Consider the following 114,213-nt stretch of genomic DNA (forward strand, 5'->3'; position numbering starts at 1 on the left):
ACGGTGCGGACCCTGGAGGCCGTCGGGCACCGGCCCGCGTTCGGGCTGAACTGGGACCCCTCGCACATGGTGTGGCAGGAGATCGACCCGGTCGGCTTCATCCTGGACTTCGCCGACCGGATCTACCACGTCGACTGCAAGGACGCCAAGGTCCGCACCGGCGACGGCCGCCGCGGCCGGTTGGCCTCGCACCTGCCCTGGGGCGATCTGCGCCGGGGCTGGGACTTCGTCTCCACCGGCCGGGGCGACGTGCCGTGGGAGGACTGTTTCCGCGCGCTGAACGCGATCGGTTACACCGGGCCGATCTCCATCGAGTGGGAGGACGCGGGCATGGACCGCCTGGACGGCGCCCCCGACGCGCTGGCCGTGATCCGCAGGCTCAACGCCATCACCCCGCCCTCGGCCGCCTTCGACGCGGCCTTCTCCTCCGATTGAGGCGCTCAGGGCCGACGTGCCGGAGGCGTGTCCGGGGTGAGCCGTTCGCCTGCCGGGACGTCTCCGCGGACGGGGTGACAGGAGGCGTGCCGGTGACCCGCACCGGGTCACCGGCACGCCCTGCTCAGGCGGGCGGCCCGGTGACCCGGTGCGTGGGCTCGGTTCCGGGCGCTGCTCAGTCCATGACGACGATCTGGCGCAGGACCTCGCCGCCCTTGAGCGCCGCCACGGCGTCGTTGAGGTCGGCCAGCTTGATGCGGGAGCTGATCATGCTCTCCAGGTCGAGCTTGCCGGCCTTGTAGAGTCCCGCGAAGAACGGGAAGTCGCGCCGGACGTCCGAGCCGCCGTACAGCGAGCTGAGGATGTTCTTGCCCTCGAACAGCAGGCTGAAGGCGCTCAGCGGGACGTTGTCGTCCATCGCGCCCGCGCCCACCACGATCATGTCGCCACCCCGGCGGGTCGCCTGCCAGGCCGTCATGATGGCGGCGGACTTGCCGACGGCCTCGAAGCCGTAGTCGAACCCGGCACCGCCGGTGAGCGTGCCGAGCGCGTCCATCAGCTGGTCGGGAGTGATGGCGTGGGTCGCGCCGACCTTCTTGGCGAGGGCGTGCTTGGACTCCAGCGGGTCGATCGCCAGGATCGTGGTGGCGCCGGAGATGCGGGCACCCTGGATCACCGAGAGGCCGATGCCGCCGGCGCCGACCACGGCGACCGTCGAGCCGGCCTTCACCCTGGCCGTGTTGAGCGCCGCGCCGACGCCGGTGGTGATCCCGCAGCCGATCAGGGCCGCCGCCTCGAAGGGCACCTCGGGGTCGACCTTGATCGCGCCCTGCCAGGGCACGACGATCTCCTCGGACCAGGTGCCGCACCCGGCCATGCCGAACGCCGGGGTGTCGCCGCCGTAGCGGAAGCGGGCGTTGACGAAGCTGTCCATCACGTAGGTCATGCACAGGAACGGCTGGTTGACCAGGCAGTTCGCGCAGGTGCCGCAGGCCGGGGTCCAGTTGATGATGACGTGGTCGCCTGGCTGCACCGTGGTCACGTGGTCGCCGACCTCGACGACCTCTCCGGCTCCCTCGTGGCCGGGGATGACCGGCAGCGGCATGGGCAGCACGCCGCTGATCACCGACAGGTCGGAGTGGCAGACACCGGTGGCCCTGACCTTGACGCGGACGTCCGTCGGGCCCATCGGGGCGAGGGTGAAGTCATCGCGGATGTCGAGCTTGTCGTCGCCGACGGCATGCAGAAGCGCACCACGCATGGGGGGACCTCCTAGTTCTCCTCAACGGAGAGTGCGGCTTTGGGACAGGACCGCACGGCGTGCCGGACGCGGTCCATCATCTCCGGCGGCGGCTCAGGCAGCAGCAGGTGCAGCTGGTCGTCGTCGTCGAGTTCGAAGACCTCCGGGGCGAGTCCCATGCAGATCGCATTGGCCTCGCAGACCAGATAGTCGACTTTGATTTTCATACGGGCCTCCTAGCCGGGAATGGCGAGCTTACGGTGATCCCAAGAGATCACACGAGTGGGCTCGACCACAAAGGCGACCCTTTTGCGGCCGGTGTAGGTCACGTACTCGGTGAGCAACTCCTCCGCGTCGGGCATCCCGGCCATCCGTCTGGCCACGTTCATGCCGATGCCGAGGATGCCCTCGGGGTCGTCGATCCTCCGCGCCACCCCGTACACCAGTACGCCGCGCAGGTCGGAGTATTCCTCCCCGGCCTCGATCAGGCAGCTCACTCGGGCGTCGCGCTGGATGTTGAGTGTCTTCTGGGCCTTGCCGTAGGTCCAGAATGAGATCTTGTCCTCGGTCAACCCGTAGAACATGGTCACCATATGTGGGGTGCCGTCCGGGTTGATCGTGCCGAGCTGTAGCTTCCGCGACTCACCGACGAAAGCCGTCACCTCGTCGTCGGACATCACGATGCGGGCGCGCTGGTTCACGGTGCAAAGTAGAACACGTTCCACAAGGTCGGGCAAGGGCTGATCGGAATGTTGTTCGGTATGGGTAGTCTGCTGTGATGAGCAACGCCACCATGCCCGCCGACCTGCTGTACGCCGCCCAGCACGCCAAGGGTTTCATGCCGCATGAGGAGGGAACCGCGCTGTTCGAGACCGCCGTCGAGTACGGCCCGCGCGGCCCGATCTGCGAGATCGGCAGCTACTGCGGGAAGTCGGCGGTCTACCTCGGCGCGGGTGCCCGGCAGGCCGGGTCCGTCGTCTTCACGGTGGACCACCACCGGGGCTCCGAGGAGATCCAGCCCGGGTGGGCCCACCATGACCCCACCCTGATGGACCCCCGATTCGGCAAGATGGACTCGCTGCCCACCTTCCGCACCACCATCGCCTCCGCGGGTCTCGAGGAGGAGGTCATCGCGATCGTCGGCAGGTCCGAGCGTGTCGCCGGGCTGTGGAACACCCCGCTGGCGATGCTCTTCATCGACGGCGGCCACTCCGAACTCCCGGTGACCAGGGACTACGAGGGGTGGGCACCGCACGTCATGCAGGGCGGCGCCCTGGTCTTCCATGACATCTACCCGGACCCGGCCACGGGCGGGCAGGCGCCGTACCGCGTCTACCAGCGGGCGCTCGCCTCCGGCGCGTTCAGGGAGGTCCGGCAGGAGGGCTCGCTGCGGGTGCTCGAACGGATCGGCCCCGGCATCGGCTGATCACCCCGTGCGGGGCGCCCGGTGCCGGGCGGGCGGCGGAGCCGTTTCAGCTCCCGGCCCGCGCAGACGATCACCAGGGCGAGGAACGGCCCGAAGACGACGTGGAACTGGACCAGCAGCCCGTAGACCGCCGCCGTGGCCAGGCCGAACACGACCTGGTCGCGCGCCCTGACCGGGGACGTGCCCGGATCGGTGATCACATAGCCGGTGTAGAGGGCGAAGGCGGTCCCGGTCATCGGCAGTAGGGCGCTGACCGTCGACACGTCGCCCAGACCGCCCCTGAGACACGCCTGCAGGGCGAACCCGCCCGCCCAGCCCAGGACCAGCGGCATCCTGCCGGTGGGTCCGGCGTTCGCCAGCACGCCCCCTGCCAGCACGGCCAGCGGCACGATCAGGTCGAAAGGACCCGAGACCCACGCGGTGAACTGGTAGGCGGGGGCGAGGCCGACCCACGGGAACAGCAGCAGCACGACGACGATCCCGAAGGCCACCGGATTCAGGAACGCGGCGCCGGGCACGTCCTCGCCGGTCCGCCTCGCCGGTTTCGTCGTTCCCGCCCCATCCGCCGTTCGCGCCGGCTCCGGCGCCCGCACGCGGAAGAGGTACGCGCTGCCAACGCCGATCAGGACGGCGAGCACGATCGGCATCAGATGCCCGTTGCCGTACAGCAGCATCGCGCAGAGCAGACCGCGGATGTAGGAGGGCAGGAAGAAGTCGGCGACCCGGTCGCGGGGCACCCCGAGGTAGCGGGCCGGGCGCCGCCATGCCCACGCCTCCACGGTCTCCAGCACGAACTCGGTGGTCACGCCGGTGAGCGCGCCGGCCACCGGCGCCAGAGGGGACTGCTCGAAGCCGAGCACGGTGTGCCCGAGCACGGTGATCAGGGTGAGGGAGCACGCCGACCGCCGGAGCGCTCTGCCTCGGTTCGGGCCGGAGATCCTGGACTTCGCCGTCTCGGGGGGCGGGGCGGCGCTCACGGACGGCGGATCTCCGAGGCGTGGCCGTCGGCCAGCAGGATCCGGTGCCAGCCGGGCTCCAGGGACACCGACGCGGTACGGGTGCCGCCGCAGGCGTCCCTCCAGGAGATCTCGACGGGGACGGGGGAGTCCGGCAGGTGGTCGCCCAGGCCGAACAGCAGCTCGGGCGCGGAGAAGCCGTTGTGCCCGTTGGCGGGGTAGAGCTGCCTGCTACGCGCGACCCCGCCGGGCGGGCGCACCGTGGCGACGGCCCCGATGGCGGGCCGCGTCAGCCCGGGACGTGTCCACTCCCGGCGCGCCGGACGGAGCCGTGTCCGGCCCGGCTGGGCCAGGGCGGGCCGCTCCGGTCCGGAGCGCGGCGTGGGGGATGGGAGGCAGGGGCCCGCGGGGAGACGGAGCCGCAGGCCCACGAACGGTGCCGTCGGGCCGTGGTTGCTGTAGAGCACCGACTCCGACCACTGGTTGGCGACCGCGAAGTCCAGTCGCCCGTCGTCGTCGACGTCGCCCACCGCGAAGGCCCGGCTGACCGTGCCGTCGCTGTCGCCGCCGACCCCGGCCCGTCGGGCCACGTCCGCGTAGCGGCCGTCCTCACCCCTGGTGAAGAAGGTGTTGGTGTCGCGGCCCGACAGGTCGTCCCCGGCCCGGATGCTCGGCCAGAGCGCGGGGCGGGAGAGGAACGGATCGCTCGCCGACGCCGCCTCCTGCAGTTGCGCCCACCGGTCGACCTCACCCCTGACGAACCCGGTCGCGTGCATGATCTCGTCGTCGCCGTCGTTGTCGAAGTCGGCGGCCTTGACGTCCCAGGACCAGCCGCTGCGGCTCAGCCCCAGCTCCTCACTGAGGTCGTCGTAGGGCGCGTGCCCCCCGTGCAGGTCGCCGGGCCGGGACACGAAGGCGAAGTTGCTCTGGTGCAGCGCGTAGTCCTCGGTGAGGTTGCTCACCAGGATGTCCGGCCTGCCGTCGGAGTTGAGGTCGGTGAAGCCGACGCCCATCCCCTTGAACGAGTCGCGGCCGACGACCCTGGAGGCGGGAGTCGTCAGGTGCCTGGTGCCCCTGGCCTCGGTGAACCGGATCCGGCCGGGCACCGACTCGTTGACCAGCAGCCGGTCGGGGCCGAAGTCGCATGCCAGGTACAGCTCGGGCCGCCCGTCGCCGTCCAGGTCCTGGGTGCCCAGCGCCAGGATCCAGCCTCCGTTCCCGATCTCGTCGAACACCCCCTCGGCCTCGGTGAACCGCGCCGGTCCGCTCGCCAGGTAGAGCCGGGCGCCGCCGCCGTTGGCGGCGGCGGACAGCGAGTCGGGCATCACCGCACTGCCGGGGCCACCGTCGTCGGGATCGCCGTCGTTGGGGGAACCGTCGTTGGGGGAACCGTCGCCCAGCACCCGGACGCCGTCGGGGAAATAGTCGCCGAAGACCAGGTCGAGGCGGCCGTCCCCGTCGAAGTCACCGGTCGTGGCGGCGCTGGTGTTCCAGATCTCCGGTTCCGTGGTCAGCGAGCGGTGGCGGAAGGCGGTTCCGGAAGGGGGTACCCCGGGCACGCGCAGGAAGAGCGAGGGGGAGCGGCCCCAGTAGTAGACGACCAGGTCCTGCCAGCCGTCCTGGTCGAGGTCGGCGGGCAGGCACCCGGCCGGCGCCTCGTACCGCCTGCGATCCGGGGGGACCAGCGTGAACGGCCGGTAGCCCCGGGGGGTCCCCGGTGCCCGCCTGACGGTCACCGTGTCATGGCGGGGATCGACCAGGCACAGGTCGTCGGCGACGACCTCGTTGTCCACGTCGAACAGCGCCACCCCGGCGCCCAGCGACGACACCCAGCCCTGGAGACCGGCGTATCCCGCCGCGACCGGCCGCAGGGTGCGGTCACCGGGTCCCGGGGGCGGCCCGAGCGGCCTCGCGTGGAAGGAGAAGTCGGCCGACGTCTCCGCGACCGAGGTGTCCGGCAGGCCGGTCAGCCTCCACCCGGCGGCGGCGGCGATCAGGGCGAGGACTCCCGCCGCGTACCTGCGAACCCCTGACATCGCTCTCACCGCCCCTTCGAGCCGCAGGTGACGATCTCGGCCGCGACCGGCTCACGGTGGCGTGGTCCGGCATCGTCCGCACCACTCCTTCGAGCCGCGGTCACAGGTCGCGGTCGCGCCGTGCCCAGGCCTTCCGGACTCCCGCCCGCCAGGCCTGGTAGTGGTCGCCGCTGTGCGCGTTGTGGCCCAGCGCGACGAGCGCGGTGTCGGTCCAGCCCGCCGCCTCGTCCACTTCGGCCCCGCACAGCACGGGTGCGGCGGCGACGGTGTGCTCGGGGACCACGGCCGATATCAGCCGGGAGGCGCAGGCGAAGGCGCACCCCTGGGCGAGGTGGGCGCGGAAACCGTCCTCGGCCGCGGCGGAGGCCAGCCGCCCCAGGTCCGCGGCGCCGGCACCCCCGGTGTACGTGGCGGCCAGACCCACGCCGCTCCACAGGTCGGCGCGGCGCCCCGCGGGAAACTCGGCGATGCGCAGCACGACGTCATCCGCCCCCGCGCACTCGTGGAACCAGAGCATCCGCCCCAGTCCCTGATCGAAGATCGCTCTCCGGGTCCGATCCATGAGCCCCGCCGTCCGCTGGCGTCCCACCGTACGGTCCGCGGAGAAGAAACCCTGGTGGAAGCCGAAGCCGTCGTGGGCCAGCCAGCGCAGCAACGGGTGCACCGAGCGGACGCCCCACATCGGCCGTAACCGCATCCGGGCGTACGCCCGGCCGGTGCCCATATGGATGAGGTGCGGGTAGCGCATCCCCGGCCCGCTCAGCAGCTCCCGCAGGCGGCGCCCGCCGGTGAGGGTGAGCACGTCGAGGGTGGCGCAGGCCATGCCCGCGCCCTCGTACGCGAAACCGCGCAGGTCCTCGCGGAGGTCGTCGATCCGCTCGGCCTCCCCGGAGAGCACCGCGTTGAACCCGGCCGTGAACGACCGCTCCGCGCCCTCCAGCCGCTCGCGAGCCGGCCCCAGCCGGAACCGCCGCACCCCGAACCCCACCCGGGCGGGGTTCTGCCACAGCAGCCGGGCCACGCCGTTCGGCCTGGGTGGCGCCGACGTCCCCGGAGCCGCCGCCCTCGGCTCGGAAAGACCGGACTCGGAAAGACCGGACTCGGAAAGGCCGGGCTCGGAGAGGTCGGGTTCGGCGAGGTCGGGTTCGGAAAGGCCGGGCTCGGAGGAGTCCGGCCGGGGGGAGGAGACCGAGGATTCCTGCGGACCCGGATGCTCGGCGGGGTCCGCAGGACCGGCCGAACCCGTGGGTTCGGGTCGCCGCGGGGGTGCCGGGTTCGAGGGGGTGGGGGGTGGCGGGTCAGGGGTGCTTTCCGGGACGGCCTCCGCGCCGGCCGTCTCGGTGTCATCGCTCTGAGCTACCGTCCGAGTGCCCTCCGCATTACTCACGGACCCGAACGTAGTGAGCCGCATTCAGCCCTTCAAGCACCACGTTTCTGATTCCGTGCAAAGAAAACGCCGACGCCTCGGCCGGAGGCCGGGAGCTCAGCTCATGGAACGGGCGTGGCTGCAGCCGCAGGCGGCGGTGGGGCGGTCGGTCAGGTACTTGCCCGCGTCACGGAAGATGCCCGCGGCGGGGGTGTGCCCGGCCAGCGCGTCGGCGGCGAGTACGACCGCGGCCGCGGTGTAGGCGGAGCGCTCGTGGGGGAACCACTTCTCGTTCACGAACTGCCAGCCGGTCCAGTACGAGCCGTCCTCGTGCCGCAGGTGCTGCATGTCCGAGAAGAGCTTCCGCGCCCGGTCCCGGTCGCCCAGCGCGTCGAGGGTGAGCACCAGCTCGCACGTCTCGGCACCGGTCACCCACGGCTGGTCGGAGACGCAGCGGATGCCGAGGTCCGGCTCCACGAACGTGTCCCACTCCTCGGCCAGCCGTGCCCGCGCGGCCGGGCCGCGCACCGCGCCGCCCAGGATCGGGTAGTACCAGTCCATCGAGAAGCGGCTCTTGTCGGCGAACGCCTCGGGGTGGGCGACCAGTACGTGGCCGAGCTGGTCGGCGGCCAGCTCCCAGTCGGGCTGCGGGTCGCCCAGGTGCTCGCCGAGCAGCACGCCGCAGCGCAGGCCCTGGTGGATGGAGGCGCAGCCGGTCAGCAGCGCGTACCCGGCGGGCCTGCCGTCGGCCGCGCGCTCCCAGACGATCTCACCTCGGGTGGTCTGCAGGCCGACCACGAAGTCCAGCGCCGCCCGGACCGGAGGCCACATCCGCCGGGCGAACTCCTCGTCGGAGGTCACCAGCAGCTCGTGCCAGACGCCGACCGCGAGGTAGGCGGCGTGGTTGGACTCCCCGCCCTGCTCGACGGCCTCGCCGCCGACCAGCTTCATCGGCCAGGAGCCGTCGGAGCGCTGCGTGCGGACCAGCCAGTCGTATCCCCGGCGGGCGGGGCCGGTCAGCCCCGCCACGCTCATCGCCATCAGGCACTCGACATGGTTCCAGGCGTCCACGTGCCCCTCGGGCCATGGGACGCCGCCGTCGGGCTTCTGTACCGCCGCGATGCTCTGGGCGGTCTGCACAACCTGTTCCCAGGAGATCATGCGGGCTTCCGGACGTAGAGCACCACGCTCTTGCCGATGAGCGGGTTGAGCACGGCCTCGGCGATCCTGGTGGCGGCGGGGCGTTTCATGATGTCCCAGACCAGCAGCTCGTGGTAGGCCTTGGCCAGCGGGTGGTCGTTGTTGTCGACGCCGACCGCGCACTTGATCCACCAGTACGGCGCGTGCAGGCCGTGGGCGTGGTGGTGCGGGCCGATGGTGAAGCCCGTCGACTTGAGCTTCGCGCTCAGCTCGGCCAGCGTGTAGATGCGGACGTGCCCGCCGGGAGCGGTGTGGTACGCCTCGTCGAGCGCCCAGCAGATCCGTTCCGGCAGGAAGCTCGGCACCGTGATGGCCGCCTGGCCACCAGGCTTGAGGACCCGGAAGATCTCCCGCATCGCGGCCATGTCGTCGGGGATGTGCTCCAGCACCTCGGCCGCGATCACCCGGTCGAAGGCGCCGTCCTCGAACGGCATGTCGAGCGCGTCGCCCGTCACGGTGTCCGCCGTCGCCCCGGGCGGTATCTCACCGGCCTTGTCCATCGCGGCGAACATGCTCGCCACGCCTTCCAGCTCCCCCGCGTCCATGTCGAAGGCCACCACGTCGGCACCGCGCCGCAGTACCTCGAACGCGTGGCGTCCGCCGCCACACCCCAGGTCCAGCACCCGGGTCCCCGGACCCACGGGCAACCGGTCGAAGTCGACAGTCAGCACTGGCCGCTCCTTGTGAGAGGTGATCGTTTCAGGGTCTCGCTCACTTCGCGCGGTGGGCCTGGATGGCCTCGTGGTAGGCCTCCACGGTCCGCCTGGCGACGACGTTCCAGGTGAAGCGTTCCATGACCCGGTCGTAGCCCTTCTTGCCCACCGCGGCCCGCTCCTCGGGAGAGTCGTGCAGGCGGCGCAGCACCGCGGCCAGCTCCTCGGGGTCGCCGGGGGCCACCTGTACGGCGGCGTCGCCGACGACCTCGGGCAGCGCCCCGGTGCGGCTGGCGACCAGCGGGGTGCCGCAGGCCATGTGCTCGACGGCGGGCAGCGAGAAGCCCTCGTACAGGGAGGGGACGACCGAGATCTCCGAGGTGGCGATCAGCTCGCCCAGTTCGGTGTCGGAGATGCCGTGCACGAACCTGACCCGGTCCCGCAGCGCCAGCTCGCCGACGAGCTTCTCGGTCGGGCCGCCGGGGGTGGGCTTGCTGACCACCGTCAGGTGGACGTCGCGCTCGGTGGCGAGCTTCGCCACGGCCCGCAGCAGCGTCGCGACCCCCTTCATCGGGGAGTCGGCGCTGGCCACCGCGACGATGGAGCCGGGCCGCTTGGGAAGCTCCGGGCGCGGGTGGAAGTAGCGGGTGTCGACGCCCAGCGGGATGAGCCGCATGTTCTTCTGGGGCACGTTGAAGTCGCGGTGGATGTCGGCGAGGGAGGACTCGCTGACGGTCAGGATCGGGCTGAGCCGCGGTGCGACCTTGGCCTGCATGCGCACGAAGCCGTACCAGCGTCGCATGGAGAGCTTCTTGCGCAGCGGAGCCGCCTTCAGCTCGATGCGCCGGTCCACGCTGATCGGGTGGTGGATGGTCCCGACCACGGGGAACAGCTTCTGGATGCCGAGCAGTCCGTAGCCGAGGGTCTGGTTGTCCTGCACCACGTCGAAGTCGCCGACGCGCTTCTTCAGCTCGCGGTGTGCCCGCAGGGTGAAGGTCAGCGGCTCGGGAAACCCGGCGGTCCACATGGTGCCGACCTCGAGCAGGTCGATCCAGTCGCGGTACTCGCGGAGGCCGGGAGTACGGAAGGGGTCCTCGTCGCGGTACAGGTCCAGGCTGGGGACCTTGGTGAGGATGACGCCCTCGTCGAGCTCCGGGTAGGGCTGGCCGGAGAGGACCTCCACGCTGTGCCCGAGGGCGATCAGCTCGCGGCTGAGGTGACGCAGGTAGACGCCCTGCCCACCGCAGGTCGGCTTGCTGCGATACGACAGCAGTGCCACCCGCAGTGATTCAGCACCCGGCACGGCAACCCCTTTCTCACCCTGCCCGAAAGGGGACAGGTACCGTGAAAGATGACCTTAGTCCTCGGACACTACCATTCGGTAGCTCTGTTGTACCTGATGTGGAATTGTTCCTAGGGCCTGCTTCACCGGGCACGAGCTGGGAGGTTAACCTGACCGAACAGGATTCGGTGGAACGCGTTCTAGGTACGCCGTGAGGGAGATAGTGCCCACACGGGGGTGGGACGGTACATTCGCCAATCAAACGGCATAAGACCAGGCATAGGTCCCGCCCCCGCAAGCGAGGAGGACGCGTTGGCCAGGCGCGCGCTGATCACAGGTATCACCGGGCAGGACGGTTCCTATCTGGCCGAGTGCCTGCTCAGTCAGGGCTACGAGGTCTTCGGTCTGGCCCGAGGTCAGGCCAACCCGCGCGTCTCACGGCTCCGTAAGCTCCTGCAGGACGTTCAGCTCGTCCGGGGTGACCTGCTCGACCAGGGTTCGCTGATCTCCGCGGTGGAGAAGGTCCAGCCCGACGAGGTCTACAACCTGGGCGCCATCTCGTTCGTCCCCATGTCGTGGGAGCAGGCCGAGCTCACCGGCGAGGTGACCGGCATGGGCGTGCTGCGCATGCTGGAGGCCATCCGGGTCTGCTCCGGGATCTCCTCCTCGCGTACGGCCGCCGGATCCGGGCAGATCCGGTTCTACCAGGCGTCGTCCTCGGAGATGTTCGGCCAGGTCCGCGAGACCCCGCAGACCGAGATCACCCCCTTCCACCCCCGCTCGCCGTACGGCGTGGCCAAGGCGTACGGGCACTTCCTGACGCAGAACTACCGCGAGTCGTACGGCATGTACGCGGTGTCGGGGATCCTGTTCAACCACGAGTCCCCGCGCAGGGGCGCCGAGTTCGTCACCAGGAAGGTGAGCCTCGGGGTGGCCAGGATCAAGCTCGGCGTCGCCTCGGAGCTGCGCCTGGGCAACATGGAGGCGCGTCGCGACTGGGGGTTCGCCGGAGACTACGTCCGTGCGATGCACCTGATGCTCCAGGCGGACACGCCCGAGGACTACGTGATCGGCACCGGCCGCACCCAGACCGTCCGCGACCTGACCGAGGCCGCCTTCGCCGCCGCCGGGCTCGACTGGGAGCGGTACGTCGTCACCGACCAGACCCTGCACCGCCCCGCCGAGGTCGACCTGCTCTGCGCCGACCCGAAGAAGGCCCGCGTCCAGCTCGGCTGGGAACCCTCGGTCACCTTCGAGGAACTGGTGGCGATGATGGTCGAGTCGGACATCAAGCTGCTCTCCGACGGCGGCGACCCCGACCAGGACTCCTCCTGGCCCTGAGGCCGGGCCTCTCCGGATCGGCTGCCCGGAGCATTCCGGGCCGCGGGGCTTCTGCTGCGGCAGGGGGCCGCCTATCGTCATTCCTTGGATCAGAAGCGGTTCCGGCCGTCCGCTGACGGGGACGTGGAGACGAGGTGAGCGATGTCCGAGCCGGGCCCGCTGACCGTGGGCGACCCCGAGCGGATCGGCGGCTACCGGCTGAGCGGGGTGCTGGGCGACGGAGGTCAGGGCGTGGTCTACCTCGGCCACGATCCTGCGGACCGCAAGGTCGCGATCAAGGTGCTCCACGTCCGGATGGCGACCGATCCCAAGGTGCGCGAGCGGTTCATGCGCGAGGCGGAGATCACCTGCCGGGTCGCGGCGTTCTGCACCGCCCAGGTGCTGGGCGGGGGGATTGTCGGCGATCGGCCCTACCTGGTCAGTGAGTACATCCCCGGGCCTTCGCTGAAGGAACTGGTCACCGGCGACGGGCCGCGGATCGGCAGCGCCCTGGACCGGCTCGCGGTCGCCACCCTGACGGCGCTGGCCGCGATCCACCGGGCAGGGATCATCCACCGTGATTTCAAACCCGACAACGTGATCATGGGCCCGGAGGGGCCGGTGGTCATCGACTTCGGAATCGCCCGGGTGCTGGCCGTCACCACCACACGTTCGGGGCTGGTGGGCACTCCCGCCTACCTGTCGCCGGAACAGCTTGACGGTCACCAGGCCGGCACGGCGTCGGATGTGTTCAGCTGGGCCGCCACCATGGTGTTCGCCGCCACGCGGCATCCGGCATTCCCCGGCGCCATACCGGCGGCGGTGATGAACGCCGTCTCCAACCGCGAACCCGACCTCGCCGGAGTGCCCGAGCGTATCCGCCCGCTGCTGGCAGCCTGCCTGGCCAAGGACCCCGGCGCCCGGCCCACCGTGGCCGACCTGCTCGCCACCCTCACCCGTGAGGAATCCAGCACGGTGGACCACCGGCCGCGCGGCCCCGCCCCGCCGCCTCCGGAGTCCCGTGTCCCGCGCCATTCCGTCAGGGGACGCCTGGTGGCCGCGGCGGCGATCGTCGCCGTTCTCATCCCGGCTGCCGCGGTCTTCTGGCTGTGGCAACCGGAGTCCCCTGAATCCTCCACTCCGCCGTCCACAACCCCCTCCGGAACCTCGGCCCTGTCGTTACCGTCCTCATCCGCCACGGGTTCCTCCAGGACCTCCGCTCCGTCGCCCGGTCAGACTTCGAAGGTCGTTCCCTTCGGCATGCCGGTCGGCAGGCCGTTCACCGGGCACACCGGGGGAATCCATTCGATGGCGGTGGCGGAGTTGCAAGGGCGGCCGGTCGTCGTCTCCGGCGGTGGCGGCGACGAGGATCGCACCGTGCGGGTGTGGGATCTGGCCACCCGTAAGCAGATCGGCAGGCCGTTCACCGGCTACGCGGTCGCGGTGGCGGAGTTGGCGGGGCGGCCGGTCGTCGTCTCCGGCGACCACGACGGGATGCGGGTGTGGGACCTGTCCACCCGCGAGCAGATCGGCGGGCTGCTCACCGGCCCCGGTACAGGGCTCACGTCCGTGTTGGTGGCGGAGCCGGCGGGGCGGCCGGTCGTCATCGCCACCGGTAACGGAAAGATATATATGTGGGATCTGGCCACCCACGAGCGGATCGGCAGTCCGTTCACCGCGCACACCTATTCGGTCGAGTCGATGGTGGTGACGGAGTTGGCGGGGCGGCCGGTTCTCGTCTGCGGCGGCTACGACAGCACTGTGCGGGTGTGGGATCTGGCCACCCGCGAGCAGGTCGGCAAACCGTTCACCGGATACACCGACGCTGACCTGTCGGTGACGTTGGCGGTGACGGAGTGGGAGGGGCGGCCGGTCGTCGTCTCCGGTGTCTCCGGCGGCGACGACAGCACCGTGCGGGTGTGGGACCTGGCCACCCGCAAGCAGATCGGCAAACCGTTCACCGGGCACACCTCGGGAGTCGAGTCGGTGACGGTGACGGAGCTGGCGGGGCGGCCGGTCGTCGTCTCCGGCGGCTACGACGGGGTGCGGGTGTGGGATCTGGCCACCCGCGAGCAGGTCGGCAGGCCGTCCACCGGCCGCACACAGGAGATCACGACGATGCTGGTGACGCGACTGCGGGGACGGCCGGTCGTCGTCTCCGCCGGCTTCGATGGAGAGATACGGGTATGGAGTCTGACTCCGCCCTCCCCCGCGCCCGGCTCCTGAGCCCACCTCCGAGGATCATCGCCTGCCTGGAGAAGATCCGCGCTGAGGGCGGCACCATCCGCGCGGCCGGCCCGGTCGAGAAACCGCTGGAGACCGTCATCCGGCCAAGGATCACTGTGTGGCCGGCGAGTTCGTGGACCTCTCGGTGCGGCCGGCCAGTCGCTCGTAGCGCTGCTTGGCGGCCTGCGGGGTGCCGAGGCCGAGGCCGAAGGCGATCTCCTGCCAGGTGAGGTCGCGGCCGCGCGCCATGAGCAGGAGCGCCGCCTCCAGCTCGTCCATCTCCGCGCGGGCGCGGGGCAGCAGGGTCAGGGCGGCGGTGATGTCGGCGCGGTCCACCTCCGGCTCGCCCTCCGTGCGATCCGCGGCGCCGCTCAGCAGGAACGACACGAGCCTGACGGCCTCGTGTGCCCCGAGCACCGTGGGGTGGACCTGCCGGCGGCGCTGGGCGTCGTCGGTCGCGTGGCGCTCGGTGATGCGCGACAGGGAGGCGTACTCGCGGTGCGCTCGCGCCTGGCTCGGGTTCGGAGGCGTGAAGGCACCGGCTGATTCATCGTGGTTCGCGGACATGCGAACCACGATCGCCTATCGAACAACCTGTTGTCAATGAATCATGTTAAACAACTTGTTTAAGCAGCGCCGCCTCCGCCCCTGACGGGGACGGAGGCGGATCTCGGGTCATCGGAGCCTTTCGAAAGGTCGTTGAGGAGGCCGGAGCGGAGTTCAGCGGCGATCCGAGGCCAGCAGCAGAGCCAGGCCGCGGACGGTGGCGTGTGCCGGATCGGGGGCCACGCTGACGCTGAGGCGCAGGGCGGAGCAGAGATACCGGGCCAGGCCCGGGCGGGTGGCGCCGCCGCCGGTGATGAGCAGGCCACCGTCGCGCGCCCCTCGCCGGATGGAGGAGGGAACGCGGTCGACGAGGTCGGCGACCATGGCCGCGACCCGGGTGAGCAGGTGGGCGGGCACTCCGGTGGCCGCGCCGGCGTGGAAGTCCATCAGGATCTGCACGGAGCCGGTGTCGAGCACCCGGCCGCGACTGATGAGGGCCGCCTCGATGATCCCGGCCCCCATGTCCAGCAGGAGCCGTGGGCGAGGGTCGGCCATGCTCACCCCGCTGCCGGCCGCGGCCGCCAGCGGTTCCTCCACCACCGCCACCGGGCAGGCCGCCACCTCGAACACCGCCCTGACGGCGGCACGCCGTTCCGCCTCGGAGGCGGCCACCGGAACGCCGAGCAGCAGCCGTTCCAGCGGAGCCGTGCCTGATGTGGCCGAGGTGCGCAGGACATGGCGGGCCAGCCGGGTGCATCCGGGCGGGTCGGTGACGATGCCGTGCCGTACCGGCCAGCGCCATCGTCCGTCAGGTACGGCGTCGGCCGCACCCGTGACCTGACTCGACGGATCCGCCGGGACGGCGGAGGGCTCGTCGATCAGCGTGTCGCCGCCGGAGAGCAGCAGCCGGGTCCTGGCGGTGCCCAGGTCAAGGGCGGCCCGTCTACCGGGATCGGTCATCTCCTCACCTCCTCGCGTCCCGGCAGACGACGCAGTGCCGGGTGTGCGGAATCCGGCGCAGCCGTCGCAGGGCGATGGACGCCCCGCACCGCCGGCAGGTGCCGTACACCCCGGAGTTCAGCCGTTCGATGGCGGCCTCGATCTCCGCGACGGCCGTTCCGGCGCGCTTGGCGCGCCCCCAGGCCAGCGGAATGGGTTCGCCCGCTTCCGGAGGCTCGGGCAGGTGCTCGTCCCCGGGGAGGGAGTCCCGCTCCGCTCGCGCGGCGGTGAGCCGTTCGTGCAGCAGCGCGCGGAACTCCGCCAACTGCACGGCGTTGCGCCGGTACTCCTCCAGCAGCCTGTCTGACGATCGGATGTCACCCATGACGACATCGACTCCTTGAATGACTCGCGGCGGTCCGGGCAGAGCGCGGTCCGCCATCGTGAAAGCCGGAACCTGGGCACAGGGCGGTGCGCGGCACCGCGCGGCTGAGGGACCTCGGTCGAGTTCACCGCTCGACGGAGGTCTGGAAGGGCGAGGAGCCTAGGAAGGAGGTGGGCTGCGTGAGGTGACGATCCGCTGAACGTCGCGCCGGGAAACGGCGGCGGGCTCCACGGGGAGCCAGGCGCGAGACGGCGGGGTGCTGGACGCCGCCACGGCGCCGGCCGCGGGCAGGGAGCGGAGTTGCCTCGGCGTCGGCAGGTGCTCGGCCCCGCCGGCCAGGAGTCTGGGTGCGGTCGCCTGGTAGGCGTCGCCGGTCTGCGGAACCCAGAGGCCGGTGGCGGTGCCGGCGGGCCTTCGCCCGCCGGGACTCGGAGAGGGCGCGACGGCGGCCAGAACGACCATGAGAACAAGGCCCACCACGACGGCCGCGGTGGGCCTGGGTGTGCCCCACCGCGGTTCCCTCATCGCCTCGACCATAGTCGACGTTCCACGAAAGGGCACTTCACCGGGAGGCCGGCGCTTTCGCGGGCGGGACGGGTGCCGAGGACCGGCCTCCGGGACCACGAGGCGGCCGGTGACCGCCGGCGATCACGGCCGGGTCTCAGGTTATGGAGAGAGGTTCCTGCCGGGGGTTGGCCCGCCCGGTGTGCAGGAAGTCGATCCGCTCTCCTCCCACGAAGGGGATCGCCGGATGGACGCCCCCCTGCGGCTCGGCGAACAGGAACGTGTCGCCGCGCAGCCTCACCAGCCGGAACCGCTGTGACTTGCCGTGCTCGGCCATGACACCGAGCGGAGTGACGGTGAGCCAGAGTGATCCGACCTCGTCGGCCGCCACGTCCCAGGCGGCCGTGGCGGAGAGGTAACGGCCGATGTAGCGGGGGAGGTCGACGGCGAGCGGCACGGCCGGGGGCACCGGCGGCGCGGGCGCCCTGACCTCGGCGAGCTCCTCGATCACCGGCTGGAACAGCTCGGTGACCAGCGGGCCAGGATCGCCGCCGTTGGTCAGCAACACGGCGGCCACCCCGGCTTCCGGCACCGTCCGCAGCGAGGCCTCCTGCCCGGGAGTGGACCCGTCGTGCCCGACCACCACCCCGCCCTCCCACTCCGGCAGGCTCCAGCCGAGCCCCCACGACGACGGCCGGCCCAGGTCAGGCAGCCCGATCTGAGGCTCACGCATCAGCACCGCGAGATCCTCCGGCAGCACGCGCGTGCCGTCCTCGGCGAGGCCGCCGCGCAGGTGCATGTGGGCGAAGGCCAGCAGGTCGCGGGCGCGCATGGCCAGACACGACCCGGCGGGTTCGTTGGACCTCATCAGCGACCAGAGCGGGACCGGTCCGCCGCCGGTGTGGCCGACCGCGGTGCCGTACAGGATCGCCTCGTCGGCGCAGGTGGCGACGTGACTGAGACCGAGCGGGGCGGCGATGTGGGTGCGCAGCGCCGTGGCGTACGGCATGCCGCGCAACACCTCCACGATCCGGCCGAGCACGCAGTAGGCGGCGTTGTTGTAGGACCACATGGCGCCGGGCGGGAAGAGCTGTGGCGCGTCGGCGAGCAGGGCGACGAGCTTCTCCACGGCGTCGTCGCCCCTGCCTGTGTCGACGAACACGTCACCCTCGAAGCCGGCCGTGTGGGCGAGGAGCTGCCGGACCGTGACACTCGCCGCCACGTCCTCGTCTTTGACGGCGAAGTCGGGCAGCACGGACCGGACGGTCTGGTCCAGGGAGAGCCTCCCCTCGCCGACGAGCTGCATGACCAGCGTGGCGGTCCAGGCCTTGGCGACCGAGCCGACCTGGAACAGCGAGTCGACGGTGACCGGGGCACCGGTGCGCGTGTTGAGCACGCCCGTGCAGGCCTCGACCACGGCGCCGCCCCGGCTGAACGCGACGGCCGCGCCGATGATCCCGTGCCGACGGGCGAGTTCGGCGAGCCTGGCGCTCAGGTCGTCCGGCTCGGGGAGGCCCTGCGTGTCGCGGGGGCCGCGCGCCTGGGAGCGGTCGCGGAGCTCGGCGGTCACTTGGCCGCTCCGAAGGTCGGGTCGATGCGGTAATCGGCCGGAGGTTCCTGGCCGATCAGGTGGCGGGTGAGGAAGTCCCACTGGCGGCGCAGCACGTGGGCCTCGGCGGGGCCGTAGCCGTGGGTGGCGTTGGGGACCATGAGCATCTCGAAGTCCTTGTCCGCACCGATCAGGGCGTTGGCGACGCGGAGCGACATGGCCGGATGGCAGTTGTCGTCCATCTCGCCGAAGAGCAGTAGCAGCTTGGCCTTCAGCTCCCCGGCCAGCGGTAGCGGCGATCCGGCGGTGTAGTCCTGGGGCGGCGGGCCCTGGAAGGTCTCGCCCCAGATCGCGTAGTAGCCGCTGTGGTCGTAGTCGCCCGCGGAGGCCACGCCCACGGTGAAGAGGTCGGGGTGGCGCAGCACCGCCTGAACGGTGGCCGTGCCGCCGCCCGAGTGCCCGGCGATCCCGACCCTTGACAGGTCGAGATAAGGACGCTCGGCCGCGAGCTGCCTGATCGCCGCCACGTGGTCCTCCAGTCCCACCGTCACGGCCGGGTCACCGTAGGAGGCGTCGTGGAAGGCCTTCGACCGGTACGGCGTGCCGCGCCCGTCGATGACCACGACGGCCAGGCCGAGCTGTGCGAACGACGGGGCTCCGCCCGCCGGGTCGAGCAGGAACGGGTCGATCGGGAAGCCGCGCAGCGTCGTGCGGAGCTGCCGGGTGATCTGCGGACCGTTGTAGACCGAGTCGAGGATCGGATAGCTCTTCGACGGGTCGAAGTCCGCGGGCAGGTGGAGCAGGCCGTGGATGTCGGTCCCGCCGTCGGCGGCCTTGACCGTGAACGGCTCGGGCGCCCGCCACCCGGCCTTCTCCAGCGCGGTGAGGTCGGCCCGCTCCAGCTCGGTGACGATGCCCCCGGTGGCGTCGCGCAGCACCGTGACGGGGGGCTGGGCGGGCGTGGCGTAGGTGTCGACGAACCAGCGGCTGTCCGGTGACGCGGCGATCTGGTGGTCGGCGTCCTCGGGGGTGAGCACGGTGACGCCGGTCCCGTCGAGACCCGCCCGGCACAGCCGCCGGTAGTAGGGGTTGGAGCCGTGCCCGCCGGAGACGAAGAACACCTCCCGGGCGTCCCAGTCGACGTGGACGAGGTCGCGGACCAGCCACTCTCCCTCGGTGACGGCGTTCTTCAGCTCGCCGTTCGCGTAAAGCCAGAGATGGCCCCAGCCGGAGCGGTCGGAGAACCACAGGACCTCGTCGCCGCGGGCGCGCACGAGCGGGAACTCGACGATCGTGGGCGACGATTTCATGATCGTGTCGTTGGTCTCCTCCAGGACGACCTCGGCGGCGCCGGTCCGCGCGTCGATCCGGTAGAGCCTGGCGGCCTTGTAGCCACGCGTGCCGTACAGCATCCAGAGGGTGTCGTCGTCTTCCCACCAGACCCGCTTGAGGCCGAGTGGGCTGTCATGGGTGAAGGGCAGCGGCTCGATCGCGATGTCGACCCGGGCGCCGGTCTTCGCATCAAAGATCATCTGCTGGAAGGTCGGCAGCGGATCTCCCGGCATCTCGTAGTGGAGCGTGTGGACCAGCGGGCGGGGGCTTTCGTCCGGGGGGCACGACTGGGTCATGGTGAGCGTCGGTACATGCCTCTGGTCCACCCGGAGGGTGACGAACCTGCGGCCGTCCGGCGCCCACTCGACCAGCGGCGGCGCGCTCATGCCCGCCTGCCGGGCCACGATCGGCGGCTTTCCCTGGTCGCTGGGGAGGCCGTAGTCGTGGCCAGGCTCGCCGTCCGTGGTGAAGAACTCGTCGTTCACCACGAGGTTGTCGTCCCGCACGGCCACGGTGTACCGGCCGCCGGGAGACGTCTGAAGCCCGGTGATCTCCGGCGGCGCCGCCTGCTCGCCCCCCGGATCCTCGATCCTCCGCCGTTCCCCCGTCTCCGGGAACACCCGGAAACACTCGGGACCATCGGGGGTGCTCACCCGGTACCAGAAGGAGTCGCCCTCCCAGTTGGGGATCACCGTCGCCCGGTGGACCAGGCTGTCGTGCCGGGAGATGTGCAGGGCCTCGGCCCTGCGGTATCTGTTTAGCATCGCTTGTCTTCTCCGATCGCGTGGTCGATCAGGGCGTCGAGATCGCCCATGAGTGTCTTGTGCAGGGTCGCGATGAACAGCGACCCGGCGATGGCGGGCAGCAGCAGCAGGAGCAGCGCCCCCCGCACGTCGAGGAAGGCGGTCGCCAGGGCGAGCAGCCCGGCGCCGGCCAGCCCGCCGAAGGCGAGGATCAGGCCCAGGGCGGCCATGGCGTGCGCCCGGTCCGCCGGTCGCACGACCGAGAGCCCGCCGATGAACAGGCACGGCCCGATGACGGCCAGCAGTGCCTGGCCCAGGGCCAGCAGGGCGAGCACCAGCCAGAGGCTCGGCACGAGCGCCGACAGGGCGAAGGCCGAGGCGGCCAGCGCGAGCGCCCCGCCGCTGAGCGCCATGAACCGGGCGGGCCCCGCCCGGTAGGCGGCCTCGGCCCGGCCGCCGAACACGGCCAGGGCGACGATCGAGACCACCGCCGCGGCACTGGTGAACAGTCCGCGCTGGCCGACCGAGAGCCCCCACTCGCTGTCCAGCAGCGTGGAGATCACCACCCCGTACGGCACGGCCAGCGCGCCGATCGCGGTGAACCCCATGGCCATCCGCCGGATCGACGGGATCCGCAGCACCCGCCCGACCGTCGCGAGGAAGCCCATCGGATCGTCATGGCCCGCCGGCGGCGAGGTCCCGGCGCGGGCGCTCAGCTCGGCCACGTCCCAGCGGCCGAGCACCGGCTCGCGCAGCCGCAGCGCGAACAGGCAGGCCAGCACGGAGACCACTCCGAGCGAGATGAACACCGCCCGCCAGTCCATGCCGAGCCACGACACCAGACCCGCGATGAACAGCGGCGCCATGATGTTGGCCAGCGGAGTGGAGGCCGAGTAGAGCGACATGATCCGCATCCGGGCGGCGGGCGGGTAGGCGTCCATGAGCAGCGGCGGGTGGAGCAGCGCGACCGTGCCCGTGGTGGCCCCGTTGACCAGCATCAGCGCGCCCAGCGACACGGGCCCGCTCACCATGCCGGTGAACAGGGTGGTGACGCTCCAGGCGAAGCCGGTGCCGAGCGCGAGCCGTACGCGGTGGGGATAGCGACGCAGCAACGTCGCGACGGCGAACGGGGCCAGGCCCGCCGCGATCCCCTGGACACCGACGATGCCGGAGATCGTGCCCAAGTCCATCCCGAGGCCGGCCGACACCTCGGGGGTGAGCACGCTGAAGGCCTGGGTCTGGAAGTTGTCCACGACGGCCAGGACGGACAGCCCGGTCATGAAGGAGAGGCCGGTGCCGTGCTCTTTCAGCGTGCGGAGCAGCGGGGTGGTGTCGTCCTTCCTGCCCGTCACGCCGAGCACGGCCCGGGCGGCCTCCCGGGACATCGGTGTCGCCGGTGGATCGGGGAGCGTGGGAGGGGTCGGCGGATCGTTCATGGGACCTCCTGATGTGGGGAGTTCGAGGGTCCCGCCGGGCAGGTGGCCGCCACGAGCGGCGGAAGATGTGTGAACGCGTCGCGAAGGTAGGGAGCGTGGACCTACTTTCGTCGCATCTCTCGGCGGCCGGGCGGGGACGGTCGGACGGTCCGGATAGCTTGGCTGTGTGAAGCTGTATGCCGAGGCCAGGCGGGTGGCCGGGAACGTCGCGCTCGCTGCCGCCGTGGGTGTGGTGGGCGTGACCAGCGACTTGATGATCAACGGTGCCGTGCCCATGGCACTGCTTCCCGACGTCCCGTGGCAGGGGCTCTGGGTGCAGGTGACCGGGGCCGTCGCGCTACTCGCCAGGCAGCGGTTCCCGCTCGCGGTCGCGCTCGTCATGGTCCCGCTGGGATATGTCGAGGTGCCGCTCGCGACGCCGTTCGCTCTTTACTCCCTCGGCGCGCACCGGGGTGACCGGCGGTTCCTGGTCGCCGTCGCGACCGTGGCCCTGCTGGTGATGTCGCACCTGTGGGAGGCCCGGAGCCTGGCGGTGGCGCTGCAACTGGTCTCGATCTGCGGGCTGGTGGTGGTCCCCGCGACGATCCTCGGTCTCTACGCCGACAGTCGGCGCCGTCTCCACCTGGCCCTGGCCGAGCGGGCCGAGCGCGCGGAGCGGGAGCAGCGGTTCCTGGTGGAGCAGGCACGGGCCGAGGAGCGCACCAGGCTGGCTCGTGAGATGCACGACGTGGTGACCCACCACGTGAGCCTGATGGTGCTCCAGGCGGGGTCGCTACGGATGGCCGCGCCGAACGGCGAGGTCAGACTGGCCGCCGAGGAGCTGCGCGCGACCGGGCGGCGCGCGCTGGACGAGCTCCGCGAGGTGGTGGGCGTCCTGCACGACGCCGGGCCGGTCGAGCTGGCCCCGCAGCCGACGCTCGTCGACGTCTCGCGGCTGGTCGCGGAGTCGGGGCTGGTGGTCGAGCTGGCCCAGGACGACGGCATCGCGGTCTCGCCGGCGCTCGGCCGGACCGCCTACCGGGTGGTTCAGGAGGCGCTGACCAACGCCCGCAAGCACGCCCCCGGGGCCCCCGTCCAGGTCCGGCTCAGCCAGGAGGGGCCCGCGCTGCTGGTCAGCGTCAGCAACCCGGCGACCGCAGCCGGGACTCCGGCGCTGCCCCCCTCCTCCCGCACGGGGCTGCTGGGGCTGCGGCAGAGGGTTGAGCTGGTGGGCGGGGTGTTCCATGCGGCGTCGACGGCCGAAGGTGGCTTCGAGCTGACCGCGACACTCCCGGCGGTGGCCCAGTGATCCCAGGTGGGGGGAGCCGGTCGGGTGGCGGTCCGGTGATCCGGGTGCTGCTGGTGGACGACGAGCGGATGGTCTGCGCGCACCTGAGCGCGATCCTGTCCCGGGCCGACGACATCGAGGTGGTCGGTGAGGCCTACGACGGTGCCGAGGCGGCCGAGGCGGTGGTACGGCTGGCACCCGACGTGGTGCTGATGGACATCCGGATGCCCGGCTTGGACGGGCTGGCCGCCACCGAGCGGATCTGCGGCCTGCCCCGGGCACCTAAAGTGATCATGCTGACCACCTTCGACCTGGACGAGTACGCCGTACGGGCACTGCGGGCCGGGGCGGTGGGCTTCCTGCTCAAGGACACCGACCCGGAGGACCTGATCGACATCGTCCGGGTCGGGGCCGAGGGGCACGCGATCGTCTCGCCCGCGCTGACCCGACGCTTGGTCAGCGCTTTCGCCGCTGCCGATCCCGTCCGCGGCCAGGCGCGCGGCCTGGTCGGCGGGCTGACCGAACGGGAGCGGGAGGTGCTGACCTGTCTGGGGGAGGGGCTGTCCAACGCGCAGATCGGTGGCCGACTGTTCCTCAGCGAGACGACCGTGAAGGGCTACGTGTCCCGTCTGCTCGCCAAGCTGCACTGCGCCAACCGCACCCAGGCGGCACTCCTGGCCTACGACGCGGGCCTGGTCAGCCGCTGAAACCGGCGGAGTCGGCGCTCCGACGGGCGGCGAAGGCTCCGTTGAGGAACCGCACGGCACGACCATCCGCCCCGAGGACGAAGGCGACGTCCCAGCGGTGCATTCCACCGAGCCGGTCGTCGGCCGGCCAGAACCGGTGGCCGCCGAGCGGAAACAGGTCGCAGGTCAGGCTCTCCCCGCCCGACAGGGCGGTGACGGCGATGCCGTCGGCCCGTTCCCGCACCTCGTAGCGCGTGTCGTGGGTCTCGTAGACACCGGTGTAGAGCGCGGCATCCACGGACAGGCCGGGCTCGGGAGCGGACCGTACGGGCACGGTCAGGCCCAGCACCTCCGTGCAGACCGCGGCGAAGACCACGTCGGCGAAGGGATAGCCCTGGGATGGCGTGTTGACGGTGACGGCCATGGTCGCGTTCCGCTCCGGGATCCACACCAGGGTCGAGGAACCACCGAGGTTGGTGCCGCCGTGGCCGTACACGGCGACGCCGTCCCAGACTTTCCGGTACGGCCCGGCGCACCACTGCTCGGCGAACCAGCGAGCCTCCACCTCCACGTGCGGGGTCTGCATCGTCTCGACCGCCTCGCGGGACAGCACTCGGGTGCCGTCGGCGGCGGCGCCGTACTCCAGCATGACCTGACCGAACCTGGCCAGATCGGCGGCGGTGGAACAGAGTGTGCTCCCGCTCGGGCCGAGGCCGCGAGAGAACCCCCACGGCCTGACGACCCCGCCCCCGACGTCGTGTCCGACCGCGAGCCGGTGATAAGGCAGCTCCTCGGGGAGGCTGACGGTGTGGGCGAGCCCCGCCGGGCCGGCCAGCCGCTGCTGGAGCGCGTCGTCCCAGGTCAGGCCGGTGAGCCGTTCGACCAGCAGGCCGGAGACAGTGGTTGAGGCGTTGGAGTAGCCGAACCCGGTGCCCGGGGCGAAGGCGAGCGGGATCTCCGCGAGCAGCTCGGCGTATCGTGCCACGCAGTCGTCGCCGCGACCGGTGTCGGCGTAGGGGCCGTTGTCCAGGCCGCTGGTCATCGACAGCAGGTGTCTCGGGGTGATCGCCTCCCCGCCGGGGATACGGAGTTCCGGAAGGTGGTCGAGGACTGGCCGGTCGAGGCCGACCAGCCCGGCATCGGCCAGGCCGAGGACCAGGGCCGCGGTGTGGAGTTTGGTGGTGGAGCCGATCTGGAAGAGCGTGTCCAGGGTCACGGGCGTGCCCAGCTCGGCGTTGGCGACACCGGTCACGGCTTCGGTCAGTTCGCCGTCCACGACCATCGCGAGCTGGGCACCCGTCACACCCAGGCGCGCCGTGGTCTCGGCTAGCAGTTCGTTCATGGCTCCCGACTATCGAGGGCCCGCTCCGGGCGGTTCAAGGCTCTGAAGCCGGGACCCGCCTTTCGCCACGGAGGTTCCTCCTTTCGTACGGTCTACCGGGCATCGCCGGTCCACGGATCGCTGCTGCCCTGTACGGCCTGTCGGTCGCCTACATCGACCGGGCGGAGTCGTTGCCCGTCAGGTTATGGAGACCGGCAGATCCTTGATGCCGTTGATGAAGTTGGAGCGGAGCCGGCGGGCGGGGCCGGCCTGCTCCAGGTTCGGCAGCCGCTCGGCCAGCACCTCGAAGAGCACCCGCAGCTCCAGCTTGGCGAGGTGGTTGCCGAGGCAGAAGTGGGCACCGCCACCGCCGAAGCCGATGTGCGGGTTGGGGTCGCGGCCGATGTCGAAGGTGCCGGGGTCGGCGAACACCTCCTCGTCCCGGTTGGCGGAGCTGTAGAAGACCACGATCTTGTCGTCGGCCTTGACCTCCTGGCCGCCGATCGTCGTGTCGACGGTGGCCGTACGGCGGAAGAGGTTCACCGGGGAGACCCAGCGGACGATCTCGTCGGCCGCGGTGCGGGCGAGGGTGCGGTCGGCGACCAGGCGCCGCCACTGCTCAGGGTGTTCGAAGAAGGCGAGCATGCCGCCCGAGGCCGCGTTGCGGGTGGTCTCGTTGCCCGCGACCACGAGCAGCAGCACGAACAGGTCGAACTCCTCCTCGGTGAGGGTCTCCCCGGCGGCGTCGGGCATGATCAGCTTGGTGACGATGTCCTCGCGGGGCCGTTCCCGGCGCTCGGCGGCCAGGGTGTTGGCGTAGGCGTAGACCTCCATGGCCGCGTCCGTGCCCTCGGCGGGGTCGGTCGCGTAGTCCGGGTCGTTGGCCCCGATCATCCGGTTGGACCAGTTGAAGATCTTGTCCCGGTCCTCGACGGGGGCGCCGAGCAGCTCGCAGATCACGTACAGCGGCAGCGGGGCGGAGATGTCCCTGACGAAGTCGACCGAGCCGCGTGCCTTGGCCTCGTCCACCAGTTCGTGGCAGATGTCGCGGATGTGCTGTTCAAGGGCGCCCATCATGCGGGGGGTGAACCCCCGGTTGACCAGGGAGCGCCGCCGGGTGTGCTCCGGCGGGTCCTGGTTGAGCATCATCATCCGCTGGAGGGCGCGCTGGTCCTCGGGCATCTCGTCGAAGAGCGCGAGCTTCCTGCTTGAGGAGAACAGGTCGGAGCGGCGGGAGACGTGCACCACGTCGGTGTGCCGGGTGACCGCCCAGAAACCCGGCCAGTCCCGTTCGGCGTCACCCGGGTGCGCGTAGACCGGCGCGTTCGCCCGTAGCCAGGCAAGCTGATCGTGCGGCGCGCCGTTCCGCCAGTAGAAGTCCTGGTCGACCAGATCGATGTCCAACGGTCCTCCTGCGTGAACCGGGTCGGCGTTCCCGTGACGCGGCTCGTTGTCGGTGCGGCCTGCGAGTGTGGTCGGCGACGTGCTCCCCCGTTCGCGCGGAACGTTCCTCGCGGGACGTCCGTCACGGACGGGACTGTTCTCCCTCTCTCCCAGGGGGCACGCCGTCCTGCCAAATGGTTGATCTAACGCTTGGTAGGGCTACTTTCTGAAACGTGTTCTATTACGTGGTGGGTGTCCCGTCAAGTCGGGAGCCGCGGGACCACGGTCGCCCGGAACCCTACCTCGTGAGGCCCGGGAAGCGAGTGCTTCCCGGGCCTCCAAGGGGATCGCGGACGACTCCGCACGGATCCCGTGCGGATCAGAACGCGATGTCGCGCCAGGTGCCGACCTCGGCGGCGGTCAGTGCCCTCGGCAGGACGGCCATGCGGTCGACCGCCCCGCTCAGGCGCTGGCCGCCGCCCTGGTCGGCGCCGAAGCGCAGCGGCCGAGAGGTGCAGCCGGTGATGCCGTCGGTGGTGGCCGTGCCGCCGCCGACCCGGGTGCCGTCCACGTACGTGTTGATCGCGCCGGTCCGGTCCATGGTGACGACGAGGTCGATGTAGCGGCCGGTCGGGATCGTCCCGCTCAGCCCCACGTTCAGCCCGGCGCCGATGAAGCGCAGGGTGTTGGAGGGGGTCAGGTCGACGATGATCCCGTCGGTGCCCGGGTTGCCGCTCGGCTGGGAGTCGAAGAGCCGCCGGTAGCCGGTCCCCTCGATCTTGACCTCGGCCGCGAACGTCGCCTCGGGCAGGTAGCCGATCAGCGTGTTCTCCGTGGTGATGTAGGTCGAGCCGTTCAGGACCAGCCCGCTGCCGCTCGGGGCCGCGGTGTCGTAGGTCGCGGTGCCGACGACGGTGCCGTGCCTGCCGCTGCCGGAGGAGTCGGTGACGGTCGTGCCCGACGTCGGGTCCCAGGCGACGACGGCCCTGCCCGACGGAGGAGAGACGCACGGGCTGAGGCGGACGGAGGTCGCACCGCCGGCCGTCCAGCCGTCGCCCGCGAGTTCCGCCGTGATCCGCGCGGACCTGGTCCCGTTCGCCGGGCCGACGGCCACGGTGAACGAGGCGGTCCTGGACTGCCCGACCGGGACCTCCGGCACCTGGATCGAGACGGGTGTGGCCGTCCAGCCCTGCGGCAGGACGAGGGTCGCCGCGCCCGCGGGCACGGTGCGGCCCCCGGTCGCAGTGACGGTGACCTCGACCGGGATCGACTCACCGCTGCCCGCGGCCCCGGGAGCGGTTATCTTGACGACCACCTCGTTGACGATCGTGTAGGACCTGCCCGCCTTGGCGTCGATGGTGATGACGTCACCGTCGCGGCGCGGGTCGATCGTCCTGCCACGCTCGTCCTCGACGCGGTAGCGGCCACCGATCATGGCGGCCCGGACCTTGAGGGGGCCGGACCTGCCGGCGTGCACGGTGACCCTGTCGGCGTTGCCGTCCTTCCAGGAGGCGTCCACGGTCACGTCACCGCGGGCCCGCAGACCGGTCACCGAGCCGGTGGGCCAGGTCGACGGCAGCGCGGGCAGCACGTGGACGGTGTCGTGCTGGCTCTGCAGCAGCATCTCGGCCACGCCGGAGGTGGCGCCGAAGTTGCCGTCGATCTGGAACGGCGGGTGGGTGTCCCACAGGTTGTCCAGCGTGGAGCCCTTGAGCTGCTCGCCGAGCATCTTGTGCGCGTGGTCGCCGTCCAGCAGGCGCGCCCAGAAGTTGATCTTCCATGCCTTGCTCCAGCCGGTGCCGCCGTCGCCCCGCGCGGTGAGTGAGACCTTGGCCGCCTCGGATTCGGGGGTCCCGGCCGTTATCTGCCGTCCGGGGTGCAGCGCGAACAGGTGGGAGACGTGCCGGTGGGTGTTGCCCCGGTCGTCCAGGTCCTCCTTCCACTCCTGGAGCTGTCCCCAGGAACCGATCCGGATGCCCGGGTCGAGCTTGGCCAGCGCGGCCGTCACCTCGGCCTGGAAGGCCTTGTCGGTCTTCAGCTCCTTCGCCGCCGCCAGGGTGTTGGTCAGCAGGTCGAAGACGATCTGCTGGGACATCGAGGCGCCCGCCGTGAAGTCGCCCTGCTCGGGGGAGTAACTGGGGGAGACCACGAGAGAGCCGTCACGCGGGTCGGTGTAGAGGGTGTCCAGCCAGAACTCGGCCGCGCCCTTCATCACCGGGTACGCGGTCTTGCGCAGGTATTTGGTGTCGCCGCTGAAGCGGTAGTGGTCGTACATCTGCTGGGTCAACCACGCCGCCGCGTCCGGGAACCAGAACGAGGTGGCCCAGTTGTGCACGCCGGTGAAGCCGAACGGGTTGGTCTCGTTGTGCACCACCCAGCCGCGCGCCCCGAACATCTCCCGCGCGGTCTTCGCGCCGGGGGCGACCATCGACTGGGTGTAGCGGTCGTACGGTTCGGTCGTCTCGGCGAGGTTGGTCTGCTCGGCGAGCCAGTAGTTCATCTGCAGGTTGATGTTGACGTGGTAGTCGGCCGACCAGGGGGGGTTGGTCGAGTTGTTCCACACGCCCTGCAGGTTGGCCGGGAGCGACCCCGTCCTGGAGGAGGCGATCAGCAGGTAGCGGCCGTAGGCGAAGAACATCGCCTCCAGCGCCCGGTCGTCGGCCGAGGCACCGCCGGTGTACGCCGCGCGGAGCCTGTCGGTCGGGATGGCCGGGGCCCGCTGACCGAGGTCGAGCCTGACCCGGTCGAACAGCTTCCGGTAGTCGGCCAGGTGGTTGGACCTGAGCTTCTCGTACGACTTCCCGGCGGCCTTGTCGACCGCCGAGGTGACCTTGGCGTGCGGGTCGGCGCCCCGGTAGGTGGGGTAGGTGTCGGCGTAGTCGGTGCCCGCCGACAGCACGAACACCGCGCTGTCGGCGCCCGCGACGGTGACCCGGTCGGTGCCGTCGGTGCGGGTGCCGCCCTGGGTGATCACTTGGACCTGGGACTCGAACCTCATGCCGTTGTCGGCGAGCGCACCCCGGACCGTCAGGCGTCCCTTCGAGACCGAGACCTGCTTGTCGGAGCGGGGGGAGGAGGTGCGCAGCGTGAAGGAGACCTTGCCCTTCTCATCGGCGGAGATCCGGCCGACGATGACGTTGCCGGGGTGGCTGGCGAAGTACTCGCGGGAGTAGGTCACGCCGTCCGCGGTGTAGCCGACCCTGGCGACCGCGTCGCGCAGGCTCAGCTCCCGGCGGTAGCCGGTGGTGGCCCCGGGGTTCTCGGGCATGTCCAGCCAGAGGTCGCCGAAGGTCTGGTAGGCGCCGAACCCCCTCTTGGGCTGGCCGAGCTTGGCCGCCACCGCCGTGGGGGAGATCTTGCCGACGCGGTCGATCTCTGCCCTGACCTCGGCGATCGCGTTCGGCCTGGGGGAGGTCCAGTTGCCGAAGTCGTAGCCGTTGGAACCGGGACCGCCGGTCCACAGGGACTTCTCGTTGAACTGGATCTGCTCGCCGCCGACGCCGCCGAACACCATGGCGCCCAGCGCGCCGTTGCCGATCGGCAACGCCTGGGTCTCCCAGTCGGTGGCGGGCTTGTCGTACCAGAGCGTCAAGTCATCGGGTGTATCTGCTTGTGTCATGTTCGCTGACAGCTCCGCATTCGCCGGACCGGGTCCGTATAGCCCGGTAGTGAGGGTGAGGGTGGCGAGGAGAACTATGGCGAGGCGTCGTCGTGGGGGGCGAGGCAACAAATTCCTCCGATCACAGGGGGGACTGTTTCTAGGAGATAGCACCGAAACCCCGCTGCAACAAGCCTCATCCTCCGATGTTTGTTGCGAGTCGATCGCTCGCGTTCCCATCACCGGAGGCCGCGTCGCAGACGATCTTTGCTCCTGTCTGCCGAGGGAAGTCCGATGACTGAAGGTCGAAATTGGGCCATGATCCGGTATAACCCCTGCCAGGCGGGGTTTCTCCTCGATAACGGATCGGATGTATCGGGGGCGAGGGGTTGACATCGAGGTTCGGCGTCGTTCAGCATCACGGAACAAGACATCCGATGTATCAACGAAGGGTGCGGTGTGAAGCTGCTGCGAGTAGGACCCGTCGGCCATGAGCGGCCGGCCGTCCTGGACGGGGCCGGTAACCTCCGCGAAATCTCCGAAGCCGAGATCGACGGGGCTTTCCTCGCCTCCGGGGGAGTGGCTCGCGTCCGGGAGGCGCTGGAGCGGGGCGAACTGCCCGTGCTGGACGCCGAGGGACTGCGGATCGGCGCCCCGATCGCCAGGCCGGGCAAGATCGTGTGCATCGGGCTCAACTACCGCGACCACGCGGAGGAGACGAACACCCCGCCCCCGGCGGAACCGGTCGTCTTCATGAAGGCAGCCAACACGATCGTTGGCCCCGACGACGAGGTGCTCATCCCCAGGGACAGCGTGAAGACCGACTGGGAGGTCGAGCTGGCGGTCGTCATCGGCGAGACGGCCCGCTACGTCGAGACGGACGAGGAGGCGCTGTCCAAGATCGCGGGCTACACCATCTCCAACGACGTCTCCGAGCGCGAGTTCCAGCTGGAGCGCGGCGGTCAGTGGGACAAGGGCAAGTCCTGCGAGACCTTCAACCCGCTCGGCCCCTGGCTGGTCACCTCCGACGAGATCCCCGACCCGCAGGCCCTGGGCCTGCGCCTGTCGGTGGACGGCGTGCGGCGCCAGAGAGGCGACACCAAGAACATGATCTTCACCGTGGCGGAGATCGTCCGCTACCTCAGCCGGTTCATGGTCCTCGAACCCGGTGACCTCATCAACACCGGCACCCCCGCCGGCGTCGCGCTCGGCCTGCCCGGCACCCCGTACCTGCGAGCGGGGCAGGTCATGGAACTGGAGATCGACGGCCTCGGCGCCCAGCGGCAGACGGTGGGACAGGCATGAGCGAGGGGGTGGGCGCGTACCACATCACCTCGATGGAGACCCACGACATCCGCTTCCCCACCTCGCTGGAGCTCGACGGCTCCGACGCGATGAACCCCGACCCCGACTACTCGGCCGCCTACCTGGTGCTGAGGACCGACGACGGGTTCGAGGGCCACGGCTTCGCCTTCACCATCGGACGCGGCAACGAGGTGCAGACCTCCGCGATCAGGGCGCTGGAGCCGTACGTGCTCGGCAGGGACGTCGAGGACATGGGCGCGCTCTGGAAGGAGATGGTCCACGACTCCCAGCTGCGCTGGCTCGGCCCGGAGAAGGGCGTCATGCACATGGCGATCTCCGCCGTGGTCAACGCGCTCTGGGACCTGAAGGCCAAGCGGGCGGGCAGGCCGCTCTGGCTGCTGCTGGCCGAGATGTCGCCCGAGGAGCTCGTCGAGCTGGTCGACTTCCGCTACCTCACCGACGCGCTCACCCCGCGGGAGGCGCTGGAGATCCTGCGCGCCGCCGAGCCCGGCAGGCGCGAGCGCATCGCCCACCTGCGCGAGCACGGCTACCCGGCCTACACGACCTCACCGGGATGGCTCGGCTACGGCGACGACAAGCTGCGCCGCCTGTGCAAGGAGGCGATGGACGAGGGCTTCACCCAGATCAAGCTGAAGGTCGGCGCCGACCTGGAGGACGACCGGCGGCGGATGCGCATCGCCCGCGACACCTGCGGCGACGACTTCCCCATCGCGATCGACGCCAACCAGCGCTGGGACGTCGACTCCGCCATCGCCTGGGTGAACGCCCTCGCGGAGTTCCGCCCGCACTGGGTGGAGGAGCCGACCAGCCCCGACGACGTGCTCGGCCACGCCGCCATCGCCAGGGGCATCGCGCCCATCCCGGTCGCCACCGGCGAGCACGTCCAGAACCGCATGGTCTTCAAGCAGCTCCTGCAGGCCGACGCGATCTCCTACCTGCAGATCGACGCGGCCCGCGTCGCGGGGGTGAACGAGAACATCGCGATCCTGCTGCTCGCCGCCAAGTTCGGCGTCCCGGTCTGCCCGCACGCGGGCGGGGTCGGCCTGTGCGAGCTGGTGCAGCACCTGTCGATGTTCGACTACGTCGCGGTCAGCGGCTCGATGGAGAACCGGGTGATCGAGTATGTCGACCACCTGCACGAGCACTTCGTCGATCCCGTGGTGATCGAGAACGGCGCCTACGTCGCGCCGAGCCTGCCCGGTTTCGGCGCGACCATGCACGCCGCGTCGATCACCGACCACACCTACCCCGACGGCCCGGTATGGAGGTCCCTCAATGGGTGAGTTCGACGGCCTGCGCGCCCTGGTCACCGGGGGCGGCTCCGGCATCGGCCTGGCCGCCGCCACCCTGCTGGCCGAGCGGGGCGCGCGGGTGGCCTGTCTGGACATCAACGCCTCCGGGGGGCCGTTCGTCGAGGTCAAGGCGGATGTCACCGACGAGGAGGCGGTCCGCGCGGGCGTCTCCGGGGCCGTCGAGCAACTCGGCGGCCTGGACGTCCTCATCAACAACGCCGGGATCGGCGCCGCAGGGACGATCGAGGACAACTCCTACGAGGAGTGGTCGAAGGTTCTGGACGTCAACGTGCTGGGCATCGTCCGGGTCACCCGGGCGGCCCTGCCGTACCTGCGCCGCTCGGCACACGCCGCGATCGTCAACACCTGCTCGATCGCGGCGACGGCGGGACTGCCCCAGCGGGCGCTCTACAGCGCGTCCAAGGGGGCCGTCCAGTCACTGACCCTGGCGATGGCCGCCGACCACGTCCACGAGGGGATCCGCGTCAACTGCGTCAACCCGGGCACCGCCGACACTCCCTGGGTGCGGCGCCTGCTCGACGCGGCGCGGGATCCGGCGGCCGAGCTGGCGGCACTGGAAGGCCGCCAGCCGATGGGCCGCCTGGTGAGCGCCCCCGAGGTCGCCGCGGCGATCGCCTACCTCGCGAGCCCGCTCGCGGCGTCCACCACCGGTACGGTCCTGGCCGTGGACGGCGGAATGCACGGGCTCAGGCTCCGGCCCAAACCCTGATCCCGAGGTCGGCCTGACCCGGATGAGACAGCGCTTCACAGAAAACTCACCCCCCACATGGCTTTGAATCGAGGCAAAGGTATGAAAATCGGACCCGCGGCGACAGGCGCGGCACTGCTCGCGCTCGCCTTCACCCTCTCCGCGTGCGGATCGCCGGAGGCCACCGGTACCGGCGCGGCCCAGCCCGCCGGTGAGGCCGGTGCCAAGGGCGGCAAGGTCGGGATCGACTTCCCCCGCGCGGACTCCGACTTCTGGAACTCGTTCAACAAGTACGTCCCGCAGATGGCGACCGAGCTGGGCGTCGACCTGATGCCGCCGACCAACTCGCAGAACGACGTGGCCAAGCTGGTGGCCAACACCCAGGCCCTGTCGGGACAGGGCGCCAAGGTGATCGTCATGGCCCCGCAGGACACCGGCGCGATCGCCTCCACGCTGCAGACCCTGGAGGGCAAGAACATCCCCGTCGTCACCGTGGACACCCGCCCGGACAAGGGCAAGGTCTACATGGTGGTACGGGCCGACAACAAGGCGTACGGCACGAAGGCCTGCGAGTTCCTCGGCGAGAAGCTCGGCGGCAAGGGCAAGGTCGTCCAGCTCATGGGCGCGCTCTCGTCGATCAACGGCCGCGACCGGGCCGAGGCGTTCGGCGCCTGCATGAAGGAGAAGTTCCCCGAGATCACGGTCTTCGACGAGCCGACCGAGTGGGAGGGCACCAAGGCCGCCTCGATGCTGCAGACCCGCCTTGAGCAGCACCCGGATATCAAGGGCGTCTACATGCACGCCGGAGGTGTCCACCTGGCCCCCACCATCCAGGTGCTCAAGGCCAAGAACCTGATCGTGCCGCCGGAGGACCCCAAGCACGTCTTCGTGATCTCCAACGACGGCATCCCGCAGGAGTTCGAGGCCATCCGCAAGGGCGAGATCGACGCCACGGTCTCCCAGCCGGCCGACCTCTACGCCAAGTACGCGATGTTCTACGCCAAGGCCGCGGCCGAGGGCAAGACCTTCCAGCCCGGCCCCACCGACCACGACAGCACGATCATCCAGCTGCCGAACGGTCTTGAGGACCAGCTCCCCGCCCCGCTGGTCACCAAGGAGAACGTGGACGACAAGGCTCTCTGGGGTAACCAGGTCAAGTGATGACATCTTCCGTCACGGCGGTCGAAGCGGTTGGGATCACCAAGCGCTTCGGCCCCACCACAGCCCTCAACGGCGCCGGGATCGCCATCGCCGAGGGGGAGACGCACGCGCTCGTCGGCAGGAACGGCGCGGGCAAGTCCACGCTGGTGTCGATCCTGACCGGCCTGCAGCGTCCGGACGAGGGTGAGGTCCGCTTCGCCGGTCGGCCCGCGCCGCCGCCGGCCGAGCGGGACGCCTGGCGGCAGCGTGTCGCGTGCGTCTACCAGAAGTCGACGATCATCCCCACGCTCTCCGTCGCGGAGAACCTCTTCCTGAACCGCCAGACCGAGCGGGGCAGGATCAACTGGCGGAGCCTGCGAAGGCGGGCCCGGCAGCTCCTGGAGCAGTACGGCGTGGACGTCGACGCCGAGACCATGGCCGGGGATCTCGGCGTCGAGCAGCGCCAGCTGCTGGAGATCGCCAGGGCGCTGTCGTTCGGCGCCCGGTTCATCATCCTGGACGAGCCCACCGCCCAGCTCGACGGCCCCGCCATCCAGCGGCTCTTCGACCGGATGCGCGCCCTGCGGGAGCAGGGCGTCACGATGATGTTCATCTCCCACCATCTTGAGGAGGTGTACGAGATCTGCCAGAGCGTCTCGGTCTTCCGCGACGCCCGGCACATCGTCACCGCCGCGGTCGGCGACCTGCCCCACGACCGGCTCGTCGACGCGATGACCGGCGAGGCCACCGCCGCCTACGAGTACCGCACCCGCACGCCCGGCACCTCGGCCCCCGTGGTGCTCTCGGCGCGGGCGCTCAGTCTCGCCGGCCGCTACCAGAACGTGGACCTGGCCGTCCGCGCGGGCGAGATCGTCGGCCTGGCCGGTTCGGGCAGCAGTGGCAAGGTCGGCCTCGCCGAGACCCTGGTCGGCCTGCACCGGGCGGACACCGGGACGGTGACGGTCAACGGCACGGAGGTCAGGCAGGGCGACGTGCCGTCGGCGCTCCGCGCCGGGCTCGGGTTCGTCCCCCAGGACAGGCACCACCAGGGCTTCGTCCCGCTGCTGTCGATCGCCGAGAACGCGACCATCCCGATCGCCCACAAGCTCGGCCGCTTCGGCGCGGTGTTCCCGGCCCGCCGCCGCGAGCGTGGCGCCCGGATGATCGAACAGCTGGACATCAAGACGACGGGGCCCGACCAGCCGGTGGCCGACCTGTCCGGCGGCAACGCCCAGAAGGTGGTGCTGGCCAGGGCGCTCGCCGACGACCCCCGCGCGCTCGTGGTCATCAACCCGACCGCCGGGGTGGACGTCAAGGCCAAGCACTCCCTGCTCGGCGCGGTGGAGGACGCGGCCGACCGGGGCGCGGGGGCCGTACTGGTCTCCGACGAACTCGACGACCTGAGGATCTGCGACCGGGTCCTCGTCATGTTCCACGGCAGGATCGTCAAGGACGTGCCGCGCGGCTGGACGGACAACGAGCTGGTGGCGGCGATGGAAGGTATCGACCACTGATGACCACGACGAAGACCCTCCCCCCCGCGCCGGCCGCCCCTCGGGGGCGCCGCATCCGGCTCGGGCGTTTCCGCGACCTCACCCTGGTCCCGGTGATCGTCGTTCTGCTGATCGCCGGTTCCCTGGTGGACCCGATCTTCCTCACCCCGGGCAACCTGACCAACGTGCTCCAGCAGCAGTCCGCCCTGGCGCTGGTGGTGCTCGCCGAGGCGCTGATCCTGATCTCCGGCAAGTTCGACCTCTCGCTGGAGTCCACGGTCGGCATGGCGCCCGCCGTCGGCGTGATGCTGGTCATCCCGGTGGCGGCCGGCGGCTTCGGCCTTGAGCTGCCCGGCATCCTGGCGATCCCGCTCTGCCTGCTGATCGGCGGCCTGGTCGGCGCCTTCAACGGCTTTCTGATCCTGCGGTTCCAGCTGTCGGCCTTCATCGTCACGCTGGCCATGATGATCGTCGTGCACGGTCTCCAGCTGGGTCTCACCCAGGGCAAGAGCCTGTTCGAGCTGCCCGAGTCGTTCCTCTACCTGGGCAGCGCCACCTGGCTCGGCCTGCCGGCGGCCATCTGGATCGTCGGCGCGCTCTTCACCGCGGCCATCGTCGCGCTCGGCTACTTCCGGGGCGGCCGCTCGCTCTACGCCATCGGCGGCAACGCCGACGCCGCCCGCGCGGCGGGCGTCAGGGTCGAGCGGGTCGTCTGGGTCGTCTTCGTCATCGGCGGGATCGTCGCCGCGCTGGCCGGCGTGCTGGAGACCGGTCGCCTGGGCGGCATCAGCGCCAACCAGGGCGTCGGCTGGATCTTCATGGCCTTCGCCGCCGCCGTCATCGGCGGCGTCAGCATGGACGGCGGCAAGGGGACGATCCTCGGCGCGCTCACCGGTGTCCTGGTGATCGGCCTCGTCGAGAACATCCTGACCCTGAAGGGCGTCCCCGGCGAGTGGAAACAGCTCGTCTACGGTTCGATCATTCTGGTCGCCCTGATGATCAGCCGCCTGGCCGGCGGCAAGGCCCAGGACTGACGCGCCGCGCGTCCCGCTCCTCCGGGCGGGACGCGCGGACGTTCAGCCCGTACGGGCGCGGAGCCGGTGCGGACCTGCGAAGTCTGTAGGTAGGGATGCGCGGACCCGGGCGGATACCTCAAACTGCACGAGAGCCGTAAAGCATTACTCCCGTACGAGAAACGTGAAGCCGTACAGAACGGAGCAAGAGGTGCAGGTCAGTAGGTATGGCTTCGGTGCGGCCCCGATCGGGAACCTGTTCTCGGCGGTCGGCGAGGACGTGGCGCGGGCGGCGGTGGACGCGGCCTACGAGGCGGGCATCCGGCTGTTCGACACCGCGCCGCACTACGGGCTCGGCCTGTCGGAGCGGCGGCTCGGCGCCGCCCTGGCGGACCGGCCCCGTGACTCCTACATCCTGTCCACCAAGGTCGGCCGCCTGCTCGTCCCGGCCGAAGCACCCTTCGGCCGGGACGAGCAGGGCTTCGACGTCCCCGCCGACCTGCGCCGGGTGTGGGACTTCTCCCGCGACGGGGTCAGGCGCTCGCTGGAGGAGAGCCTGGAACGGCTCGGCCTGGACGCGGTCGACATCGCCCTGATCCACGACCCGGACGACCACTGGGAGCAGGCCGTCTCCGAGGCCTACCCGGCCCTGGCGGAGCTGCGCGACCAGGGGGTCGTCAAGGCGATCGGGGTCGGCATGAACCAGGCGGAGATGCTCGCCCGGTTCGTCCGCGAGACCGGCGTCGACATGGTCATGCTCGCCGGGCGCTACACCCTCCTCGACCAGTCGGGCGCCGACGAGCTGCTGCCGCTCTGTGCCGGGCGCGGCGTCTCGGTGTTCGCCGCCGGGGTGTTCAACAGCGGCCTGCTGGCCACCCACGACCCGTCGGGCACCTACGACTACGCACCGGCCCCCGGCCCGCTCCTGGAGCGCGCCCGCCGGATCGCCGCCGTCTGCGACCGCCACGACGTCACTCTGCCCCAGGCGGCGCTGGCCTTCCCGCTGCGCCACCCGGCGGTCGCCTCCGTCGTCATCGGCGCCCGCTCCGCCACCGAGGTGACCCGCAACGCCGCCCTGACCGCCCGCCCCATCCCCGAGAACCTCTGGACCGACCTGGCGGCCGAAGGTCTGATTCCCTGAAAAACGCGACGATGCGCGGGTGGGGTAGTGCAGTTCACCTGTGCCGTGAATACGGATGAAGTGCCGCTATGTGGACGATCAGCCGTGGGGGGATCATGATTGATGCTCCGCCAACCTGTGAGTTACACTTATTTCAGATATCCTCGCAGGAGGTGATCATGTCCCGCACCGGGGTTCTTGCTCATGCCGTCCGCGTCGAAGCCGACCACGGGGATCGTGAGTTGCTCGCCCATATCGAAGCCGCCGCTCAGCACGCGCAGCTTGTGCTGCGTGGGGCTGACGGCCATGACATCGTGTTGCCTGCATCGCTCATGAGTCTCGTGCTGGCTGCGGCTCACGACCTCGCGAAAGGCAATGCCGTCTTCGCTCTTCCGGTGGAGACCCGGCTGACTCCGAACGAGGTGGCCCAGATGCTTGGTCTGTCGCGCCCCTTTGTCGTCCGACTGCTTGACGAGGGTGAGATTCCCTCTCAGCATCTGCCCGACAGTCGTCATCGTCTGGTCCGGCTTGCTGACATCTTGGAGTTCCAGGCTCGTCGTGAGCGCCGCGCCGAAGGCCGCCGCAGGATCATGGAAGCCGCCGAAGAGGCGGAGTTTCCCTACTGATCTTCCGGGGGTGTCGGTTGACGGCGCGTGTCTTCGTCGATACCAACGTGCTGTTTCCATTCTCACTGATGGACCTGATGCTCGCCCTGACCGAGGACGCTGTGCACACCATGGTCTGGAGTGATCATCTGCTGGAGGAGTGGGAACGCGTCATCGTGCGGGAGCAACATCGCCGTGCGTCGGCAGCGGCACGTATCGGCGCGGCGATCCGGGAGTTTTTCGCCGACACCCGTGTACCGGAGGACGACTACAAGCACCTGCTCGATCGAATGGAAGGCCCCGATCCCGACGACCGCCATCACATGGCCGCCGCTGTCGCGGGCCACGTCCAGACCTTGGTCACCTGGAATCTCGCGGACTTTCCCATACCCTTCCTCGGCCGGTACGGACTGACCGTCACCGACCCCGATACGTACCTGTGTTCGTTGCTGAGCCAGAGTCCTCACGAGGTGATGGGGGTGCTGGCCCGGATGGCGGCCGGGAAACGACGTCCCCCCATGGCCGTTCTGGATATCGTCGACGCGCTGGACAGAGCCGGGGTTCCCGCCTTCGCTCGTCGTGCCCGCAGCCGTCTGCCTGCCGTACCGAATGAGTTCTGACCGGTACCACGCACATCACGGTCATGTGCCGCCTGTCACGGGTACGGGAGGCGGAGGCGCCGGGCCAGTGAGGAGCGGCGGGAAACCGGTGGTGGACTCGGTCAGGCCAGGGCGTTGCGGAGCCAGTCCTCGACGCCGGCGATGTGGACGGTCGCCCAGGCGCGGGCGACCTCCGGCTGGTGGGCGGCGATGGCGTCGCAGATCGCGGTGTGCTGCTCGCGGGTCTTCTCCAGGGCGTTCTCCTGGGTGAGGCCCCTCCAGATCCTGGCCCTGGTGGTGGGACCGGAGAGGCTCTCGATGAGGGAGCAGAGCACGGCGTTGCCCGAGCCCGCCGCGATGCGCTGGTGGAACTCCAGATCGTTGGCGACGAGCTGCTCGACGCTCGGGTCGGGAGGCAGCGCGTCGAGGATCTTACGGAGTTCGGCCACCTCCGACTCGGACATGTACGTCGCCGCCATGGCGGTCGCCGCGGGTTCCAGGATCCGGCGAACCTGGAAGAACTGCAGCACCGTGTCGTCCTGATGGAAGTCGACCACGAACGACATGGCGTCGAGCAGGAGCCTCGGCTCCAGGCTGGTCACGTACGTGCCGTCGCCTTGGCGCACGTCCAGCACGTTGATCAGGGCCAGCGCCCTGACCGCCTCGCGCAGGGAGTTGCGCGAGAGGCCGAGCCGGTCGGCCAGGTCGGCCTCCTTGGGCAGCCTGCTGCCCGGGGCGAGTTCGCCGGACAGGATCATCTGCTTGATCCTGTCGATAGCGGCGTCGGTGACCGCCACTCCGCACCGTCCTCAGGTTTCGCCAGACATCCGATGTCTATGAGTGTATGGCGAACCGGACCGGATCCACCCCCGTCACCCGGCGGATGATCCCACGAGCCTCCAGGGTGCGCAGGTGCGCCGCCGCCTCCCCGGCCGCCATCCCACGCAGCATGGGAGGGAAGTCCTCCCAGGGCCGGTTCCAGGTCATCCGTCCGGCGATCTCCCAGATGGTCAGCGGCTCCGCCGCCTCGGCGAGCAGTGCGGCCAGCCGTCGGAGCTTCTCCTCGTGGTGGATGCCGATCTCCGCCGCCCGAGCCGCCGTATCCGGAAATATCCATTCATGGGCGGGCAGGGCTTCGAGTTCGCCCAGGCCCTTCACCTTCTCCAGCGACTCCAGGAAGTCGCTGAGCGGGTCGACGTCCGCCCGGTCGTACGGGTAGATGCCGATGTGCGGGGTGATCGCCGGCAGCACGTGGTCGCCGGTGAAGAGCCGGTCGGCGTCCTCCAGGTGCAGGCAGACATGGCCCGGCGTGTGGCCGGGGGTCCAGATCGTACGGAGCCTGCGCCCCGGCAGGTCGATCAGGTCGCCGTCGGAGAGAACGCGGTCCGGCAGCGCGGGCGGCTTCGGCCGGTTCACGGTCACCTCCTCCACCTCGACGGTGCCCGCCCCCGCACGGCGCAGCATGTCGGCCTGGAGGTCGCGGTGCGCGTCGCCCTCGACCTCCCGCATGAAGCTGACCAGTTCGGCGTCGGCCTCGTGCATGGCGATCCATGCGCCGGACTCCTCCCTGATCTGCCCGGCCAGCCCGGCGTGGTCGGGGTGGAAGTGGGTGACGACCACCCCGCGCACGTCGCGTACGTCCATGCCGACCGCGCCCAGCCCGTCGCGCAGGGCCAGCCACGCCTCAGGGGCGTTCCAGCCCGCGTCGATGAGCACCGGCCCGGCGGGGGACTCGATCGCGTAGACCAGGGTGTAGCCGAGCGGATTGCCGGGGATCGGGACGGGCACGCTCCACACACCGCCACCGGTGTCGAACGGACGCTGCTCGCTGTACGGCCTGCGGCGGGATTTCAACGGTGCTGCTCCTTACCGGCGCCGGTCAAAGGCGCTCCAGGACGGTCGCGGTCGCGAGCGCCCCGCCCGCGCACATCGATACCAGCGCGGTCGAGGAGTCGGACCGCTCAAGCTCGTGCAGGGCGGTGGTGACCAGCCGGGAACCGGTCGCGCCGACCGGATGGCCGAGTGCGATGGCACCACCGTTGACGTTGACCCGTTCCATGTCTGGCTTGTGCACCGATGACCAGGATAAGACCACCGCTGCGAAAGCCTCATTCACCTCGAACCTATCGATGTCTGCCGTGCTCATCCCGGTGGCGGACAGGACTTTGGCCGTCGCGTCCACCGGCCCGTCCAGGTGGTAGTACGGCTCGGCGCCGACGAGCGCCTGGGCGAGGATGCGGGCCCTGGGACGCAGGCCGTGCCGGGCGGCGGCCTCCTCGCTCATCAGCAGCACCGCCGCCGCGCCGTCGGAGATCTGCGAGGAGGTGCCCGCGGTGTGCATGCCGCCCTCGCCCATCACGGGCTTGAGCCCGGACAGCCCTTCGAGCGTGGTCTCGCGCAACCCCTGGTCTCTGCTGACGACGCGGGTCTCCCCGGTGGGCTGCCCGTCCTCGCCGAGGATCGGCGCGGTCACCGGGATGATCTCCCGGTCGAAGCGGCCCTCGGCCCACGCCGCCGCGGCGAGCCGCTGGGACCTGGCGCCGAACCCGTCGAGTCGCTCGCGGGTCAGCCCGCGCCGTCGCGCGATCCGCTCGGCGGCGGTGAACTGGTCGGGCAGGTCGATGGACCAGTCGTCGGGCCGGGGCCGGGCGGGCAGCACGTTGGAGCCGAGCGGTGCCCGGCTCATCACCTCGACGCCGCAGGCCACGCCGACGTCGATGACACCGGCCGAGATGAGCGCCGCGACCAGGTGCACGGCCTGCTGGGAGGAGCCGCACTGCGCGTCGATCGTGGTCACGCCCGTCTGGTACGGCAGGCCGGCGTACAGCCAGGCATGTCGCCCGACATGACCGCCCTGCTCACCGGCCTGCGTGACGCACCCGGCGAAGACCTGTTCCACGGCGGCGGGGTCGATGCCCGCCCTGTCGATCAGACCGCCCAGTGCCGCCGCGAGGACCGCCTGCGGCTTCAGCCCGGCGAGCCATCCGTTGCGTCTGCCGATCGGGGTTCTCACGGCTTCGACGATCACTGCACCCATACGATCTCCTCGCCCGCCGTCCCAGAACGTTGCTCTAGTCGCCTTCCAGTGCGACTGTAACGGGTTCTAGTTTCAGGTGGAAGGAGAGGGTCGGAAATCGGCGAGCAGGCGTTCGGCGGCGATCTCGATGCGCCGCTGGATCTGCTCGTAGGTGCGGCGCCCCCTGAGCATCTCCAGAAGCTCGTGCACCCAGATGCTGGACAGCGAGCCCGCGAGGGCGAACTGCTCCTCGGTGGCGGTGTCGACGGTGAGGTCGTCTCCGGCGACGCGGAGCAGCAGCCCGGTCATCCGGTCGCCGAACGGCGTCTCGACCTCGGCCATGATCAGCGAGCGGATGAGCGCGTCGGCGAGTTCGGGCTCGCGCATCAGGCCGCGGGTGGCACGCATCAGGATGTCGACGGCCCGCCCCGAGGCCGCGGTGGCGCTGGGCGGGCGGCGCTCGATGCTGCTTTCGAGGAGGTCGATCTCCTCGCCCACGACGGCGACGACAAGATCCATCTTGGAGGGGAAGTACCGATAGAGCGTTCCCAGTGCGACCCCGGCACGCTCGGCGACGGTCCGCATCTGCATCGCCTCGACGCCGCCTCGCGAGGCGAGGGCGGCGGCGGCCTGGACGATGCGCTTGCGCCGCTGATGCTGGCTCCTGGTGCGGACGCCCGTGGACGCCGGTTCGCTCTGCATGCCGGATGTCTTCTCGGTCGTGACCGGATCGAGGTCTCTCGGGACGGGCCTGTCGGCCGCGTGCGGGGTGACCGGCACGTCGGTGGACACATGCGGGGTACGCATGAGAACACGTTATCTGATTTCCGGATACTCCGGTGGGTTACTCGCCGGTCACAAAGACGCCCCACGCTTACACGGCATATGCGATGTCGCGGTTATCCGGTGAGGTGTTGCGATCAGTCGGCTCTGGACACGGAATAGAATCTGTTCTACTTTTCGGAGCAGCTGGCCTGGGCATCCTGGCGGGAGGCGCAATGTCCGAAGAGACGCTGGCGGGGCTGCTGGAGCGGCGCGCCGACGACGACCGGCCCGGCCTGCTCTTCGAGGAGCGGACCTGGAGCTGGCGCGAGTACGTCGCCGAGTGCCGGGCCCGCGCCGCCCTGCTGGACGCGCGTGGCCGGAACCTGCACGTCGGCGTGCTGTTCGACAACGTTCCCGAGGTGCTGTTCCTGCTGGGCGGGGCCGCGCTCTCCGGTCACGTGGTCGTCGCGCTGAACACCACCAGGAGTGCCGCCGAACTCGCCCGCGACGCGGACGCGACGCATGTCGACCTGATCCTGCACGAGCCCGCCCACGCCGGCCTCGCGGCCGACCTCGCCGCGTTCCGCGATCCGGAAGCGGCCCGCTCCCGGCCATCCGCCGATCCCGCCGCGCCGTCGCCCGCTCCTTTGGCGGGCCCGGTACGCGAGGACGCGCTGACGATGCTGATCTTCACGTCGGGGACCTCGGGACGGCCCAGGGCGGTGAAGATCACGCAGCGGAAGATCGCGGTTCCGGGGGCGAGCCTGGCGGCGATGCTGTCGCCACAGGACGTCGTCTACTGCTCGATGCCGCTCTTCCACTCCGGGGCGATCATGGCCGCGTACGCCCCGGCGGTGGCGTCGGGGGCGGCGCTGGTGCTGCGGCGGAGGTTCTCGGCCTCGGGCCTGATGCCCGACGTCAGGCGCTACGGGGTCACCTACCTGCACTACGTGGGCAAGGCGCTCTCCTATGTGCTGGCCACCCCGGCGGAGCCCTCGGACGCGGAGAACACCCTCAAGATCGCGTTCGGCAACGAGGGCAGCGCCACCGCGGTCAGCCGGTTCGGGGAGCGTTTCGGCTGCTACGTCATCGACGCGTTCGGGTCCACCGAGACCGCGATCTCGATCACCCCCGCCCCGTCCGGGCCGCCGGGATGCCTGGGCAGGCTCCCCGAGGAGGTCGAGATCCGCGATCCCGCCACGGGGGAAAGGTGCCCGGTCGCGGTCTTCGAGGACGGGCGGCTGCTCAACGCGGGCGAGGCGATCGGGGAGCTGGTCAACACCCGCGGACTGGGCCTGTTCGACGGCTACTACAACGACCCCGACGCCGACCGCGAGCGCGTCAGGCAGGGCGCGTTCTGGTCGGGGGACCTGGCCTACGCCGACGCCGACGGTTACGTGTTCTTCGCCGGGCGGGGCACCGAGCGGCTCCGGGTGGACGGGGAGAACCTGGCGGTCGCGCCGATAGAGGCGGTCGTGCGCGAGTTCCCCGGCGTGGTCGAGGCGGCCGTCTACCCCGTACCGGACGCCGCGGCGGGCGATCAGGTGATGGCGGCCCTGGTGCTGCGGGACGGCTTCGATCCCGAGGCGTTCGCGAGCTTCCTGGCCGGCAGGAAGGACGTGGGCCCCAAGGCCATACCCCGATATATCCGGATCAGCGCGGAACTGCCGCAGACCGCGTCCAACAAGGTCATCAAGCGGACCCTCGCCGCCGAGGCATGGCACACCGGCGACCCCGTCTGGTGGCGCCCACCCGGGCAGGCGTCCTGGCGGCCACTCACCCCCGAGGACGCCATCCGCATCGACGACGAGTTCATCCAGCACGGCCGACGGCAACCCTGGAGCGCCAGTGGATTTCAATCTTGACGAGACCCAGACCGACCTGCGTGAGCTCGCGGTCGACCTCCTCGGCAGGGAGGTGACCTCGGCCAGGCTCGAAGCCCACGAGAAGAGCGGCGCCCCCTACGACGCGGCCCTGTGGCGCTCCCTGGCCCAGGCGGGACTGCTCGGTGTCTGCCTGCCGGAGGAGGCCGGCGGGGCCGGGCTGGGGCCGGTGGAGATGGCGGTCATCCTGCGGGAGATCGGCGCCCACGTGGCGCCGGTCCCCGCTGAGCAGAGCCTGGTCGCCGCGCAGGTGATCGCCAGGTACGGCTCCCGCGAGCAGCGCGAGGCGCTGGCCCCGCTGGCGGACGGTGAGATCTCGCTGGCCGCCGCGCCGTCCGAGCCGGGACGCGACCTCGGCGCCCCGCCCGTCACGACCGCGCGCGAGGACGGCTCCGGGTGGGTGCTGCACGGCGCCAAGACCACGACGCCCTACGCGGCCCAGGCCGCGAAGATCCTCGTTCCGGCCACCACGGGGACGGGCGTCGGCCTGTTCCTGGTGGACCCCGCCGAGACGACACAGCACCGGGTGACGCTCTCCACCGGTGAGCCGGCCGCCGCGCTGAGCCTGGCGGGCACTCCCGGCGAGCTCGTCGGCGCCGCGGACGGTACCGCGGCCGACGGCCTGCGCAGGCTGGTGCTGGCCGGGAACATCGCGGTCACCTCCGGAGTGCTGGCCGGAGCACTGGCGCTCACCACCGAGTACATCAGGACGCGCAGGCAGTTCGACCGGGCGCTGGCCGAGTTCCAGGCGGTCACTGTGCAGATCGCCGACGTCTACATCGCCGGCCGGGCACTGGACGTGGCCGTCTGGTCAGGGGCGTGGCGGCTGGCCGAGGGGGCCGACTCCGAGGCCGAGGCCGACCTGGCCGTCGGCGCGCTGACCGCCACCGACCAGGCGCTGCGGGCGCTCTACACCTGCCAGCACCTGCACGGCGGGATCGGCGTGGACGTGACCTACCCGCTGCACCGCTACTTCGCCTGGGGCAAGCACCACGCCCACCTGCTGGGCGGGGTGGAAGCCCGGCTCGACATGATCGGAGCGCTCGTCTGATGCTGATCGACCTGACTCCCGAGCAGCAGAGGCTCCGCGCCGAGCTGCGCGAGTACTTCCAGTCCTGCCTCACCGCCGCCGACCGCAAGAAGATCTCCACCGACCCGTTCGGCCACGCCTACATGGAGCACTGCCGCAACCTCGGCCGTGACGGCAAGCTCGGTCTCGGCTGGCCCAAGGAGTACGGCGGCGGCGGGTACGGCCCGCTGGAGCAGCAGATCTTCGCCAACGAGATCGCCCGCGCCGAGGTGCCGTACCCGATCATCACGGTGCAGACCGTCGGGCCGACCCTCATGCAGTACGGCACGGCGGCGCAGAAGGAGTTCTTCCTGCCGCGCATCCTGGCCGGAGAGTGCCACTTCGCGATCGGCTACAGCGAGCCGGGGGCCGGCACCGACCTGGCGTCGCTGCGCACCACCGCGGTCCGCGACGGCGACCACTACGTGGTCAACGGGCAGAAGATCTTCACCTCGGGCGCACACTACTCCCAGTACATCTGGCTCGCCGCCCGCACCAACCCGGACGCGAAGAAGCACCGGGGGATCACCATGATGATCGTCGACTGCGCCGACCCCGGCTTCTCCTGGACGCCCATCCTGACGATGGACGGGCGCCACCACACCAACTCCACCTACTACTCCGACGTCCGGGTGCCGGTGGACATGGTCGTGGGGGAGGAGAACAAGGGCTGGGACCTGATCGTCAACCAGCTCAACCACGAGCGGGTCACGCTCGGCCCGGCGGGCAACATCGCGCACACCTACGACCGGTTCCTGGCCTGGGCCCGCCGTACCGGCGCGATCGAGGAACCCGCGGTGCGCAGGGCGCTCGGCCAGGTCTACGCCTACTTCCGTACCAACGAGCTGCTGAACTGGCAGGTCGCGGCCAACATGGACCTCGGCTGGCTGGGCGCCCCCGACGCCTCGGCCACCAAGGTCTACGGCTCCGAGCGGCTGCAGGACGTCGGCCGGATCGTCGGTGAGGTGCTGGCCCGCTTCGGCGACCCGTCCGACCCCGGCACCGCCGACCTGATGGAGCGCGTCGACCGCGGCGCCAAGGGCGCCCTGGTGCTCACCTTCGGCGGCGGCGTCAACGAGGTACAGCGCGAGCTCATCGCCATGCTCGGCCTGAGCCTGCCGAGGCCGCCCCGATGACCGCGACGGCGGAGCCCACCGACCTGCACGAGCGGCTCACCGCCCTGGCCGAGCGGCAGATCGCCGCGGGCGAGGTACTCGGGGTCGCGGCGGCGGACCCGGTGAACGCCCCGATGATCCGGCACTGGACCGACGCCCTGGGCGACGCCAACCCGATCTACACCGACCCCGAGGCGGCCGCGGCCGGGGTGCACGGGCAGATCGTGGCGCCACCGGCGATGATCCAGGTCTGGACCATGCCCGGCGTGAACAGGGACCGCAAGCAGGCGGGCACCCCGGTCGACGCCGTGCTCGCGATGCTGGACGGCAACGGCTACACCGGCGTGGTCGCCACCAACTGCGAACAGACCTACCACCGTTACCTGAGGCTCGGCGAGTCCCCGGTCCCGGCCACCCGGTTCACCGGACTGGCCGGCCCGAAGCGGACCGCGCTCGGCGAGGGCTACTTCGTCACCTGGAACGTCACCTGGTACGTGGCCGGCGAGGCGGTGGCCGAGATGCTGTTCCGGGTGCTGAAGTTCAGGCCCAGGGAGCGGGCGAAGGAACACCCGGGAAACGGGCAGGCGGCCGGCGAGGGTACGCCCCCGGCTCGTGCGGGCACGCCCGCGACGGGCGGTAACGGGTCGGCGGCCCGCCGGGACGCGCCCGCGGCCGATGAGGACGCACCCGCTCGCGCGCCGTACCCGCTGAGACCCGCCGTCAACGCCGACACCGCGTTCTTCTGGGAGGGCGCCGCCGAGGGTGAGCTCCGGATCCAGAAGTGCGCCGACTGCGGCGAGCTCCGCCACCCGCCGGGGCCGGTCTGCCCCTCGTGCCGCTCGGTCGCGCGCACGTACCTGACGGCGAGTGGTGAGGGCGAGGTCTACAGCTACGTCGTCCACCACAACCCCCCGGTGCCGGGCCTTGGGACGCCTTTCGTGGTCGCGGTGGTGGAACTGCCGGAAGGTGTGCGGATCGTGGGCAACGTGGTGGACTGCGCTCCTGCACAGGTGGGTATCGGTATGCCGGTGCGCCTGACGTATCGCCAGATGGACGACGAGCTGATCCTGCCCATGTGGGTCCCCCGGGAGGCGTGATGCGGACACTTACCGACGACGAGGTGCGGGTCGGAGCCGTCCTCCCCGAGCTCGCGATCGAGCTGACCCCCACCGTGGTCGTCTCGACCGCACTCGCGACCATGGACTTCACCCCCGTCCACCACGACGTCGAGGGCGCGAGGGCACAGGGGTCGAAGGACATCTTCCTCAACATCCTGACCACGATGGGCCTCGTCGAGCGCTACGTCACCGACTGGGCCGGACCCGAGGCGATCATCCGCGGCATCAACGTCAAGCTCGGCGTCCCCGCGTACGCGGGCGACAGGCTGGCCTTCAGCGGCGCCGTCCTCGCCTGCGAGGACGGCGAGTTCACGGTCGAGGTCCGCGGCAGGGTCAGCCTCGGTGACCACGCCTCGGGCACCGTCAGGTTCGCCCTCCCGTAGAAAGGCCTTCACCAGCGTGGTCTCCTTTTCCGGGAGTACGGCCGTCGCCGGCATCGGCGCGACCGAGTTCTCCAAGCAGTCAGGCCGGTCCGAGCTCCAGCTCGCCGCCGAGGCCGTGTTCGCGGCGCTCAACGACGCGGGCCTGGCGCCCTCGGACGTGGACGGCCTCGTCACCTACACCCAGGACGCCAACCAGGAGATCTCCGTGGCCCGCGAGGTGGGCATCGGCGACCTGTCGTTCTTCTCCCGTGTCCACTACGGCGGCGGCGCGGCCTGCGGAACCGTGCTGCACGCGGCGATGGCAGTCGCCACCGGGGTCGCCGAGACCGTGGTCTGCTACCGGGCGTTCAACGAGCGCTCCGGACGCAGGTTCGGCCAGCCCAACCCCGGGATCGGCGGCGAGCCCACGTCCCACGGTCTGGAGATGAGCTGGCACCTGCCGTACGGGCTGATGACCCCGGCCGCCTGGGTCGCCATGTTCGCCCGGCGCTACATGCACGCCTACGGCGCCACCTCCGAGGATTTCGGCAGGGTGGCGGTGGCCATGCGCAGGCACGCCGCCACCAACCCGGCCGCCTGGTTCCACGGGCGCCCGATCACGCTGGAGGAGCACCAGGCGTCGAAGTGGATCGCGGAGCCGCTGCACCTGCTCGACTGCTGCCAGGAGAGTGACGGCGCGGTGGCGCTGGTGGTCACCTCCGCCGAGCGGGCCAGGGATCTGCGCAGGTCACCCGCGCTGATCACCGCCGCCGCCCAGGGCGCGGGCGCCGGTCAGATGACGATGACCAGCTACTACCGCGACGACATGACGGGCCTGCCGGAGATGGGGGTGGTCGGCGGCCGGCTGTGGAAGCAGTCCGGGCTCGGGCCCTCGGACATGCAGGCGGCCATCCTGTACGACCACTTCACCCCGTTCGTGCTCACCCAGCTGGAGGAGCTGGGCTTCTGCGGACGTGGCGAGGCCCGCGACTACGTCGCCGACGGCGGCATCGAGATCGACGGCCGCCTGCCGGTCAACCCGCACGGCGGCCAGCTCGGCGAGGCGTACATCCACGGGATGAACGGCATCGCCGAGGCCGTCAGGCAGATCCGCGGCACCTCGGCCAACCAGCTCGCCTCGGTACGCAACGTGCTGGTCACCGCGGGCACGGGCGTGCCGACCAGTGGGCTGGTCCTGTCGGCTGAGTGAGCCGGCGCCACTCGCGGAGGAAGGGCGAACGCGAGAAGGGCGCGGCCGGTGGGCCGCGCCCTTCGTGTCACGCGTGTGGGTCGCACGCGTGTGGTCACCGCCTGGCGGGTTCGCGCTCGGCGGGACGTTTCGCGGAGGCCGCGTGCCCGGCGGAAGGCCGGGTACGTGGTCGTTCGGTGGCTCCGGTGGTCGCGGAGGGCGGATCACCCACACCGGCCGCCCGGTCGGTCAGCAGCTCAGGTTGTTGCCCGGGGTGGTGCCGAGGATCTGCGTGAAGCTCTGGTAGGCGTTGATCCGGCTCTGCACCTGCGCCGGGTTCCTGCCGTCGCACTCCAGGCTGCCGTTGATGCTGCGGATCGTCTGGCCGAAGCCGTGGCCGTTGACCATCGCGTTGTGCGCCGTCATCGTGCCGGGGCCGTTCTGGGTGTTCCAGTACCACAGGGCGGTCTTCCAGGCCACCGCCGCGTCGTTCTGCACCAGGTACGGGTTGCCGAGCAGGTTGATGCCGAGCGCGTCGCCGGCCGCCTTGTAGTTGAAGTTCCAGCTCAGCTGGATCGGGCCGCGCCCGTAGTAGGCCGCCTGGCCGGCGGGGCAGCCGTAGGGCTGGCTCGCGTCGCAGTAGTGCGGGTAGTTCGCGGTGTTCTGCTCAACGATGTGGACCAGCCCGCCGGTCTCGTGGTTGACGTTGGCGAGGAAGGCGGCCGCCTCCTGCTTCCTGACGGTGTCACTGCCGGTCTTCGCGAAGCCGGGGTAGGCGCTCAGCGCGGTGGTCAGCCCGCTGTAGGTGTAGAAGGGGTTCCGGTTCGGGAACATCTGGTTGAACTGTGCCTGGCTCACCACGAAGCCCGAGGTGGGCGGGTCGGTGGGCGGCGTGCCGCCGCAGGTGTACGGGTCCCAGTACCAGGTGCTGATCACCGGGTCGTAGCCCGGGTTGTCGTGTTCGGCGATGTAGTACTTGCCGTCGGTGTACTTGACGATGCTGCCGGCGACGTACCAGGTGCCCGCCGCCCAGTTCGGGTGGTTGCAGTTGCCCGTGGGCGGCGTCGTGCCGCCGCAGGTGCCCTTGTCGGCCCAGACGTCGGCGGTGCCCGGCCTCTCGTTCTGGGTCCACCACTTCGCGGACCAGTTGTGGCCGTTGTACGAGGCGGTCATGCCGCCGGTGTAGACGGCCGAGGAGCTCCACGCGGCCGCGCAGCTCTCGGCGGAGGCGGAGGACGTCGGCAGGACGACCGCGAGCACGCCGGTGACCGCCAGGGCGGCGAGGGCGGCCATGATGCGCTGTCTCAACACTTGATCACTCCCATGGGGGGAAACCGGATGGTGTGGGGTGTCCGGACGGTCGGACTTTCGCGCGGTGACGGCCCGCGTCATCGCGTTCGCGCAGCTCATACCTGGATCGGGCGGGTCTGCCGCGAGGTGCGTGGCTGCCAACCTGATCTTTCTCTTAAGAAAGTTTCCTAAGAGTTGCCGTGATACTAGCCTTGACAGATCACTGTCACAACCCGTTCGGACATCGGGTCCCGCCAATGCGGGCCGGGTGCGTTCCAAACGCGGGGAATCTCGCGCGTCGCCGGTTCACCGGGGCATGATCCGTCCGGTTAGCTATTAAATGTAACTTTTATCGGCGTTTAGGGTGCCACTATTGCGGCATGTTGGAATCCCTCGGGCTCGATCCTGTGGAGGAGCGCGTCTACCGGTTCCTGGTGACGACCGCGGAGGCGGATGTCACCGACCTCATCGGGAATCTGGGCATCGATGCCGAGACGGCGGAGACGGTGCTGGTCACCATGCGGGTCAGGGGACTGATCAGGACGGTCTCTCCCGGCAGGCGGCGGTTCGCCGCCGTGGCACCGGACATCGTGCTGGGCTCGCAACTCCTCCGCCACCAGCAGGCGCTCGACTGGGCGCGGCGTGAGGTGGAGCGGCTGTCCGAGGAGTACCGGGACAACGCCCGCCGCCGCGACGCGGGCCCGCAGGTCGAGGTCCTGTCCGACCACGCCGTGTTCCGGGAGCGGTTCGACCAGCCGTTCGAGGGTTACCGGGAGCGGGCGACGTCGCTGCGGATCATCGAGGGGACGAGGCCCTGCCCGCTCGGCTCCGACGACCTCTACCTGCTCTCACTGCTGGTCGCCGGTGTGCCGGACACGTCGATCGCCACCCGGCTGGGGGTCAGCCGGCGGACCGTGCGGCGGCGCGTCGCGAACGTCATGGAACTCGCCGGCGCCCAGACCCGCATGCAACTGGCCTGGCGCGCCGCCACCGAAGGCTGGCTCTGAATGGCGCCAGGTGTGAAATGGCGGATCATTAAAATGGCGATGACGCGGCTTGATGACGGTGTGCGGGCGGTTGGGCGCACCGCCTTGACATATGTTTCCACCCCATCGCAACCAAAAATCGATCATTTTCTCGGCGCGGTCGCGCTGACCCGGCTCGCGTAGCGTTGTTCGCGGCGCACGTTGCCGTTCCATTGTTCTCCGACCCCTGAGGCTTACGGTAATCGGGTACTGCGGCTGTGGAATGAGCGCTCCGGCACTCTGAATTTGCATAGGGCTTTGCCGCGGCAATGTCTACGTGCGCTTGCTGTCCGCTACGGTGGAGAGTGTGACGGTATGGAATGTTTGATTACCCGGCACCGAGGGCGCCCTGTTGTAGTGACCCGTGAGCAGAAAACTCTCGCCGTCGGCCGACCGATCGGGAAGTGTCTTCGTTCGGAAGAGGGGTCTCTGCGTTCAAAGCTCGAACCGGCGAACACCGCTGACGAAGGGGGTCGTTCCCCATGAAAAAACAGCGAGATTATGACTTCTGGTTACGTCTTTCTTTGCGGTGCTTTTCGCCATGACTGGAGCGGCTTCCACAAGCCAAACCAGCGACGCAGGCTCCACGGGCCGGCACGGTAACGGCCGGCCCGGCCAAATCCCGACTGGGTTAAGGACGTCGGCCCCCGACACGGTCGGCGCCGGTTGGCGAGGAAACGCTGAAGTGGCCTGTCATCTCTTCTCTCCCTGCTACCTGACAGGAGGAGGATCATGAGGATGTTCGCGCTTCCAGAGCCGCGGAGAACCCAGCGGCGGCCTGTGCTCGCGCTCGTGGTGGCCGTCTTGACGATCGGCGCCCAGGGCGCCGCAGCACCCGCCGCCCAGGCCGCCCCGCTCGCGACCGCGAACGCCGTCGAGGGGGCGCCGCAGGGCAACGTGGTGATCGAGTGGAACCGGACCCTGCTCAACATCGTGCGGACTCCGCACGCGCCGCCGACCACCGTTCACCCCACCCGCAGCTTCGCCATCATGAGCGCGGCCGTCTATGACGCGGTCAACGCGATCAGCCGCGCTCACCCCCTCTACGGCACCGGCTTCACCGCCCCGCAGGATGCCTCCCGTCCCGCCGCGGCCGCGACGGCCGCGCACGACACCCTCACCGCCCTGTACCCGGCGCGGAAGCCCAGCCTGGACCGGCAACTGGCCGCCGACCTCACCGGCATTCCCGACGGCCGCGCCAAGCAGGAGGGCATCCGGGTCGGTGCCCAAGCGGCCCAGGCCATCCTTACCCTGCGCGCGCATGACGGCGCCGACGCCACCCCGCCGCCCTACACCAGCACCGGAAAACCCGGCGACTACCGGCCGACCCCGCCCGACTTCGACCCACCGGTGTTCACCCACTGGGGCAAGGTCACCCCATTCGTGCTCCATACCGGCGATCAGTTCCGCCCAGCCGCGCCCCCGGCGCTGGCCGGCCCGGTCTACGCGGCCGCCATCAATGAGGTCAAGAGCATCGGCGCCGCCCACAGCACGACGCGTACGGCGGAACAGACCGCGACCGCCAAGCTCTGGGGTGCCCCCATCCAGAACTACTGGTACAGCATCGGCCAACAGGTCGCCCTCGCGCGCCACAGCGACCTCGACCAGTCGGCGGACCTGTTCGCCCTGCTCAACCTCACCATCGCCGATGCCACCATCGGCGTCTACAACGCCAAGTACCACTACCGGTTCTGGCGGCCGATCACCGCCATCCGCTCCGCCGCAGGCAACCCGCGGATCAAACCCGACCCCGCCTGGACCCCGCTTATCACCACCCCTCCCGACCCGTCCTACCCGGGCATGCACAGCGCGATCGGCACGGCCGCCGCCACAGTACTCGCCGGCTTCTACGGCGACCGCAATGTCTTCACCCTCACCTCACCCACCGCGTCCAGCGTGACCGAGACCTACACCGACTTCAGCGCCGCCGCGACCGAAGCCGGGCTCAGCCGCATCTGGGCGGGCGTGCACACCCGGATGGACCACCAGGCCGGCAACAAGCTCGGCACCACCATCGGTCGCTACGTGCTCAGCCAACTGAAGCTCGCCCCGGCCACACCGGCTTCCCCGACCGCGAAGCCCCCGGCCGGTAGCGGCCCGGCCGGCAGCGGCCTTGCCGCAGGCGTCACCGTCGAGGTCCGGGACTCCAAGCTCGGCAAGATCCTCACCGACGGCCAAGGGCGCACGCTGTACCTGTTCGAGACGGACAAGGGCACCAAGTCGACCTGCTACGGCGCGTGTGCGATCGCCTGGCCGCCGCTGGTCGCCACGGGCAGGCCGCAGGCCGGCAGCGGCGCATCCTCCGCCCTGCTCGGCACCACCGCCAGGACCGACCACACCACAGAGGTCACCTACAACGGCCACCCGCTGTACTACTACGTCGGCGACACCAAGCCCGGCGACACCAGCGGGCAGGGCCTCGACTCCTTCGGCGCCAAGTGGTACGTGCTCAACCCGCAGGGAAACAAGATTGACACGGGCTGAGCACCGTCGGTCGCCATGAGTCACTACACGGGCAACGCTGAGCGGGCTGTTGCGAGAGCGCCGACGGCCGGGAGCACGGGAGGGAGCAGAGGAACATGGGAGCAGCACGGACGATGTCACCCCGCCCGGTCTGGCTGCGGCCGGCGATGGCCGCCGGGCTCGCCCTGGTCGTGGCGGCGGCCTTGTACGCGTTCGGCCGGATACACACTCCGGACTACGCCAGCAGCCTGTTCGGACGCCGTGGCGACGACGCGAACCTGCTGAAGGCGCAACTCGGCACCGCCCTGCTGGGCCTGGCCCTCTACCAGCTCATATTGGCGCTGTGGATGTACCGGCGGCTACCCGGGGCCGGTGCCGCCCCCCGCCCGGTACCCCTCGCCCACCGCATCGGCGGAGCCGTGCTGTTCGTGCTCTCCCTCCCCGTCGCCTACCACTGCATCACCGCCTACGGAGTGCAGCTGGACAACGCCCGGGTCGCCCTGCACTCCCTCGCCGGCTGCTTCTTCTACGGCGCATTCGCCGCGAAGGTACTCCTCGTCCGCAGCCGGTACCTACCCGCCTGGGCGTTGCCGGTCGCCGGTGGCACCCTGGTCACCCTCATCGCGATCCTGTGGTCCTCAGCGGCACTCTGGCAGCTGACCCAGCCGTAGCCTGGCGGAGCTCCCACGGCGGTTCCAGCGCCGACCTACGGAGATCAGGTCCCCGAAGGGCCGGCGAAGGAATCAGGGCGGCTTCACGGGGTTGTGATCATTGGTACCGCGAAGAAGACGATCATGGCGATCGCCACCGCGATGATGAAACCGATCACTTCCCAGGCCCAGTCGTGGTGGGAGACCTTCGTCGGTGCCTTGTGTCTGCGTGCCGCCCGGCGGCCCGCGCGCCTGCGGGATCCGGCCCGTCCGGAAAGCCGGAGCCCGGTCTCCGCCGTCCCGGCCTCACCGGTCTCCGCCCCGGAATCGCCTTCCTGCGCGGTCGTCGGCTCGCTCCACTGCGCGTCGTACGACGCCGGGGTGTGCTCCTGGGGTGCGGTGTAGTTCGGAGGCACGGTGTGCGGCGGGGCGTCGTCCGGCTCGTCGGCCCGCATGATCCAGCTGGGCAGGCGCAGCTGGGCACGGCCCGCCGGGGTGCTGAGATGGTCAGGCCGGGGAGACCAGGCGGGAAGGGCCGTCGAGGTCTCGTCGGCCTGAGCGTCTGTTCCGGTGCCGGTCTCGTTGCCGGTCTCGATGTCGGTCTCGGTGCCGGAGGGAGCGGCGTCCGTGAACCAGTTGACCGCGGGCGTCTGAACGGGGTCGGCGGCCCAGGTGGGCATCGGCGGCTGCACGCGACCGGTTTCGGGGTCGGGGGCCGGTGCCGGTGTGGCCCAGGTGGGCATCGGCGGTTGTGCGCGACCGGTTTCGCCGTCAGGAGTCTCCACCTGTGCGGACCTGACGGGGAAGAGAGGCCGGTGGCGCTCGGCGTCGGAGAGGGCGTCGAGCTGATCGGTCTGCAGGGGCCAGCCGGGGAGCGGGTGCGCGGTGGGGTGCGCGGTGGGCACATCGTCCAGCACATCTCCCGGCACGGGTCCGGGAGCCGGGGCGATCGTGAGGGGCGTGCGAGGGGCCTCGGCGGACGGAGCCCCGGGCGTCTCGACGGGCGTGGGATCGGCGGGCGGATCGGCGGGTGCGGCCTCGGGGCGGGGCGCGGCGGCGACGAGCCTGTCGGTGTAGACGCGGGCCGCCCGCGCCTCAGGGGTGAGCGGGCGGAACAGATTCTCCCGTACCGGGGCATCCCCGGGGGCGCCCTCCAGCACGTCCCCCGGAATGGGCGCCGACAGCGGTGCCGCCCGGCGCGGTCTGGGACGCTGGAGCCGGCGGCGCGGCCGCAGGGCCGCGGTGTCCAGAGCGGTGAGCACCGAGTCGCCGAGCCTGGGCAGCGGTTCGGTGCTGGCCTCGTGGGTGGAGACCGTGCCGGGGTCCCTCGGCGCGAAGGGGTCCGGGAAGCGGTCGCCCGCCATGTGGTCCGGCACCGGGAAGGCCGGGGCACTGGTCTGGGCGCCGTTCTCCGGAGACGGTGGCGGCCAGGCGGGTGACGTCGGCCACAGTTGCCTGACCAGCGGGGACGTTGATCGCCTGGCGACGGGAGCGAGCGGTGCCCGCGGTCCGAGCACGGCGGCGCGCAGCCCGGAGGGAGGGGTGGCCCAGGGAGCGAGGACGAGCACGTCGCGGACCGGGGCGACGGCGAGGGCGCCGAACACCTCCGTCAGGTGCGCGGGGATCCGGGCCGAGGCCAGGGCGGCGCCCAGCGACTGGGCGAACCTGCGGCAGGCGCTCACCGTCAGCTCGTCGGCGGTGTCGACGGCCACGTCGAGCACCCAGGACAGCTCGGCGGCGTTCATCTCGCAGACGCCCGACAGGTACAGCACCTCGCGCTGGTGGGTGCGCAGCTCGCTCAGCACGCGCTCGACGAGGGCGGGGACGGGGTCCAGGCCGGTGACCGGGGGCGAGTAGACGATGTCGCGCAGGAAGATCTCGCGGCGGGCGAGCGCGTACAGCGCGGCGCGCGGGGGGTGGGTGTCCGTGACACTGGACAGAACGGTCACCAGGACGTCGAAGGCCGAGTCCGCGCTGCCCAGCTGGTCGTGGGAGTAGGCGTACAGCCCTGCTGCGTGGCGGTCGTAGAGCTCGGCGATCAGTTCGCCGCGCGAGCGTTGACCGAGGAGCGGTTGGGTCACGGGACCGGCTTCCTCTGGTGGTTCGTCGAGCGTGGTGAAGAGCTGGGGCGGCTGTGAAGCCTGTGACGTACGGTGCCAGAGGGATCAACTCCAGCAATGTGGGTAATCATGTCAAGTCATGGGCACCTCCCGCACTACCGAATGCCCTTTTGGTGAGAAATACACATGTCGATCTACCGGACAAAGCCGGGAAGACAGATCGGAGAAGTGGGGCATAGGCTGACTTGGGCCAGATCAGGGAGGCGGCCGGGGCAGGGAGGCCGTAACCCGGCGAAAACAAGAGGTTGCGCATGATCACATTCAACGGTGTCACCAAGCGCTACGCCGACGGCACCGTAGCGGTGGACAGCCTGAGCCTTGAGGTGCCCACCGGGGAGATCACCGTCTTCGTCGGCCCCTCGGGGTGCGGCAAGACGACCTCCCTCCGCATGATCAACAGAATGATCGACGCCACGGAGGGCCAGATCCTCCTGGACGGCGTCGATGTCAAGACCATAGACCCGCCGACACTGCGTCGGGGCATCGGCTACGTCATCCAGCAGGCCGGGCTCTTCCCGCACCGCAAGATCGTCGACAACGTGGCGACGGTTCCCCTGCTGCTCGGCTGGGAGAAGAAGAAGGCCCGTGACCGGGCGATGGAACTGCTGGAGCGGGTCGGGCTCGATCTGAAGATGGCCGACCGCTACCCCTTCCAGCTCTCCGGCGGCCAGCAGCAGCGCGTCGGCGTGGCCCGCGCGCTCGCCGCCGACCCGCCGGTGCTGCTGATGGACGAACCGTTCAGCGCGGTCGACCCGATCGTCCGGACCAGCCTGCAGGAGGAACTGCTACGGCTCCAGGCCGAGCTGAACAAGACCATCGTGTTCGTCACCCACGACATCGACGAGGCGGTCAAACTCGGCGACCGGGTGGCCGTCTTCCGCGTCGGGGGCCACCTGGCCCAGCTCGACGACCCCGCGACGCTGCTGGCCAGGCCCGCCGACGACTTCGTCCGCGAGTTCCTCGGCCGCGACCGGGGCATCCGGCGGCTCTCGTTCGTCTCGGACGAGGGGGTACGGCTCCGCGCCGACCTGCTCGTCCCGGTCTCCACCGACGCCGACGCCGCGTCGGCCTCGGCGCGCGCCGCCGGCGAGCCGTGGCTGGCCGTGGTGGACGCGGGGAATCGGCCGCTGGGCTGGGTCGCGGTCAAGGACCTGCCCGAGTCGGGCAGCCTCGCCGAGGTGGAGCTCGCGCCGTACGGGACGTTCGTCAGCGGGCGTGACTCGCTGCGCGGCGCACTGGACGCGACGCTGCTCTCCCCGTCGGGCAACGCCGTCGCGGTGGACGGCGAGGGCAGGGCCGTGGGCGTCGCCACCCGTGAGGCACTGGACGAGGCGCTGGCCGTGGTGGCGGGAAGCGTCGGCGGATCGGTGCCGGGTTCCCGCTCCGCGGGGGGCGCGGGAGGTTCCAGCGGGTCCGCGGCGGGCACGGGAGGTGCCGCTGGATCCACCGGAGGCGCGGCCGGATCCGCGGCGGACGCGGAAAGCGCCGGTGAGGGCGCGGGAGGCACGGGGGACGCGGGTGAGTGAGGAACCCCTGGTCCGCTGGGACTGGATCGGGCGCAACTGGCCCACGATCCAGGGCCTGCTGGAGGACCACATCGTGATGGCGCTGGTCCCGATCGTCGTCGGGCTGCTCATCGCGCTCCCGCTCGGGCTGGCCGGAGTCCGCTGGCGCTGGCTCTACCAGCCGACCGTCGGCGTGATGAACGTGATCTACTCGCTCCCCTCGCTGGCCGTCTTCATCGTGCTCATCCCGGTCACCGGCCTCGCGACGCGGCTGACCGTGATGGTCCCGCTCACCTTCTACGCCATGGCGGTGCTGATCCCGGCGGTCGTCGACGGGCTGGGCTCGGTCCCCGACCACGTGCGCCAGTCCGCAGTGGCCATGGGCTTCACCCCGCTGCGCAGGCTGCTCCAGGTCGAGTTGCCGATCGCGGTGCCGGTCGTGCTGGCCGGGCTCAGGGTGGCCACGGTCGCCAGCGTCAGCCTGGTCAGCGTGGGCGCGCTGGTCGGCAGGGGCGGGCTCGGCTACCTGTTCATCGACGGCTGGCAGCGGCAGTTCTACACCCCGATCGTGGTCGGCATCGTGCTGGTCGTGGTGCTCGCGGGCGTCGCCGACCTGCTGCTGATCCTGGCGCAGCGCCTGCTCACCCCGTGGTCGCGGGCAAGGGGGTCCGCGTGAATCGGCTGATCGACCTTTTCGGTGACCCGGCCGGTGCGGTGCCCCGGATCTCCGGTCGCCGCCTCGCCGGAGTCGCCAAGCGGTCCGGCGGGACTCCCATCACCCCGTGGACGAGGGGGGTCGCGTGAACTGGCTGATCGACTTCTTCGGGGACCCGGTCAACTGGTCGGGACCGGACGGGATTCCCGTCCGGCTGCTCGAACACCTGGAGTTCGCCGGGCTCTCGCTGCTGCTGGCCATGCTGATCGCGCTCCCGCTGGGGCTGCTGATCGGCCACACCGGCAGGGGCGCCCTGCTGGTGGTCTCCATCGCCAACGCGGCCCGCGCCCTGCCGACGCTCGGCCTGCTCGTCCTCATCGTGCTGCTGATGGGCGTCGGCACCATCCTGCCGGTGCTGATCCCGCTGGTGGCGCTGGCCGTGCCGCCCATCCTGGTCAACACCTACGAGGGCATCCGCGGGGTGGACCCGGACCTGCGTGACGCCGCGTACGGTATGGGACTGCGGGGCGGGCAGGTCCTCGGCCGGGTGCTGGTGCCGGTCGCGCTGCCGCTCATCCTGCTCGGCCTGCGGCTGGCCGCCATCCAGGTGGTGGCGACCGCGACGGTGGCCGCGTACGTGGGCCTGGGCGGCCTCGGCCGCTTCATCATCGACGGTCTCGCGACCAAGAACTTCCCGAGCACGATCGGCGGAGCGGTTCTCGTAGCACTGCTGGCGCTTCTCGTGCAGCTCGGGTTCACCCTGGTACAGCGCGCAACGGTCTCCCCGGGGGTGAGCGAGCGCCAGACCATCCGATAGTCTTCATTACCCCCCGTTTTGGAAGGGAATAGCACCATGAAGCGCCTGTTCAGCACCGCGGCGATCCTTCTGTCCGCGGCGCTCACACTTACCGCGTGCGGCGGCGGAGATCCCCTCACCAGCGCGTCCCCGGCTCCCGCCGAATCCGGGTCCGCCTCCGAGCCGGCGGCCGCCGGGAAGGTCGTCATCGGGTCGGCCAACTTCCCGGAGAACGTCCTGCTGGGCGAGATCTACTCGCAGGCCCTGGCCGCCAAGGGCGTCCAGGTCGAGGAGAAGTTCAACATCGGCAGCCGCGAGGTCCTGTACGACCAGGTCAAGAGCGGTGGCCTGACCATCCTGCCGGAGTACATCGGCTCGCTCCTCGCCTTCGTCGACAACACCGCCACGGCGAAGTCGAAGGACGACGTCGTCGCCGCGCTCAAGGAGAAGCTCCCGGCCGAGCTGGAGGTCCTGACGCCCGCCGCGGCCGAGGACAACAACTCGCTGACCGTCACCAAGGAGACCGCCACCAAGGAAGGTCTCACCACGATCGAGGACCTGGTCAAGGTCGCCAAGAACTACGCGGTGGGCGGCCCGCCGGAGTTCAAGAGCCGCCAGGAGAAGAACTTCAAGGACACCTACGGCCTGGAGTTCAAGGAGTGGAAGAAGACCGGCGACGCCACCGCCGACGCCATCAAGGACGGCACCGTCCAGGTCGGCAACGTCTTCACCACCGACCCGAAGATCATCATCAATGACCTGGTCTCCCTCCAGGACAACAAGAACGCCTTCGCCGCGGAGAACATCGCCCCCCTGGTCAACAAGGCGGGCGTGAACGACACGGTGAAGACCACCCTCGACGCGGTCTCCGCCAAGCTCGACACCGCCGGCCTGGTCGCGCTGATGAAGCGTGTCGCGGTCGACAAGGACGACGCCGAAGCGGTCGCCAAGGACTGGCTCACCCAGAACGGCCTGCTGTAGCCGTTTCGCCCAACCGGCCCCGGACGTCTCGTCCGGGGCCGGTTCGCGTTCTTGGAGAACGAGGGCTGGAGACCGCTTCTCGGCCCGGGTCCTGCGTTTGGTGGAAGGTCGGGGGCACGGCGAGGGCGAGTGGGGATTCGGGGCCGCTCACCGATGAAGGCGAAATGGCCTTGAGTATAATGAGTTATCTATATAAAACTACTATTTCAAAAGCGCGACTCAATTGTCGATCCATGATAGATAGGTGTGCAGATCGCCCGTTCACTTCTTTGCTAATCTGTGCTATGCAGGCTATGCAATCCTTGCTCGGCGGATCTATCGTCCCCCATCCCTGTGCTCGGAATTTTCGGAGAATTTGATCAATCGATATTGAGCGATCAGCATGGAATGTCAGGTAGACTCCGTCGGCTCCCGAGTCGCAGCTGTTGTTTTCAACAACTGTTTCTGAGATATCTGGTGGCAGGAGTGCCGTGGTGGCCTTCTTAAGCTCCTCGGCATCCTTGTTCGCTGCGGCGATACACTGCTTCTCGCGGGCAAATTGATCGCCGCAGCCGGCTGTTCCGAAAGAAGTCAGGATAATACAAGCCGCCAGAGAGTAGATTTTTATATAGCGGTAATTTTTGCTCAGCATGAGCGGCGCCTCTCGACGGTCACTAGCGGCGTGGTCGCCACCGATAAGGTCGTTGTTCAGCTCGAGCCGACGCCGCGGTCTTCGCGCCGCATGTCCCCGGCGCTGGGGGTCCCCGCACCGAGGCCGTAACGCAGGAGCACGGCGCCTTTGGACGAGACGACGGGCGGCTCGAGGAGCACCAGGTTGGCAGGCACCGCACCGCCGTCGAACACCTTCTTGCCGACGCCGAGCACGATGGGGAAGACCCACAGGTCGAGCCGGTCGAAGAGGCGCTCGTGCAGGAGGGTCTGCACCAGGTTCAGGCTTCCGATCACGTGGATGTGCTCATGCTTGTCACGTATCTGGTGCACGGCGCTCACCAGGTCGGGTCCCAGCTGCGTCGAGCCCGCCCAGCCCAGATCCGGGTTGCCTCGCGAGGCGACGTACTTCGGGACGCTGTTGAACAGCGTGGCGATCCCGCCATCGACGCCGTCGACCTGGTTCGGCCAGAACGCGGCGAAAATGTCGTAGGTCTTGCGGCCCAGGAGCAGGGCGTCCATGCCCTCCATTCCGGCACCGACCTGCCGCCCGACCGTCTCGTCGAACAAAGGCGCCTGCCATCCCCCGAACGGAAAGCCGTCAGGGTCCTCCTCGGGATCCCCCGGCGCCTGGCCAACCAGGTCGAGCGTCGCGAACAGGTCGATGTGGATCGTGCCCATGGTGTTCTCCTTCTTGTGTTCCGGTACGGATATAGACCGGCGTCCGGCGCGAACTCATCGAACGATCGCCGAGGACCCGACCAGCGATCGACACGTATCTGATGGATGAGTGTGGCCACACCCAAACGAGCTCACCGCGCGCCCCTACCGGGGTGACAACCCGGCGGAGGATCGGGGGCCACGCGGCGATCCCCGAGATCCGCCGCCAACTGGAGCGCTACGACCTCGACTCCGAATGGGTCGGCGAGGTGCGGTCGCTGTCCGACCTGCGCGCCGCGACCGAGCACGCCTGCCGACTGCGGATTTTGAAACCTTCGGCCTTCGGTACGCCATGAGGGGTCTTTGTGTGCCAGTGGAGGTAGCCCGGACCCAGCTTGAGTAGTGGTTGCGTGGCTTCATCGGAGGCGCTCGGCGTATCCAGATCGACTTCTGCTTATTCAGGGGCATGCCGCACGGTGTGCCGCTGCTTTCTCGGAGGCTGGTTTACAGCCGTACGGTGGCCCGCCGCAGCACGGGATTCAACCTGAGGATCGACATCATGAGCACGAGAAACGCGATGAACACGCGAAGCCGTCAGCAGACTTCCTGCACCGTTCGGGCTCTGAAGTCCGCTTCCTTCATCTTCTCTCCCAAATCCGTCAGGACGGTGTCGCTGCCGGCCATGTCAGAGGAGATGGCTCGACGACTCGCCTGGACCCCGGTCACCCTTCTGCTGAAGGACAACTCCAGGCCCAGGGAGTCGGGCAGCGGGGAGACGAGCGGAACCTTCACCTGCTCGAACTCCTCCGATGCCCCTACAGTGATCCGGCCGCCTTCGCGAATGCTCTTTACCGGCTTGGATGCCTCCCACAGCACCCGGTGGGTCGCGTAGTCCAGGACCTGGACCGATGTGACCTGCTCACCCGGGCAGAGCGGCGCGAAGTACTGGAGCCTGCCGTCGGCGCTGAGACCCGTTGCCACGGCGCGGGGCAATGGATCACCGAGTGGGAGATACGGCCCCTCCCCGCATCCGGCCAGGGCGAACACCAGTGCCGCGGCGCTTACACATCCGATGACGGAACGGCATGGGAGGCGCCCAACGAGTGTCCGTGTCATTTCGATTCCTCTCTGAGTCGATAATCGTCTTTCCCGGGCAGCCGTAGGTGTTTCCCTTTTGCTCTGCTGCTGTTCATGGAGCTTTGTACTTATCAATAGCGGGCGCTGTGGACAAGGTGGCGATACTTGCAGTAGCTCGTCTAGTACGGAAACGCCTGTCACGGTACTGGACGAGTCATTCCGAATGATTAGAGGTCGTAGGCGATCATGTCACCCCGGCTGGGGTGTTCGTCCTATGGGTGGTAGAGCTCTTGGGCGCGGGCGGAGTCGATGGGGCGGTCCTGGGACAGGTTCAGGAAGTGGTCCAGCTGCCACGCCTGAGCAGTGCCGGCTTGGCGGTTGGTGGTGGTCACCCAGGGCGGGTAGACGCGGAAGGCTCGTTTCCCACCGGAACCGTTTATTGACACGACACCGCGTTGGCAGAGCGCGTCCACGGGAAAGACGAACTGGCCGAAGTGGTGATGGTCGCGGGTGCTGACGACGAAGAGGTCGACGGGGTCGGTCGCGTCGAAAGGCTGGATGGGCCCGCCCGGGGACCTCTTCCATACGGTGACGAACTGGCCGACCTTGGTGGGGGTCGTCTTGGCTGCGCGGAATCGGATGGCGAGCCCGTCAAGGGTGAAGGCGTGGGCGGCGTACGCGGCACCCTCGGGTTCTGGGACCGGCTGCGAGCAGGTGAACCCGCAAGGGTCGTAGACAAGCGCTTTCGCCGCAAGGAGATCTCTGTGGGCCGGAGTGGTGTCCGACCACGGTTTGAATCCGGTGGGGTGGAGATGGGGGGAGTACTCGCGGTTCGTCGCCATTCGTGCACCCTGTCACGACTGCTGGGACGGTCGCCGACTCAACTGGGGGTGTGGCTCTCGTCGAGACATTCGAATGCTGACGGTGTGTCCGGGAACGCAGACAGGGCGTCCAAGATCGTTAATGTGTCGTAGGAGGTCCGGGTGTCTGCCGACCAGCCGCCTGTGTGGCCGGGGCGGGGCCAGTGGGGTCGAATGGAGCTGCCCTAGCCAGGAGGACCGAGGACGAACTTTCCCAGCTGGAGCGACATCCGCGTGGACATCGTCGCGGACTCCGACGGGGAGAAGGCCGTGGACGAAGCGCGGCGCCGACACTCACACCGGGTAACCCGCTTCCCCTCGCTCAGGTGAACGGCTCTACCCGGTGGAGTCCGGCCAGCAGTGCGCCGAGCGGCCGGAGGCGGAGACGATGGCCGCGCCGTCGAGTTCGACGGTCGTCAGCTCGACGCCGCCCAGTGGCCACTCCACGGCGAACTCGAAGTTCTCGGCCGGGGGCAACGGCCACAGCCACAGCCCGAAGTTGTTGAATCCGAACTCGCCGCCGCGCATGCCGCTGCCCATCGGAAGCCAGGACAGCAGCGGCCCGGCCGGCGGATCGCCGGAGGCGCTCTTTGTGCTCTGTGCCCATTCGAGGGTGGTGACCTTCGTGCCGTCGGCGAACCGTACGCCCAGCCGCAACAGCGAGTCCGGTCGGTTGCCGCGCCCGAACGCCTGGGCGATCGGGGCCCCGGCCAGCTGCACGTACCACCAGTCCTCGGCGGGCAGGTCACCCTGCCTGGACGCGATCTCCACATCCAGCATGCAGCCGGTGCTGAAGACCCGGATCGTCGGCAGGAGCACCACGACGTTCGCACTCCGGGCCACCACCCGCTCGACCGCGAGCACCGCTCCGATCTCCTGCGAGGGCGGCGCGGACCACGGCGGGAGCTCAGGGCGGGCGATGGGTTCCTGTTCCGTCGGTACGGGATCGAAGAACATCACTTCACGCTACTTAAAAACCGCCAATGCTGACAGACGTCTTGTCGGCCCGGTCTCTTGTCGCGGCTCATTCGGTTAGGCCGGTTGAGCTGAGTTCGAACCAGATGACGGTTCCGGTGGAGTAGCGGTGAAATCCCCGGCGGGTGGCGAGGTTGTTGACGAGCAGGAGCCCTCGGCCGCCGGTGGCGTCCGATCCGGGCTTTCTCGTGCAGGGAATCTCCGAGGCGCCGGGGTTCTGGACGGTGATCAGTACGTCGTGGGGGAGGAAGGCCACCGTGACGACGAACTCTCGTGGCCGCTCGACCAATTCCGTCATTTACTCTGGCGTCGAGCGCCCATGGGTGCGGCTCGGTGGATGGGTCATGCGCCGAGCCAGCCGCGCACCCGGTCCGCGAACCAGTCGGGCCGTTGCAGCGGGATGCCGTGCCCGCAGTCCGCCGCGATCTCCAGCTCGCTGCCCGGCAGGGCTTCGTGCAGCACGCGGGCCGACTCCCGCATCAGGCCCCGTTCACGCCCGCCGGCGAGGATCAGCGCCTCGCGGGGGAAACGCGACCACGCGGGCGGCGGCGTGAAGCGCAGGTTCTCGCCGACCGCGGCGAGCAGGGTCTGCTTCGAGACGCTCGCGGACGTGCGGACGTAGTCGTCGAGCAGCGGGCCGGGGACGAACAGTTGCTTGGCCTGCAACTTGGCGAACCACCGCTGCCGGGCGAGCCCGGCGGTGGCGCCGAGCAGGCCGAGGGTGAACCCGGCGGCCGCGATGGGCTTGGCCTGCGCGCTGACCACGACCACGCGTTCCACGAGCTCGGGCCGGTGTGCGGCGAGCAGGACCGTCAGCTGCGCGCCTAGGGAGAACCCGGCGACGGAGACGCGACCGCCCACGTCGTGCAGGAGCTTCGTCAAGGCTTCGGCGGTGCGGGCATGGGAGTGATACGTCTCGTCCGCGCTGCGGTCGTGGCCGGGCAGGTCCGGGACGATCACCCGGTGGTCGTGCGCGAGACGCTCCCGCACCGGCTCCCACATCCAACCGGCGACACCACCGCCGTGCAGCAGGAGCACAGGCGGGGCACCGGCGGGACCATGCGTCTCGACATGCATATGGAACTGCTCCCGTCGCGTCGGCCGATGACCATGATGCCAGAGGGGGGCCGCCCGGCCGACGGCGCGACCCGTCCGGTGCTGGTGGCGGCCCCAGCGCCGGTACGGACGCCGGGCCCGGGATCCACCTGGAGGCTGGAGGACCTCGGCCACGCCGCCGCAGACAATGACCGGGCGCCACGTCGGCGGCGATCCGCGGCAACGTCCTGGCCGTGGCCACTGGCCCGGCAGCTTTGCTCGCGGTGTTCTCCACCGCACGCAACGCCGACACCGCCCGACGCACCTTCCAGCTCGGCGAGCGCGGCCACGACACCGACCGCTTCAGCAAGGCGGTCGAGCAGCTCGGCAGCGATCAGGCGCCAGTCCGGCTCGGCGGCCTGTACGCCCTCGAACAGCTGGCCGGACTCGTCGGCGAAGACGAGCCAGGAGCCCCAGACCACCCCTCTGTGTCAGGCTCAAGTGGGACATACAGTGAGGGAGTTCTCAGTGTGGCATGAGTAAGGCGAGACACGGTGTAGCAGACTGTGACGATGACGAAGCATGACCTGGAGACCGGTGGCCCTCGGGCTGATCGCCCCAAGCGCCGGCACTTCTCGGCGGAGTACAAGCTGCGGATCGTCGCCGAGTACGACGCGGCGCAGCCCGGCGAAAAGGGCGCCATTCTGCGCCGCGAAGGCTGTACGACTCCAGCATCCAGTTGCGGCGCAGGCAGCGCGACGAGGGTGCCTTGAAGAGAAAAGCAGGACGCATCCGGAGAGATGGCAAGACAGCGGGTCAAGGAGAAGACGGAGCGAGAAAAACTCGAACGGGAGAACGCCCGGCTGAAGAAGAAGCTCGCCCAGACCGAGGCCGCTCTGGAGATCATGGGGAAATGGCACGCACTCTTGGAAACGATGTCCGAGAGCGCGGACTCAGACCACTCGTGACCGAGCTTCGCGCCGAAACCCGCGAACAACTCGAACCCCACGTCGGCATCCAACGATCCTGCGCGCTGACCGGCATCAACCGATCCTCCCTGTATCGCCAGCGGTAACCGAAGCAGCTAAAGCCCGCAACCGTACGGGCGGCTCCGCCCAATGCGCTGTCCAAAGAGGAATGCGAGGAACTGATCGCAGTCCTCAACAGCAAGGAGTTCGCAGACAAGTCGCCGCGCCAGGTGTGGGCGACCTTGATCGATTGAATCGTCCCGGGTTCGGTGGAGACTGATGTACCCCGAGTTCGGTGGAGTCGGCCAAGACGACGGATGGGACGATGTCTATGATCACCTAAAGCTCGCTAGCGAAGATCCCGATGATACTATCCCCGAATGGCCGGGCACTGATAAAGAGTTTCCGGGATTCTCTGATCGGTATGCCATCACGCGTGGTGGCTATATGGGCATCGAGGACTACAACCGGCCTGCAGCCGTTGCTGAATGCGAGCATAAGTGGGGGGTCAACTATGCTCGAACATACAACCTCGCTGCGCCCTGGGGTACCCGGCCGGGGCCGAGGGGAAGTTGTGACGAATTCCCATTCAACGACAGCTACCAGGGTGTTAAGTATACCCGCGATAAAGGGTCAAGAAATTATTCAGTAGCAGTCATTGACCACGATCAGAACACTAATTTCGGTAGTGCGATGAGCGTGTGGTATAGCAAAGATCGCGTTATTAACGGAGATCGATTCTTCATCAGATTCAAATAGTGTCAGGCGTCGTGGTGCCCCCCGATCTATGGAGGGCGCCGCGACGCTTAATGAGAGAACAATGAGGTGTTATATGAGAAGCCTGCCAACGACCTGGACCGCGGCAGTGGAGTATTACAAGTTGCTCCTTACGCGGAATCCAGGCATACGAATGCAGCAGGCTTGGACCGTCCTGGTGTCATCCAGCGAGTCACCATCACAGGAGACGGTCGCTCGTATTCTCAGTCAAGGTAAGACGTTCACTCTGAAACACGGACACATCGGTGAGCACATGGACTATCACGTGGCTGATATCACCGTGGACGTTCATGGCCAAGGGTTGGTGCTCTACGAACTCGGCGCCCAAATATGCCAGCGGGAATTTATCAGCAAGCTTAGCGAGTATGGCGACGTCTACAGTCTGTACTGGGATGTGCATGCCAATAATAGCTTGTGCTATGCAAAAGATGGGGTCATTAAGCTTGAGGTAGACATCTTTGAACGCCGTAATTGGCGGGCCGACGCCGAGAGTCTGCTGGAAGAGTTGCGTATCTTCGACGCTACGGACAACGCTCGCGCCGCCGCCATGGCCATTCTTGAAATCCGCTCGGGCTTCCGACTCACCACTGAATGGCTAGACTCGGTCCATGATGTCATTGTCTACAAATGGTGGTCTGTATAGACCCGATGCCATTTAGATGGGGATCTTGCTGGTAGCTTCGGCGGGTGGAACGGTGGGGCGATATCGGTAGTTCGTGCCGGTTGACGGATCTGGTGGCGTTGGGCGCGTTGACATCCCTGGTACCGCGCGGTGCTGGATCGGGCGATCGGCGCGCATGGATGCCGAGAGGAGCGAGTCCGTAAACTTTCCACCCATGTGGTGGTCTACCTGCTGATGTCGTTATGTCTCTTTCCCGGCGACGACTATGAGGAAGTCGCGGAAAAGCTGACCGGCATGCTGGCGTCGGTACCAGGTTCAGGGGGAAAGCGCCGACGCGGGGGCGATCACTCAGGCGCGTCAGAGACTGGGCTTCGAGGTTGTCCGGGAGGTGTTCGGGCAGGTGGATCGGCCTGCCGTGACGGAGGCGACGGCGGGGGCGTGGTGGCTGGGCCGGTGGCGGCTGATGGCGATCGACAGGCTCGTTCTGGATCTGCCCGACACCTAAGCAAACGCCGCGGAGTTCGCCAAGGACAGCTTCCAGCAGTGACCGGGTGCGATGGGGAGGTTGTGGCCGGAAGCAGTCATGATCGACTCCGTCCGGTGTCGTCGCTGTCCTGCCTGGAGGAACCCTGTTCGGTCCCGCGTGACCGGGCGGTGGCGGAGCATCTGCCCGGCTCCGGGATGATTGCCGCATGAACGAGTTCGTCGAGTCCATGGCCCAGGTGGTGACCGGGGTGACGGTTGTCACGGTGAAGGACGAGCGGGACGATGTGGGGGTCACGGTCGGCACGTTCACCTCGATCTCGCTGGACCCGCCGCTGGTGATGGTGAGCCTGGACAACGCCGGATACCTCAACGAGCTGCTGCTCCGGCACGACCGCTGGGCCGCCAGCGTGCTGTCGGCCGGGCAGAAGACGGTCGCCAGCCGGTTCGCCACCGCGGGCCGTCCCGGTGCCAGGCTGCTGCTCGCGGGCATGCCGCATCACCGGGGCGAGCTGAGCGGGGCCCTCATCGTGGACGGCGGCGTCACCGCGCTGGAGGCCGAGACGGTCAAGGTCGTCCCGGCCGGGGACCACACGCTCTTCATCGCCAAGGTCCTCGGGGTCGACTACGTCGACGCGTCCGTTCTGCCGCTGTCGCGCTACCGGAGCCGCTACCGCTGAGCCGGCGGGCCGCCGCTGGCCCTTTCCCGCGGGAGGGAGCATGCTCGCCCTTTCCGGACGAAAGAGGGCAGGTGGCTGAGGCCGCCCGGAAGGAAGAAGGGGGCGGCCGCGAGCCGGTGACGAAAGCCGCCTGATCCGAGCGGTTATTCCAGCTGAAAGAGCCGCCGCGCCGGACGTCTCGTCCGAACCCGGCGGCTCCTTCGCTGAAGACGGTCAGCCCGGCGAGCCGAGCGGCCCGCACGAGGGCAGGCTCGACCCGAAGGGCGCGGGAGACGGCCTCAGTGGTTCGTCCAAGCGGCCCAACCGCAAGGCGCGGTCAGCGGATCGTCCACGAGCCCGGCAGGATGAGCGGCCCGTACGAGGGCAGGCCCAGCTCGCCCGCGAGATGGGCGAGGGGGCCCCATGCCTCCACGCGGACCTGGGCCAGCGCGGCGGCCTTGTCCTCGCTGGACTCCGCGGGGCGCAGCCGCTCCAGCGGGTTGAGCCTGGGGTAGGCGCGCACCGGGGCGTCGGCGGGCAGGCCAGCCTTCCCGCGGGCCACGGCCAGGGCGTCCTCCAGACCGCCGAGCTCGTCGACGAGCCCGTTCTCCAGGGCGTCGGCCCCGGTCCAGACCCGGCCCTTGGCCAGCTCGTGGGCGCGCTCGCGGGTCAGGCCACGGCCCTCGGCGACCTTGTTCACGAAGTCGTCGTAGACCCGGTCGAGCCAGGCGTTGATCCGCGCCCACTGCGCCTCGGAGAAGGCGTTCGTGGGGGAGAACATCCCGGAGTTGGCACCCTCGCCGACGATCTCCGAGGTGACGCCGATCTTCTCCAGCAGGCCGCCGATGACCGCCTTGCCGCCGAACACGCCGATGGAGCCGGTGAGCGTGCCCGGCTGGGCCACGATGACGTCGGCGGCCATCGAGACCATGTATCCGCCGGAGGCGGCCAGGTCGCCCATCGAGATCACGATGGGCTTGCCGGCCTTGCGGGTGAGCACCACCTCGCGCCAGATGGCGTCGGAGGCCACGTACGAGCCGCCGGGGCTGTCGACCCGGAAGACGACCGCCTTGACGTTGTCATCACGGCGGGCCGCGCGCAGCGCGGCGCAGACGGTGTCGGAGCCCATCGCGCCGCCGCCGCCCATCGGGCTGCGGCCGCTGCGGCCGAGCCGGATCGCGCCGTTGCCGCGGACCAGCGCGACGGCCTGCTCGCCCGGGTGCGGGAGCTTCTTCGCGGTCAGCGCCTTGGCGTAGCGGCCGACGTACAGCAGCAGCGCGTTGTCGCCGACCTCCTGCTTGACCTCGTCGTAGACCTCGTCGCGGTAGGCCATCCGGTCGACGAGCCCGGCGTCGACGGCCTCGGCGCCGATGAACGGGCCCTGGTCGATCAGCTCGCGTACCCTGGCGGGCTCCAGTCCGCGCCCCTCGGCGACGCCCGCCACGACCTGCTCGGTGACCGACTCGGTGATGCGGCCCATCGACTCGCGGTGGGCGTCGGTCATGTGGTCCTGGGTGAAGGTGTTGGCGGCCGTCTTGTACTCGTGCCGCTGGCCGAGCTGGTACTCGACGCCGAGCTTGCCGAGCGCGCCCCGCAGGAAGCGCTGCTCCATCGCGATGCCGGTGAGCCCGACGTCGCCGGACGGCTGGAGGTAGACCCGCTCGAAGGCGCTGGCCAGATAGTAGGGAACGGTGCCCCCGCCGAACTCGCCGAAGCTCTCGGCGAACGCGACGGTCAGCTTGCCCGAGGCCCGGAAGAGGGCGACGGCCTGGCGGAGCTCCTGGACGGCCGCGAGCCCCGGTGACTGGACGCCGATCTTGACGATCAGGGCCTTGACCCGGTCGTCCTTCCTGGCACGCTTGAGCCCGGCCAGTACGTCGGCCAGGCTCGTCTTGCGCATTGCGAGGATGGCACCCAGCGGATCCGCCGGGGCGCCGTCGATCAGGCCCTCGGTGAGGTCGAGTTCAAGGACCAGTGGAGCGGTACGCCGCTGCTTGAACCGGTCGACGGTATCGATGATCACCTTGGTCGCGTCCATGCCCTTCACCCTAAGCGACACATACCGGGCTTATGCGGATCGGCGTAGGTTCGCCGACTTTCCAGGGAGGCGGGGCGGGGGTCACCGGTGTCCTGCTTTCACCGGCCCCGCCGGGTGTTCGCCTGCCTGCCGGGGACGCGGTGGGTGGTCCCTCACCGGCGGTGCCGGGGTTGTGTGGTGTGGTGAGGTTCACCTGCCCGCCGGGTACGCGGTCCCTGCCTCACGTCGGGGGTGATCGATCATTTGCTATTTCGGATTAATCCGAAATAGCATCGCCGTCGTGACTGAGCCGGATGATCTCGACGAACTCCTGCGCGCCGTGGCCGGCAGACACCGTCGGCGCATCCTCTTCGAGGTCTGGGAGCGTGAGCGTGGTGCGGGAGAACTGGCCGACCGGCTCGGCCTGGCCCCGGCCAGCGTTTCGGAGCACCTGAAGGTGCTGCGCAAGACCGGCTTGGTCACGATGAGAGTCAACCGGACGTATCGGCTCTACCGGGCCTGCCCTGCACGGCTTCACCAGCTTGCCGATCTGCTCGTGCAGGCTTTTCCGGCCGTCGTCCGAGCCCAGGACAGCGAAGAGACCCAGGAGGACACGACATGAACGAGCAGACTGTGCGACCGGCGAACGCGGTGGCGCATTTCGACATCGGCGGCCCGGACGACGCGGGCCTGCACCGCTTCTACGGTGATCTGCTGGACTGGCAGATCAACCGCAAGGGGCCGGGATATGCGCTGGTGCAGACACCCGGCGGGCTGGGCGGGGCGATCGTCGAAACCGAACAGGCCGGTGTCACCCTGGGCGTGCTGGTCCCGGACCTTGAGCAGGCGGTCCGCCGCGCGGCCGAACTGGGCGGCACGGTCACCATGCCGCCGACCGACAACGGCTGGGTGGTCAAGGCACAGGTCAAGGACCCGGCCGGCAACGTCCTCACCCTCATCCAGGCGTGAGCGCCGCCACCGCAGCGCGCGGCACCGCAAGGCGCGCGTCGGGGAAGCCGGCCCGCAGGACCTCCACGACCGTGCTCAGCTCAAGTCGAGCGAGCTGAGCACCCGGCCGGGAAACCGCCGGATTCCACCGCGACGCCCTGTCGGCTTGCGGCGCGCTCGCGGTTACGCGCCGCAAGGTGTACGTCGGGCTGCCTTCGATCAGGATCCGGGCGGGCCGTCGATGGGTCTCGGGGCGACGGCCTTCAGCGGCTGTGGTGTGACCACGAGCCTGACCACTCCTTCGCTTTGCGGCTGTGCCGCCCACACGAGCCAGTCCGAGCCGACGGCGTCCGCGGCGATGGGCTCGTACGACAGGTGGAAGCGGCCCTTCTTCCCGTCGATCCAGTTGACCGTCGAAGCGTCGGGATCGGACTTCACCATCTGGTAGACGACCTGCAGGTCACGCTTGCGTACCTGCCCGAGCACCTCGGCCACCGTACGATCATCCAGCTCCACGCCCTCGAGCATCTCGCCCTTGGCGGTGGCAGAGGCTGCCGCCTGGTAGCGCTCACCGGGCTCCGCCGGCCTGCCCAGCTGAGTTCGTACCTCTTCCTCGAACCTGACAGGAACCCGAAACGCCAGGTGGCAACCTGCCTCGCCGATCTCGCAGCCGACGGGTTCGCGGCCACCCTCGAACGTTCCCGTCGACTTGGCGCCGTCTGGGCTCTCCGTCAGGAGCAGGTCTCCAACGAAGGTCGGCGAGACAGGCACGAGCTGCAACTCGACCTTCAGCCCGACAGCACTGAACGCCTCGGTGTATCTCTCATGCTCAGCGAGTGGATCCTTGATCCGGGCCACCCACTGTCCGCCCTCCTGCTTGATATCGATGGCCGAGCTGGCATAGGACGTGGCGCTGCCCGTGCCATCCGTCACCAGGCTCGGGCCGACCACGGCGGCCGTCACGAGACCCGCCGTCACCACCGCACCGATGACCAGCCGTGTCATCAGCAAGATCGCTGCCGAGGCGACGGGCGGCGTAGCGATGCAACGGCGGGGCGTGCCTGCGAAACAGCTCACCGAAATACTGGGGGTCGTCGAGGGACTGCGCGATCAACATCGCATCGTCCCTCTCATCGCGAATCACGTCGGGTGGGCCCATGAAGTGTCCTTCTCGCCGTGGCTGCTGCCTACACCGACTACTAGCCCGACGTGGCACCAAAGGTTCACGTTGAAGTCACGCTGTCCCCGTGTTCCCCAAGCACGACGATTCATTGCTCAGCCAGTCCCCGAGAAGGCGATGAGGTGCTCGGTCACCGCCATCACCGGCTCCTGCATGGATGTGCTGCGGCAGGCCGACGTCGCCGGTTGGCGGACAGAAACGGCTGGTCGGCCTTATTCCGTCGTCGCTCTCACGGCATGTACCGTGCCGCCGGTGGTGGAGATGTACACGACGCCGTCGGCCACCACCGGCCTGTGGATACTGCCGTCGGTTTCATAGGTCCAGAGTTCGGTGCCGGTCGCCGCGTCCAGGGCGTGCACCCTGTTCTCCTCGTCATCGTCGAGATACACCACACCGTCGGCCACCACCGGATCGGAGGAGAAGTCGCCGTTGGAAACCTCGTAGGTCCAGCGTTCGGTGCCGGTCGCCGCGTCCAGGGCGTACATCCTTTTCTCGGCTTTGCCGGCATATACGGCATATGCCACGCCGCCGGCCACTATCACGCCGGAGCAGGGGATGCCGCGAATTTCAGAGGTCCAGCGTTGCTCGCCGGTCGCCGCGTCCAGGGCATACACATTGTCATCGCCGAAGTACACGACCCCTCCGGCCACCACCGGACTGAAGGTGACGTCGACGAAGCTGCGGTTTCTGGAGGCCCAGCGGTGCTTGCCGGTGGCCGCGTCCAGGGCGTACACCCTGCCGATATCGTCACTGAAGTACACGGCATCGCCGGTTACCACCGGGCCGGAGTCGACCTCCTCGCCCTTATTGGTTTCGTAGGTCCAGCGGTGCTTGCCGGTGGCCGCGTCCAGGGCATGCACCCTGCCGACATCGTCGCCGAAGTACACGGCATCGCCGGCCACCACCCGCCTGGAGGTGATGTCGACGAGGTCGTGGTTTTTGTAGGTCCAGCGGTGCTTGCCGGTGGCCGCGTCCAGGGCGTACACCCTGCCGGCATCGTCATTGAAGTACACGGCGTCGCCGGTTACCACCGGGCTGAGGTCGACTTTGGCGCGGTTACGGGTGTCATAGGTCCAGCGCTGCTCGCCGGTCGTCGTGTCCAGGGCGTACATCCTGCCGTCATTGGTGGTGTATACGACATCTCCGGCCACCACCGGTTCGGAGTATTCGTTTGAGGGAACTCTGGGAAGTTTGTGGGTCCAGCGGTGCTTGCCGGTCGCCGCGTCCAGGGCGTACATCCTGTCCTCGTCGGCCTCGCCGCCGAGGACGTACACCACACCGTCGGCCACCGTCGGCGCGGAGGTCCTGTAGCCGACGTTGTAGGTCCAGGAGGGGATTATGGTCACGGTCGCCGTCACTGCCCGCCATACGAACCCTGAGACGACAACCAATACGCCGATCGTCAGTCCTGTGACCGCCCGCTGCCATCTGGTCCATTGACGCCGGCTCACGCTCTTCATCTCCCAGACTTCACCACTATCTCTCCTCAGGGATGCTCACATGCCCGGGGCCGGCTTTGTGTCGCACCCGGCGCGAAGGCCCCGAATGACGCTAGAGGCGGGCGCTGGAGAACGGCTTGTCAATCACTGGGACGGTCATGTTCGCCGCCTGCCCGGTGTGCATGGCCCGCGCCCAGGTGACCGCGCAAGCGGACCGCCGGCGACCGGGCGGCCCGCGCCGCGGCCGTGGGGGCCGGGCGGGAGCCGGTACGGCCTACGAGAGTCCGGCGAACAGTTCGCGTTCATCTCCCGGACCCGCGCGGCCGAAGCAGCCCGCCTGGCGAGAAGAGTCGTCGGCCCCTCGTCCCTCCTCTGCGCTGAGGAGTTTGGCCACGTCTGAGGAGCGACGCACTAGGCGGCCCGGCGGGCGTTCACCTGCTTCTTGAGCAGCGAGGTGGACGCGGCGGGAGTGGTGCCCTTCAGGTGCTGCTTCTCCACCGAGGTGAGGACCGTCTTCAGCGTCGCCGTCTCCTTGATCTTCGCGGTGAAGTTCACCCCGCCGTTCGCCCAGTTCAGCCAGGCGGCCAGCAGCTCGCTCTCCAGCTTGGCCTTCGACGTCTTCTTCGCGGGTTTGAGCACCTTGTACGCGGTGCCCAGAGTGGAGGCGCGGGTGACCTCGGAGAAGACCTTGCTGGCCTTGCCCACCAGGCCGAGGTAGCAGCCGAGCGTCGCGTCCGGGATCGTCCCCTTGCCCCGGCTGATCTCCGTCGCCCACTGCGCGGTGGTCAGCGTCTTCGTGGACTTGCCGCGCGTGCACACCGTGGGGGCCGCCGTCGAGGGAGTTGTCGGGGGGACGGTCACCGTCACGGTGACCGTCACCGTCGGCAGCGGGATCGGCGTCGGCACCGGATCGGCCGGGGTGGGCGACGGGGAGGGACCCGAGCTCTGCTCAGGGCTGGGTTCCGGGTCGGGCTCCTCGGACGGGTCCTCCGGGGAGTCGGGGGAGTCGGGGGAAGGGGTCTGGGTGATGGGGGCGCCGGGGGCGCCTCCGGCGATCGCGGCGTTCAGGTCGAGGCGGGGGGTGGTCACGCTGTCGTAGGTGATCTGCCGGCCCGCGGTCTTCAGCGCGGCCTCCAGCGCGTCCGGGGTGCCCGGTGCCTTCTGGGCCATCAGCGCCAGGGCGCCGGTGACGAACGGGGTGGACATCGAGGTGCCGCTGTAGACCTGGTGGCCGCCGCCCGGCACCGCGGAGTCGATCTCCAGGCCGGGGGCGAAGAGGTCGAGCACGGAGCCGTAGTTGGACCAGTAGGGGACGGTGTCGTCGTCGCCCGTCGCGCCCACGGTCACCGCGCCGGAGAGGCAGCCGGGAGCTCCGGCGCCGGGCACGCCCTCGTTCCCGGCGGCGGCCACCACGGCCACGCCCTTGGCACGAAGGTCGTCGATCCTGCTCTTCAGCGACGCCACCTCGGGCTCGGCGTCACACGCACTCTCGTAGAGACCGCCGCCGAGGCTGAGGTTCACCGCGGCGACGTTCCTGCCGCCCTCCTTGAGCTTCGCGACGTGCTCCAGGGCGAGCAGGATGGTGGACTCGAACGCGCTCAGGCAGGCTCCGCCCGCGTCGTCGCAGTCGTTGAACCTGCTGAAGACCTGGATCGCCACGATGTCCGCGTCGGGGGCGACGGCGTGGGCGATGCCCGCCACGTGGGTGCCGTGGTCACAGAGGTTGACCTGCTCGTGGACGCAGGCGGGGGTCTCGGCGTCGGCGGATCCGGGATCGCTCGTCTGCCCGTTCGGGCACAGGGACTGCGCGCCTCCGTCCGTCGCGGAGAAGCAGGCCTGCTCCACGACCTTGCCCCCGAAGTCGGGGTGGTCGGCGTCGATCCCGGTGTCGATGATCGCGATCGTCTGGCCCTCCCCCTTGGTCCCGGCGGCGTGCGCCTTGTCCGCGCCGATCACCTGCAGGCTGGAGGCCAGCGAGCCCAGCGAACCCAGCGAGGCGGGGGAGTAGGTGCGGTCGCGGCGGATGGACAGGACGCGTGGGTCCTCGGCCAGCTTGGCGAGTGACTCGCCGCTGCCCTCGACCACGATGAACGAGGTGTCGGAGGGTTCGAGGACGACCTGGGCATCGGGTAGCCGCTCCGCCTCCCCGGCCACCGGCGCCGCCTCCTCGGGGGCCGCCAGTTCGACGATCACCCGGGTCCCGTCGCTCTCCGAGGCGAGCCCCGCCTCCAGCTTCGGCTGAGGTTCGCCGTCACCGGGCTGAGGTTCGCCGTCGGCGGGCGGGGTCCCGCCGTCACCGGGTGGGGTCTCGCCGTCGGCGGGCGCGGCCGGTACGTCGGCGGGCGCGGTCTCATCCGGGCCGGGGGACGGACTCGCGGAGGCGCTTGGGGGAGCCGGGGGGCTCTCGGCGAGGGCGGGTACCGCAGGTGCGATGGTGAGAACCAACGCCATGGCCACCAGGGCTCGAACTCGCACACGTCCTCCGGGGGGATCAAAGGGCGTTTCGGAGTCTAAGCAGCGATATGCGCCGAGTGAATACTTTGCCCCGGATTTTGAGGATCTTCTCAGAAACTGCTCGACCCCCCGCGGCGTGACGCACACGGAGGGTCGAGTGATTGGGATATTACTTGAGACCGTTGGACATGGCGGTGATGAGCTCACCGTTCGCGGTGTCGCCGCTGGTCTCCCAGAAGAACGCACCACCCAGGCCCTGGTTCTTGGCGTAGGTCATCTTGCCGGTGATGGTGGCGGGGGTGTCGTAGCCCCACCACTGGCCGTTGCAGAAGCCGTAGGCGGTGCCGGCGACGGTGCCGGTGGCCGGGCACTTGGTCTTGAGGACCTTGTAGTCCTCGTTGCCCTGCTCGTAGGTGCCGGGGGCGGGACCGGTGGCGGTGCCGCCGGGGGCCGCCTGGGTCACGCCGGTCCAGCCGCGACCGTAGAAGCCGATGCCGAGCATGAGCTTGTTGGCGGGCACGCCCTTGCCCTTCAGCTTCTGGATGGCGGCGTCGGAGTAGAAGCCGGGCTTCGTGGGGTTGGGGAGGGCGGTGAGGGGCGAGTGCGGAGCCGTCGGACCCTGGGCGTCCCAGGCGCCGAAGAAGTCGTAGGTCATCGGCATGAGCCAGTTGAGATTCGAGACCGCGCCGGCGTAGTCGGCGACGTCCATCTTGCCGCCGGTGGAGCCGTCGGCGGTGATGGCCGCCGTGACCAGGTTGCCGGTGCCGAACTTGGCCCGCAGCGCGGAGATCACGTTCTTGAACGCGTTCGGGCCGCTGTTGTCACAGGTGAGACCGCAGGAGTTGGGGTACTCCCAGTCGATGTCGATGCCGTCGAACACGTCCGCCCAGCGCGGGTCCTCGACCAGGTTGTAGCAGGAGTCGGCGAACGCGGTCGGGTTGGCCGCGGCCTGGGTGAAGCCGCCGGACCAGGTCCAGCCGCCGAAGGACCAGATGACCTTGATGTTCGGGTACGCCTTCTTCAGCTTGCGGAGCTGGTTGAAGTTGCCGCGCAGCGGCTGGTCCCAGGTGTCGGCCACGCCGTCGACGCTCTGGTCCGCGGTGTATGCCTTCTCGTAGTCGGCGTAGGAGTCACCGATGGTGCACCTGCCGCCGGTGGTGTTGCCGAAGGCGTACAGGATGTGCGTCAGCTTGCTCGCGGAACCGCTGGTGACCAGGTTCTTCACGTGGTAGTTACGGCCGTAGACGCCCCACTGGGTGAAGTAGCCGATGAGCTTCTTGGCGGAGGGGTCGACGGTCGGGGTCACGGTCGGCGTGGGGGTGGGGGTCGGGGTCACCGTCGGGGTCGGGGTGGGCGTCGGGTCGGGGCCGCCGGTGCCGTCGCAGGCGGCGCCGTTGAGCTTGCAGTTCAGCACGCCGGACACCCCGCCGGGCGCGCCGTTGAAGCCGAAGCTCACCGAGGCACCCGCCGCCAGCGCGCCGTTCCACGACTTGTTGACGAAGGTGTAGTGGTCCCCGCTCTTGGTCATGTCCGCGTCCCAGGCCGAGCTGATCGACTTGCCGGCGGGGAGGTCGAACTCGACCTTCCAACTGGTCAGCGCGCTCGTGCCGGCCTTGACGATGACCTTGCCCTCGAAGCCGGAGCCCCAGTCGGAGGCGGTCGAGTACGTCGCGGTTGCGGGTGTGGCGGCCGTCGCGTTGCCGATCCCCAGGGGAACCAGCAGCGCCGCCGCTGCGATGAAGGAGCCGATGGTAATTCGTCGCAAGGGTCGCTCCAGGTCAGAGAGTGCCAAGCCCCCGTACTCATAGGAAAGTTTCCTATTAGTTTCCTGAGCGTAGGTTCTCCTTCGCCGGCGGTCAATGCCTCGGTCATGGATATAAGGCCGATTTAAGGTTTTGGGGGAAGCGAGTGGAGGCAGGGGGGCGAAAACGCGGAAAGGGCCGGTCACGCGGTCGCGTGACCGGCCCTCTGCGGTCCGGTTCCCGGGGAGGCCGTTCCGAAGGGGCGGCGCCCGAACGTCGCCGTCGCCTCACCGGTCAAGAGACGGGTCAGGGAGCCGATCGCCGGGGCACCGAGCCTTGATCAGGCCGGTTCGGCCTTCTCACGCTCCTCCGGTTCGTCGGCGGGCGACTCGGTCGCGGCCCGCCTCCCCGGTTGCTCCCGTACGATCTCCACCGCGCGCTCGTCCGCTGCGGGCTCCACGGTGGACTCAGACGCGCCGGGGTGGCGCAGCCAGAGGGCGCCCAGCGGCGGGACGCGCAGCGTGGTGGAGTACGGCAGGCCGTGGCGCTGCTCCTCGACGGCCTCGACGGAGCCGAGGTTGCCCACGCCGCTGCCCGCGTAGTCGTAGGCGTCGGTGTTGAGCACCTCCTCCCACGAGCCGGGGAAGGGCAGGCCAAGGCGGTAGTTCTCGTGCGGAGCGCCGGAGAAGTTGGCCACGCAGGCCACCGCCGAGCCGTCCTCGGCGTAGCGGAGGAAGGAGAACACGTTGCCCAGCGCGTCGTCGGCGTCGATCCAGCGGAACCCTTCGGGGGAGGCGTCCACGCTCCACAGGGCGGGAGAGTTCTTGTAGACCCGGTTGAGGTCGCGGACCAGCCGCTGCACCCCCCTGTGCCCGTCGAAGTCGAGCACCCACCAGTCGAGCCCGCGCTCCTCCGACCACTCCGAGCCCTGGCCGAACTCGCCGCCCATGAACAGCAACTGCTTGCCGGGGTGGGCCCACATGAAGGCGAACAGCGCGCGCAGGTTCGCGAACCGCTGCCACTCGTCGCCGGGCATCTTGCCGAGCAGCGACCCCTTGCCGTGCACCACCTCGTCGTGCGACAGCGGCAGCACGAAGTTCTCCGAGTATGCGTACATCAGCGAGAACGTCATCTGGTGGTGGTGGTACTGGCGGAAGATCGGCTCGTGCCTGAGGTAGGCGAGCGTGTCGTGCATCCAGCCCATGTTCCACTTGAAGCCGAAGCCGAGCCCGCCCAGGTGCACCGGGCGTGAGACGCCCGGCCACGCGGTCGACTCCTCGGCGACGGTGACGATGCCCGGCGCCTCGCGGTAGGCGACCGCGTTCATCTCCTTGAGGAACTCGACCGCGTCGAGGTTCTCCCTGCCGCCGTACTCGTTCGGCGTCCACTCGCCCTCGCGCCGCGAGTAGTCGAGGTAGAGCATCGAGGCCACCGCGTCGACGCGCAGCCCGTCGACGTGGAACTCGCGCAGCCAGTACACCGCGTTGGCGACCAGGAAGTTGCGCACCTCCCTGCGGCCGAAGTCGAAGATGTAGGTGCCCCACTCGGGGTGTTCGCCCCGCGCGGGGTCGGCGTGCTCGTACAGCGGGGTGCCGTCGAACCTGGCCAGCGCCCAGTCGTCCATCGGGAAGTGTGCGGGCACCCAGTCGACCAGCACCCCGATGCCCGCCTCGTGCAGGCTGTCGACCAGGTGACGGAAGTCGTCGGGGGAGCCGAAACGGGCGGTCGGCGCGTAGTAGGACGTCACCTGGTAGCCCCAGGAACCGCCGAACGGATGCTCGGCCACCGGCATGAACTCCACGTGCGTGAACCCCATGTCCACCACGTAGTCGACCAGCTCGACGGCCAGCTCCCGGTACGACAGGCCGGGGCGCCAGGAGCCGAGGTGTACCTCGTAGACGCTCATCGGCTCCCGCACCGCGACGCTGTCGGCGCGGCGCCGCATCCACTCCTCGTCCCGCCAGGTGTACTCCGACTTCTCGATCACCGACGCGGTCGCGGGCGGCATCTCGGTACGCCGGGCCATCGGGTCGGCCTTGGCCCGCCAGATCCCGTCCGAGCCGAGGATGCCGAACTTGTAACGGTCGCCGGGGCCGAGACCGGGGATGAACAGCTCCCACACGCCCGACCTGCCGAGCGAGCGCATGGGGTACGCGGTGCCGTCCCAGTGGTTGAAGTCGCCGATGACCCGGACACCATGGGCGTTGGGCGCCCACACGGCGAAGGCCGTGCCCTCGGTGTCCTCGTGCCGCATGACCCGTGCGCCGAGGGTCTCCCAGAGCCGCTCGTGGCGCCCCTCACCGATGAGGTGCAGATCCATCTCGCCTAGCGTGGGCCAGTGCCGGTAGGGGTCGTCCGTCTCGTAGGGCTCGGCATCGGGGTAGGCGATCCGGAGCCGGTAGTCGGGGATCTTGTCGAGGCCGGGGATCGTCACCGCGAAAACGCCGTGGGCCACGTGCCTCATGTCGTGGGCCCTGTCGTCGACGAGGGCCTGGACCTTCTGCGCCAGCGGGCGCAGCGTCCGTATCGTCACCCCCTCGGGACCCTGGTGCGCCCCGAGGATCGAGTGCGGGTCATGGTGCGCTCCGCCCGCGAGCCGGTCCAGATCCAAGTGCGCGTTCATGACTCACTCCCGTAGATCGATAGCCCCTACCTTGCCCTACCCGGGTCTCTCAACCCATGCCCTTGTCCACTATCACCATGCGTGCTGGGAAAAGGTGCAGATTTGAGTGAGAGAAAAGTGACGATTGTCGGTTATGTGGGGCATACCGGAACGCTCTCCACCGGCGGTGCCGGGCACCCGGGCCGGGCGAGGCGTCCGGCACGGATGCCCGGCGGCGTCAGTACGGGTTCTTGGCGGTGACGTCGCGGGGGGTGATGCGGAAGCCCTGCCAGTGGCTCGGCATGGGGTCGGCGTCCTCGTCGCGAGGGACGTGGTGGTAGCCGACGTTGACCCACAGGACCGGGTCGGTCAGCCGCTCGCCGTTGGTGTAGCGGTCGACGGACCTGGCGCACTGGGGAGTCGGGTTGACGCTCGCCAGACGCTCGCAGGAGCGGTAGTCGGTGACGTAGAGATCGGCCCGGGTGAAGGCCTCGTCGGCGGGACCCCGGTACTGGGCGCTGTCGGAGTTGTTGATCTCCCAGGAGACGCGGTGCCCGTCGGCGTTGCGCACCTTGCGGTCCACCACCCGCCACCAGCGCATCGGCCTGCTGACGGCCTTGGCCTCCGTGCTGAACGTCGTCCGCTCGAGCCGCCGGTTCGCGGTGCCCGAGCCGCTGAAGTCGTACTGCTCCACGACGTCGTCGGCCCGGCCCGCCACGTCGAAGTCCAGGCGCCAGAAGATGTTGTGCGTGTGGCTCGCCTCGAACTTGTCGTCGCCCACCCCGATGGGCCAGCCGTGCTCCGGCGTGGTGGTGAATCCGGCGAGTGACCCGGTGGCCCCCACCCGCGGGGTGATCGCGCCGTCGTCGGAGAAGGCCCATTCGGCCAGGTAGGTGTACCAGCCGACCTGGAAGGCGGCGAACACCACCAGGTCACGCCCCTGGGCCGTCAGGTTCGGCTGGTCGGGGACCGACTTCAGGTACGCGTGGCCGCGGGCCCTGGTCGTCACGCAGACGAACTGCTCGCGACGCTCGCCGAGCGGGCAGTCGGCCGCCCGGAGCGGGATGGCGGTGTAGCCCAGCGACCCGATGTCGTGGTAGCGCGGCCGGCCCCTGTCGTAGGGCACGTGGATCTGGGCCAGCGAGGTGCTGCGCAGCACGGCGATCGCCCGCTGGTTCCTCGGCGTGTAGACGACCCTGGTCAGGGTCAGCCCCTCGACGTTGCGCATCTCCCAGCAGAGCTGCCAGCGCGCCCCGTTGGGCAGGGTCTTGTCGATCCGGTACGGCGCGTTACACGGTGCCGTCGCGGGCTGCGCGGCGGTCGTCTCCGCCGGAGCGCCGGACGACGCGCCGGGCGAGGGGAGCGGCGGTATCGGTGCGGCCGCCTGTGGGGCGGTGAGGGTTCCGGCGAGCAGGGCGCAGGAGAGGGCGAAACGGAGGAACACTGATTACCACTCCAGGGTGTGGATCTTCTTGGCGGACAGGTCGACGACGAGTCGGCTGGTGTCCAGCCAGGTGCCGTCGGGCAGCCGGACGAACAGCCGCAGGCACCGGTGGACCTCGCACCGCCTGGCCGGTCCCTTCTCGCCGGACGGGGTGAAGATCAGCCCGCGCAGCCCCAGGTCCGCCGCCGACCCCAGCCGCCCGCCCCCCGCCCTGGCGTACGCCTCGCGCGCGACCTTGCCGTATCCCGGGTGGGCCAGCAGGAGCCCGGCGGCCGTCGTCTCCTCCTCCTTCGACGGCGGCGGCTGCACCCCCTGAGCCACCGTCTCCCGCACGACGGTGCCCCGGCCGAGGTCGACGGTCCGCACGATGAGCCGGTCACTGCCGTAGTCGTAGAGATACGCGTCCGCACGGCGGCGGTCCGAGGTGTCCTTGTCGTCGTCGCGCTCCACGTAGAGCAGCTTGATCCGCCCCGCGGCCAGGTGCGATCTGGAGCCCGCCGACGCGATCGTGGTGGCCTGGGCGACCTCCTGACCGGTCAGTGGATCCTCCCGCGCGGGCATCTGCGGGGCGGACCTCGCCGCCTGCGACCCCTGCTCGCCGGAGACGAACAGCAGCGCACCGGCGACGACGGCCACCCCCGCCCCCGCGATCGCCGTCACGATCAACCTTCGCCCCATGAGTGCCCTCTTTACTCACCGTTGACTTTTCATTGCGAAGGGTAGCGATCGGGGAGGGAGGTGGCGGGTCTAAAGGCGTATTGCGTTTTTGGTGGGTGTTACTGAGGTTTGTGGAACTTGATGGCCTTCTTGGGGGCCCAGCTGCCGTCCGTGCCGCATCCGGGGGGCGGCCCGGTGCTTCGATGCCCTTGCTCTGCGTCGAACAGTTCGTCGTCGATCAGGAACGTGCGTCACTCTGCTGTGTGCGCGAGGATGGCGGCGGCCAGTTCCTCGTGCGCCTCGGGCGGCAGTGTGTGCCCCATGCCCGCCACGATCGTCAGCCGCGCCCCCGGGATCCGCTCGGCGATGATCGCGCCGTGACCCGGTTTGACCGGCTCGTGGCTGCCCTCGATGACCAGGGTGGGTGCCTTCACCTGGTGTAGCACGCCCACCGGCTCGAAATCGGGGTTGGCCGCCGCGGCCAGCCGGTGATTGGCCACCGCTGACAGGTCGCGGGCCCGCTCATGGATCCGCTCCTGCAGCCGGCGCGCCGCGTCCTCGTCGAAAGACAGCCCGGTGCCGTGCAGCACGCGCTGCTCAGCGATCATGCCGTCGATCAGCGCGCGCCGGTCCTGCGGCGGCGGGGCGGCCATCAGCGCGCGGTAGAAGGCCACGAACTCCGGCGTCGGCTCGGGCAGGCTCCCCTCGGGCTGTGGCTGCCCCGTCAGGGCCCGCAGGAGCACCTGGCCCTCGCCGCCGCCGAGCGGCGAGGAGGCGATGACGGTCAGCGAGCGCACCCGCTCCGGCCGTTCCACGGCGATGAACTGGCCGAGCAGCCCGCCCGCCGAGTGGCCGACCAGGTGCGCGCCGTCCAATCCGTGGGCGTCCATCACACGGTAGACGTCGTTCTTGATGTCGTCCCACGTGTACGGCTCGGTCGCGAAGTCGACGGTGCCCGACATGCCGGTGTCACGGTGGTCGTACCGGATCACCCGGCGGCCTCCGGCGGTCAGGCGGCCGACGAACTCGTCCGGCCACAGGATGCCCTGCGACATCGAACCCATGATCAACAGGATCGGCGCGTCCGTCTCGGCGCCGAACTCCTCACTCCAGATGGTCACGTTTTGCATGCCTCAGAGCATGTCGTCTCCGGCTACGGGCGCCTTCTGTAGAACTACTAGCCGCGCCAGATCCGTACGGGAGCCGATGCCCAGCTTCGGATAGATCTTGTACAGGTGGTACTCGACCGTGCGCGGGCTCAGGAAGAGCCGGGCGGCGATCTGCTTGCTCGACAACCCGTCGGCGACCAGGCCCGCGATGCGCAGCTCCTGCGGGGTCAGCGCGTCGAGCACGGCCGCCGGCGGGGCCTGCCCGCTCTCTCCCGCCGCCCGCAACTCCTCCAGCGCGCGCCGCGCCCACGGCCGGGCACCCGCCTGCTCGAACGTCTCCCACGCCGTCCGCAGATGCGCCCGCGCCTCGCCCGGCCGCTGCGCGCGGCGCAGACGCTCGCCCAGCAGCAGGGCCGTCCTGGCCGCCTCGAACGGGTTGGTGTGCAGCCGCAGCGCCTCGCCGAAGGCGTCCTCGGAGGAGGCGGCCAGGCCCCGGCAGCGAGCCAGCAGCGCGCGCGATTCGGGCGTCGCGGCGTGCGCCGACCACTGCTCGTACGCCTCCAGCGCCGCCCGCGCGCCCGCCTCGTCGCCCGCGCGCACGGCGGCCTCGACGCGGTCCGGCGCCATCCGCCACACCACGGTCGGATGCCCGGCCCCCGGTCGCGCCGCGGCGATGGCCGTGAAACGGTCGTGCGCCGCCGCGTAGCGGTCCAGGCACAGGTCGAGCATCGCCAGCGCGTACGCCGCAACGCCCGCGCGCAATCCCACCCGGTGCGGGATGGCGATGGCCAGCGCCTCGCGGGCCTGCCGCTCGCAGGGCTCCTCCTCACCCCGCAGCGCCGCCAGCACCGCCAGGTTGGCCAGGTGCGCGGCCACCGTGTTCTCGTACCCGGCCTCCCGGGCCAGCGCCAGGCCCTCCTCGGAGACGGCCTGGCTGCGCGCCAGCCGACCGCCGATACGCTCTGCGGTCGCCACGAACTCCAGCACGACGGGCAGCTGTCCGGTCATCCCCGACACCCTGGCCACTCGCCCGGCCCGCTCGGCCATCTCGGTCGCCAGATCCGACTCGCCCAGAGCGCTGGCCGCGGCCGTCGCCCACAGGTACCCCGCCGCGTCCTCCAGCTCGCCGGCTCGCACCAGTGCCCGCCGCAGCAGGCCCGGCCCGGCGGCGTCGCCGTCCAGAGTCAGGCCGATCCCGGCCACCGTGTCCCGCAAGAACCCTTCGGGGTGCGCCGCCGCCCGTCGGCCGAGCTCGACGATGGCCGCCGTGTCACCGACGTACGAGGCCGCCTCCACGGCATCGGCCAGCATGTCCAAGCTGTCACCCGCCGCCAGGATCCGTATGGCCTCGGCGGCGTTGCCCGAGTTCAGCTCGAACCGGCCCCGGAGCTGGGCGATCTCCATGGCGAGGGTGGCGTCCCCGTCGGCCCGTTCGCGCGCCTCGGCCAGCAGCGACTCCGCCTGTCCCGGGCGGCCGCCGAGCCAGGCCGCGACGGCGGCGTCCTTCAGGCGGACGGCACGGGCGCGCGGCTCGGGGGTCAGCTCGGCGGCCCTGGCCAGGGCCGTGGCGGCGGCGCCGTACCCGCCACGGTCACGCGCCCGCTCCGCGGCGGCCACCAGCGCAGCGGCGACCTGCTCGTCCTGACCCAGGGCGGCTCCGGCCAGGTGCCAGGCGCGGCGGTCATCCGCGGTCAGCTCCGCCAGAACGGCGTGCACGCGGCGGACGTCGGCGGCACCGGCCGCCTCGTGCACCGCGGATCGGATGAGCGGATGACCGAAACGCACGCTCGTGCCCGACACCTCGGCCAGCCCGCTCTCCTCCAGCTCGGCCAACGCCACCCGCCCGGCCCCGACCTCCGTCCCCGGCCCGGATGAGGCCGATCGGGCCGCGTTCGCGCCAGGCCGTACCGGTTGCTCGGCGAACAGCCGCTCAGTGGCGCGCAGGACCAGGTCGAGGTCGGCCTCTACGGCGGCGACCAAGGCGACCAGCCGGGCAGAGGCCGACAACCCGCTCACCCGATCGCCGAAGAGCCGGGCGCCAACGGGCAGTGGGTCGGGCAGCGGTTCGCGCCCGGCGAGCTGCGCGGGCGTCAGGCGGGCGGCGATCTCACCCAGGGCGAGCGGGTTCGCGCCGGTCAGCGTGACGAGCTCCCGTTTCACCTGGGCGGGCAGCACACCGTGGCGGGACTCCAGCAACTCGGCCGCGGCGGACTCGGCCAGACCGCGCACGTCCACCGTCAGCGGCACGCCCTTGACAGGAGCCTCCCCGCGTACGGCGAACAACATCGCGATCCGCTCCGTCCCCAACCGCCTGGCGGCGAACAGCAGCGCATCGGCCGAGGCCCGGTCGACCCACTGGAAGTCGTCGACCACGCACATCAGCCCGTCCGGCGCGGCCGCCTCGGCCAACAGCGAGAGCACACCGGCCCCCACCAGGAACCGATCGCCGAGACTGCCCGCGGCAAGCCCCAGGACCGCGCGCACGGCATCGCGCTGCGGCTCGGGCAGTGCGTCGAGCGAACCGGCCACCGGCCACAGCACCTGGTGCAGCGCCGCGAACGCGAGGTCGGACTCGGACTCAACGCCGGTGGCCCGCAACACCCGCATCGCACCACCGCGCGCGGCCGCCGCGTCGAGCAAGGCGGTCTTGCCCGCGCCTGCCTCGCCCCGCAACACCACCGCGCCGCCGAAACCGTCGCGAGCCCGCGCGATCACCTCGTCGAGTGCGCTGATTTCCGCAGATCTGCCGTAAAGCACAAGCACCCACTGTAGGAGGCCTTCACCCTGCCTCGTCCCGCGCAGAGCCGCTTCTCACAAACACTCGATTCCGAGAGAAGATCACCAAAACGCCGCACGGGACGGCCGACAGCCTCGAATCCCTCCCATGACTCGTTCTCACTCAAGTCCTCGGCCGAGGTTGTTTTGAGAAATGTTTGTGAGAGGGTTCGGGGCAGGGTCAACGCCCCCAAGCGCCTCGCCGGCAGGCTCCGGCCGACGGTGGGGCCGACGAAGGGGGTCGCCGATCACGACATATGTGCACTAAGGGCTACAAATCGCCCAAACGGTCATCAATTACGCGATGTACTTACTTGACAGGCTATTGATCTTTGCTATATACCACAGTCTCGGGGTGAATGGCGCGAGTCATATATAACCTTCATGTGAATATTTGCTTACAGAATTTAAGTACGCCTGATATGCCCTTTTGGGGCCTTGACGAATATTCGGCCTCTGGCGAGGATTCTTGCCAATTGCGCACTTCATTCCAGAATGACCAACTACCTGGGGTGTGCGCGAACTGGAGGAATTTTTCATGAGGAGCCCCCTCAACGGGAGGAGAGTCGGTCGCGCCGCGGTCGTGCTCGCCCTGCCCCTTGCCCTCAGCCTCAGCGCGATGCCTGTGCTGGCCGATCCGGCGCCGCAGGCCAGTGAGGTCGCCCCCGACCGGCAGTCCAGCACAGAGCAGAACGGCGTGGCGCTGCTGCGCGTCATCGTTCCCGACCAGGAGTCCATCGACCGGCTCAACAACATGGGCGTCGACCTCGCGGAGTACCGCAGGCCCGTCGACGAGGGTCTGGAGGTGCACGCCGTACTGAGCCCGGAGGAGGCTCAGGAACTGCGCGTCCTCGGCTTCGACGTGCGCGATGCCATCTCCGACCAGACCGATGTGGCCGAGAACAGGGCCGCACGGCAGGAGGCGCTCACCAAGGCGGCGCAGGCGGAGGCGGCGGACGTCGACACGCTGACCCCGCTCCGCGCCGAGTGGTTCACCAGCCTCGACAACGAGCCCTTCCTCTCGGTGGAGGTCAAGTCGAGCGCCACCGACGCGCAGACCGTGCTCACCGCCACCTGGGACAGCGGCAAGGGGACGGCCCCCGACTCGGGCGGCACCGCGACGATGTCGCGCTTCACCGACGCCGGCCAGTACATGTACCACCGGTTCAGCTCGCCGCTGGCCCTCACCGCGGTTCCCACCCAGGTCACCATCACCAGCAGCCGGGGCGGCTCGGTCACGGTCCCGGTGACCAAGTGGCTGGGCGAGAAGCGCAAGTCGCCGAGCAAGCACTACGTCGCGGACTTCGTCGACCGCTACATGGACCCCACCGAGCTCACCAACCGGATCACCGCCCTGGCCGCGGAGTTCCCGAAGATCAGCCAGATCGTCGACCTGCCCAACAAGACGAACGGCTACCGCCGGCAGGCGCAGGCCCAGTTCGGCACCGTCGCGGCGAGCACGCTCTACGTGACCTCCAAGGCGTACGGGCACGAGGGCGGCAACGACCTCAGTGTCGCGCTGGTGAAGCCGGACGCCGCCTCGGCCGCGCTGAGCGTCTCGGTGAGCGGCAAGGACGTCGTGGTCAACCTCGGCACCGACGCGTCCGGTGCCATCAACAGCACCGCCGCCCAGGTGGTCACCGCGCTCAACGGCAACGCCGCGGCGTCGGCGCTGCTGACCGCCGCCACCTACCGGGGCAACGCCGGTGCCGGTCTCGTCGCCGCCGCCGCGGCGACGAAGCTGACCGACAACCTCAAGGCGCCGGCCACCGTCTCGCGCGACCCGTTCCAGACGAAGGTGCTGCGCATCGGCAAGCAGCGCGACGGTTCGAAGACCGGTGTGTTCCTCTACTGCCAGGAGCACGCCCGCGAATGGGTGACCCCGCTGGTCTGCCTGGAGACCGCCGAGCGGCTGCTGCGCAACTACGCCCGTGACGGGCAGACCAAGAAGCTGGTCGACGACCTCGACATCTTCATCATGCCCACGTCCAACCCCGACGGCGGGCACTACAGCATGTACGACTACAACATGCAGCGCCGCAACATGTTCAACCACTGTGACGCGACCAACGGCGACCCGGCCCGGCGCAACTCCTGGGGCGTGGACCTGAACCGCAACTTCTCGGTCGGGTCGGTGTTCGACGGCTACAGTGGCGCCTCGACGGTCTGCACCAGCGACACCTTCGCGGGCCCGGCCGAGCTGTCCGAGCCTGAGGCGCGCAACCAGGTCTGGCTCACCAACCAGTACCCGAACATCAAGTTCGCGATGAACACGCACTCCTACGGCGGCTACTTCATGTGGCCTCCGGGCGCCTACAAGGCCGCCGGGCGCGAGCTGCTGCCGCGGGTCGACTTCGGTACGGAGAACTTCTTCTGGAAGGCCTCCGACCACATCCTGTCCGCGGTCCAGTCCTGGCGCGGTACGGCGATCTGGCCGGGTCGCACCGGTCCGGTGACGGACGTGCTGTACTCCGCGGCCGGTAACAGCGCCGACGAGCACTGGTACAACCGGGGCATCATCGGCTGGGACTTCGAGGTCGGCGCGGACGTCTACAACCCGGAGACCAAGCGCTTCCAGGCGGTCGGCTTCCAGCCGCCGTTCGAGGAGGGCCACGAGGAGGCGATGGAGTTCGCCGCCGGTCAGATCGGCATCCTGGAGGTCGCCAGGTCCTTCTCCGACGACAACAAGCAGCCGAAGTCGGAGCTGAGCGTGACGGGGCAGACCAGCACCTCGGCCACGTTCACCTTCAAGACCGACGAGCCCGCCAACGTGTACTACACGGTGGACGGCAGCCGCCCGACGCTGAACTCCACCAAGCTCGCCGCCGCGGGAATGCGTGAGAGCGCGCAGCAGATCACGATCGACAGGACCACCGAGGTGCACTGGTTCGCCGTGGACATCGCCGGCAACGTCGAGAACAACTACAAGCCCGACGGCAAGGGCAACAACTTCCGCAAGGAGAAGGTGAAGGTCCACGACGCCCGCTGACCCCGCCTGACGTTCGCACGGCCGCCGGTCCACCGACCGGCGGCCGTCGTTCGGCCGCACCACCGGCCCGGCGACCTGACCGGTTGCCGGGCGGACGGGAAGGCGGGGCGATAAACATGGGACACGGTCGGCTACATTCGTCCGTACCAGTCCTTCGGGCTGCCCCAGCTGACATCTCACCGATCGCGGAGGACTCCGCCCGGCAGTGCCGGGCCGGGAAGGTCGAACGCGATCGAAGCCGAGGAGGACATATGACGGTCAAGGTCACCGACGCGCCCGAGGCACGCCGCTACGAGGCGCGGTTGGAAGGCGGGTCCGAGGTCGTGGGGTTCGCGGAGTACATCCGCACGCCGGATCTGATCGCGTTCGTGCACACCGAGGTCGGCCCGGTCCACGAGGGCAAGGGAATCGGCTCCGCGCTGGTTCGCGTCTCTCTGGACGCGGCGCGGGAGTCGGGGCTGAGCGTGCTGGCCACCTGCCCCTTCTACCTGGCCTGGATCAGCCGCCACCCCGAGTACGCCGATCTCCTCTACCAGAACCGCAGCCGGGTCAGCGACTGAACGGACGGAGCGGCGAACCCCGTCCGGTGCCGGATTCTCGCCGCCCCGATCCCGCTCTCACGATCCTCCAGGGTATGGCGGCAGGAGATCCCACTCCCGCCAGGAGATCTCCCTGCCGGGCCAGCGGACCGAGGCGTACGGCCACGCCTCGCGCAACCAGGCGCGGACCACCGGCTCCAGCTCCTCCTCCAGGCCGGTGCCCTCCTCGTCGGCCCGTACCCAGAACGACACGTCGGCGTCGGCCCCCTGCCTTTCCGGGGGATCGACGTAGACGCACCCGAGCAGGCGGGAGCCGTCGGGGCTCATCACCGCGTAGTTGAACGACCTGCGCAGCAGCGCCTCCTTCTGGTGCCAGGCCAGATCGATCAGGTTGTCCTCCAGTGTCATGTCGTCGAGCGGCCAGCCGCCCCACAGCGGGAAGCGCTCCCGCAGCCGGGCGGCGCTGCTCATCACGGCGTCGAAGTCACGCACCGCGTCGTGCACCGTGATGGGCCGGATGCGGAACCGTTCATGCTCCACACCTGCGGGAATCTCATGGGTTCTTGGTAGGAACGACATACGGAACAGCCTGACGCGCCCGCCTTGGCAGCTGCTGAACTACCGCTTGCCGGGGCCGGGTTCCGGCAGATCCTCCTGGCCGGACCGGGCGGAGGGGCCGGTTCCACCGCTCGTCCGCGCCGATACGCCGGCGGGTCCGGGATCGGCGAGTCCAGGGGCACCGGACTGGGCGTGTGCCTGTTTTCGCTGGTTGGGCTATGGTCGGCAGCATGGCGACCTCGTGGCGAACCCCACGTGAGTCCACCGCCCTGTCCGTGGCGGTGGGCTTGGTTCTGGCCGCCCTGCTGCTCGCCGCCCTGGCTCCGGCCTCGTACGGCGGCGGCCCCGTCCAGCGGTCCGCCGGAGCGATCGGCGACGTCTGGGAGCCCGGGAACTGGCTCGAACAGTCGTCGACCATGCCGCGAGCATCCGCCGGCGCCTTCGAGCACCTGCCGGCCCTCCGGCGGCTGCACCAGCGCTCCGCCTCCGATCTGGCGAACCTGTTACCGCTCCTGTCCCCCGCGTGGCGGGATCCGGACATGGTGCGCAGCCCCCAGCTGGCCACTCACCGGACCTCGGGCTCACGCAGCCCGCCCCTGATCTAGCCGATCCATTCCCCTTCACCACCTGTCGGGCCACGCGCTCGACCGGCGGGTGGCGTACGCGCGCCGGTGTTCACCGAACACCCGGGTGCGCGCTCTGCCGTCCGCCGTGTCCGCGTGTCACCGGACAGAGTCGTGGAACGGCCGCGGCTCTGTGCACACCCCCGCTCCGGCCGATACCCCGCAGGTTCCATCGGGCCGTACTCCGGCCCGTTTCACGCCATGCCCGCGAGGCCTCGACCAGGCCCCGCCGGGCGAACTCGATGACGAGCGCGGCCACGTGCGCCGCTTGGCGTTCTCAGCTTTGGAAAGGACTTCCGATCATGTCAGTCAACAGTGAGGGCACCCGTCTCAGCAGCGTGCAGGCCCGGATCATCCGTGAGGAACTGGACGAGCAGCTCCTGTGGCGTACCACCCGGGTGAACGAGCTCGAAGCCTCGGTGGAGGACGGGGAGGTCGCGTCCCGGCAGGACGAGCTCGTCGCCCTCGCCGCTGCGGGCCGCGACCTCGCGGAGACCAGACGGGCCCTGGAGAGCCTTGACGCCGGGACCTACGGCCGGTGCGCCGGCTGCAACGCGGACATTCCCTTCGAGAGGCTGAAGATCCGTCCGCTCGCCCGGTACTGCATCGCCTGCCAGCGGCGCCACGAGGCCCGCTGACCCCCGGCGGCCCCGCCCGATGTCCGCCACCGGACAGGGCGGGGCCGCCACACCGGCTGGGAGGGCAGGCCGGTGCGGCGGCGGAAAGAGGAAGGCGCCCGGTTCTCGGGCGCCCTTCGCTCGCGTCCGGACGGGCGGGATCACCACCCTGCCGGCCGGTGGATCAGCCGGGCGTCAGGTTCACCGGGAACCGGCCCAAAAGGAAAAGGGCGCCCGGTTCTCGGGCGCCCTTCGGAGGGGGAGGTCAGTGTGCGACCGCTTCCGCGTCCTCGATCTCGCGCAGTGCGGCCGTCGCCTTCACGTACGACGTACCGGTGCCCGGCCGCAGCACGGTGCGGCGCAGCGCGAGGTAGATCGCCGGGGTGAGGACGAGGGTCACCAGGAAGCCGAGCTGGAAGACGCCGGTGGTGAAGAGGTAGTAGGAGACGCCGAAGCCGACCACCAGGGCGATGATGCCCGCCCAGTTGAAGCGCTCGACCAGGCCGCCGGACCGCCGGCCGCGGGTCAGCTGGAAGTCGGTGATGAGCAGCGCGGAGAGCGAGCAGGTCGCGATTCCCAGCGCGCCCAGCAACTGGCCGAGCAGGCTGAGGATGTCGCCCCACACGGCGATCAGGGCCAGCGCGTTGGCGACGAGCACCATGAGGATGCGGCTGGGGGCGCGGCCGATCAGGGCGTCGACCAGGTTGGTGAGGGAGAGCGAGCTGGTGTAGGCGTTGATGACCTGGGCCTTGACCTGCGCCGCGTACATGACCAGGAAGCCGAGGAAACCGGCCAGCACGACGAAGTACGCTCCAGCGTTGGTGTGCGCGAGGGACTGCACCTTCTCGGGGATGGTCGCGCCCGGCTGGGCGGCGGCCACGGCCGCGCGTCCCGGCTCCTCAAGGTAGGCGGCCACCACGGTGTCACCCGCCTGGTACAGCAGCGCGCCCAGCACCACGACCAGGAAGTTGACGATGACGGCGCCACCGATCGACATGATCCGGACGTCGCGGGAGGTCCTGGCGTAGCGGGAGAAGTCCGCGGAGGTGAGGGCGAGCGCGCCCGCCATGCCCATCATGCTGGCCAGCGTGCCCATGATCTCGGCGCTGCCGACGCCGTCCGGGCGGAAGGCCAGGACGTCGCCGGGCGACAGCGAGGACTTGTTGAAGGCGACCACGACCACCGCGACCATCAGCACCGCGGCGACGATCGTGAGCAGCAGGGAGGTCCGCTGCACGAGCTGGACGCCGAAGAGGGCGAGCGCGATCCAGACGAGCGTGAAGACGCCGTAGATGACGACGGCGTTGGCGGTGCTCGGAGACCAGCCGAGCATGAAGAGCGTGCCGTGGTAGAGCAGCGCGTTCTCCAGCGCGAGGAAGCAGATGACCATCGTCGCGAACATCAGCGACGCCAGCGCCGAGCCGGACGCTCCCAGGCCGTGGAAGCGGCTGGTGACCGTGGACGAGGTGCCGGTGCTCTGGCTGACCCGGCAGGTGAGGGTTCCGATCACGGCACCGAAGATCGCGGAGACGGCGGCCATTCCGATGGTCCACCACACCCCGACGAGGTAGCTGGCGCCGCCGCCGATGAGCAGCATGGCGAGGGTGGTGCCCACACCCGCGGTGTTGGCCAGGAGCGCCCAGCCGCTACGTCGTTGGTCGTCGGCGACCGGGTTGAGGACGTTGTCCTCCATGGTTTCGCGGATGCTGTGCGGTGACGCACTTTGAACATGGGAAGAATGCATGACGAATCCCTTAAAAGCCGTCCCACTGCCATGGAGGCGGGCTCAATGTTGCGGAAACCCAACCACACGATGTGAACTGGACATCTTGTGTTGTCCTGCTGTTCCGGACACCTTTTCCGGGGGCTCGCGAGAGGGGGCCGGATCACGGCGCCCAGTGCACCACCGCCGCCCCGGTGCCCCAGAGCGGGCCGTACGCGAGTACGTCGGCCGGGCGGTCGACCAGGCCGGTGCCCTCCAGGAAGGCGAGCGCGCGGAGCTGGCTGTCGGCCTGGGCCTCGCGGGCGTACTGCTCGCGCAGCTCCATCACCTCGTCGAGGCGGCCCTCGGCGAGGAGGCCGAGGACGCGCCGGTCCCACTGCTCGGCGGCGGACTCCAGATGGTCCTCCTCAGGCCTGATCCATCGCTGGATCAGGCCGCTGGAGAGCCCGGAGACGGCGACGAGCGCCACCCGCCGGCCGATCGCCGAGGCGGCCGCCATCGCGGCCCGGCCGAGTTCGGAGATGGCCTCGACACCGGCATAGAGGTTGCAGGAGACCTGCACGACCGGCAGCGTCCGCCCGGGGTCGAGCAGCCGTGTCGCGACGATCATCCCGGTGTCGATCGGGAAGTGCTCGTAGCCGGTGCGCCGCGCCTCCAGCCCGGCCTTCTCGATCTCCGTGGACCACTGTTCGGCCAGGTCGACGTCCGTGTGGAAGTCGTATTCCATGGTGCCGTAGTCGAAGTCGTACCAGTTCTCGTCGACCCGGGTGCCGTGCAGGCGCCGGTCGGTCTGCACCTGGTGGCCGAGCACGGTGAACCACTGCGTGGAGAGCACCACGAGCGTCTCGGCCCCGGCCGCGCGGAGCAGTTCCCCGGCGTTTCTCGTCTCGGTGGCGAGCCCGGCCCAGGCCGGTGCGGGCTCGGCCGCCAGCAACTGCGGCATGCCGGGAATCAGCACCGCGCCGGCGAACCGGTCGTTTGTCACCTTGCCCATTACCGCCGCCCCCGCATGTCCCACAGGCACACCGCGTTGCCCGTGCCGATCACCGTTCCGTAGCCGAGCACCTCGCCGAGGTTCTCCGGCCAGCCGAGAGCCGAGAGCATCCAGGTCAGGCTGCCGGCCTTGGTCTCCGACTCGGTCTGCTCGATGTGCTCGGGGATCATCTCCCGCAGCTCGTGGGTACGTCCCGCCCTGATCAGCTCAAGCAGGCGCATGTCCCACCGGTACTGGTGGTGGTTGTAGGCGTGCTCGTAGGTCATGTCCTCGGGCAGGCCCTGTTCGCGCTCCCAGTGCAGGTGCGACAGCGAGTTCGAGCCGGCCACGATGGCCCGGCGGCCGAGCCCCTCGATCGCCTTGCGGGTCGACTCCCCGAGAACCTCCATCTGGTCCAGCGAGGAGGTCGAGTAGAAGTAGGGGTTGTTGTTGGCCGACAGCGACACCACGGGGATGTCCCACTCGGGGTTGAGCAGGTGCAGCGCGGTGATCGTCGCGTAGTCGACGCGGACGCCCTCGTTGCGCATCTTCCTGGTGACCAGGCCGTCGTCACTCGCCTGGTCGGCGATGGCCTCGGCGAGCTCCACGTCGGTACGGAAGTCGTACCTGTAGCGCAGCAGGTGGGGGAAGATCGGCTCGACCGAGAAGCCCCTGGGGTTGGGCACGCAGTTGACGTGGTGTCCCACCATGGTGATCCAGTGCGGCGCGTGCAGCACGATCACGTCGGGGTTCATCTCGCGGATGCGCCTGCGCAGGTCCTCATAGGCCCAGCGCAGCACCTCCCAGCCGCCCTCCGAGCGGGGCTCGTTCTGCGGCGGGTTCTCCGCGTACAGCAGGTGTGGCGGATGGGGGGCGAGGAGCCCCGCGATGATTCCGGGACCGCCGTCATCCCGCGCGGTGTCCGCCGGGGCGGGGGCGGGAAGCCCGGGTGAACCGCCGGAACGCCGCTGCCACGTGCGGTCGCCGACCGGAACTTTGAACACACTCGACATGGCCGCACGGTAACGCCGTCAATAAGGGGAGTTCATGGCTTTTGTCCGGCTCGGCCGGACAGGATCGCCGGATCGGGCCGGTCGGCCGTGATCGTGACGGGAGACACCGGATCGGGTCAGCCGATCCGGCCCCGGGTCGCGAGGCGCTGGGAGATCTCCTGGGCCGCCGAGCGGATGGCGTTGCCCAGGGCCAGGGTGCGGCGCTCGTTCATCACCGACTTGCGCTGCGCGATGGAGACCGCGCCCACCACGCTGCCGTCGGGGTCGAGGATGCACGCCGCGACCGATCTGACCTGGGGACTCGACGTGTCCGAGATGGCGAACCCCCGCTCCCGCGCGAGCGTGAGATCGCGCAGGAGCAGGTCCAGGTCCACCCCGGGATGCAGGGTCATGATGTCGGCCACCTCAAGCGGCTCGAAGCGGGACATCGCCGCGCGCCCGCAGGCGGTGTGGTACGCGGGCACCCGGCTGCCGAACCGGTGGCGGATCAGACCCCGGTCGTGCTCGACGTGGTGCAGGTAGACGATCCAGCCCTTGGCGACGTACTGACCGAGTTGCACGCCGCCGCCGAACTGCCGGGCCAGGTCCTCCATCGTCCGGGTGGCGGCCTCGGCCAGCCCGATCCGTTCGAGGACCTGCGCGCCGAGCCAGGCCACGGCGGGGCCGAGCCGGTAGCCGCCCTCCGGCATGGCCTCGAGCATGCGGGCCTCCACCAGGGTGGAGCACAGGGCGTGGCAGGTGCTGCGGGGAATGCCGGTGCGGGCGGAGACCTCCCGGACGGTCATGATGCGGTGCTGCGGGTCGAAGGACCGCAACACCTTGGCCGCCTTGAGAACCGCCTCAACCCGCTCCGCCATGACCGATTCCCCGTCGTACTCCGTTGCCTCTGCTCTGACCTGGTGTTTCGCCTTTACGGACAGCCTAGCCGGGCGTTTCGCGACTACTCGGAGTCAGGAGGCGGGGGCCGCCTCCGTGACGATGCGCGGGCGCAGTTCCCCGGCCCGGGAGCGCAGGTACATCACGAACGAGCCGGCCAGGTCCACGACCACGTCGTACTCGTCGAGCACGACGACGGTGGTGGTGCCCAGCTCGATCACGGCCGGCCCCGACACCTCGTCGCCGGGGGCCATTCGCAGCCCGGCGTAGATGTTCGACTCCACCATCCGCCGCTGGGCGGGCGACCAGATCGGGCGGCGGCCGACCAGCGCGTCACCGGTGGAGGCGGGCATCGCCGAGCGGTTGACCGCCGGCTTCGGCGCCGAGCCCAGCGCGGTGAGCCGGACGTTGATGACCTCCACCGGCATGTCGTCGGAGCGGTAGCCGAACAGCTCGTCGTGCATGGCGTGGAACGCCTCGGCGATGGCCGCGGAATCGGCCTCCCGCACCGCCTCCGCCGGCAGCGGGACGTTGATCTCGAACCACTGCCCGGCGTAGCGCATGTCCAGCGAGGGCAGGAAGGAGACCGCGTCGTCGCCGAGCCCCTCGCCGAGCAGGGTCTGCTGACCCTCCTTCGCCATCTCGCCCCAGATGGCGGTCAGCCTGGACTCGTCCAGGTCCGCCAGCCGCAGCTTGAAGCTCTTGACGTGGTCGTGCTTGAAGTCGCAGACCAGCATGCCCGCCGCGCAGAAGATCGACGACTCCCGGGGAACGACCAGGATCGGGATCTCCAGTTCCCTGGCGATGGCCGCGGCGTGCACCGGACCGGCGCCGCCGGCGACCACGATCGGGAAGTCACGGGGGTCGAGCCCGCGCCGGACGGTGATCTCCCGGACGCCGGTGGCCATGCCCACGTTGACCAGGTCGTAGATGCCCGCGGCGGCGGCGGTGACGTCGAGCCCGAGCGGCTTGGCCACGTCCCGCTCGATCGCCTGCCTGGCGGCCTCCACGTCGAGGCCGACGCCGCCGTCGGCGAAGCCCACCGGGTCGAGGTAGCCGAGCACCACGTCGGCGTCGGTGGTCGTCGGCCGGTCACCGCCACGCCCGTAGCAGGCGGGGCCGGGAACGGCACCGGCGCTCTGCGGGCCCACCCGCAGGATGCCGCCCTCGTCCACCTGGGCGATGCTGCCGCCGCCCGCGCCGATCGTGTGGATGTCGACCATGGGAAGGGCGATCCGCCACCGGTCGATCAGGCCGTCGGTCATGACCAGCGGCCGGCCGTCCTTGACCACGGCGGCGTCGAAGCTGGTGCCGCCCATGTCCACGGTGAGGCAGCTGTCCCACCCGTGCGGGGCCACCTCCAGCAGACCCGCCGTCGGACCGGAGGCAGGTCCTGACAGCAGCGAGAGCGCGGCGCGGCGGCGCAGCTCCTGGGGGGTGGCGACCCCGCCGTTGGACTGCATGATCAGCAGCACCCCGGCGAATCCCACCTCGTTGAGGGTCTCGGTCAGCACCCGCAGGTAGTCGCTGATGATCGGACCGGCGTAGGAGTTGAGCACCGCGGTGCTGGTGCGGTCGTAGTAGCGCGCCTGGGAGAGCAGGTCGCTCGACGTCGTCACGTACGCGTCCGGCAACTCCGCGGCGATCACCTCGGCGGCCCGGCGCTCGTGCTCACCGTTGGCGTGCGAGTGCATGAAGCAGATCGCGACGGACTGGACGCCGTCCGCGCGCAGCGCCTCGGCCGCGCGCCGCACGTCCTCGACGTCCAGCGGCGTCAGCTCCTTGCCCGTGTTGTCCAGGCGGCCCTTGACCGGCAGCCGCAGGTGACGGGGGACGAGCGGCACGGGGTGCGCGAGCCGGTTGTCGTAGGCGTCCTCGCGGGTGCCGTCGCGCATCGCGAGCACGTCGCGGAAACCCTCGGTCGTCAGCAGGCCGGTCTTCGCGCCGTTCCTGGTGAGCAGGGCGTTGGTGGTGACGGTCGTGCCGTGCACGATCGTGTGGACCTGGCGGAGGAACGCGTCCAGCGACTCACCGCGCCGCTCGGCGATCTCGCGCAGTCCCTTGGTGACGGCTCGGGCGGGGTCCGCGGGGATGGAGCTGGTCTTGTGGATCAGCCGGGTTCCGTCCTCCTCCACGATCAGGAAGTCGGTGAACGTGCCACCGACGTCCACGCCGACACGGATGCTCATGAGTTCGTCTCCTTCACCGCGTTCTGCCGGAGGGCGGCCGTGCGCTCCTCGTCCACTCGCCAAAGCGCGGTGTCCACGACCACGCCGTAGTTGTCGCGCGCCCGCTCCACCGAGAGCAGCCCGTCGCGCACCTCCGCGACGACCAGCTCGGCCGGGCGCAGGAACGGGTCGCCGTACCCGGCGCCGCCCCAGCTCTGTGCCCGCACCAGCGAGCCGGGCGGGAGCTGGACCAGGTCCTTGGAACCCCAGATCCGCTCGCTGCCGTCGGGCAGCTCGACGGACATCCGGTTCAGCCCCGCGTCGTGCCCGCCGAACAGGCCCTTGGCCGGGATCGCGCCCTCGGCCTCGACGCCCTCGCCGTTGGTCACCCCCACCTCGTTCTCGCCGTAGCAGCGCCACGCCGAACGGGTGCCCAGACCTCCCCGCCACTGTCCGGCACCCGCCGAGTCGGGGAGGTACTCGTGGTACTCGAAGAAGTGCGGAGAGGTCAGCTCGAACATCTCCGGGTCGGGGGAGCGCATCTGGCCGGCCGTACCGGTGAAGCCGAGCGCGTCCCAGCCGTCGTGACCCTTCATCGCGCCGGGCCCGTTGCGCTGGAAGACCGTCAGGGTCACGAACGGGTCGCCGGTACGCGGGTCCTCGCCGTGCAGGATGGCGGAGATGAACTTCGTCCAGCCGGCCGTGACCCGGTCGGGCAGCGCGTCGGCCAGCGCGGTCATGACGCACTCGACGATCTCGTCGCACATCTGGTTGCCGAAGACCGTCGCCGCCGGGAAGCGCGGGTTGAACAGCGATCCCTCGCGGAAGACGGTGCGCACCGGGCTGAACAGGCCCTGGTTGGTCGGGACCACGACCCCGCCCGCGGCGATCAGCATGAGGAAGGCGATGCGCACCGCGCCGGCCGCCGAGGCCGGGGGCATGTTGGTGAAGCCGGGTGCCTGGTCGTCGCTGCCGGAGAAGTCGAAGGTGATCTCGTCACCCTCGATCCGGACCTCGCAGGCGATCCGGTAGCGGCGGGTGGTGTCGATCCCGTCGGAGACCATCTCGCTCTCGCCGCGGTAGACACCGTCGGGCCAGCGCTCGATCTCGGCGCGCACCTGGCGCTCGGATCCCCGCAGGATGTACTCCATGTGGTGGTCGAACACCTCGTCGCCGTAGCGGTCGAGCACCTCCACCAGGCGCCGCCTGCCGACGGTGCAGGCGCCGATCATGGACTTCACGTCTTCCATGACGAAGCTCAGCCGGATGTTGGCGGAGATGAGGTCCCAGACGTCGCGGCGCAGCCTGCCCGCCTCGTAGACCTTGACCGGCGGGATGCGCAGCGCCTCCTGCCAGACCTCCCTGGCCGCGGGGTCGTAGCCACCCGCGGTCATCCCGCCGATGTCGGCGAGGTGCCCCTTGGCCGCGGCCCAGGCCACCAGCCTGCCGTCATGAAAGATCGGCAGGTAGATGCCGGTGTCGGCGTTCTGGTTGCCGCCGGTGTAGACGTCGTTGTGCATGATGACGTCGCCTTCGGCGATGTCGTCGCCGAAGTACTCGATGATGTACTCCAGCGGCGGCTGCGCGCCGAACGCGATGATCGCCGCGAACTCCGCCTGGGCCAGGGTGCGGCCCTTGGCGTCGAAGAGCACGGTCACCAGGTCCCCGATCTCGTTGAAGATCGGTGAACGGGACGAGCGCATCAGCAGCGTCGCCATCTCCTTGGCGATGGCGTCGACCCGCCGTTGCAGGACGGACGCCAGGATCGGGTCCACCTCAGTGCCTTGAGTCATGATTCACTCCCTTGCGCACGCATCAGACGCGGTAGAGCTGGACGGGATGCTTGGAAAGAGCTCGGCACGAGCCGCCGGAGACAATGTAAGTATCGGACATATAGCCCATTGCCGCCGTTTCCTCCTCCCAGAGGGTGGGATGGATCGCGAGGACCATCCCGTCGGCGGTCTCGGTGACCGCGCCCGCGTTGCCGCTGTCCTGGACCATGTCCAGGCCGACCCACGGCTCCTCCAGAACGTCCAGGCCCATGCCGTGGCCGGACCAGTAGGACGACTTCACGCCCTCGGCCTCCACCGCGGTGATCAGCCTGCGCTGGACGTCGCTCATCGAGGTTCCGGGGCGCAGCGCCTGGCGGGCCGCCTCCATGCCGGCGCCGACCGCGCGGGCGATCCGGCTCACCGGCTCGATCGGCTCGGCGAACGTGACCATCCTGGAGAACTCCACCCAGTACCCGGCCGGGCCGACCAGCTCGTAGGAGAAGGTCAGCACGTCGTTGGCGCGCAGCTCGCGGTGGCGGGGCGCGCCGAACGTCGGAACCGGGCCCGCGGGCTCGGAGTCGACGTACATCGTCAGGAAGAGCGGATCCTCGCCGCCGAAACCGGCGGCGATCTGGTACATCTCCGCGCCGACCGCCCGCTCCGTCATGCCCGGCCTGGCGATCTCCAGCAGCCGGTCGAAGCAGCGGTCCAGGATGTAGGCGGCCTCCTGGACGGCCTGCAACTCCGCCGGGCTCTTGATCGCCCGTACCCGGTCGAACAGCTGCCCGGCGTCCTCGATCCGCGCGCCGGGAAGGGCCTGGGCCAGCGCCAGGTAGTCCTCGACCTTCATGACCTGGCCGAGGCCGACGACGCCGATCCTGGGCGCAGGCCCCCGGCCCGCCAGCACCTCCGCCAGCCCCTCACCGAGGTTGTACGGGTAGCGGTAGTCCGAGACCCAGGCGGTGTGCGGGCGGCGTCCCGAGGAGAGGTTCTGCGGGAGCACCATGATGGGCTCCTCTCCCGGGAACATCACCGCGTAGCCGTACCGGTGGGCGAGGTTGTAGTCCGCGAGGTAGCGCAGGCTGCCCTTGTGGCCCCGGTAGTCGGCGCCCGCGAACAGCAGCGCGTCGTAGCCCTCGGCCGCCATGGCCTGGTGCAACGCCTTCCAGCGGCGGTCCCGCTCACTCAGCGAGCCGGTGCCGTTCACCCGCTGGGCCGCCGCGGCCTGCGGGGTGGGCAGCACGCTCTTGCAGTCGCGCCGGGTCGCCTGGCACGAAGTGATCTTCGGTGGGGGTGCCGCCTTCGGCGGCGGCGGAGGCGGGGTGCGCCGGCCGTGCGCCGGGCTCGGCGCTGCCGATCCGGGGTGGTTACCCCTGTCTTGTCCGAGTGGCACCCGGAAGACGCTCGCCATGCGTTCTCTCTCCCTATATCTGGCTATATCCGGCGTCGGCTACTGCGCGCCCGCGGTACGGCGGCGGGCGACCGCCTGAATCTCCAGCCCATCTCGTCGGGGGTGCGGCTGCCGGTGCCCGACACGAAGATCAGGTCACCCGCCACCTTGACGTGCGGGAACGTTCCACACGGTGCGGTCGGCTCGTCGAGCACACGGGCTTCAGTCATCGCCGCCACCCGCGATCCTGACGCAGACGTTCGTGGGGGAGGTGTAGAAGCGCATGGAGTGCCTGCCGCCCTCGCGTCCGACGCCGGACAGGCCGACGCCGCCGAACGGCGAGCGCAGGTCGCGCAGGTACCACGCGTTGACCCACGCCATGCCGACGTTCATCCGCTGCGCGACCCGGTGGCCACGGTCCAGGTCCCGGGTCCAGACCGCGGCGGCCAGTCCGTACTTGGTGTCGTTGGCCAGCCGGATCGCCTCCTGCTCGGTGTCGAAGGGGACCAGCCCCGCGACCGGGCCGAAGATCTCCTCCCGCATGACCGCGGTGGCGTTGTCCAGGCCGGTCCACAGGGTCGGTTCGATCCACGCCCCCTCGCTCAGCGCCGAGGGCATGTCGGGAATCCCGCCGCCGGCCACGCACTCCGCGCCCTGACGGGTGGCCAGCGACAGGTACGACAGGACCTTGGCACGGTGAGCCTGGGAGATCAGCGGTCCCATGGTGGTGAGCGGATCGTCCGGCAGGCCGGGACGGAACTCGGCCGCCAGCTTGGCGAGCCGGGCGACGACCTCGTCGAACACGCCGCGCTGTACGTACACCCGCTCCGTGCACAGGCAGACCTGGCCGGTGTTGGTGAAGATCGACCGTCCCAGCCCCTCGACGGTGCGGTCGAGGTCGGCGTCGTCGAAGACCAGCGCGGCGTTCTTGCCACCCAGCTCGAACGAGACCGGCCGGACCCACGGGGCCACCGCCTTCATGATCGACGAGCCGGTCCTGGACTCCCCGGTGAACGTCACCCCGTCGATGTCGTGGTGGGTGGTCAGCAGCTCACCGGCCGACCCCGTGCCGAAACCGTGCACCACGTTGTAGACGCCGTCCGGGACACCCGCCTCGGCCATGATCTCCGCGAGCAGGGTGGCCGAGGACGGCGTCTCCTCCGAGGGCTTCACCACGACGGCGTTGCCGCACCCGATCGCGGGCGCGACCTTCCAGGTGAGCAGGAGCAGCGGAAGGTTCCACGGCACGATGACGGCCACCACGCCCAGCGGCTTGCCGACCGCGTAGTTCAGCGCCCGGCCTCCGTCCGCCGTATCGGTGAGGTAGGAGTCGAGCCCCTCCGCGGCGATCGTGTCGGCGAACGACCGGAAGTTCTGCGCCGCCCGGGCGATGTCCAGTTTCCTGGCCTGCGCGATCGGCTTGCCGGTGTCGGCGACCTCGGCGGCGAGCAGATCCTCGAACCGTTCCTCGATCCGGCCGGCGATCCGGCGGAGCAGCGCCGCGCGCTGTGCGACGGTGCTCCGCCCCCACGGGCCGTTCAGCGCGGCCCGGGCCGCGGCCACCGCGGCGTCCACGACCACCGCGTCCGCCTCGTGCACCGTCGCGACGGCACCGCCGTCGACCGGGCTGATCTTCTCGAACGACGAGGCGCCGTCGACGAACTCACCGCCCACGTAGTTCCGCAGAACCCGGGTCACCGCTCTCCCTCCCGCTCCACGACAGGCGTGTTCACCGGCCGGCGTCGCTGTTCTCGACGGTGACCACGTCGGCCCCCGCCACCAGGGCGACGACCGCCAGGTCGATCCCGGCCACGTCACCGCACGCGGCGGCCTGGGCCGCCTCGTCACTGGCGAGCAGGACGAGGTTCGGCGCGGCCACGTGGATGAGATCGACCGCTACGAGGGTCTCCGTCCCACCGACGGGCCGTACCGTCACGAGCCGGCGCTGCTCCAGGCCGGAGACAGCACGCTCGTTCCAGATGCGGCCGGTGACCTCTGCCAAAATCACGACACATCAGCCTTTGTGCCGCCGGTCAGCAGCTCGCGGGTGCCGTTGTCGAGCAGCCCGACGGAGACGGCGTCCGGGCGGGGGTAGAGCTGCACCGAGCGCAGCTCCCCGTACTGCTTGACCGCGGCGGCGCCGGAGTCGAGCGACTGCCGCACGGCGGCGATGCTGCCCTTGACCGCGGCGGAGAAGTAGCCGGAGCCGATCCGCTCCACGTTGATCGTCTCGACCTCGGCGGTCTTCATCATCGCCTCGATGCCGGCGACCAGGGAGACGATCCCACGGGTCTCGATCAGGCCGATCGCGTTCTGTGAGCCTGTCATGATGATCTCCTAGCCGTCGATGAGGGAGGGGTTGGTCGCGAGCGCGGCGACGGGCACGCTCGGGTAGGCGAAGATCACGGAGCTGACCTTGCCGCGCGATATCGCCTTGGCGGTCTCGACCCCGACCTCGGTGGCCTCCTCGACCGTCGCCAGGTCCCCGCTGATGGAGACCGCGACGATGCCGCCGCCGAGGCGCATGGTGCCCTCGACCGTCACCTCGGTGGCCTTCACCATGGCGTCGACGGCGTCGAAGATGGCCACCATCCCGTCGGCCTCAATGAACGCAACTGCCTTACTCATCCGTGCACCTTCCTGACAGCCGGGCAGATCATGGACACCCCGCCGTCCTTCCTGTGGTGCCAGGGAACCTAAGCCACCTGACCAGGGCTCACAGCACCTTTGTCCGGCGGTGCCGGACGGGAGTGCCACCCGCCGGCTCAATTACCGGATCACCAGGTGATCCGGCGAATCCTTCACGTGATGTCTCGCCTGAGCGGTGCTGCGACGGCGATGGCGGTGGCGATCAGGGCATAGCCGAGCAGTACGGCGGCGCCGAGTGGTGCGGAGAGCAACGCGGTGGCCGAGGTGCCGGTCTGGCCGGCGATGGCGTCGGCCAGGTAGGTGAATCCGGTCAGCGCGGAGGTCGCGCCGCCCGGCAGGTAGGGGTAGACCGCCTTGACGCCGGGGATGAGCATGAGGACGGTCTCGATCATGTACAGGTAGGCGCCGACGGTGACGAGTGCCGCCACCTGGTTGCGCAGGATCGCGCCCACCGCCGCGCCGAGCAGGGTGTAGACGGCCATGGCCAGGGCGATGCGGGTCAGGAGTGCCAGGACGGTGCTCGTGGGCAGGCCAAGGGCGACACCCCTGAGCGCCGCCGCGGCGAAGAGGGCGCCGGCGGCGACGGTGCAGGCGATGAGGCCGTAGGCGAGTCCGCCTCCGGTGTAGGTGAGGAGCTTGGCCACCAGCCAGGTCCACCGCCGGGGGGCGAACAGTGCCGTGGTGGTGATGGTCCGGTGCCGGTGTTCGGTGGTCACCGCAGCCGTCCCGAGCAGGGCGGGGATGAACATGGTGAACCCGAGCAGGCCGAGCATGACGTGCACGCCTTCGGCCGTGTCCAGGCCCGGCATGGGCGGGGTGAAGTTCTCCGGCCCGATGAGCGCGAGCAGCCCGGTGAGGGCACCACTGCCGAGAGCGGCCAGCAGACCCCACAGCCACAGCCTGGTGCCGGTCAGGCGGCTCCATTCCGCCGCGATGAGAGCGATCATCGGTGGTCTCCGGTGAGATTGAGGAACGCCTGCTCCAGGGTGGGGCGTTCGGGGGTGATCTCGTGCAGTGCGATGCCGTGGTCCGCCGCGGCGGTCGCGACCTGCGCGGTGGTCATGTCGTGGATGCGCAGGGTGTCCGGTCCCAGGACCTCCGTGGGGACCATGAGGTGACTTCTGAGCCGCTCTGCCTGCGGTGACCGGACAAGCACGGCCGTCTTGCCGTACAGCTCGGAGATGGGGCCGGTGGCGATCAGCCGTCCCTGATGTATCACCACGATGCGGTCGGCTGTCTGCTCGATCTCGCCGAGGACGTGACTGGAGATCAGGATGGTGCGGCCCTCGGCGGCCAGGTCGCGCAGGAAAGTGCGCATCCAGGCGATGCCCTCGGGGTCGAGGCCGTTGCCCGGCTCGTCCAGCAGGAGCACGTGGGGGTCGCCGAGCAGGGCGGTGGCCAGGTTGAGGCGCTGGCGCATACCGGTGGACAGGGTGCGGGTGGCGCGGCCGGCGAAGGCCGACACCCCGGTCAGCTCGGCGACCCGCAGGGCGCGGGCTTTGCCGTACCCGCCCATGCGGGAGTAGATCCGCAGGTGGCGCAGGGCCGTGTGGGCCGGATGGAAGCCGGAGCCGTCCAGCACCGCGCCGACGGTCGCCGACGGCCTGGCCAGGTCGGCGTAGCGCTTTCCGTCGATGGTGGCGGTGCCGGAGGTGGGCGCGACCAGGCCCAGCATCATCCGCATGGTGGTGGTCTTGCCCGCGCCGTTCGGCCCGAGGAAGCCGGTCACCGTGCCGGGGGCGGCCTGGAAGGTGAGGTCGGTGACCGCGGATACCGGGCCGAACGCCTTGGTCAGGCCGCGTACCTCGATGCTCACTGCTGCACCTGCGTCAGCCGGCGCCGGATCTCCTGGGCGTCCTGGGCGCTGAGGATCAGCTCGTCGACGTCCGCCACCCTGTGCTTCAGGACGATCCGCACGCCCGGAACGCCTCGGCGGGCGGCCACCAGCCGCTTGACGCCGCTGAAGGACGTCCACGTGCCGACCTTGGTGTAGCCGCTGACCACCAGCCCGGAACGCAGCCCCTTGGCCGCGGCGAGCGGCTGGTCGAGGTGGTGCACGTCGGCGATCGCCTCCAGGGGCACGTCCACCTGGCCGGCCCTGGCGAACGGTCGCGTCCACGGCGGAAAGTGCACGCTCAGCGTTCCGTCGTGAATCCGTACCTGGATCATGCTGCCTCCTTGGCAAGTTGTATCTGTTCTATTAGTTCTATATCAGATAGGATGTCGATGTGCACCTGACACTTGACCTGGACAGCGAGGTCCCGATCTACCAGCAGATCAGGGACCGGGTCGTGGAGGCGATCGCCCGCCGGCAGGCGCGCGAGGGCGACCCGCTACCTTCGACACGGCAGCTCGCCGCGGACTTCGGTATCAATTTCCATACCGTGAACAAGGCCTATGACCTGCTACGACAGCAGGGCATCATCCGGATCAACCGCAAGAGCGGGGCGGTCATCCGCCGCGATGCCGACACCGGCCCGCCCGAGACCGGATTCATCGACGACTGGGAAGAGAGAATGCGGGTACTCCTGGCGGAAGCCACCGTTCACGGCCTGGACCGCGACGACGTGATACGACGCTGCGAGGCGATCGTGGCCGGCTTCGGGACACGGTCATGATGCTGTCCATCGCCGCCGACCTGGCTCTGGTCGCGCTGGTCACATGCCTCATGCTGGTGCTGCCCGCGCTGGCGCGGCCGACGCTGCCGTTCGGGGTGCGGGTGACCGCCGAGCGGGCAGGCGACCCGGCGATCGTCACCCAGCGGCGCACCTACACCCGCCTGGTCGTCGTGGTGGCCGCCGTCGCCGCGGTGGTCTCGATCCTCACCGGGCAGCCGGCGGTGACACTCGGGGTACTGGTCGTCGCCGATCTGCTGCTGTACTACCGCGCCCATCTCAAGGTCCGCGCCGCCAAGAGCGGCGGGGGATGGGCGGGCGAGCGGCGTCAGGGCATCACCATGGACACGACCTTCCGTACCGACCCGGTCCGCGTGCCGTGGGTGTGGGGGTTGCCCGCCCTGGCCGTCGTGCTGCTCACCGCGGGGATCGGCTGGTGGTCGTCCAGCACCGTGGCCGGATGGTTCGAGCCTGTGTTGTCCCAGGCCGGGCTCACCCTGCTGGTCGTCGTCGTGATCCTGATCGTGTTGCGTGCCCGGCCCGACCTCGACGCGGCCCGGCCCAGGTCCTCGGCTCGCCGCTACCGCATCTACCTGCGCGGTGTGGCCACCTTGTCGCTGCTGTCCGCCGCCTGCCTCAATCTGAGCCTGCTCATCTGGGCGTTGCGGCAATGGGGGGTCGTCGGGAATACGGTCGGGTGGCTGGTGGCCGGGTGCCTGCCGTTGGTCGCCCTGCTCGGCGGATGGCTGGTGTGGGAGGCGAAGGTCGGCCAGGCAGGGCACCGCCTGCCCGCCCTGCCCGATGAACAGGAGGAGGACACCGGGATGGCGCAGCGCGACGATGACCGGCACTGGTTCCTCGCGGGCACGATCTATGCCAACCGGCGCGACCCCGCCCTTCTCGTCCACGCCCGGCTGGGCTCCTCCAGCTGGACGCTCAACCTCGGGCACCCCATCGCCTGGCTGCTGCTCGGCCTTGTCGTCATCGGCCTCGCCGGGCTCGTCCTGGCCACCGTGTTCGGCGGCATCGACCTGCCACAGAAGCGCGGCATCCTCTGACCGCCGGAGCCGCTCGGCAGGAATCCGAGGCTTGAGACCTGAGCGGGGCCGCCACCCACTCCTCGGCCGGGTACTCCTGGCGGGTGTGATCGAGCCCGTCCATCGGAACACCGTCGAACGTTGTACTCTCATTTGAGACAAATGTGTTTCAAATGATGCGGAGTTGACTGATGGCTGTGGGCTACGACCAGATCATTGCTGCAGCGATCCAGCACCTCAACCAGGATCCGGGCGCCTCGATGGGAGAGCTCGCCGAGGCGGCCGGGGTGAGCCGCGCCACGCTGCACCGCCACTTCAGCGGCCGTGAGGAACTGCTGCTGGCACTCGGCCACCACGCGCTGGATCGCTGGGAAGCCGCCCAGCAGAGCGCGGGCATCCGGGAGGCCGCTCGCTCGGCGGAACCGGCCGTGATCACCGCCGCCTTGCGCGAGATGCTGACCGGGCTGATCGACGACGCCGAGGAGTACAGCTTCGCCCTGGCCGACCTGACGCTGTCCATGCCCGCGCTGCGCGAACGCAGTGACGCGCTGGAGGAGCGGGAGATCACGCTCTATCAGGCGGCACAACGAGCCGGAGTCCTACGCGCCGACCTGCCCGCCCGGTGGATCAGCAACACGGTGTACGGTCTGCTGCTGGCCGTGAGGGAAAGCCTGCACCAGGGCAGTGTCGCGCGCCGGGACCTGCCGTGGCTCGTGCACGAGACGTTCTTCAACGGCGCCGGCGTCGCCGGGGGGACGCGATGACTCTCCTCCCCGCGCCCGTACCAGGCGTCGCCACCGCGCCGCCCCACCCACGGCGATGGGCCGGCCTGGCGGTGCTGTCGGCCAGCCTGCTGCTGGTGGTCATGGACATGACCATCCTCAACGTCGCCCTGCCCGCCATCTCCGCCGAACTGCGGCCCAGCTCGGTCGAGCTGTTGTGGATGGTGGACGTCTACTCACTGGTGCTGGCGGGCCTGCTGGTCACGGTGAGCGCCCTGGGTGACCGTTGGGGCCGCAAGAAGACGCTGCTCGCCGGCTTCGCACTCTTCGGGCTGGCATCGGTGGCAGTGCTGTGGGCTTCCTCGCCGGGCGAGGTGATCGCCGTACGGGCCCTGCTCGGCGTCGGCGGTGCCATGATCATGCCATCCACGCTGTCGATGATCCGCACCCTTTTCGCCGACCCGGCGGAACGGGCGACCGCGCTGGGCATCTGGGCGGCGATGGCCGCCTTGGGGAGCGCACTCGGGCCGATCCTGGGCGGGCTGCTGCTGGAGCACTTCAGCTGGCATTCGGCGTTCCTGGTCAACGTGCCGGTGATGGTCCTGGCGGTGCTCGCGGGCCTGTTCCTGCTTCCGGAGTCGCACAACCCGCGCCCGGGCCGCTGGGACCTGGCCGCCACCGCCCTGTCGATCGCCGGGATGGTCGCCCTGGTCTTCTCGATCAAGCAGTTCGCCAAGGAGGGACCTGCCACGCCATGGCCGTGGATCGCCCTCACCGTGGCGGTGGTGACGCTCACCTGGTTCGTACAGCGTTGCCTGAGACGGCCCGACCCGCTGCTGGAGGTCCGCCTGTTTCGCAGCCGGCCGTTCAGCGCGGGCACGCTGGCGGCGCTGAGCACCTCGATCGCGATGGGGGCGGTGATGTTGCTGATGGCGCAGTGGATGCAGCTCGTCCAGGACTACTCCCCCCTGGAGACCGGCGTGCGGATGCTGCCGGCCGCGCTGGGCGCGCTGCTGCTGTCTCCGCTGGCGCCCTGGCTGGCCGCCCGGATCGGGACCCGCCCGGTGCTGGCCGGCGGCCTGGCGATCTCCGGGCTGGGGTTCGGCGTGCTGTTCGTCGCACCCGTCACCTACCCATGGGTCGCCGTGTCACTGTTGCTGGTCGGCTCCGGCATGGGCTCTTTGGCGATCGCCTCATCGGTCATCATGGCGGGTGCGCCGCTGGAGAAGGCAGGCAGCGCCGCCGCGATCGAGGAGACCTCCTACGAACTGGGCGGCCTGCTCGGCGTCGCCGTGCTGGGCAGCGTCGCGGCCGCCGTCTACCGCGCGGCGCTACCACCCTCCATCTCCGCCGTCGAGGCAGCGCGCGACTCCCTGGGAGGCGCGATCGAGGCCGTCCGCCACGCCGGAACAGCCGGGATGGAGCTAGCCCGCCAGGCGAAAACGGCGTTCACCGTGTCACTGGAGGTGACCGGGCTGGCCGGGGCCCTGCTCATGCTGGCGGTCGCGCTCGCCATCTGGTGGCTCGTCCCGCGCGACCTCGACATCACCGCCGGGCACGCCTCGATCGACAGCGACTGACCGAGCGGACACCGCCTACCTGATCCCCGCCGCGCCCTTCGGGCAGATCTCGCGGCAGGGCGATTCGGGGATAAGCCTCGTCCACTCCTCCCTTGAGAGAGTGGTTCCCACCCGGGCGCAGAGCGTGGCGGTGGCCTGCTCCGGATCTGTGGGAAAGGCGGAGAGCCAGGTCTCCTGGTACTCGGTCCTTCCGGTTACGGAGTTCGTCCGCGGAGTTCTCGGCTGTGACAGTCACCAGCACGTCCAAATCGGCACTCCAGAATTCCTGGGCCCCCGCACCGCTGTCGCGACCACCGCGTAACTCGACGCGGTTTCCTCTCGCTCGTATGGCCACCGGTCTGACCCAGGCGCCTATGGAAAGTCACCGCTTTCGCCCGAGTCACCGAACCGCCCTGATGAGGCCGAGTCCGGTTTCCGGCGTGAACAGGAGCCGCACCTGGTCGCCCGGCGTCACCTTGATCCTGCGCCTCCACAGTCTGTGCGAGCGCGTCGCCGTGACCATGGTCCCGTCGGGCAGCCTGACCTGACACCTGTCTCCGTCGAGGGTGGCCAGGACCACGCCGGTAGCCCGGCGTGAGTTCTTGGCCACATGGACACCGTACGGGCGGGCCAGGTCGCGGGTCATCGGCCGGCCGGCCCTGACGGCCTCGAAGGCGGCGCGGAGCTCCTCGTCCGTCCAGCTCGGGCGCCTGCGCCTCCACCACCGGTGGCCCAGGTACAGGACGATGGGCGCGGCCAGCATCGTGCCGAGCAACGCGTATCTCGCCCACTGTTCCACGGCACCGCTCCTCTGCGCTGTTCTGGGTTTCCGGTTCCCGCCGGGGTCCTCAGCCCCGCGGGTTCGGCGGCCTGCCGGTCATCGGGTCGATGAGCGCGGTCAGCGCGTCGAAGTCCGGAGGGATTCGGTACGGCGTCGCCCATGGTCGCTCGCCGAAGTCCGCCGCCAGACTCACCTTGAGCGGGGTCGCCACCCACTCCTCGGTCGGATATTCCTGCGCCGTCCAGCCGAGCCAGTACAGCGGGCCGCAGGAGGTGCCGTCCAGATCGCAGTACACGAGCGACGGGAGTGCGGCGGTGGTGTACAGGTGAGCCAGGCCGGTGGCACTGATCGGGTTCGAGCTCAAGTCCAGTGACCGGAGGCGGGTGAGTCCCGAAGCCCCGGCGATCGCCGCCACATGACCATCGTCGAGCCCCTCACCGGACAGGTCCAGCGCGAGCAGCCGGGACAGCAGCCCGGAGGCGAGCACGTCGGGCAGCAGCGATGCCACGCCGGTGAGCTTGACGTACAGGATCGGCGCCACCGCGAAGATCTCCGGTGCCCGTCGCAGGAAGGTCCGGGCGTCGATCGACACCCACTCGACGAAACCCCGGCGGAACGCGACCTCCCGCGCGCCCAGCCGTCTCACCGGCGCCGCCCACTCGGGATGCCACTCGACCAGCAACCGGCTCAGGCGCGACTCGAACCGTTCGGACTCGGGTCGGCGCCGCACCGTCTCGCGCAGCTCGACCTGCGCGCGGACCAGGGCCGCCCGGGGGGCGCCGCGCCGCTCGGCGAGCTCCGCCCATCGCAGGCGGGCGGCGGTGTCGTCCGGGTGGGCAAGGATCTCCGCGAGCGCGGACGTCTCCGCGAGCGAGGGCGGCGGCGGGGGCCAGGCCGGGGCCGGCGGGAGGGAGAGGACCGCCTCAAGGTCCCAGATCGCCTGTCTGATCCGCTCACACCAGCGCTGCCCCGGGCGCGAGCGCCGTCCGGCCGCCTCGTAGGGCGGATCGTCGAAGGCCGGGGGCGGCTCGCTCACCAGCCTGGACAGCGCTCTGGCGGTCCGTTCGACCTCGGCCGGAAAGTACCGGCGGATTCGCGGCATCCTGCGCAGGACTCTGACCGCCGCGATCACCGTCGACCGCGCGACGGCCAGGTCCTTGTTGGCCTGCTCGAACAGCCCGCGGATCGCGGAGGCCCGCTCGTGGCCCGCGCCGAGGTCCAGGATCATCGCCAGGTGGTCGGCGGTGCGCCCGGCCACATAGAGATCGGCGGCGGCCAGGCCGAGGCCGAGCACGACCTCCTCAACGGAGCCCCTGCCGACCCGGGCGGCAGCGGCGGCGCCGATCGCCC

106 protein-coding genes and 2 pseudogenes (2 of these 108 cut by a window edge) are annotated in these 114,213 nt (G+C 69.8%); 48 read left to right on the top strand and 60 right to left on the bottom strand.

The window, feature by feature from the left end:
- Nucleotides 1-435, top strand: partial view of a sugar phosphate isomerase/epimerase family protein gene (locus tag ABT061_RS09020; RefSeq protein WP_350914347.1) — the 3' portion only. The gene continues 573 nt to the left of window position 1, outside the view; the window shows 435 of its 1,008 coding nt (coding positions 574-1,008); the start codon falls outside the window, past its left edge; the stop codon is at nt 433-435.
- 175 nt (nt 436-610) lie between these two features.
- Here the strand turns inward: ABT061_RS09020 and ABT061_RS09025 are convergent, their stop codons facing one another.
- The 3 genes from ABT061_RS09025 to ABT061_RS09035 are packed head-to-tail and all read right to left on the bottom strand — an operon-like array spanning nt 611 to nt 2,376.
- Nucleotides 611-1,696: an alcohol dehydrogenase catalytic domain-containing protein gene (locus tag ABT061_RS09025; protein WP_350914349.1), complete on the bottom strand. Its 1,086-nt coding sequence runs from the start codon at nt 1,694-1,696 to the stop codon at nt 611-613.
- An 11-nt stretch (nt 1,697-1,707) separates the two neighbouring features.
- A complete protein-coding gene (locus ABT061_RS09030) occupies nt 1,708-1,902 on the bottom strand; it encodes a ferredoxin (RefSeq protein ID WP_030913934.1) in 195 nt (64 codons plus the stop codon).
- A 9-nt stretch (nt 1,903-1,911) separates the two neighbouring features.
- On the bottom strand, nt 1,912-2,376 hold the full coding sequence (locus ABT061_RS09035; RefSeq protein WP_350914351.1) for a pyridoxamine 5'-phosphate oxidase family protein: 465 nt from the start codon (nt 2,374-2,376) through the stop codon (nt 1,912-1,914).
- A gap of 77 nt (nt 2,377-2,453) precedes the next feature.
- Between ABT061_RS09035 and ABT061_RS09040 the strand changes: the two genes are divergently transcribed.
- Nucleotides 2,454-3,101, top strand: coding sequence for a class I SAM-dependent methyltransferase (locus ABT061_RS09040; protein WP_350914353.1), 648 nt, complete (start codon nt 2,454-2,456; stop codon nt 3,099-3,101).
- Here the strand turns inward: ABT061_RS09040 and ABT061_RS09045 are convergent.
- From ABT061_RS09045 to ABT061_RS09070, 6 genes are all read right to left on the bottom strand, one after another.
- A complete protein-coding gene (locus tag ABT061_RS09045; RefSeq protein WP_350914355.1) occupies nt 3,008-4,078 on the bottom strand; it encodes an enediyne biosynthesis protein UnbU in 1,071 nt (356 codons plus the stop codon). The two genes, ABT061_RS09040 and ABT061_RS09045, sit on opposite strands and share 94 nt — an antisense overlap.
- Nucleotides 4,075-6,093 carry a CRTAC1 family protein gene (locus ABT061_RS09050; protein WP_350914357.1) on the bottom strand — a complete coding sequence of 673 codons (2,019 nt, stop codon included), beginning with the start codon at nt 6,091-6,093 and terminating at the stop codon, nt 4,075-4,077. The genes ABT061_RS09045 and ABT061_RS09050 overlap by 4 nt, the downstream gene beginning before the upstream one ends.
- A 100-nt stretch (nt 6,094-6,193) precedes the next feature.
- Nucleotides 6,194-7,114: a DUF1702 family protein gene (locus tag ABT061_RS09055; protein ID WP_350914359.1), complete on the bottom strand. Its 921-nt coding sequence runs from the start codon at nt 7,112-7,114 to the stop codon at nt 6,194-6,196.
- A 462-nt stretch (nt 7,115-7,576) separates the two neighbouring features.
- Entirely contained in the window at nt 7,577-8,620 is a 1,044-nt protein-coding gene (locus ABT061_RS09060) for a prenyltransferase (RefSeq protein ID WP_350914361.1), read from the bottom strand.
- Nucleotides 8,617-9,330, bottom strand: a complete 714-nt coding sequence (locus ABT061_RS09065; protein WP_350914363.1) for a class I SAM-dependent methyltransferase — start codon at nt 9,328-9,330, stop codon at nt 8,617-8,619. Before ABT061_RS09065 ends, ABT061_RS09060 begins: the two co-directional genes overlap by 4 nt.
- 40 nt (nt 9,331-9,370) lie before the next feature.
- Nucleotides 9,371-10,615 carry a glycosyltransferase family 4 protein gene (locus ABT061_RS09070; protein WP_350914365.1) on the bottom strand — a complete coding sequence of 415 codons (1,245 nt, stop codon included), beginning with the start codon at nt 10,613-10,615 and terminating at the stop codon, nt 9,371-9,373.
- 291 nt (nt 10,616-10,906) lie between these two features.
- Here ABT061_RS09070 and ABT061_RS09075 point away from each other — a divergent pair, with 291 nt between their 5' ends.
- Both ABT061_RS09075 and ABT061_RS09080 read left to right on the top strand, forming a co-directional pair.
- The gene (locus ABT061_RS09075) at nt 10,907-11,935 is read left to right on the top strand and encodes a GDP-mannose 4,6-dehydratase (RefSeq protein WP_350914367.1); all 1,029 of its coding nucleotides are present in this window, start codon (nt 10,907-10,909) and stop codon (nt 11,933-11,935) included.
- A 141-nt stretch (nt 11,936-12,076) separates the two neighbouring features.
- The gene (locus ABT061_RS09080) at nt 12,077-14,140 is read left to right on the top strand and encodes a protein kinase domain-containing protein (RefSeq protein WP_350914369.1); all 2,064 of its coding nucleotides are present in this window, start codon (nt 12,077-12,079) and stop codon (nt 14,138-14,140) included.
- Between the two features lie 111 nt (nt 14,141-14,251).
- Here ABT061_RS09080 and ABT061_RS09085 read toward each other — a convergent pair whose 3' ends face one another.
- The 7 genes from ABT061_RS09085 to ABT061_RS09115 all read right to left on the bottom strand — a co-directional run bounded on the left by ABT061_RS09085 (nt 14,252) and on the right by ABT061_RS09115 (nt 21,574).
- The gene (locus ABT061_RS09085; RefSeq protein WP_350914371.1) at nt 14,252-14,707 is read right to left on the bottom strand and encodes a DNA-binding protein; all 456 of its coding nucleotides are present in this window, start codon (nt 14,705-14,707) and stop codon (nt 14,252-14,254) included.
- A 153-nt stretch (nt 14,708-14,860) separates the two neighbouring features.
- On the bottom strand, nt 14,861-15,646 hold the full coding sequence (locus ABT061_RS09090; RefSeq protein ID WP_350914373.1) for a rod shape-determining protein: 786 nt from the start codon (nt 15,644-15,646) through the stop codon (nt 14,861-14,863).
- 4 nt (nt 15,647-15,650) lie between these two features.
- On the bottom strand, nt 15,651-16,010 hold the full coding sequence (locus ABT061_RS09095) for a TraR/DksA family transcriptional regulator (protein ID WP_350914375.1): 360 nt from the start codon (nt 16,008-16,010) through the stop codon (nt 15,651-15,653).
- 159 nt (nt 16,011-16,169) lie between these two features.
- Entirely contained in the window at nt 16,170-16,535 is a 366-nt protein-coding gene (locus ABT061_RS09100) for a hypothetical protein (RefSeq protein ID WP_350914377.1), read from the bottom strand.
- A gap of 136 nt (nt 16,536-16,671) precedes the next feature.
- Nucleotides 16,672-18,084 carry a serine hydrolase domain-containing protein gene (locus tag ABT061_RS09105; protein ID WP_350914379.1) on the bottom strand — a complete coding sequence of 471 codons (1,413 nt, stop codon included), beginning with the start codon at nt 18,082-18,084 and terminating at the stop codon, nt 16,672-16,674.
- Nucleotides 18,081-20,159: a S9 family peptidase gene (locus tag ABT061_RS09110; RefSeq protein ID WP_350914381.1), complete on the bottom strand. Its 2,079-nt coding sequence runs from the start codon at nt 20,157-20,159 to the stop codon at nt 18,081-18,083. The genes ABT061_RS09105 and ABT061_RS09110 overlap by 4 nt, the downstream gene beginning before the upstream one ends.
- Complete coding sequence (locus ABT061_RS09115; protein ID WP_350914383.1) at nt 20,153-21,574, bottom strand: MFS transporter; 1,422 nt, start codon at nt 21,572-21,574, stop codon at nt 20,153-20,155. Before ABT061_RS09115 ends, ABT061_RS09110 begins: the two co-directional genes overlap by 7 nt.
- A gap of 166 nt (nt 21,575-21,740) precedes the next feature.
- Here ABT061_RS09115 and ABT061_RS09120 point away from each other — a divergent pair, with 166 nt between their 5' ends.
- Both ABT061_RS09120 and ABT061_RS09125 read left to right on the top strand, forming a co-directional pair.
- On the top strand, nt 21,741-22,862 hold the full coding sequence (locus ABT061_RS09120) for a sensor histidine kinase (RefSeq protein WP_350914385.1): 1,122 nt from the start codon (nt 21,741-21,743) through the stop codon (nt 22,860-22,862).
- A gap of 35 nt (nt 22,863-22,897) precedes the next feature.
- Entirely contained in the window at nt 22,898-23,548 is a 651-nt protein-coding gene (locus ABT061_RS09125; protein ID WP_350914387.1) for a response regulator, read from the top strand.
- On the opposite strand, the gene ABT061_RS09130 is transcribed toward ABT061_RS09125, so the two are convergent.
- The 3 genes from ABT061_RS09130 to ABT061_RS09140 all read right to left on the bottom strand — a co-directional run bounded on the left by ABT061_RS09130 (nt 23,538) and on the right by ABT061_RS09140 (nt 29,823).
- Nucleotides 23,538-24,869 (bottom strand): serine hydrolase domain-containing protein, encoded by a 1,332-nt coding sequence (locus tag ABT061_RS09130; protein ID WP_350914389.1) that lies wholly within the window; start codon nt 24,867-24,869, stop codon nt 23,538-23,540. The two genes, ABT061_RS09125 and ABT061_RS09130, sit on opposite strands and share 11 nt — an antisense overlap.
- Nucleotides 24,870-25,046: 177 nt before the next feature.
- Nucleotides 25,047-26,252, bottom strand: coding sequence for a cytochrome P450 (locus ABT061_RS09135; RefSeq protein ID WP_350914391.1), 1,206 nt, complete (start codon nt 26,250-26,252; stop codon nt 25,047-25,049).
- 358 nt (nt 26,253-26,610) lie between these two features.
- Entirely contained in the window at nt 26,611-29,823 is a 3,213-nt protein-coding gene (locus ABT061_RS09140; protein ID WP_350914393.1) for a glycosyl hydrolase family 95 catalytic domain-containing protein, read from the bottom strand.
- 465 nt (nt 29,824-30,288) lie between these two features.
- Between ABT061_RS09140 and ABT061_RS09145 the strand changes: the two genes are divergently transcribed.
- The 9 genes from ABT061_RS09145 (at nt 30,289) to ABT061_RS09185 (ending at nt 39,147) form a co-directional block, all read left to right on the top strand.
- Nucleotides 30,289-31,134: a fumarylacetoacetate hydrolase family protein gene (locus ABT061_RS09145; protein ID WP_350914395.1), complete on the top strand. Its 846-nt coding sequence runs from the start codon at nt 30,289-30,291 to the stop codon at nt 31,132-31,134.
- Nucleotides 31,131-32,438, top strand: a complete 1,308-nt coding sequence (locus tag ABT061_RS09150) for an L-fuconate dehydratase (RefSeq protein WP_350914397.1) — start codon at nt 31,131-31,133, stop codon at nt 32,436-32,438. The genes ABT061_RS09145 and ABT061_RS09150 overlap by 4 nt, the downstream gene beginning before the upstream one ends.
- The gene (locus ABT061_RS09155) at nt 32,431-33,177 is read left to right on the top strand and encodes an SDR family NAD(P)-dependent oxidoreductase (RefSeq protein WP_350914399.1); all 747 of its coding nucleotides are present in this window, start codon (nt 32,431-32,433) and stop codon (nt 33,175-33,177) included. Before ABT061_RS09150 ends, ABT061_RS09155 begins: the two co-directional genes overlap by 8 nt.
- A gap of 81 nt (nt 33,178-33,258) precedes the next feature.
- Nucleotides 33,259-34,317 carry a sugar ABC transporter substrate-binding protein gene (locus ABT061_RS09160; protein WP_350914401.1) on the top strand — a complete coding sequence of 353 codons (1,059 nt, stop codon included), beginning with the start codon at nt 33,259-33,261 and terminating at the stop codon, nt 34,315-34,317.
- Nucleotides 34,317-35,810, top strand: a complete 1,494-nt coding sequence (locus tag ABT061_RS09165; protein ID WP_350914403.1) for a sugar ABC transporter ATP-binding protein — start codon at nt 34,317-34,319, stop codon at nt 35,808-35,810. Before ABT061_RS09160 ends, ABT061_RS09165 begins: the two co-directional genes overlap by 1 nt.
- Nucleotides 35,810-36,823: an ABC transporter permease gene (locus ABT061_RS09170; protein WP_350914406.1), complete on the top strand. Its 1,014-nt coding sequence runs from the start codon at nt 35,810-35,812 to the stop codon at nt 36,821-36,823. The genes ABT061_RS09165 and ABT061_RS09170 overlap by 1 nt, the downstream gene beginning before the upstream one ends.
- A 190-nt stretch (nt 36,824-37,013) precedes the next feature.
- Nucleotides 37,014-37,943 (top strand): aldo/keto reductase, encoded by a 930-nt coding sequence (locus ABT061_RS09175; RefSeq protein WP_350914408.1) that lies wholly within the window; start codon nt 37,014-37,016, stop codon nt 37,941-37,943.
- A 158-nt stretch (nt 37,944-38,101) separates the two neighbouring features.
- A complete protein-coding gene (locus ABT061_RS09180) occupies nt 38,102-38,548 on the top strand; it encodes a helix-turn-helix domain-containing protein (RefSeq protein WP_350914410.1) in 447 nt (148 codons plus the stop codon).
- A gap of 17 nt (nt 38,549-38,565) precedes the next feature.
- A complete protein-coding gene (locus ABT061_RS09185) occupies nt 38,566-39,147 on the top strand; it encodes a PIN domain-containing protein (RefSeq protein ID WP_350914412.1) in 582 nt (193 codons plus the stop codon).
- A gap of 101 nt (nt 39,148-39,248) precedes the next feature.
- On the opposite strand, the gene ABT061_RS09190 is transcribed toward ABT061_RS09185, so the two are convergent.
- The 4 genes from ABT061_RS09190 to ABT061_RS09205 form a co-directional block, all read right to left on the bottom strand.
- Nucleotides 39,249-39,923, bottom strand: a complete 675-nt coding sequence (locus ABT061_RS09190; protein ID WP_350914414.1) for a FadR/GntR family transcriptional regulator — start codon at nt 39,921-39,923, stop codon at nt 39,249-39,251.
- Nucleotides 39,924-39,960: 37 nt separating this feature from the next.
- Nucleotides 39,961-40,980 carry an MBL fold metallo-hydrolase gene (locus ABT061_RS09195; RefSeq protein ID WP_350914416.1) on the bottom strand — a complete coding sequence of 340 codons (1,020 nt, stop codon included), beginning with the start codon at nt 40,978-40,980 and terminating at the stop codon, nt 39,961-39,963.
- A 25-nt stretch (nt 40,981-41,005) separates the two neighbouring features.
- Complete coding sequence (locus ABT061_RS09200) at nt 41,006-42,163, bottom strand: steroid 3-ketoacyl-CoA thiolase (protein WP_350914418.1); 1,158 nt, start codon at nt 42,161-42,163, stop codon at nt 41,006-41,008.
- Nucleotides 42,164-42,235: 72 nt separating this feature from the next.
- The gene (locus tag ABT061_RS09205) at nt 42,236-42,844 is read right to left on the bottom strand and encodes a TetR family transcriptional regulator (RefSeq protein ID WP_030913896.1); all 609 of its coding nucleotides are present in this window, start codon (nt 42,842-42,844) and stop codon (nt 42,236-42,238) included.
- Nucleotides 42,845-43,140: 296 nt separating this feature from the next.
- On the opposite strand from ABT061_RS09205, the gene ABT061_RS09210 reads away from it, so the two are divergent.
- From ABT061_RS09210 to ABT061_RS09235, 6 genes are read left to right on the top strand one after another with little or no spacing between them, the layout of a single operon-like run.
- A complete protein-coding gene (locus tag ABT061_RS09210; RefSeq protein WP_350914420.1) occupies nt 43,141-44,772 on the top strand; it encodes an AMP-binding protein in 1,632 nt (543 codons plus the stop codon).
- Nucleotides 44,756-45,841, top strand: a complete 1,086-nt coding sequence (locus tag ABT061_RS09215) for an acyl-CoA dehydrogenase family protein (protein ID WP_350914423.1) — start codon at nt 44,756-44,758, stop codon at nt 45,839-45,841. Before ABT061_RS09210 ends, ABT061_RS09215 begins: the two co-directional genes overlap by 17 nt.
- Nucleotides 45,841-46,995 carry an acyl-CoA dehydrogenase family protein gene (locus ABT061_RS09220; RefSeq protein WP_350914425.1) on the top strand — a complete coding sequence of 385 codons (1,155 nt, stop codon included), beginning with the start codon at nt 45,841-45,843 and terminating at the stop codon, nt 46,993-46,995. The genes ABT061_RS09215 and ABT061_RS09220 overlap by 1 nt, the downstream gene beginning before the upstream one ends.
- Nucleotides 46,992-48,071 (top strand): bifunctional MaoC family dehydratase N-terminal/OB-fold nucleic acid binding domain-containing protein, encoded by a 1,080-nt coding sequence (locus ABT061_RS09225; protein WP_350914426.1) that lies wholly within the window; start codon nt 46,992-46,994, stop codon nt 48,069-48,071. The genes ABT061_RS09220 and ABT061_RS09225 overlap by 4 nt, the downstream gene beginning before the upstream one ends.
- Nucleotides 48,071-48,475, top strand: coding sequence for a MaoC/PaaZ C-terminal domain-containing protein (locus tag ABT061_RS09230; RefSeq protein ID WP_350914428.1), 405 nt, complete (start codon nt 48,071-48,073; stop codon nt 48,473-48,475). Before ABT061_RS09225 ends, ABT061_RS09230 begins: the two co-directional genes overlap by 1 nt.
- 16 nt (nt 48,476-48,491) lie before the next feature.
- The gene (locus ABT061_RS09235; protein WP_350914430.1) at nt 48,492-49,664 is read left to right on the top strand and encodes a lipid-transfer protein; all 1,173 of its coding nucleotides are present in this window, start codon (nt 48,492-48,494) and stop codon (nt 49,662-49,664) included.
- A 228-nt stretch (nt 49,665-49,892) separates the two neighbouring features.
- Here ABT061_RS09235 and ABT061_RS09240 read toward each other — a convergent pair whose 3' ends face one another.
- Nucleotides 49,893-50,951 (bottom strand): glycoside hydrolase family 19 protein, encoded by a 1,059-nt coding sequence (locus tag ABT061_RS09240; protein ID WP_502991408.1) that lies wholly within the window; start codon nt 50,949-50,951, stop codon nt 49,893-49,895.
- A gap of 362 nt (nt 50,952-51,313) precedes the next feature.
- Here ABT061_RS09240 and ABT061_RS09245 point away from each other — a divergent pair, with 362 nt between their 5' ends.
- The 4 genes from ABT061_RS09245 to ABT061_RS09260 all read left to right on the top strand — a co-directional run bounded on the left by ABT061_RS09245 (nt 51,314) and on the right by ABT061_RS09260 (nt 55,092).
- Nucleotides 51,314-51,940, top strand: coding sequence for a helix-turn-helix domain-containing protein (locus ABT061_RS09245; RefSeq protein WP_350914434.1), 627 nt, complete (start codon nt 51,314-51,316; stop codon nt 51,938-51,940).
- 12 nt (nt 51,941-51,952) lie between these two features.
- Entirely contained in the window at nt 51,953-52,102 is a 150-nt protein-coding gene (locus tag ABT061_RS09250; protein ID WP_350914436.1) for a hypothetical protein, read from the top strand.
- 588 nt (nt 52,103-52,690) lie between these two features.
- Nucleotides 52,691-54,442, top strand: coding sequence for a phosphatase PAP2 family protein (locus ABT061_RS09255; protein WP_350914438.1), 1,752 nt, complete (start codon nt 52,691-52,693; stop codon nt 54,440-54,442).
- Between the two features lie 95 nt (nt 54,443-54,537).
- Complete coding sequence (locus ABT061_RS09260; protein WP_350914440.1) at nt 54,538-55,092, top strand: DUF6529 family protein; 555 nt, start codon at nt 54,538-54,540, stop codon at nt 55,090-55,092.
- An 83-nt stretch (nt 55,093-55,175) separates the two neighbouring features.
- On the opposite strand, the gene ABT061_RS09265 is transcribed toward ABT061_RS09260, so the two are convergent.
- Nucleotides 55,176-57,152 carry a hypothetical protein gene (locus ABT061_RS09265; protein ID WP_350914443.1) on the bottom strand — a complete coding sequence of 659 codons (1,977 nt, stop codon included), beginning with the start codon at nt 57,150-57,152 and terminating at the stop codon, nt 55,176-55,178.
- 290 nt (nt 57,153-57,442) lie between these two features.
- Between ABT061_RS09265 and ABT061_RS09270 the strand changes: the two are divergent.
- The 5 genes and pseudogenes from ABT061_RS09270 to ABT061_RS09290 form a co-directional block, all read left to right on the top strand.
- Nucleotides 57,443-58,528: pseudogene (locus tag ABT061_RS09270) on the top strand (ABC transporter ATP-binding protein); the annotation flags it as partial.
- A gap of 181 nt (nt 58,529-58,709) precedes the next feature.
- Nucleotides 58,710-59,372, top strand: coding sequence for an ABC transporter permease (locus ABT061_RS09275; protein WP_343973111.1), 663 nt, complete (start codon nt 58,710-58,712; stop codon nt 59,370-59,372).
- A complete protein-coding gene (locus tag ABT061_RS09280) occupies nt 59,369-59,500 on the top strand; it encodes a hypothetical protein (RefSeq protein WP_350914445.1) in 132 nt (43 codons plus the stop codon). The genes ABT061_RS09275 and ABT061_RS09280 overlap by 4 nt, the downstream gene beginning before the upstream one ends.
- On the top strand, nt 59,497-60,168 hold the full coding sequence (locus ABT061_RS09285; RefSeq protein ID WP_326829379.1) for an ABC transporter permease: 672 nt from the start codon (nt 59,497-59,499) through the stop codon (nt 60,166-60,168). Before ABT061_RS09280 ends, ABT061_RS09285 begins: the two co-directional genes overlap by 4 nt.
- Before the next feature lie 36 nt (nt 60,169-60,204).
- Nucleotides 60,205-61,128 carry an ABC transporter substrate-binding protein gene (locus ABT061_RS09290; protein ID WP_350914447.1) on the top strand — a complete coding sequence of 308 codons (924 nt, stop codon included), beginning with the start codon at nt 60,205-60,207 and terminating at the stop codon, nt 61,126-61,128.
- Between the two features lie 184 nt (nt 61,129-61,312).
- Here the strand turns inward: ABT061_RS09290 and ABT061_RS09295 are convergent, their stop codons facing one another.
- Together ABT061_RS09295 and ABT061_RS09300 are read right to left on the bottom strand one after the other, a co-directional pair.
- Entirely contained in the window at nt 61,313-61,759 is a 447-nt protein-coding gene (locus ABT061_RS09295; protein WP_350914450.1) for a hypothetical protein, read from the bottom strand.
- Nucleotides 61,760-61,815: 56 nt separating this feature from the next.
- A complete protein-coding gene (locus ABT061_RS09300; RefSeq protein WP_350914452.1) occupies nt 61,816-62,457 on the bottom strand; it encodes a dihydrofolate reductase family protein in 642 nt (213 codons plus the stop codon).
- A gap of 152 nt (nt 62,458-62,609) precedes the next feature.
- Here ABT061_RS09300 and ABT061_RS09305 point away from each other — a divergent pair, with 152 nt between their 5' ends.
- Nucleotides 62,610-62,792, top strand: coding sequence for a hypothetical protein (locus tag ABT061_RS09305; protein ID WP_350914454.1), 183 nt, complete (start codon nt 62,610-62,612; stop codon nt 62,790-62,792).
- Between the two features lie 238 nt (nt 62,793-63,030).
- Here the strand turns inward: ABT061_RS09305 and ABT061_RS09310 are convergent, their stop codons facing one another.
- The 5 genes from ABT061_RS09310 to ABT061_RS09330 all read right to left on the bottom strand — a co-directional run bounded on the left by ABT061_RS09310 (nt 63,031) and on the right by ABT061_RS09330 (nt 66,425).
- Nucleotides 63,031-63,417, bottom strand: coding sequence for a hypothetical protein (locus ABT061_RS09310; protein ID WP_350914456.1), 387 nt, complete (start codon nt 63,415-63,417; stop codon nt 63,031-63,033).
- Between the two features lie 368 nt (nt 63,418-63,785).
- Nucleotides 63,786-64,355, bottom strand: a complete 570-nt coding sequence (locus ABT061_RS09315; protein WP_350914458.1) for a MepB family protein — start codon at nt 64,353-64,355, stop codon at nt 63,786-63,788.
- A gap of 354 nt (nt 64,356-64,709) precedes the next feature.
- The gene (locus tag ABT061_RS09320) at nt 64,710-65,330 is read right to left on the bottom strand and encodes a hypothetical protein (protein WP_350914461.1); all 621 of its coding nucleotides are present in this window, start codon (nt 65,328-65,330) and stop codon (nt 64,710-64,712) included.
- 67 nt (nt 65,331-65,397) lie between these two features.
- Nucleotides 65,398-65,646: an ATP-binding protein gene (locus ABT061_RS09325; protein ID WP_350914463.1), complete on the bottom strand. Its 249-nt coding sequence runs from the start codon at nt 65,644-65,646 to the stop codon at nt 65,398-65,400.
- A 44-nt stretch (nt 65,647-65,690) separates the two neighbouring features.
- Nucleotides 65,691-66,425, bottom strand: a complete 735-nt coding sequence (locus ABT061_RS09330; RefSeq protein ID WP_350914465.1) for an alpha/beta fold hydrolase — start codon at nt 66,423-66,425, stop codon at nt 65,691-65,693.
- A gap of 212 nt (nt 66,426-66,637) precedes the next feature.
- Here ABT061_RS09330 and ABT061_RS09335 point away from each other — a divergent pair, with 212 nt between their 5' ends.
- From ABT061_RS09335 to ABT061_RS09365, 7 genes and pseudogenes are all read left to right on the top strand, one after another.
- Nucleotides 66,638-66,922, top strand: coding sequence for a hypothetical protein (locus tag ABT061_RS09335; protein ID WP_350914467.1), 285 nt, complete (start codon nt 66,638-66,640; stop codon nt 66,920-66,922).
- Between the two features lie 33 nt (nt 66,923-66,955).
- Nucleotides 66,956-67,156: a hypothetical protein gene (locus tag ABT061_RS09340; RefSeq protein WP_350914469.1), complete on the top strand. Its 201-nt coding sequence runs from the start codon at nt 66,956-66,958 to the stop codon at nt 67,154-67,156.
- Nucleotides 67,157-67,183: 27 nt separating this feature from the next.
- Nucleotides 67,184-67,351: a hypothetical protein gene (locus tag ABT061_RS09345; RefSeq protein ID WP_350914471.1), complete on the top strand. Its 168-nt coding sequence runs from the start codon at nt 67,184-67,186 to the stop codon at nt 67,349-67,351.
- Nucleotides 67,352-67,630: 279 nt separating this feature from the next.
- Nucleotides 67,631-68,110, top strand: a complete 480-nt coding sequence (locus ABT061_RS09350) for a NucA/NucB deoxyribonuclease domain-containing protein (RefSeq protein ID WP_350914472.1) — start codon at nt 67,631-67,633, stop codon at nt 68,108-68,110.
- 283 nt (nt 68,111-68,393) lie between these two features.
- A complete protein-coding gene (locus ABT061_RS09355; protein ID WP_350914474.1) occupies nt 68,394-68,771 on the top strand; it encodes a hypothetical protein in 378 nt (125 codons plus the stop codon).
- Between the two features lie 129 nt (nt 68,772-68,900).
- Nucleotides 68,901-69,044, top strand: a pseudogene (locus tag ABT061_RS09360) (transposase domain-containing protein); the annotation flags it as partial.
- Nucleotides 69,045-69,442: 398 nt separating this feature from the next.
- The gene (locus ABT061_RS09365; RefSeq protein WP_350914476.1) at nt 69,443-69,913 is read left to right on the top strand and encodes a flavin reductase family protein; all 471 of its coding nucleotides are present in this window, start codon (nt 69,443-69,445) and stop codon (nt 69,911-69,913) included.
- Between the two features lie 316 nt (nt 69,914-70,229).
- Here the strand turns inward: ABT061_RS09365 and sppA are convergent, their stop codons facing one another.
- Entirely contained in the window at nt 70,230-71,930 is a 1,701-nt protein-coding gene (gene sppA, locus ABT061_RS09370; protein WP_350914479.1) for a signal peptide peptidase SppA, read from the bottom strand.
- Between the two features lie 280 nt (nt 71,931-72,210).
- On the opposite strand from sppA, the gene ABT061_RS09375 reads away from it, so the two are divergent.
- Both ABT061_RS09375 and ABT061_RS09380 read left to right on the top strand, forming a co-directional pair.
- A complete protein-coding gene (locus ABT061_RS09375; RefSeq protein ID WP_350914480.1) occupies nt 72,211-72,531 on the top strand; it encodes an ArsR/SmtB family transcription factor in 321 nt (106 codons plus the stop codon).
- Complete coding sequence (locus ABT061_RS09380; protein WP_350914482.1) at nt 72,528-72,878, top strand: VOC family protein; 351 nt, start codon at nt 72,528-72,530, stop codon at nt 72,876-72,878. The genes ABT061_RS09375 and ABT061_RS09380 overlap by 4 nt, the downstream gene beginning before the upstream one ends.
- A gap of 198 nt (nt 72,879-73,076) precedes the next feature.
- Here ABT061_RS09380 and ABT061_RS09385 read toward each other — a convergent pair whose 3' ends face one another.
- The 9 genes from ABT061_RS09385 to ABT061_RS09425 all read right to left on the bottom strand — a co-directional run bounded on the left by ABT061_RS09385 (nt 73,077) and on the right by ABT061_RS09425 (nt 88,247).
- Nucleotides 73,077-73,862: a hypothetical protein gene (locus tag ABT061_RS09385; RefSeq protein WP_350914484.1), complete on the bottom strand. Its 786-nt coding sequence runs from the start codon at nt 73,860-73,862 to the stop codon at nt 73,077-73,079.
- A gap of 387 nt (nt 73,863-74,249) precedes the next feature.
- Nucleotides 74,250-75,497, bottom strand: coding sequence for an outer membrane protein assembly factor BamB family protein (locus ABT061_RS09390; RefSeq protein ID WP_350914486.1), 1,248 nt, complete (start codon nt 75,495-75,497; stop codon nt 74,250-74,252).
- Nucleotides 75,498-75,887: 390 nt separating this feature from the next.
- Entirely contained in the window at nt 75,888-77,951 is a 2,064-nt protein-coding gene (locus ABT061_RS09395; protein WP_350914488.1) for a S8 family peptidase, read from the bottom strand.
- A 148-nt stretch (nt 77,952-78,099) separates the two neighbouring features.
- On the bottom strand, nt 78,100-79,695 hold the full coding sequence (locus ABT061_RS09400) for a glycosyl hydrolase family 18 protein (protein ID WP_350914490.1): 1,596 nt from the start codon (nt 79,693-79,695) through the stop codon (nt 78,100-78,102).
- Nucleotides 79,696-80,012: 317 nt separating this feature from the next.
- A complete protein-coding gene (gene glgB, locus ABT061_RS09405) occupies nt 80,013-82,295 on the bottom strand; it encodes a 1,4-alpha-glucan branching protein GlgB (RefSeq protein WP_350914492.1) in 2,283 nt (760 codons plus the stop codon).
- 217 nt (nt 82,296-82,512) lie between these two features.
- Nucleotides 82,513-83,718, bottom strand: coding sequence for a copper amine oxidase (locus ABT061_RS09410; protein WP_350914494.1), 1,206 nt, complete (start codon nt 83,716-83,718; stop codon nt 82,513-82,515).
- 3 nt (nt 83,719-83,721) lie between these two features.
- Nucleotides 83,722-84,396: a hypothetical protein gene (locus ABT061_RS09415; protein WP_350914496.1), complete on the bottom strand. Its 675-nt coding sequence runs from the start codon at nt 84,394-84,396 to the stop codon at nt 83,722-83,724.
- 230 nt (nt 84,397-84,626) lie between these two features.
- Nucleotides 84,627-85,505: an alpha/beta hydrolase gene (locus ABT061_RS09420; protein ID WP_350914498.1), complete on the bottom strand. Its 879-nt coding sequence runs from the start codon at nt 85,503-85,505 to the stop codon at nt 84,627-84,629.
- 3 nt (nt 85,506-85,508) lie between these two features.
- Nucleotides 85,509-88,247, bottom strand: a complete 2,739-nt coding sequence (locus tag ABT061_RS09425; RefSeq protein ID WP_350914500.1) for a helix-turn-helix transcriptional regulator — start codon at nt 88,245-88,247, stop codon at nt 85,509-85,511.
- A gap of 550 nt (nt 88,248-88,797) precedes the next feature.
- Here ABT061_RS09425 and ABT061_RS09430 point away from each other — a divergent pair.
- Both ABT061_RS09430 and ABT061_RS09435 read left to right on the top strand, forming a co-directional pair.
- Entirely contained in the window at nt 88,798-91,248 is a 2,451-nt protein-coding gene (locus ABT061_RS09430; protein WP_350914502.1) for a M14 family zinc carboxypeptidase, read from the top strand.
- 251 nt (nt 91,249-91,499) lie between these two features.
- Entirely contained in the window at nt 91,500-91,808 is a 309-nt protein-coding gene (locus tag ABT061_RS09435; RefSeq protein ID WP_350914504.1) for a GNAT family N-acetyltransferase, read from the top strand.
- A 57-nt stretch (nt 91,809-91,865) separates the two neighbouring features.
- Here ABT061_RS09435 and ABT061_RS09440 read toward each other — a convergent pair whose 3' ends face one another.
- The gene (locus tag ABT061_RS09440) at nt 91,866-92,366 is read right to left on the bottom strand and encodes a GNAT family N-acetyltransferase (protein WP_350914506.1); all 501 of its coding nucleotides are present in this window, start codon (nt 92,364-92,366) and stop codon (nt 91,866-91,868) included.
- A 209-nt stretch (nt 92,367-92,575) separates the two neighbouring features.
- Here ABT061_RS09440 and ABT061_RS09445 point away from each other — a divergent pair, with 209 nt between their 5' ends.
- Together ABT061_RS09445 and ABT061_RS09450 are read left to right on the top strand one after the other, a co-directional pair.
- Nucleotides 92,576-92,950 (top strand): hypothetical protein, encoded by a 375-nt coding sequence (locus ABT061_RS09445; RefSeq protein ID WP_350914508.1) that lies wholly within the window; start codon nt 92,576-92,578, stop codon nt 92,948-92,950.
- A 320-nt stretch (nt 92,951-93,270) separates the two neighbouring features.
- A complete protein-coding gene (locus tag ABT061_RS09450) occupies nt 93,271-93,606 on the top strand; it encodes a TraR/DksA family transcriptional regulator (RefSeq protein WP_350914510.1) in 336 nt (111 codons plus the stop codon).
- Between the two features lie 244 nt (nt 93,607-93,850).
- On the opposite strand, the gene ABT061_RS09455 is transcribed toward ABT061_RS09450, so the two are convergent.
- The 15 genes from ABT061_RS09455 to ABT061_RS09525 form a co-directional block, all read right to left on the bottom strand.
- Complete coding sequence (locus tag ABT061_RS09455) at nt 93,851-95,278, bottom strand: purine-cytosine permease family protein (protein ID WP_350914513.1); 1,428 nt, start codon at nt 95,276-95,278, stop codon at nt 93,851-93,853.
- Between the two features lie 193 nt (nt 95,279-95,471).
- Entirely contained in the window at nt 95,472-96,302 is an 831-nt protein-coding gene (locus ABT061_RS09460) for a DODA-type extradiol aromatic ring-opening family dioxygenase (protein WP_350914516.1), read from the bottom strand.
- On the bottom strand, nt 96,302-97,294 hold the full coding sequence (locus ABT061_RS09465; protein WP_350914518.1) for a DODA-type extradiol aromatic ring-opening family dioxygenase: 993 nt from the start codon (nt 97,292-97,294) through the stop codon (nt 96,302-96,304). The genes ABT061_RS09460 and ABT061_RS09465 overlap by 1 nt, the downstream gene beginning before the upstream one ends.
- A 116-nt stretch (nt 97,295-97,410) precedes the next feature.
- Nucleotides 97,411-98,151: an IclR family transcriptional regulator gene (locus tag ABT061_RS09470; protein ID WP_350914519.1), complete on the bottom strand. Its 741-nt coding sequence runs from the start codon at nt 98,149-98,151 to the stop codon at nt 97,411-97,413.
- A gap of 93 nt (nt 98,152-98,244) precedes the next feature.
- Nucleotides 98,245-100,359, bottom strand: coding sequence for a hydantoinase/oxoprolinase family protein (locus ABT061_RS09475; protein WP_350914521.1), 2,115 nt, complete (start codon nt 100,357-100,359; stop codon nt 98,245-98,247).
- Nucleotides 100,356-102,131, bottom strand: coding sequence for a hydantoinase B/oxoprolinase family protein (locus tag ABT061_RS09480; RefSeq protein WP_350914522.1), 1,776 nt, complete (start codon nt 102,129-102,131; stop codon nt 100,356-100,358). The genes ABT061_RS09475 and ABT061_RS09480 overlap by 4 nt, the downstream gene beginning before the upstream one ends.
- 22 nt (nt 102,132-102,153) lie before the next feature.
- Entirely contained in the window at nt 102,154-103,521 is a 1,368-nt protein-coding gene (locus ABT061_RS09485) for a M24 family metallopeptidase (protein ID WP_350914524.1), read from the bottom strand.
- Nucleotides 103,522-103,544: 23 nt separating this feature from the next.
- Nucleotides 103,545-103,730, bottom strand: coding sequence for a hypothetical protein (locus tag ABT061_RS09490; RefSeq protein ID WP_350914526.1), 186 nt, complete (start codon nt 103,728-103,730; stop codon nt 103,545-103,547).
- Nucleotides 103,723-105,198, bottom strand: a complete 1,476-nt coding sequence (locus ABT061_RS09495; RefSeq protein ID WP_350914528.1) for a 2-hydroxymuconic semialdehyde dehydrogenase — start codon at nt 105,196-105,198, stop codon at nt 103,723-103,725. Before ABT061_RS09495 ends, ABT061_RS09490 begins: the two co-directional genes overlap by 8 nt.
- A 31-nt stretch (nt 105,199-105,229) precedes the next feature.
- Nucleotides 105,230-105,508 carry a EutN/CcmL family microcompartment protein gene (locus tag ABT061_RS09500; protein ID WP_350914530.1) on the bottom strand — a complete coding sequence of 93 codons (279 nt, stop codon included), beginning with the start codon at nt 105,506-105,508 and terminating at the stop codon, nt 105,230-105,232.
- Nucleotides 105,505-105,828, bottom strand: coding sequence for a BMC domain-containing protein (locus ABT061_RS09505; protein WP_350914532.1), 324 nt, complete (start codon nt 105,826-105,828; stop codon nt 105,505-105,507). The genes ABT061_RS09500 and ABT061_RS09505 overlap by 4 nt, the downstream gene beginning before the upstream one ends.
- 9 nt (nt 105,829-105,837) lie before the next feature.
- Complete coding sequence (locus ABT061_RS09510; RefSeq protein ID WP_350914533.1) at nt 105,838-106,128, bottom strand: BMC domain-containing protein; 291 nt, start codon at nt 106,126-106,128, stop codon at nt 105,838-105,840.
- Nucleotides 106,129-106,301: 173 nt separating this feature from the next.
- On the bottom strand, nt 106,302-107,096 hold the full coding sequence (locus ABT061_RS09515; RefSeq protein WP_350914536.1) for an ABC transporter permease: 795 nt from the start codon (nt 107,094-107,096) through the stop codon (nt 106,302-106,304).
- A complete protein-coding gene (locus ABT061_RS09520; protein WP_350914538.1) occupies nt 107,093-107,965 on the bottom strand; it encodes an ABC transporter ATP-binding protein in 873 nt (290 codons plus the stop codon). Before ABT061_RS09520 ends, ABT061_RS09515 begins: the two co-directional genes overlap by 4 nt.
- Entirely contained in the window at nt 107,962-108,318 is a 357-nt protein-coding gene (locus ABT061_RS09525; protein WP_350914540.1) for a hypothetical protein, read from the bottom strand. The genes ABT061_RS09520 and ABT061_RS09525 overlap by 4 nt, the downstream gene beginning before the upstream one ends.
- Nucleotides 108,319-108,377: 59 nt before the next feature.
- Here ABT061_RS09525 and ABT061_RS09530 point away from each other — a divergent pair, with 59 nt between their 5' ends.
- The 4 genes from ABT061_RS09530 (at nt 108,378) to ABT061_RS09545 (ending at nt 112,103) form a co-directional block, all read left to right on the top strand.
- On the top strand, nt 108,378-108,767 hold the full coding sequence (locus ABT061_RS09530; RefSeq protein WP_350914542.1) for a GntR family transcriptional regulator: 390 nt from the start codon (nt 108,378-108,380) through the stop codon (nt 108,765-108,767).
- The gene (locus tag ABT061_RS09535) at nt 108,764-109,822 is read left to right on the top strand and encodes a DUF1648 domain-containing protein (RefSeq protein ID WP_350914543.1); all 1,059 of its coding nucleotides are present in this window, start codon (nt 108,764-108,766) and stop codon (nt 109,820-109,822) included. The genes ABT061_RS09530 and ABT061_RS09535 overlap by 4 nt, the downstream gene beginning before the upstream one ends.
- 170 nt (nt 109,823-109,992) lie before the next feature.
- Nucleotides 109,993-110,565, top strand: coding sequence for a TetR/AcrR family transcriptional regulator (locus tag ABT061_RS09540; RefSeq protein ID WP_350914545.1), 573 nt, complete (start codon nt 109,993-109,995; stop codon nt 110,563-110,565).
- Complete coding sequence (locus ABT061_RS09545) at nt 110,562-112,103, top strand: MFS transporter (protein ID WP_350914547.1); 1,542 nt, start codon at nt 110,562-110,564, stop codon at nt 112,101-112,103. Before ABT061_RS09540 ends, ABT061_RS09545 begins: the two co-directional genes overlap by 4 nt.
- A 379-nt stretch (nt 112,104-112,482) precedes the next feature.
- Here ABT061_RS09545 and ABT061_RS09550 read toward each other — a convergent pair whose 3' ends face one another.
- Both ABT061_RS09550 and ABT061_RS09555 read right to left on the bottom strand, forming a co-directional pair.
- Entirely contained in the window at nt 112,483-112,881 is a 399-nt protein-coding gene (locus ABT061_RS09550) for a hypothetical protein (protein ID WP_350914549.1), read from the bottom strand.
- A 49-nt stretch (nt 112,882-112,930) separates the two neighbouring features.
- On the bottom strand, nt 112,931-114,213 hold the 3' portion of the coding sequence (locus ABT061_RS09555; RefSeq protein WP_350914551.1) for a hypothetical protein. The gene runs 256 nt beyond the window's last position; only the last 1,283 of its 1,539 coding nucleotides appear in the window; its start codon lies off the right edge, out of view — the gene reads right to left on this strand; its stop codon occupies nt 112,931-112,933.

This window comes from Streptosporangium sp. NPDC002544 (assembly GCF_040295965.1).
Lineage (GTDB): Bacteria > Actinomycetota > Actinomycetes > Streptosporangiales > Streptosporangiaceae > Streptosporangium.

Coding starts and splice junctions, on each gene's coding strand:
- ABT061_RS09510 (WP_350914533.1), bottom strand. CDS start 106,128: ATGAGTAAGGCAGTTGCGTTCATTGAGGCCGACGGGATGGTGGCCATC.
- ABT061_RS09095 (WP_350914375.1), bottom strand. CDS start 16,010: ATGGGTGACATCCGATCGTCAGACAGGCTGCTGGAGGAGTACCGGCGC.
- ABT061_RS09245 (WP_350914434.1), top strand. CDS start 51,314: ATGTTGGAATCCCTCGGGCTCGATCCTGTGGAGGAGCGCGTCTACCGG.
- ABT061_RS09090 (WP_350914373.1), bottom strand. CDS start 15,646: ATGACCGATCCCGGTAGACGGGCCGCCCTTGACCTGGGCACCGCCAGG.
- ABT061_RS09025 (WP_350914349.1), bottom strand. CDS start 1,696: ATGCGTGGTGCGCTTCTGCATGCCGTCGGCGACGACAAGCTCGACATC.
- ABT061_RS09365 (WP_350914476.1), top strand. CDS start 69,443: ATGAACGAGTTCGTCGAGTCCATGGCCCAGGTGGTGACCGGGGTGACG.
- ABT061_RS09220 (WP_350914425.1), top strand. CDS start 45,841: ATGCTGATCGACCTGACTCCCGAGCAGCAGAGGCTCCGCGCCGAGCTG.
- ABT061_RS09165 (WP_350914403.1), top strand. CDS start 34,317: ATGACATCTTCCGTCACGGCGGTCGAAGCGGTTGGGATCACCAAGCGC.
- ABT061_RS09545 (WP_350914547.1), top strand. CDS start 110,562: ATGACTCTCCTCCCCGCGCCCGTACCAGGCGTCGCCACCGCGCCGCCC.
- ABT061_RS09205 (WP_030913896.1), bottom strand. CDS start 42,844: ATGCAGAGCGAACCGGCGTCCACGGGCGTCCGCACCAGGAGCCAGCAT.
- glgB (WP_350914492.1), bottom strand. CDS start 82,295: ATGAACGCGCACTTGGATCTGGACCGGCTCGCGGGCGGAGCGCACCAT.
- ABT061_RS09470 (WP_350914519.1), bottom strand. CDS start 98,151: ATGGCGGAGCGGGTTGAGGCGGTTCTCAAGGCGGCCAAGGTGTTGCGG.
- ABT061_RS09490 (WP_350914526.1), bottom strand. CDS start 103,730: ATGACTGAAGCCCGTGTGCTCGACGAGCCGACCGCACCGTGTGGAACG.
- ABT061_RS09350 (WP_350914472.1), top strand. CDS start 67,631: ATGTACCCCGAGTTCGGTGGAGTCGGCCAAGACGACGGATGGGACGAT.
- sppA (WP_350914479.1), bottom strand. CDS start 71,930: ATGGACGCGACCAAGGTGATCATCGATACCGTCGACCGGTTCAAGCAG.
- ABT061_RS09155 (WP_350914399.1), top strand. CDS start 32,431: ATGGGTGAGTTCGACGGCCTGCGCGCCCTGGTCACCGGGGGCGGCTCC.
- ABT061_RS09290 (WP_350914447.1), top strand. CDS start 60,205: ATGAAGCGCCTGTTCAGCACCGCGGCGATCCTTCTGTCCGCGGCGCTC.
- ABT061_RS09440 (WP_350914506.1), bottom strand. CDS start 92,366: ATGTCGTTCCTACCAAGAACCCATGAGATTCCCGCAGGTGTGGAGCAT.
- ABT061_RS09515 (WP_350914536.1), bottom strand. CDS start 107,096: ATGATCGCTCTCATCGCGGCGGAATGGAGCCGCCTGACCGGCACCAGG.
- ABT061_RS09030 (WP_030913934.1), bottom strand. CDS start 1,902: ATGAAAATCAAAGTCGACTATCTGGTCTGCGAGGCCAATGCGATCTGC.
- ABT061_RS09300 (WP_350914452.1), bottom strand. CDS start 62,457: ATGGGCACGATCCACATCGACCTGTTCGCGACGCTCGACCTGGTTGGC.
- ABT061_RS09170 (WP_350914406.1), top strand. CDS start 35,810: ATGACCACGACGAAGACCCTCCCCCCCGCGCCGGCCGCCCCTCGGGGG.
- ABT061_RS09380 (WP_350914482.1), top strand. CDS start 72,528: ATGAACGAGCAGACTGTGCGACCGGCGAACGCGGTGGCGCATTTCGAC.
- ABT061_RS09225 (WP_350914426.1), top strand. CDS start 46,992: ATGACCGCGACGGCGGAGCCCACCGACCTGCACGAGCGGCTCACCGCC.
- ABT061_RS09320 (WP_350914461.1), bottom strand. CDS start 65,330: ATGTTCTTCGATCCCGTACCGACGGAACAGGAACCCATCGCCCGCCCT.
- ABT061_RS09115 (WP_350914383.1), bottom strand. CDS start 21,574: ATGAACGATCCGCCGACCCCTCCCACGCTCCCCGATCCACCGGCGACA.
- ABT061_RS09480 (WP_350914522.1), bottom strand. CDS start 102,131: ATGACTCAAGGCACTGAGGTGGACCCGATCCTGGCGTCCGTCCTGCAA.
- ABT061_RS09345 (WP_350914471.1), top strand. CDS start 67,184: ATGGCAAGACAGCGGGTCAAGGAGAAGACGGAGCGAGAAAAACTCGAA.
- ABT061_RS09100 (WP_350914377.1), bottom strand. CDS start 16,535: ATGAGGGAACCGCGGTGGGGCACACCCAGGCCCACCGCGGCCGTCGTG.
- ABT061_RS09330 (WP_350914465.1), bottom strand. CDS start 66,425: ATGCATGTCGAGACGCATGGTCCCGCCGGTGCCCCGCCTGTGCTCCTG.
- ABT061_RS09160 (WP_350914401.1), top strand. CDS start 33,259: ATGAAAATCGGACCCGCGGCGACAGGCGCGGCACTGCTCGCGCTCGCC.
- ABT061_RS09080 (WP_350914369.1), top strand. CDS start 12,077: ATGTCCGAGCCGGGCCCGCTGACCGTGGGCGACCCCGAGCGGATCGGC.
- ABT061_RS09040 (WP_350914353.1), top strand. CDS start 2,454: ATGAGCAACGCCACCATGCCCGCCGACCTGCTGTACGCCGCCCAGCAC.
- ABT061_RS09085 (WP_350914371.1), bottom strand. CDS start 14,707: ATGTCCGCGAACCACGATGAATCAGCCGGTGCCTTCACGCCTCCGAAC.
- ABT061_RS09210 (WP_350914420.1), top strand. CDS start 43,141: ATGTCCGAAGAGACGCTGGCGGGGCTGCTGGAGCGGCGCGCCGACGAC.
- ABT061_RS09535 (WP_350914543.1), top strand. CDS start 108,764: ATGATGCTGTCCATCGCCGCCGACCTGGCTCTGGTCGCGCTGGTCACA.
- ABT061_RS09180 (WP_350914410.1), top strand. CDS start 38,102: ATGTCCCGCACCGGGGTTCTTGCTCATGCCGTCCGCGTCGAAGCCGAC.
- ABT061_RS09450 (WP_350914510.1), top strand. CDS start 93,271: ATGTCAGTCAACAGTGAGGGCACCCGTCTCAGCAGCGTGCAGGCCCGG.
- ABT061_RS09260 (WP_350914440.1), top strand. CDS start 54,538: ATGGGAGCAGCACGGACGATGTCACCCCGCCCGGTCTGGCTGCGGCCG.
- ABT061_RS09435 (WP_350914504.1), top strand. CDS start 91,500: ATGACGGTCAAGGTCACCGACGCGCCCGAGGCACGCCGCTACGAGGCG.
- ABT061_RS09445 (WP_350914508.1), top strand. CDS start 92,576: ATGGCGACCTCGTGGCGAACCCCACGTGAGTCCACCGCCCTGTCCGTG.
- ABT061_RS09525 (WP_350914540.1), bottom strand. CDS start 108,318: ATGATCCAGGTACGGATTCACGACGGAACGCTGAGCGTGCACTTTCCG.
- ABT061_RS09315 (WP_350914458.1), bottom strand. CDS start 64,355: ATGGCGACGAACCGCGAGTACTCCCCCCATCTCCACCCCACCGGATTC.
- ABT061_RS09455 (WP_350914513.1), bottom strand. CDS start 95,278: ATGGAGGACAACGTCCTCAACCCGGTCGCCGACGACCAACGACGTAGC.
- ABT061_RS09460 (WP_350914516.1), bottom strand. CDS start 96,302: ATGGGCAAGGTGACAAACGACCGGTTCGCCGGCGCGGTGCTGATTCCC.
- ABT061_RS09200 (WP_350914418.1), bottom strand. CDS start 42,163: ATGGGTGCAGTGATCGTCGAAGCCGTGAGAACCCCGATCGGCAGACGC.
- ABT061_RS09430 (WP_350914502.1), top strand. CDS start 88,798: ATGAGGAGCCCCCTCAACGGGAGGAGAGTCGGTCGCGCCGCGGTCGTG.
- ABT061_RS09050 (WP_350914357.1), bottom strand. CDS start 6,093: ATGTCAGGGGTTCGCAGGTACGCGGCGGGAGTCCTCGCCCTGATCGCC.
- ABT061_RS09060 (WP_350914361.1), bottom strand. CDS start 8,620: ATGATCTCCTGGGAACAGGTTGTGCAGACCGCCCAGAGCATCGCGGCG.
- ABT061_RS09540 (WP_350914545.1), top strand. CDS start 109,993: ATGGCTGTGGGCTACGACCAGATCATTGCTGCAGCGATCCAGCACCTC.
- ABT061_RS09475 (WP_350914521.1), bottom strand. CDS start 100,359: ATGAGCATCCGTGTCGGCGTGGACGTCGGTGGCACGTTCACCGACTTC.
- ABT061_RS09420 (WP_350914498.1), bottom strand. CDS start 85,505: ATGCAAAACGTGACCATCTGGAGTGAGGAGTTCGGCGCCGAGACGGAC.
- ABT061_RS09110 (WP_350914381.1), bottom strand. CDS start 20,159: ATGCTAAACAGATACCGCAGGGCCGAGGCCCTGCACATCTCCCGGCAC.
- ABT061_RS09415 (WP_350914496.1), bottom strand. CDS start 84,396: ATGGGGCGAAGGTTGATCGTGACGGCGATCGCGGGGGCGGGGGTGGCC.
- ABT061_RS09230 (WP_350914428.1), top strand. CDS start 48,071: ATGCGGACACTTACCGACGACGAGGTGCGGGTCGGAGCCGTCCTCCCC.
- ABT061_RS09255 (WP_350914438.1), top strand. CDS start 52,691: ATGAGGATGTTCGCGCTTCCAGAGCCGCGGAGAACCCAGCGGCGGCCT.
- ABT061_RS09150 (WP_350914397.1), top strand. CDS start 31,131: ATGAGCGAGGGGGTGGGCGCGTACCACATCACCTCGATGGAGACCCAC.
- ABT061_RS09295 (WP_350914450.1), bottom strand. CDS start 61,759: ATGCTGAGCAAAAATTACCGCTATATAAAAATCTACTCTCTGGCGGCT.
- ABT061_RS09130 (WP_350914389.1), bottom strand. CDS start 24,869: ATGAACGAACTGCTAGCCGAGACCACGGCGCGCCTGGGTGTGACGGGT.
- ABT061_RS09385 (WP_350914484.1), bottom strand. CDS start 73,862: ATGACACGGCTGGTCATCGGTGCGGTGGTGACGGCGGGTCTCGTGACG.
- ABT061_RS09485 (WP_350914524.1), bottom strand. CDS start 103,521: ATGGCGAGCGTCTTCCGGGTGCCACTCGGACAAGACAGGGGTAACCAC.
- ABT061_RS09465 (WP_350914518.1), bottom strand. CDS start 97,294: ATGTCGAGTGTGTTCAAAGTTCCGGTCGGCGACCGCACGTGGCAGCGG.
- ABT061_RS09390 (WP_350914486.1), bottom strand. CDS start 75,497: ATGAAGAGCGTGAGCCGGCGTCAATGGACCAGATGGCAGCGGGCGGTC.
- ABT061_RS09325 (WP_350914463.1), bottom strand. CDS start 65,646: ATGACGGAATTGGTCGAGCGGCCACGAGAGTTCGTCGTCACGGTGGCC.
- ABT061_RS09340 (WP_350914469.1), top strand. CDS start 66,956: ATGACGAAGCATGACCTGGAGACCGGTGGCCCTCGGGCTGATCGCCCC.
- ABT061_RS09505 (WP_350914532.1), bottom strand. CDS start 105,828: ATGACAGGCTCACAGAACGCGATCGGCCTGATCGAGACCCGTGGGATC.